The following is a 115,343-nucleotide window of genomic DNA, read 5'->3' as shown; positions in this document are numbered from 1 at the left end:
CGCGCTCCGCCGGGCGCGCTGTCGCGTGTCCTTAATCCGACTTTAAGCCCGCCCCGCCAACACTGAGCAAAATCGATATGGACTGACATTTTTCCGCGGTCGGTTGCGGGGCGGGGTGAACGGAATGGTCGCATTGACACTACGGGCGAAGCTCTTCGGCGGCTTCGGACTGGCGGTTCTGGCGCTCGTCGGCGTCGGTGCGGTCGGCCATATGGGATTGACGGCGGCAACCGACTCCTTCGGCGCCTTCCGCCGCACGGCCGACCAGACGCTGGCGGTGCATCAGGCCTCCGACGCCTTGAACAGCATCGGCCTCGCCGTGATGCAGTATCGTGCGACCGGCGCGGAAAGCGCCGCCACGCAGGTTGCCGAGGCCGCGCGCACGATCGCCGCCCGGGACGCCGACCTGCAGGCCCTGTTCAAGGGCAGCGAGATGGCCGACCGGCTCTCGGTCGCGGCCGGCCGGGTCCAGGACTATCGCGCCGCCTTCGAGAGCTACCGGACGGCGCATGGCGCCTTCCGCACCCTGCAGCAGGACGTCTACGAGATCGGCGACAAGGCGCGCGAGAATCTCGCCCGCGTCATGGCGGCCGGCATCCGCGACGAGGATGTGTTCGCGCTCGGCCTGGCGGCGAAAGGCCAGCAGGAACTGCTGATGGCCCGCACCCATGCCGAACGCTTCGCCACATCCGAGGCGGCCGCCGACATGAAGGAGGCGCAGATCCGCCTGAACGAGGTGACGCGCGTCATCAGCAACCTGAAGATCGTCGCCAAGGCCGACGACGTCCGCGACCTGATGCCGGAAGTCGCCGATCAGATCGACGCGCTGACGGCCAAGCTCGATGCCTTCGCCGAGAAGGTCGCCGAGATGCGCGCCATCCGCGAGACCCGGCTCGACCGCCTCGGCCCCCAGGTGCTGAAGGACTACGAGGCGGTCGTCGCCGATGTGGTCTCCCGCCAGAACGACATCGGCCGCGCGGCGGAAGCCGGCATGGCGTCGGCCAAGGTCTGGACCTTCGCGGTCGGCGCCGCCTTCGCCGCCATCGCCGCCCTGATCGCGGTGCTCATGAGCCGCTCGATCGCCGGCGCGATCCTGGCGATCGCCGGCTCGATGAACGAGCTCGCTTCCGGTCGTCTCGGCATCGCCATCTTCGGGCGCGGCCGCAAGGACGAGATCGGGCGGATGGCCGAAGCCGTGGCGGTGTTCCAGGCCAACGCCCTCGACAAGCAGCGCATGGAGCGCGAACAGGACGAGGCCAAGGCCAGCGCGGAGGCCGACAAGCGGCGCCTGCTGGCGGAGCTGGCCGACAGCTTCCAGCAATCGGTCGGCAGCATCGTCAATTCGGTCGCCAGCGCCGCGGCGCAGATGCAGTCGACCGCCGCGACCCTGACCACCGCGGCCGACCAGACCAGCCGCCAGTCGGTCGCCGTGTCCTCGGCGTCCGAGGAGGCCTCGACCAATGTCGAGACGGTGGCCGCCGCCGCGGAGGAGCTCGCCGCCTCCGTCAGCGAGATCGCCCGCCAGGTCGAGCAGTCGAGCGACATGTCCCGGCGCGCCGTGGGCGACACCGAGAGCGCCAACGAGAAGGTCCGGCGCCTGGCCGCCGCCGCCCAGAAGATCGGCGACATCGTCGGCATGATCACCAACATCGCCGGCCAGACCAACCTGCTCGCCCTGAACGCGACCATCGAGGCGGCACGGGCCGGCGAGGCCGGGCGTGGCTTCGCGGTGGTCGCCTCGGAGGTCAAGGCGCTGGCCGAACAGACCGCCAAGGCGACCGCCGAGATCTCGACCCAGATCGCCGATATCCAGACGGCGACGGGCGCCTCGGTCGAGGCGATCCGCGGGGTCGGCGAGACGATCTCGACCCTGAACCGCATCGCCGGAGCGATCGCGGCGTCGGTCGAGGAGCAGAGCGCCGCCACCGCCGAGATCGCCCGCAACGTGCAGCAGGCCTCGCACGGCACGGCGACGGTTTCGGGCAATATCGCCGGCGTCGGCAAGGCGGCCCGGGAAACCGGCACGGCCGCCGCCCAGGTGCTCGACGCCTCGTCCGAACTGGCCCGTCAGGCCGAACGCCTGCGCGGCGAGGTCGACGGCTTCACCAGCCGCATCCGGGCGGCCTGAGGCAAGGTCCCGCAGGGTCCCGCCGTCCGCATTCCCAGGCGGCAAAATCCGACATTCGCATCCGGCGAATGTCGGATTGGTGTGATCATAGCCTCAATCGGTTGGCGGCCCGGACGCCTCCGGCGGGTAGGCTTGGCACGCGGCAGGGCTTGACTTTTCGCGGGCGCGGCACGCCAAGATTGCAAAGGCAGCAACAACGGCAGATGCGAGGAGGCCGCCGTGCGGATTCCCTGGCGTCGACGCCTGCCGCCGGTCTTCGTGCATTGCGCCTATGCCGAGGACCTCAAAACCCATCCCGACTACCGCGCCGCCAAGCTCCGCGGAGATGCCGAGGCGGCCCATCGACTGATCGAAAATCTGGCCGCCGAAGCGACGCTCGACAAGATCGCCGATTCGATCCTCAGGGAAGAGACCCATGTCGTCTCACCCGCCAAAGATGAGCATTTCTCGAATAACGCCTTGGCCCCGACCTACGCAGTCTGGCTCGCCGCACAGTTGGACCTGCATTTCCATGGCGACATATACCTGGCCGACAGACGCAAACGAGATCTGTCGAACGGTTGGGAGCGACTGGTCAATCCAAGCACATTCTACGGCAGAGTGCCTGAGAACTCCGACTTCATCGTCGCCGACGACGTCTGCACGGTTGGTGGAACGATCGCCGATATGATATCGTTCCTGGAGTTGAACGGCGGTCGTGTCGTCTGTGCCACCGCGCTGGCGGCGAGCGGCGGCAGCGACGTGCCGCTGGCGATTTCGGACGCGACGCGGGTCGGGCTTGAGCGCGAATATGGCGGCGCGTTGGACGCCTTTCTGAGGGAGGGTCTCGGACATGGCATCGAATGCCTCACAGAGCGGGAGGCAAGGCTCTTTCTTGGCAAAGGTCCGTCCCTTGACCGCGTCCGAGACGCTCTCGCGAGAGCAGCAGACGCGAGCGATGATCGAGAAGGCCAAGCAGATCGTGGAAGGGAAGCCTAAACGCTACACGCGCAAGAAGCCCCTGGTACCGACCGCTGCCGAATGAGACAGGGATCGAGCGTCCCGAGGCATTTTTGTCGTCTCGGCGGACCCACAGGAACGACGCGGAAAATCGGCGCGGCCGGCTGAGAGTTCCGCCGAATGCCGGCGATGGCGCGGGGCGCCGCTCCAACCGGGTCGGCGCGATGAAGCGGCGTACCTTTGTCGGGCGATCGCCCGTTCGCTCGCCGCGGCGGCGACGACGCCACGTCCAGAGGATTGCGGATCACGGCATGCGCATTGCGGCGATCACCCACGCGTTCAACGAGCCGGAATATCTGCCCTATTGGGTGACGCATTACGGGCATCAGATCGGGTTGCCGAATCTCTTCGTGGTGACCCATGGCCGGACGCCGCGCGATCGCGACATCGATGCGCGCGTGCAGGTGATCGACGTGCCGGCCGACGACTTCGACGAGACCCGGCGGGCGCGGTTCATGAGCCAGCTGCAGCATTTCCTGCTCAGCGGCTACGACTGGGTGATCATGGCCGATGCCGACGAGCTGATCGTGGCTGACCCGGCCCGCTACGCGGATATCGGCGACTATCTCGACCGCAACCGCGCGACGCCGACCTTCACCACCGTCGGGCTGAATGTCGTGCAGGACTGCGCGCGCGAGGCGCCGCTCGATCCGATGCGTCCGCTGTTTCACCAGCGCGCCTTCGTCCGCTTCGCCTCCCCCTTCTGCAAGCCGGCCGTGACCCGCGTGCCGATCGTCTGGAAGCAGGGCTTCCATGACAGCGATGCGCCGCGGCATCTGACCGACGATCTGTTCATGATCCATCTGTGCGGTGCCGACGAGACCGTCGCCCGCCGCCGCATCGCCCGCCGCAACGCCCTGACGATGAGCGCCAGCGACATCCGGCACAAGCGCTCGGCCCATTTCCGGTCGAGCCCCGACGCCTATCTGGCGGCGCTCTTTCCCGACGCGCCGGGCCTTTTCGACGGCGCGGCCCCGGAGCCGGATTTCCGCGCGGAACTCGCCCAGGTCCGGGCCCATCCGCGCCCCACAGCCTTCGCCGGCCCGATCGTCCGCATGCCGGCCCGCTTCGCCGACAGCATCCGCCCGGCCGGCGGCCGTGCCCGCCCGGCCGGGCTGTTCGATCGCCTTGCCGAACGGCTGGAATTCCTGCGCGCCAGCCGAAAGCCGGCCGCGCGGGCCTGAAGGTCGTCTCTCGCGCCGACGCGATCGATGGCCGATCCGCGAGCTGCCAGCCCGGCCGCCTCCCGGCAAGGGCGCCTGCCCCACGGACGGTTGCATCACCGACGGCCGGGCATCGGAACCGCTGGAAGATTCGATCGCGACCACGTATGCGGTAGTCGTCAGTCTCCCGTCAGGATGGAAAGACCGAGGCATGCGGATCGCCGCGATTACCAATACTTTCAACGAGCCGGAGTTTCTGCCTTTCTGGGTCGAACATCACGGCCGTCAGGTCGGTTTCCGCAACCTCTTCGTGGTCACCCATGGGGCGGACCCGCGGCCGCGCTGGCTCGACCGGCGCGTCCAGGTCATCACCATGCCGCTGGACGAATTCGACGAGACCCGGCGCGCCCGCTTCATGACCCAGCTGCAGCATTTCCTGCTCAGCTCCTATGACTGGGTCGTGATGTCGGACGCGGACGAACTGATCGTCGCCGACCCGGCCCGCTATTCCGGCCTCAGGGACTATCTGCGCAGGAATCCCGGCGTGCCGACCTTCAATACGGTCGGCCTGAACGTCGTCCAGAACCGCGCGACCGAAGCGCCGCTGCAGCCGGGCAAGCCGCTGTTCCGGCAACGCGCCTATGTCCAGTTCTGGGCGCATTATTGCAAACCGGCGGTGACCAGCGTGCCGATCGTCTGGTCGGTCGGGTTTCACGAATGCGACCGGCCGCGCCATCAGACGGACGACCTCTTCATGATCCATCTGCGTGCGGTCGACGAAACCATCGCCCGGCGTCGCAATGCCCGGCTGAATGCGCTCAAGATGAGCCAGAACGCGATCGACAAGAAGCATTCGGTCCAGTTCACCTTCGACCGCGACCGATACCTCAACATGCTGTTCCCGTCGGATCAGGCCCTGTTCGATCGCGCGGCCGCAGAAGCCGATTTCCAGGCCGAGATCGGACACATGCGGCGCCATCCGAAGGATCTCAAATTCATCGGGCCGATCGCGCGCATGCCGGCGCGCTTCGCGGATTCGGTCCGCCTGCTCGAAGGCCGCACCGGCCTGGCGGGACGGATCAACCGGATCGCCCACGCCCTGAGGCGGCTCCGCCGCAACCGCCCGGCCGGCGCCGTCCGGCAGGATCCGAATCCGGCCTGACGCGATCGGCCGGCGACACCGACCGGCCCGGTCCGCATGCCGGCATGAGAAAGGCCGGATCGTCGCCGACCCGGCCTTCCCGCATTCATCGGACGACTGCCGCCGGTCAGGCGATCATGCCGCGCTCGCGCAGGCTCTCGATCAGCCGGTCGGCCATCTCCTCGGCCGTGCCGGCGGTGGTGTCGAGCCGGATTTCCGGGCTTTCCGGCGCCTCGTAGGGGCTGTCGATGCCGGTGAAGTTCTTCAGCTTGCCGGCCCGCGCCTTGGCATAGAGGCCCTTCACGTCGCGCGCCTCGCAATCCTCGATCGGGGTATCGACATAGACCTCGATGAACTCGCCCGGACCGACCAGATCGCGCGCCATGCGCCGCTCGGCGCGGAACGGCGAGATGAACGAGACCAGCACGATCAGGCCGGCATCGACGAACAGCTTGGCCACCTCGCCGACGCGGCGGATGTTCTCGACGCGGTCGGCCTCGGTGAAGCCCAGGTCCCGGTTGAGGCCGTGGCGGACATTGTCGCCGTCGAGGATGAAGGTGTGCCGCCCCATGGCGTGCAGCTTCTTCTCGACGATGTTGGCGATGGTCGACTTGCCCGAACCCGACAGGCCGGTGAACCAGAGTACGGCAGGCTTCTGGGCCTTCAGCGCGGCGTGGCTCTCCTTGGACACGTCGATCGCCTGCCAATGGACATTGGTGGCGCGGCGCAGGCCGTAGGAGATCATGCCGGCCCCGACCGTCGCATTGGTGAAGCGGTCGATCAGGATGAAGGCGCCGGTCTCGCGGTTGGAGTCGTAGCTGTCGAAGGCGATCGGCTCGGACAGCGACAGATTGCAGAAGGTCACCTCGTTGAGACGCAATTCCTTCGCGGCGAGATGCTCGAAGGTGTTCACGTCGATCTTGTGCTTCAGATCGGTGACCGAGGCGGTGACGGTCTTGGCGCCGCATTTCAGGAGATAGGACCGGCCCGGGAACAGCGGCTCGTCATGCATCCAGATCAGATGCGCGGCGAACTGGTCGGCGACCTCCGGACGATCGTTGGCGGCGGCGAGCAGGTCGCCGCGGCTGATGTCGATCTCGTCCTCGAGCGTGACGGTGACGGCATCGCCGGCCGCGGCCTGGTCCAGGTCGCCGTCATAGGTGACGATGCGCTTGACCTTGCTGGCCTTGCCCGACTTGGCGACGACGAGCGTATCGCCCGGCGCGACGCGGCCCGACGCGATGGTGCCGGAGTAGCCGCGGAAGTCGAGATTCGGGCGGTTGACCCACTGCACGGCCATGCGGAACGGCCGGCTGGCGCGGTCCTCCTCGACATCGACCGTCTCCAGATGCTCCAGGAGCGTCGGGCCCTTGTACCAGGGCATGCGCTCGGAGCGGGCCGTGACGTTGTCGCCGTAGCGGGCGGAGATCGGGATCGCGGTCAGCGTCTTGAAGCCGAAGCCGCCGGCGAAGGCCTGATAGGCCTGCCGGATCTGGGTGAAGATCTTCTCGTCGTAGCCGACCAGGTCGATCTTGTTGACCGCCACGATGACGTGGCGGATGCCGAGCAGCGAGACGATGAAGGAATGCCGGCGCGTCTGGGTGACGATGCCGTGGCGGGCGTCGACCAGCAGCACGGCCACGTCCGAGGTCGAGGCCCCGGTCGCCATGTTGCGGGTATACTGCTCGTGGCCGGGCGTATCGGCGACGATGAACTTGCGCCGCTCGGTGGTGAAGAAGCGGTAGGCGACATCGATCGTGATGCCCTGCTCGCGCTCGGCCTCCAGGCCGTCGAGCAGCAGCGCGAGGTCGATCTCCTCGCCGGTCGTGCCGTGCTTGCGGCTGTCCTTCTCGAGCGCCAGCAGATGGTCCTCGAAGACCAGCTTGGTGTCGTAGAGCAGGCGACCGATCAGGGTCGACTTGCCGTCGTCGACCGAGCCGCAGGTGAGGAAGCGCAGCAGGCTCTTCTTTTCCTGGGCGGCGAGATATTCGGCGAAGGCCTCCGGGCTCTCGACCGGCGAGGCGACCGAGGGCGTGGCCATGGCGGCGGGGGACGCGGACGTGTTCATCAGAAATATCCCTCGCGCTTCTTCTTTTCCATCGAGGCCGCGTCGTCGTGGTCGATCAGACGGCCGGACCGCTCCGAGGTGCGGGCGATCAGCATCTCGCGGACGATCTCGGGCAGCGTGGTGGCTTCGGACTCGAAGGCGCTGGTCAGCGGATAGCAGCCGAGCGTGCGGAACCGGATCAGACGGGTCTCGACGGTCTCGCCGGCCGCGACCGGGAAGCGCTCGTCGTCGAGCATCAGGATCTGGCCGTCGCGCTCGACGGTCGGCCGCTCGGCCGCGTAGTAGAGCGGCACGATCGGGATGTTCTCGGCCATGATGTATTGCCAGATGTCGAGCTCGGTCCAGTTCGACAGCGGGAAGGCGCGGATCGATTCGCCCTTGGCGACGCGGCCGTTATAGAGCTGCCACAGTTCCGGGCGCTGGTTCTTCGGGTCCCAGGTGTGGGTCGCGGTGCGGAACGAGAAGACGCGCTCCTTGGCGCGGCTCTTCTCCTCGTCGCGCCGCGCGCCGCCGAAGGCCGCGTCGAAGCCGTACTTGGTCAGCGCCGCCTTGAGCGCCTCGGTCTTCATCACATGGGTGTAGTAGGACGACCCATGGCTGAACGGCGTCACGCCCTGCGCGATGCCGTCCATATTGGAGTGCACAATCAGATCCAGGCCGAGCCGCCGGGCGGTCTCGTCGCGGAACAGGATCATGTCCCGGAACTTCCAGGTCGTGTCGATATGCATCAGCGGAAACGGCGGCTTCGAAGGATAGAAGGCCTTCATCGCCAGATGCAGCATCACGGACGAGTCCTTGCCGATCGAATAGAGCATGACCGGATTGCGGAACTCGGCGGCGACCTCGCGGATGATGCGGATCGATTCCGCTTCGAGGCGCCTCAGATGCGTGGTGCGGTCGATGGACAAGGCGAAAGTCCTCTGGTCGGCAGAGCGTGCGGAGGGATCGGCGGTCCGCTCATGCGCCTCTTGGCGCGGTCCCCCGTGGAAGCCACCGCATTTAGGCGGAATCAGGACGCCCGGCAAGCGCGGCTGAAATGCTATGCTTCGGCCCTTCGTCGCAAGGACCGTCGAAGCCGGGCTTCGACGGGCGTCCGATTGCGCGCGGCGGCCGATTGCGAGCATGCCGGCGATGCCGGACCGCCGACATTTGGAATGGTCATCCGCCGGCCGCGACCGGTCCCGCCGCCGCGGCGACCACGGTCGGGATGTCGATTTCTCCGCAGGCCATGAACCACGGATTGGCGAAGTCCGTGTCGTGGGCCTGCAGCCGCTTGCCATAGGCGAGCGGCCGGCCGTCCAGCGTCACGACCGAGCCGCCGGCCGCACGCAGCACCGCGTCGCTGGCCGCCGTGTCCCATTCCATCGTCCGGCCGAGCCGGGGATAGAAATCCGCCGCGCCTTCGGCGATGCGGCAGAATTTCAGCGACGAGCCGGCCGAGATGCGGCTCGCCACGGCGAGGCGCGCCAGCAGGGCCTCGGTCTCCGGCCCGGCATGGGAGCGGCTGGCCATCACGGCGAGCCCGTCGGCGCCGGCCGTGCGCACCCGGATCGGCGTCCAGGCGCCGGCAACGCCGTCCTCGACCGGCGCCGTGAAGGCGCCGTGGCCGCGGCCGCCGACATAGAGCCGGCCCTGGGCCGGCACCAGGACCGCGCCCGCCACCGGCACGCCGTCCTCGATGATGCCGATATTGACCGTGAACTCGCCGTTGCGGGACACGAATTCCTTGGTGCCGTCGAGCGGATCGACCAGCACGAAGACGCGGCCGAGATCGGCCGGCAGCTTGCCGTCCGACGCGGCCTCCTCGGCGACCACCGGCACGCCGGGCAGGAGCCGCGCCAGCTCGTCCAGGATCACCGCCTCGGCACGCCGGTCGGCCTCGGTGACCGGGCTGGCGTCGCCCTTGGCGTCGACCGCGAAGTCCGTCGCATAGACGGCCAGCACCTCGCGCCCGCCGGCGAGCGCGGCGCGGGCCAGTCCGTCCAGGAGGTCGCGGTCGATCTGCATGGTGTTCGGTCCCCGGTCAATGTTCGTGGCGCGAGCCATACAGGGCCGGACGGCCCGGGTAAACCTCGCGCGAATCCGCCCGCTGCGCCCGCGGCGGCTATTCCCAGCGCTTGCGCACCTGTTCCTCGGCCGCGTCGGCCTGCGCCCGCTCGCGGAAGAAGCGGCGGATCACCTTGCCGGAGGTGGTCAGCGGGATCTCCTCGACGAATTCGATCTCGCGCGGATATTCGTGGGCGGACAGACGGGTGCGGACATGGGCGCGGATCTCGTCCTTGAGATCGGCCGTGCCCTCGACCCCGTCGACCAGCCGGACATAGGCCTTGACGATCTCGGTCCGGAGCGGATCGGGCTTGCCGACCACGGCCGCCAGCGCGACGGCCGGATGGCCGGCGAGGCAGTCCTCGATCTCGGCCGGGCCGATCCGGTAGCCGGCCGAGGTGATCACGTCGTCGTCGCGGCCGACGAAATGGACGTAGCCGTCCTCGTCCATCACCCCCTGGTCGCCGGTGGTCATCCAGTCGCCGACGAACTTCTCCGCGGTCGCGTCGGGCCGGTCCCAGTATTCCAGGAACATGACCGGATCCGGCCGCCGGACCGCGATCTGGCCGAGCGTGCCGGCGGCGACCGGCGCCCCGCCGGGACCGATGACCGCGACCTCATGGCCGGGCGCCGCCTTGCCGATGGCGCCGGCGCGGCTGACCCCCAGCATGGCGCAGGAGGCGAGCACGATGTTGCACTCGGTCTGACCGTAGAATTCGTTGACGGTCAGATCGAGCGCCGCGCGCGCCCATTCGTAGGTCTCCGAGCCGAGCGCCTCGCCGGCCGAGCCGAGCGTGCGCAGGCGGAGATCGAAGCGGGCGAGCGGGTTCTCGACCGTGCGCAGCATCTTCAGCGCGGTCGGCGGCACGAAGGCGTTGCGCACGCCGTAATGGGCCATCAGCCAGAAGGCGAGATCGGGGTCGAACTTCTCGAAGCGATAGGCGAGCACCGGCACGCCGAGGGCGAGCGAGGGCAGCAGCGCGTTGAGGAGCCCGCCCGCCCAGGCCCAATCGGCCGGCGTCCACATCAGGTCGCCCTCGACGGGGAAGAATTCGTGGGCGAACTGGAAGCCCGGAATGTGGCCCGGCAGCACGCGGTGGCCGTGCAGCGCGCCCTTGGGCAGGCCAGTCGTGCCGGAGGTATAGATCATCATGGCCGGATCGTCCGGCCCGGTCGGCTCGGGCGCGAAGCTCGACGAGGCCTCCGCCAGGGCCTGGTGGAAGTCGACGATGCCCATGCCGCCGCCGTCGGCCGCCAGCACGAGCCGGAGATCGGGCAGTTCGGCCCGGATCTCGGCGAGCTTGGCGAGCCCGGCCGCATTGGTCACGATCGCCTTGGCGCCGGCATTGCGCAGCCGGTAGACCAGCGCCTCGACGCCGAACAGGGCGGCCAGCGGCAGCGCGATGCCGGCGATCTTGTAGGTGCCGAGATGGGCGATCGCCGTCTCCGGGCACTGCGGCAGCAGGATCGCGACCCGGTCGCCGCGCCCGATGCCGTAGTGGCGCAGGACATTGGCGAAGCGGTTCGAGGCCAGCGACAGACGGTGATAGGACCAGCGATCGGTCGAGCCGTCCGGCCGGCGGTGCAGCAGCGCCAGCCGGCCCGGATCGGCCTCGGCCCAGCGATCGCAGGCGTCGCGGGCGATGTTGTAGTCGGACGGGATGGCCCATCGGAAATCCCGATAGGTCTCCTCATAGGTCGACCGCTTTTCGAGCAAGGGCGGGCTCCGCGCAAGGGGAGCGGACCATACTGCCGATGCTGCAGTGCGGCAAGCCGACCCGGCGCGTCACATGGGCTCGACCAGCACCATGGCCCAGAAGATCTTGTATTTCGAGCCCGGCGCCTGCGCGGTGGCGAGGCCGATCCGGGTCTTGCGCGGATCGATCATGTTGGCGTTGTGCTGCTTCAGCTCGCGCCAGCCCGAGAAGGCCTCCGCGAAGGTGCGGTAGCCGGCCGTCAGGTTGCTGGCATAGCTGCGGAAACCGATGCCGGCCGCCTTCAGCTCGGCGTCGAGCTTGGCCTCCTGCTCGGTCTGCACCCGATCGAGCGCGGCCATCCGGCGTGCCTGCATCTCGGCGATGCGGGCGAGCGCCGGATCCCAGGCGAGCGGCGGGGCGCCGAGATTGGCGCGATAGTGATTGACCATGCCGAGCGACGAGGCCGGATCGACCGCCCCGCCCGACTGGTCGAGCCGCTGGTAGAAGGCCGGCTGGGCGGGCGGCGGCTCGGGAGCGGCCGAACAGCCGGCGAGCAGGGCGGCGAGGGCCGGCGCGAGACCGGCAAGGCCGATGCGAAATGTGGAGAAGAGGTTCATCGGCAGGCCTCGATGGCGCCCGCGCGACCCCGCGGGGCCGGCAGGATGCGCAAGATCGGATGGTAGGAAGGCGGAAGCGACCGGACGGTTTCAACCCTGGGCCGGCCGCGGCGCGCCGTCGGGTGTCGCGTGCCCGCTGCCGCCGGCTTCCGCCTCGCCATCGCTCTCGGCCGGCCGCGCGCCGGCCGGGCCGGGCGCGACGGAAGCGAGATGGCGGGCCAGAAGGTCGCGCAGGTCGTCGAGCTGGCGGACATGCAGGTCACGCTGGGCATAGGGGATGTCGATACCGTGAGAGCGTAAACGCTTCATGATGTCGAAGCGCAGATCGCTCTCCACCGTGAAGGCGTCGGTGACCATCGGGACGGTGCAGATGAGGCGGAACATCAGCGCCGATTCGCCGAAATCGGTGAAGAAGGCCGACGGCGCCGGGAAGATCATCACCAGCCGGTGCGCCTTGGCGGCGGCGAGCAGGATCTCGCGCACCTGCTCGGGCTCGGCATTGTAGGCGACGCCGACATTGACCACGACCCGGCCGGTCATGTCCCGGTGCATCCAGTTCTTGACCGTTCCGGTGATCAGCGAGGAATTCGGAACGATCAGGCTGGCGCGATCGAAGGTCTCGATCTCGGTCGAGCGCACGTTGATCTTGCGCACGAAGCCGCGCTCGGCGCCGATCTCGATCATGTCGCCGGTCTTGATCGGGCGCTCGGCGAGCAGGATCAGGCCGGAAACGAAGTTGTTGACGATCGACTGCAGGCCGAAGCCGATGCCGACCGACAGGGCGCCGGCGACGATGGCCACATTCTCCAGGCTGACGCCGACCGACGAGAAGGCGAGCGCGCCGGCGACGATGTAGCCGATATAGCCGAAGGCGGTCAGGATCGAGTTCTTGAGGCCCGGATCGAGCCGGGTCCGCGGCAGGAAGCGGGCCTCCAGCCAGCCCTTGACGCCGCCGGTGACCGCAACCGCGATCATGAACACGATGACGGCACCGAGGATCGACGACAGCGACACGGTCAGGCCGCCGACCTTGAAGCCGAAGAAGGCCGCCTTGGCGTCCTGGATCAGGTCCTCGGAGGAAAAGCCGAGCGGCAGCAGGATCATGGCGACCACGAAGCCGATCAGGGCGAGCCGGCCGAGACCGGACAGGACCACGCCGACCTGCTCGACCGTCTCCACCCCGAAGCCCATCGAGCGGTTGAGCGAGAGCCCGACGCGCGTCTCGCGCCGGAAGGTGGCCGTCAGCGCCTCGTCGACCAGGACCAACAGGATGTAGAGCACGGCGATGTTCAGGCCGGCCCAGATCAGCTGATAGGCGATGAAGCGGGACAGGGCGACGAAGCCGACCAGAGCCGCGACCGCGCCGGCAATGGCGGCGATCCAGGCGATCGGCACCAGCCAGCGCCAGAGAATCGAGTGCCCCCGCTCGGCCGGCGGCGCCGAAGCCGGGCCGGGCGTCGGCACCTCCGGCCGCTTCGCCTCGTCGTCGGCGGCAAGGCTGGCCGCGACGGTGCGCAGCGCCAGCATGGTCAGGCCGATGTCGAGCAGCGCGAACAGCCCGGACAGGGCGATGACCAGCGACAGCGGCGCAGCCAGCACCGGCAGGATGCGGATGACGAAGATGCCGATCCCGAAGCTGGCGGTGAGCAGGCCGACGATGCGGATCAGCTGCTGGGCGGCGCCATCGGAAATGCCGATCAGCCGCCATTGCGGCTTGGTCGGTGCCAGGATGGCGAGGCCCAGGCTGTAGGCGGCCGAGGCCACGGCGGCGGCGATCATCAGGGCCACCAGCGTCTGCTCGATCCGGTCGGGATTGAGATCGAGCGCCCGGAGCGCGACCAGCAGCGTCATCAGCGCGATCAGCGGCAGGGCGGTGTTGACGACCACGATCGCGGCGGCGGCGCCGGACTTGGCGAAGGCCGAGGGATTGACCGCATCCGGATTGCGGTCGGTGGCGAGCAGGAGCCGCCGACGGATCGGCCGCAGCAGAAGAGCGAGGAAGGCGATCGCGAGGCCCAGCACGCCGATGGCGCCGAGGCTGCCGCGCGCCATGAACAGTCCGCCCCAGTCGCGCAGCAGGAAGCCGAAGGCGGCGATCGTGCCCGGCAGCGCGGCGGCGGCCTCGAGCCAGAGCGTCGGGTCGAGAATCGAGCGGCTCTGCTCCATCACGGCGCGGTTGAACCGGTCGCGGCGGCGGTCGCCGATCGACTTGACGACCTCGTCGGCCTTGAGCTGGATCAGGCTCGCCTGCTTGGTGAAGCCCTGCAGTTCCGCCAGCTGCTTGTCGAGCTGCGCGCGATCCTGCTTGACCGCATCGGACTCGGCCGGCGGCGGCGCTTCGCCCTCCTTCGGCTTCTGCGGCGCCGGACCGAGCTGCTTGAGCCGGGCCTCGGCCGCCTGAACGCCGGGCGTGAGCTGGTCGATCAGTTCGCCGGCCTTGGCGCGCACCTGCTCGGCCCGACCGCGCAGGTCGGTCAATTGCCGGTCGGTCAGCGATTCGCGCTGGGTGCCCGCCGTGATCTGGTCGATCTCGACCTTCCAGGCGTTGAGCAGGGCCTGCGGGTTTTCCGGCCGCTTGACCTCCTCGACCGGCGGCGCTGCCGGCGCCGGCGCATCCTGCGCGCGGGCGGACGCCACCAGCGGCGCCGGCATGAGAGCCGATGCCAGCGGGGTCAGGGCCAGCACGGTTGCCAGCAGGGCGAGGCGGAGGAGGCGGGCGATCAGATGTCGAGGCAAGGCGAGGTCCGGAATTCGCGTTCAGGGGCATGTGCGGTGCCGCAAAGGTGGCGGCACAATGCGGCAAAAGACCTGTCGGGTCGAGCCGGACCGGCACCCGGCATCGGCTTCCGTTTCGTCATCCCGGCCCCGGTGCCGTCGCGGCGGCCGGCCGCAGGACAGAAGCCGGAAATTCCGCCCATTTCGCGGAACTGCTGACGGGAAGCCCCGTTGTGCGTTGCGTTTCCGCCGACTATGGTCCGCGGCCATGTCGGACGCCACAGAATCCCTGCTCATGAGTTCTCCATCGCCGAATGCGTCTCTCCGCGGCCTTCGGGCGATGGGCTGGGTCTTTTGGGAGGCCTTCTATTGGGGCCTGCTGCGCAACGAGTCCTTCGCGCATGCGTCGAACATCGCCTTCGCGATCCTGTTCTCCCTGTTTCCGTTCATGATCCTGATCACCGGTATCGCCGGCTACTGGGGCGGGGCGGAGCTGGCGGCGGCGGCCGAGCAGGGCACCGGCGGCATCTTCGCGGTGCTGCCCGAGGAGGTGGTGCGCATCCTCAAGCCGGAAGTGACGGCGGTCCTGTCCGGCTCGCAGACCCAGGTCCTGACGGTCGGTGCGATCTTGCTGGTGGTGATCGTGACCGGCCTGGTCGAGAGCCTGCGCATGGGCCTCAACTATGCCTACAGGGCCTATGACACGCGCCATTTCCTGATCCGGCGGCTGGAAGGCACCTTCTTCATGCTGGTCGGCGGCATCACCATCCTGGGGCTCGGCTTCCTGGTGATCGTGCTGCCGGTGGTCTGGGATTTCCTGATCCCGCGCGTCCCCGACATGGCGCCCTATTATTCCTACTTCAACCGGCTGCCGCTGGTCTTCTTCTCCGCCGGCGTGTTCTGCTTCCTCTATGCCGCCCATCTCTTCCTGCCGGCCCGCCGGCAGACGACCATGAGCGTCCTGCCGGGCGTCCTGGTCACGCTTGGACTGTGGTTCATCGCCGGCCTGGTGTTCTCCTACTATTTCTCGCACTTTGCGACCTATACCCGGACCTATGCGGGTCTTGCCGGGATCATCGCCTCGATGCTGTTCTTCTACATCATCGGGATCATCTTTCTGTTCGGCGCCGAGATCAATCACGCCGTATTGGCACTGAAGGGCGAAGTGCCCGCTCGGCGGTCGTGACCGCTCGGCGGTCCTGACCGCCCGCAAAGTCTGACCGTCCTCCCGCACCGCTCGCGACATCGTGCCCACGCCGAGCCGACGGCAGGCTTGCCCGTCGGCCTCGCCTCCATGGTAGGATCGCATCCGCGGATCGGGCGCCACCGCCCGAGACGGGACCGAGCAGGTGGGACGGACATGCCGGGAGCCGGAACTCGAAAGTCCTGCCGGGTGCGGCATGGCATGGGCAAGGCCGCGGCGGCGGCCGCATTCGCCATCGCGCTGGCGGTGCCGACGGTCGGATCCGCGGCCGAACTGTCCGACATCGAGGTCGCCCGGCTGCTCGCCGCCGCCGACCGCGCCAAGCCGATCGACCTGACCGGCCGCGATCTCAGCTTCCTCGATCTCGCCGGCCTGGACTTCAAGGCCGCACGGCTCGACCGGGCCAATCTGCACGCGGTCGATTTCGCGGGCGCGGACCTGTCCCATGCCCAGCTGGCCGGCGCCCATCTCGACCGGTCGACGGTGCAGAGGACCAATTTCGCGGGCGCGGATCTGCGCGGCGCGAGCCTCCTCCGCCTGTCGGTGACGACCGAACTCGACCTCAACCCCAAGGCGGCCGGCGAGGCGCCGAACTTCGCCGGCGCCGACCTCTCAGGCGCCCGCATCTTCGCCCGCATGGTCGGCGCCAATCTGCGCGGCGCGGACCTCACCGGCGCCCGGCTCGGCAATTACCGCCTGACCGTGATCGAACTGCATCCGCACACCTTCCTGGAGATGGCCGATCTCTCCGGCGCCCGTCTGCGCGGCGCGGAGCTCTACGGCGTCCGCTTCGCCTGGGCCAAATTCGTCGGCGCCGACCTTTCGGGCGCGGACCTGACCGGTGCCGACCTGACCGGCGCCGACTTCACGGGAGCGGATGTGACCGGCACCAAATTCGACGGCGCCGATCTGGCGCAGGCCGTGTTCCGCGACATGAAGGGCCTCGATCGCGCCATCGGGCTCGACAAGGCGCTCAACCGGGATCGGATCGTCCGGTGAGCCGTCGTCCGACCCGTCGGCTCGCGGCCGCCCTACTGGCGCTTTCAGCGCGGGCACTTTCAGCGCAGGCGCTTCCAGCGCTGGCGCTTTCAGCGCGGGCGCTTCCGGCGCTGGCCCTTTCAGCGCGGGCGCTTCCGGCGCTGGCGCTTTCAGCGCTGGCGCTTACGGTGCTGGCCGGCCTTCCGGCGCAAGCGGCCGGCGCCGCCTCGACCGGCGTCGATACCGCCCTGGTGCTGGCCGTCGACGTGTCGGGCTCGGTCGACGAGCACCGCTTCCGGCTGCAGATGGAGGGCATCGCGCAGGCGCTCGAGGATGCCGCCATCCAGCGGGCGATCCTGGGCGGGCCGCATGGCGCGATCCTGGTCGCCATGGTGCAATGGAGCGACCGGCCGTCGCTGACCGTGCCGTGGACGCGGATCGGCACGGTCGCCGACGCGCGCAGCCTCGCCATGCGGATCCGCACCGCGGCGCGCCGGCCGGGCGAGTTCACCTGTGCGGCGGCCATGCTGCATTTCGTCCAGGTCAAGATGCTGCACTCGATCCCGACCCGGCCGGAGCGGACCGTGGTCGACGTCTCCGGCGACGGCAAGGACAACTGCAACCCGACCGTCCCGCCCGCCGCCGAGCGCGACGCGCTGGTGCGCCAGGAGGTGACCGTCAACGGGCTGCCGATCCTGGAAGGCGACGAGAAGGACACGCTGGAGGCCTGGTACCGGGCCAACATCGCCGGTGGCCCGGCCTCCTTCGTCGTGCCGGCGGACGGCTACCGGGATTTCGGCCGGGCGATCCGCCAGAAATTCCTGACCGAGGTCAGCCGGCGCTGAGGGCACCGGTGACGGCCGGCCTTCGGCCAAGCCGTCATCAGCCGGCGCAGCCGGCGACGCTGCCGTCCAGCCAGGCCCGGAAGGCGCCGGGCGACGGCAGGCGGTACCGGGCCGCCGTCTTGCGCTCCGGCCCGATCAGCACGCCGAGCCCGCCGACGGCCGCGACGGCCTCAAAGGCATCCTCGTCGGTGGTGTCGTCGCCGGCGAAGAAGGGCCGCCGCCGGCGATAGGCCGGATCGGCCAGGAACTGGGCGATGGCGGTGCCCTTGGTGGCGGAGCGCGGCGCGATCTCGATCACCGCCTTGCCGATCAGGATGCGCCAGGCGTCGCCCGATCCGCGGATCGCCTCGCGCGCCGCCTGCAGCAGGAACGGCTCCGCCGCCGGCGCGGCCCGGTAGTGAACCGCGACCGAATGGCCCTTCTCCTCGACGAAGGTCCCCGCATGGCGATCGACCGCCGGCCGCAGCGCCGCCGCCACCGCTTCGGCGGCGCCCGGGTCGCCGGCCTGGTCGCGCACCACGCCGCCGATGCGCACCACCGCGCCGTGATTGGCCGCAACGTCGAAACGGCCCGCCCCGAACAGGGCGTCGGCCTGGCCGAGGCTGCGGCCCGTGATCAGCGCCAGGCAGCCGCAGGTGTCGGCGATGGCCGTCAGGGTCTCGATCAGATCGTCCGGCACGAAGACGTCGTCGGGACGGGCGGCGATGTCGAGCAGCGTGCCGTCGATATCCAGGAACGGCGCCCAGGCCGTCGACCAGACGACCGGCAGGTCGCCAGCGGGATCGGCCGCGGGCAGCGCCAGGCTCTCGCGCGTCGTCACGGCGTCAATCCCCATCGCGTCTCGCCGAAGTGGTTCTGCACCTCGCGTCGCTTGCGCATGCGCGCGGCCTCCATCAGCATGCTGCCGGCCCAGGCATAGACATTGTTGTCGCGCACGAGCTCGCGCATCAGCCGCATCCGGTCGCGCTGCTCCTCCTCGGACATGGACAGGGCGCGGACCAGGGTCTCGGCGAGCGTATCCATGTCGTAGGGGTTGACCAGCAGGGCTTCGAGCAGTTCCCGCGAGGCGCCCGCAAAGGTCGACAGCACCAGCACGCCGCGATCGTCCTCGCGGGAGGCGACGAACTCCTTGGCGACCAGGTTCATGCCGTCATGCAGGCTGGTGACGACGCAGAAGTCGGCGGCGCGGAACAGTTCGAGCACTTCCTCGGGTTCGTGATGGCGCACGATCAGTTCGATCGGCTTCCAGCCGTCCCGCGCATAGCGCGCATTGATCGTCTCGGCGACCGCCATCGCCTCCTCCTGCAGCCCGCGATAGGCATCGAGCTTGGCACGGGTCGGCGCCGCGACCTGGATGAAGACGAAACGCCCGATCCATTCCGGATGCCGTTCCAGCAGGATGCCGACGGCGCGCAACCGGTCCGGAATGCCCTTGGTGTAGTCGAAACGCTCGACGCCGACGCCGATCTTCACGTCCGGCCCGAGCCCGAGCTGCTCGCGCACCCGGCGCCGGCAGTCGCCGACGGTCGGCAATCCCAGGAGCGCGCGCGGCGGCCATTCGATCGAGATCGGATAGGCATTGACCAGGGTGGCCTCGCCGCCCGTCGAGATGGTCGAGAGTTCGCGGTCGATATGGCTCTCCATGAACCGGTCGACCGATTCGATGAAGTTGTTGACGTGGAAGCGGGTGTGGAAGCCCAGGATCGACGAGCCGAGCAGCCCGTCCAGGATCTCCTCGCGCCACGGGCAGATCGAGAAGACCTCCGCATTCGGCCACGGGATGTGCCAGAAGGTGATCACGGTGGCTTCGGGCAGCCGCTGCCGGATCATGCGCGGCAGCAGGGCGAAGTGATAGTCCTGAACGAAGACGATCGGATTCTTGGACTTCGCCTCGGCCACGATGGTGTCGGCGAAACGCTGGTTGACCGCCCGGTAGATCTCCCAATCCTCCCGCCGGAACTGCGGCCGGACGAAGGCGATGTGGCAAAGCGGCCAGAGACCTTCGTTGGAGAAGCGATAGTAGTAGCCGTTCTCCTCCTCTTCGGTCAGCCAGACGCGGCGCAGCGTATAGGCCGGGTCTTCCGGCGGCACGGCGACGCGGTCCGACGCATTGACCGTTTCCCGGTCGGCGCTGCCGCTGCCATGGGCGATCCAGACCCCGCGGGTGGCACGGATGATCGGCTCCAGAGCCGTCACCAGGCCGCTGGCCGGACGGCGGACGATGATCCGGTCGCCGTCGCGGTCGTGGATGTAGGGCTCGCGGTTTGAGACCACGATCACCTCGGAGCCCGGCAGTTCGTCGTGGATGACCTCCTGCAGGGAGGTCGATGTCCAGGAGACGCGGATCGGGCTGCCGCGCACCCGGCCGATGTCGATATCGCGCAGGGTCTGGCGGACCTCGCGCACGACCGGACGCAGTTCCGGGGCGATGTCGGCCTCCGGCCGCGAGCGGGTGCGCGGATCGAGCGACTGCACGATGGCGCGCGACCAGGTCGACAGCGTGACCCGCGTCACCGCCACGGTGATCAGCACGCCGAGCGCGATCAGAAGACCGACGAAGGCGACCAGGGTGGTCAGCGCCGCGGTGGTGCGCGACGAGGCGAAGCCCATGTCGTGCAGGACCATCAGGCGCCAGTTGCGCGCCGGATCGATCGCCAGCGGGAAGCCGGCGATCAGGACCGGTCCGGACGACAGCTGGCGGCGTTCGTAGACGGCGCCGCGCCGCTCGGCCCCGGCCGCCGGCTTCTCGTCCCGGCAGATCTGTTCGCCCGGCCAGTTGCGCGAGGCCGCGACCATCCGGCCGGCGGCATCGCACAACCCGATGGCGAGGACGCGCTCGTCCCGCGAGATGCCGTCGAAGGTCCGGCCGAGGCCGGCTTCGTCGCTGTCGGCGGCCTGACGGCGGACCGCCGGTTCCACGGAGTTGAAGATCAGCTCGGAGCGCAGCTCGACATCGCGCAGGAACCAGCCGGTGAGAAATTGCTGCGCCGTGATCCCGGCGACGAGCGCCAGCCCGAGCACGGCCACGACCAGCGGAAGGGAGAAACGATAGAGACTGAACATGCCTTCTAAAATTGTATCGCAGCCACCCTTGTCAAGTCAGAAAACTTAAATACATCATTGGGAGCGCGCTTATGTTGATCTTCAATAATACTTTTCAAATTGACACCAAGAATCGAGCCATAACCATGACAGGAAATGGATGACATGAAGGATCGAAATTCTACTGTTAATCTATCACCGATCGGAAACTGCGCCACGGCAGCCCTGATCGACCATGAGGCTCGGATCGTCTGGTGGTGCTATCCCTATCTCGATGGAGACCCTGTCTTCTGCCGCCTGCTCATGGACGAGCAGGAGGACGGGTTCATGGACATCGTGCTCGACCGCTTCCAGCGGGCGGAGCAGCGCTACCGGCCCAACTCCGCGGTACTGGAAACAACGCTTTGGGCGTCCGATGGTTCCGGCATCCGGGTGGTCGATTTCGCGCCCCGCTTCATCCAGCACGAGCGCTCCTATCGGCCGCCGATGCTGATCCGCCGGATCGAGCCGATCTGCGGCTATCCGCGCCTGCAGGTGCGCATCCGCCCGCGCTTCTCCTGGGGCAGCGCGTCGCCCCGCAAGGTGATGGGCTCCAACCACATCCGCTATGTCGGCGAGAGCGAGACGCTGCGCGTCACCACCAACGCGCCGGTCGCCTATGTGGCGCGCGAGGCGGCTTTCGTGGTGACCCAGCCGATCGTGTTCGTGCTCGGTGCCGACGAGATCTTCCCCGCCGATCTGGAGGAGACCTCCAACCGCTTCGAGGAGCGCACGCGCAGCTACTGGTTCCAGTGGTGCCGCAACCTGTCGATCCCGCTCGAATGGCAGGATGCGGTGCTGCGCTCGGCCATCACCTTGAAGCTCTCCGCCTATGAGGAGACCGGCGCCGTCGTCGCCGCCATGACCACGTCGATCCCGGAAGCCCCCCATACCGAGCGCAATTGGGACTACCGGGCCTGCTGGCTGCGCGATGCCTTCTTCGTCGTGCGCGCGCTCAACCTGCTCGGCGCCACCCGGACGATGGAGGGCTTTCTCGGCTACATGCGCAATGCCTTCGCGCTGTCGCAGGACGGCTGGCTGAAGCCGGTCTACGGTCTCGTGCCCTCCGACGATCTCGACGAGGTGATCGTCGCCGCCCTGCCCGGCTATCGCGGCATGGGGCCGGTCCGGCGCGGCAATGCCGCCCATGTCCAGCGGCAGAACGACGTGTTCGGCGCCGCCATCATGGCCAACACGCAATGGTTCCACGACCAGCGCCTGCCCGAGATCGACAAGAGCGCCCTGTTCCAAGAACTGGAGCGGATGGGCGAGAAGGCCGTCGCGGTGGCGCTGGAACCGGATGCCGGCATCTGGGAATATCGCGGCCGGGCCCGCGTCCACACCCATTCGGCGCTGATGTGCTGGGCCTCGGCCGACCGGCTGCGCCGGATCGCGCTGACGCTGCGCGCCGAGGATCGGGCCGCCTATTGGAGCGGTCATGCCGACCGCATCCGCACCTGGATCGAAGAGCGGACCTGGAACGCGGAGCTCGGCGCCTTCGTCGAGAGCGAAGGCTCTGAGACCCTCGACGCCAGCGTCCTGCTGATGGCCGATCTCGGGTTCCTGCCGCCGAGCGATCCGCGCTTCGTCTCGACCGTCGAGGCGATCGGTGCCGGGCTGATGCGCGGCAAGTACCTGCTGCGCTACAACCACCCGGACGATTTCGGCGAGCCGGAGACCGCCTTCATCGTCTGCACCTTCTGGTACGTTCTCGCACTGCATGCGATCGGCCGCACCGACGACGCCCGCGCCATCTTCATCGATCTTCTGTCGCGCCGGAACGCCGCCGGCCTGTTCTCCGAGGACCTGGATCCGGCGACGGGCGAATTGTGGGGCAACTATCCGCAGACCTATTCGCTGGTCGGCACGATCCTGTGCGCCGTCGCCCTGTCGCGGCCGTGGAGCGAAATCGCCTGACGGCACCGACGCGCGCATGACGACGGAACGGCCGAGCTTGTGATGCGTTGATCTGCATCACCACGGCCGCCCCGGTATCCCGCCGCCGGCGCCGCCCCTTGAACCGCGAGGGTCAATCCCATGAACGGCATCATCTATCTGGTCGGTCTCGTCGTCGTCGTGCTCGCCGTGCTGTCCTTCTTCGGACTGCGCTGATACCGACGATCATGGAATGAACGTCGGTATTCGATACGCGAATTTCTCATGCCTCTGACGCAAATGAGAAATTCGCGTCACTTCAGCGGCCCGATGCGTCAGCGTCCTGGGCCGTTGGCATGAGGACCGGATCGCCGGTCGGCCGCCGCCGGAGCCCATCCGCGCCGGCTCGCCGGCAAGGCGCCCGACGCAAAGGCCCGCGCCATCCGATCGGGATGGCGCGGGCCCTTTTGTTTCGCAAGGCCGTTCCGGTGGCCGGACGTGGCCCGGGAGCGGCGGCCGTCACGCGACGCGCGCGCCACGGCCGCAGCCGCCCGTCGGCATCATTCGTCGGTGAACGGCCCGATGATCAGCTGCTCCAGCTTCACCCAGTTGGCCAGCTGCTGATAGTTCACGCCGACGCCCTTGAGGTCGTAGGTGACCTCGCTGCGGGTCGGGCCGACGCATTTGAGGGTGCCCTTGTCGTCCGCCACCCGCTTGCAGCCGGTATCGCTGTCCGAATAGTAGACCCGCCCGTAGATGCCCGGCTTGGTCGTATCGGCATTCGAGAAGAAGGCATCGGTATCGGCCTGGGTCGTATCCCCGCCGAAGAAGCCCGAATCCTTGTTCACCGGCTGCTCGTTGAGGCGCAGGCTGTAGTCGTAATAGGACGTGTATTTGTGCTTCTTGCCCTTGGCGTCGGTCATCTCGCCGGGCTCGGACACGAAGCGGATCGATCCGGTGATCTTGTCGGAGATGACCTTGTCGCCGACCGCATAGGTGAAGGTGACGCCGCTCTGGTCGGTCAGCCAGTTGCCGAGCTCGTAATCGTAGTCGAGCACGCCGGAGACCTTGGTCTCGGCCAGGAAGGAAAACGGACCCGAGGCCAGGCCGAGCCGATCGAAGCGCAGCGGGTCCGGGTTCTTCACCTGGATGGTGATCACCTTGCCGTCGACATAGCGCGAATAGGCCTTGGTCGCCTCCTTGGCGGCCGACTTCAGCTTCTTGGCGACATCCCACCAGCGCACCACGGCGCGGCCCTGGATGGCACCGCTATACTTGTAGGTCGCCTGGTTGCCCTTCACGATATCGATGCGAAGGTTGCCGGTCTCCGGATTGTAGCGACCGTTGGAATCGATCGGCACGTCGCCGCGCAGGATCGCCACTTCGCGGGCGACCTGACCCGGATTGTTCGGGTTCACCACGTCGAACTTCACCGAATAGTTCATATTGGTCTCGGGCACCCGGCTGATGGTCCCACGCAGGATCATCAGGTCGGCGATGGCCAGTTCGCCGATCTCGTAAACGTCCTCCTTGGACTGGGACCGCTCCGAGCGCGAATTGTAGTCGATCGTGATGGAACCGGAGATCCGCGCCTTGTCGGCCGGGATTTCCATGAGCGCGCGGTTCTGCGTCTGGGCGAAGGCCGGGCCAGTCACCAGCGCGCCCGCCAGCAGCACCGTGGCCGCAGCGGCATTGAACCGGTTGGTCGTCATGCGGATCATCTCCTCGAATGGAACGCGTTCGTCCCCCGCAACGGCGTTGCGAGGTCCGCCCGGTAACCCCCGACCACCCGCCGACACCATCCACCCCCGCGGAGGTCGGGTCAAGCCGAGCCATACCGGCCCGTCTGTCAGGATGCCGTCACCGGATGAAGTTTTCGTGATGCGACGGCGGGATGCCGCCGGCCCGACGATGACCCGCCGGGTGCCGATCAGGCCGCGGTCGCCTCGATGGCGAGCGCATGGACCCGTTCGGCCAGTTCGGCCGCCAGCACGGCGTTGATGCGGCGATGCTGCTCGACCCGGCTGAGCCCGGCCAGGGCCGCCGCGGCGATGCGGACCCGAAAATGGGTTTCGCCGCCCTCCCGCCAGCCGCCATGGCCGTGATGCTGCGCGCTCTCGTCGATCACGTCGAGCGCCGCCGGCGCGAAGGCTGCGGTCAGTTTCGTGACGATTCGATCGCGGTAGGTCGACTGCGGTGCGGACATGGGGTCAGGATAGCAGCCGCACGCCCCCCGGCAAGGGCCGCGCGATGCGGATCGGGTCTGCGGGGCGGGCCGCGCGAGACGCCCTGCGAACGCTTGTGGGAGGGGCGTCCCGCCACCATAATCGGGCGATGAAGTTCGAATCCAAGATTTTCGATCGCATCCGCATCAAGCCCGACGAAGTGCGGATCCAGCGCGAAGCGCATCCGCCCTGCGAGTGGGGCGGGTGCGCCGAGGCGGGAACTCACCCGGCGCCGAAAGGGCGTGACCGGGAGGGCGAATATTACCATTTCTGCATCGACCACGTGCGGCTGTACAACAAGTCGTACAACTACTTCTCGGGGATGAAGGACGAGGCCGTCGCCGACTACCAGAAGGACGCGCAGACCGGCCACCGGCCGACCTGGACGATGGGTGTCAACTCCCATGCCGGTCGCCGGCCGAGCGATCCGGGCGACGCACCGCCGCGCTACGACGACCGCTTCTTCCTGTTCCGCCGCCGGGCGCGCTTCTCCGCGACCGCCGCCGAGGAGGAGCCGAAGCCGGAGCCGCGCCGCAAGCTCAAGAACCTGGAGCGCCGGTCGCTCGACGTGCTCAATCTCGCCGAGACGGCCAGCCCGGCCGACATCAAGGCGCGCTTCAAGGAATTGGTGAAGCGCCACCACCCCGACGCCAATGGCGGCGACCGCTCCGCCGAGGGCCGCCTGCAGGAGATCATCGAGGCCTACAACTATCTCAAGACGACCGGCCTCTGCTGACCGCCCGCGCCGGTGTCGCGACCCTGCCCTGCAGGCCCGAAATCGCGCCCTGTCGCCGTTTTGGATTTCCAGTCGGCCGAAATGGCATTATGACACAAGGACTGACCTTGTGGGGCGCGCGACGTGCGCGCCACGCGACGGGCCGGTGCGGCGGAACCGGACGCGAGCCGGGCTCCGATGCGGCCGCGACAGGACGAAAGCGCCGGACATTCCGATGTTCGGCCACGGGACGAAGGCGCCGAGTATTCCGGTACTCGGCCACGGGACGAAGGCGCCGCGTATTCCGGTACTCGGCCACGGAGGCGAAATGACTGTGTTGGATAAGGGCCCGAGCTTCGTGCCCGACATGAAGATCTCGGTTCGGCAGGTGTTCGGCATCGATACCGATCTCGAAGTGCCAGCCTATTCGGAGCCGTCCGAACACGTTCCGGACTTCGATCCCGACTATCTGTTCGACCGCGACACCACGCTGGCGATCCTGGCCGGTTTCGCCAAGAACCGCCGCGTGATGATCTCGGGCTACCACGGCACCGGCAAGTCGACCCATATCGAACAGGTCGCCGCCCGCCTGAACTGGCCCTGCGTGCGCGTCAACCTCGACAGCCACATCAGCCGCATCGACCTGATCGGCAAGGATGCGATCGTCATCCGCGACGGCAAGCAGGTGACCGAGTTCCGGGACGGCATCCTGCCCTGGGCGCTGCAGACCAACACCGCGCTGGTCTTCGACGAATATGACGCCGGCCGCCCGGACGTGATGTTCGTGATCCAGCGCGTGCTCGAGGTCGCCGGCAAGCTGACGCTGCTCGACCAGAGCCGGGTCATCCGCCCTCACCCGTGGTTCCGCCTGTTCGCGACCGCCAACACGATCGGCCTCGGCGACACCTCCGGCCTCTATCACGGCACCCAGCAGATCAACCAGGGCCAGATGGACCGCTGGTCGATCGTCGTGACGCTGAACTACCTGCCGCACGACAAGGAAGTCGACATCGTGCTGGCCAAGGCCAAGCACTTCCACTCGGACGCCGGCAAGGACATCGTCTCCAAGATGGTCCGCGTCGCCGACATGACTCGCAACGCCTTCATGTCCGGCGAGCTGTCGACCGTGATGAGCCCGCGCACGGTGCTGACCTGGGCCGAGAATGCCGACATCTTCGGCGATGTCGGCTTCGCCTTCCGGGTCACGTTCCTGAACAAGTGCGACGAGACCGAGCGGCCGAAGGTGGCCGAGTTCTACCAGCGCTGCTTCGGCAAGGACCTGCCGGAATCGGCCTTGAACGTGGTCCTGAGCTGATCGCGAACGCGCACCATGGCAGGCCCCAAGGACAAGCAGACGCCCCCGACCGAGCCCTTCAAGCAGGCCATCGCCGCCTGCATGAAGGCGATCGCCAAGACGCCGGAGATGGAGGTCGCCTTCGCCTCCGATCGCCCGGTGCTGGCGGGCACCAAGGCGCGCCTGCCGGAGCCGCCGCGCAAGATGACCCTGCGCGACGCCGCCATCCTGCGCGGGCTCGGCGATTCCATGGCGCTCAAGCTCGCCTGCCATGATGTCGGCGTGCATCGCAGCATGCAGCCGGAGGGCCGCAATGCGCGCGCGGTGTTCGAGGCCGTCGAGCAGGCGCGTTGCGAGGCGATCGGCTCGCGGCGCATGGCCGGCGTCGCCCAGAATCTCACCGCCATGCTCGACGACCGCTACCACCGCGGCAATTACGAGGACATCACCGACCGCGCCGACGCGCCGCTGGAGGATGCCGTCGCGTTGATGGTGCGCGAGCGGCTGACCGGCCTGAAGCCGCCGCCGAGCGCGGCCAAGATCGTCGAGCTGTGGCGGCCCTGGATCGAGGACAAGGCCGGGGCGGCGCTCGACAAGCTGGAAGTCACGGTCGAAAACCAGAAGCGCTTCGCCTCCTCGGTGCGCGACCTGCTCGCCTCGCTCGACATGGGCGACGAACTCGGCGCCGAACCGGAGAGCGACGAGGACGAGAACGAGGGCGACCAGGGCCAGGAGAACCAGGATCAGAACCAGGGCGAGAGCGACGCCCAGGACGAGACCGAGGAGACCGAATCGGAAGCCGCCGAGGCCGCCGGCGAGGACGAGGAGGGCGACAGCGAGGCCTCCGAGGCCGAGGCCCAGGACATGGCCGAGGACGATGCCGCCGATGCCGACGAGGCCGGCGAGGCGCGCCGCCCGGAACCGCCGCATTCCAACCGGGCGCCGGACTTCGAGTACAAGGTCTTCACGACCAAGTTCGACGAGATCATCCATGCCGAGGAGCTCTGCGACACCGCCGAGCTGGAACGGCTGCGCGGGCATCTCGACAAGCAGCTCGCCCATCTCCAGGGCGCGGTCGCCCGGCTCGCCAACCGCCTGCAGCGGCGCCTGCTCGCCCAGCAGAACCGGTCCTGGCAGTTCGACCTGGAGGAGGGCATCCTCGACGCCTCCCGGCTCGTCCGGGTGGTGATCGACCCGATGCATCCGCTGTCCTTCAAGAAGGAGAGCGATACCGACTTCCGCGACACGGTGGTGACGCTGCTGATCGACAATTCCGGCTCGATGCGCGGCCGGCCGATCACGGTGGCGGCGACCTGCGCCGACATTCTGGCGCGCACGCTGGAACGCTGCGGCGTCAAGGTCGAGATCCTCGGCTTCACGACCCGCGCCTGGAAGGGCGGCCAGGCGCGCGAGGCGTGGCTGCAGGCGGGCAAGCCGGCGACGCCCGGCCGGCTCAACGACCTCCGGCATATCGTCTACAAGTCGGCCGATGCCCCCTGGCGCCGCGCCCGCCGCAATCTCGGCCTGATGATGCGCGAGGGGCTGCTGAAGGAGAATATCGACGGCGAGGCGCTGACCTGGGCGCATTCCCGCCTGATCGGCCGCCCCGAGGCGCGCAAGATCCTGATGATGATCTCCGACGGCGCGCCGGTCGACGACAGCACCCTGTCGGTCAATCCCGGCAACTATCTGGAACGGCACCTGCGCCAGGTGATCGAGGAGATCGAGACCCGCAGCCCGGTCGAACTGATCGCCATCGGCATCGGCCACGACGTGACCCGCTACTACCGGCGCGCCGTGACCATCGTCGACGCCGAGGAGTTGGCCGGCGCCATGACCGAGCAGCTGGCCGCGCTGTTCGAAGACCAGCCGTCCGCGTCCGCCCGGGGCCATGGCGCGCCGCGGCGACGCGCCGGATGATCGCGCGGTTCCGCCGCCTTAACCGCCGTGACCGTGCGGCGCCCGGACCCGGCCGCGCCAGGCTGTTGCCGCATGCGATCGCCGCCGGCCTCGTCGGCCTTGCGGTGCTCGTCGCGCCGGCAAGCCCGCTGCGCGCCGATCCGACCCCGCCGGACGGCATCTTCGCCCCCACGGTCGAGATCGAGCGGCTGCAGAGCTTCGACCGGGCCGGCAAGGCCGGAACGCGTTTCGGCGCGCTGGAATGGCTCGGCGGCCTGGTCATCCGAAGCCCGAGCCCGCATTTCGGCGGCCTCTCCGGCATCGTCACCGCGGACCACGGCCGCGACCTGCTGATGATCTCCGATGTCGGCTTCTGGCTGTCGGCGCGCCTCGACAGCGATGCGGCCGGGCGGCCCTTAGGCCTGTCCGGCATCCGCATGGCGTCGGTGGTCGAGCAGGGCCGCCGGCTCCTGGACAAGCGCGACGCCGATGCCGAGAGCCTGGCCGTGCGTCCGGCGCCCGGCGGCTTCGAGGCGATCGTCGGCTTCGAGACCCGGCACCGCATCCTGCGGTTCCCCTTTGCGGTCTTCCCGACCGGGGCGCTGAGCGCCGTCGGCGAGCGCCTCAACGGCATTCCCGGCGAAACCGCAACCCTCGCCTACGGCAAGGGCCTCGAGAGCCTGGCGGCGGCGCCACCCGGGTCGCCGATCGCCGGCGCCATCGTGGCGATCGCCGAGGGGCCGCGGCGCAACGAGACCGACAGCCTCGGCTGGATCATCGGCGGCCCGAAGCCGGGCCGCTTCACGGTCGCGCTGTCGAACGACTTCATGCCGACCGATGCCGCCTTCCTGCCCGGCGGCGACCTCCTGGTGCTCGAACGGCGTTTCACGGTCGCCGACAGCCTCGGCGCCCGCATCCGCCGCTTCGCCGCGGCCGAGATCGTGCCCGGCGCGCGGCTCGAAGGGCGGATCCTGTTCCAGGCCGACCTGTCGGACGAGATCGACAACATGGAAGGCCTCGCGGTCGATACCGCCGAGGACGGCGCCACGATCCTGACGCTGATCTCGGACGACAACCGCTCGATCCTCCAGCGCACGCTGTTGCTGCGCTTCCGTCTCCTGCCGGAGTGAGCCGCCGGGCCGGAGCGGGCCGGCGCCGGGCGGTCCGGACGGGGGTCCGTGCGCCGCTCCGCGCCCGTTCCGGCAGGTGCCCGGTCGTCGGCGTCCCGCCCGTCACAGCATCAATTCCGCGCAGGATGAGCGCCAGATGCGGTTCCAAGGAAACACATCTTGGCATAACGTCCGTCCGGTTCGGCCGGCGATTGATTCCGGCAACGCAACATGATTGGACGACACCGTCGGGGGCGCGGTCGAGGTCGACGGAGGTACAGGATGGAGATCGCGGTGCACCGGAATGGGAGCGCACGCCGTAGCCGGGCATGCGCGGCATTGGTCGCTGTGGCGGCGGCCGTTGCGTCCGGTCCTGCAGGAGCGGCGAACGAAGCCAGCGTGGAGGCGACCTACTACGCCACGCTCGGCGGCTTCTCGATCGCGTCCGGCAACCTCACCTTCATGCTCGGGGATTCCGGCGAGTATCGCGCCGCGCTCGGTGCCCAGGTCAGCGGCTTCGCGGCTCTGATCGCCAACCGCTCGGCCGAGGCCAGCGCCTCGGGGCGCGCCGTGCCCGGCAGCCCCTCGTCCCGCTCCTATTCGATGGCCATCAACGGCGGGCCGATCGCCAACGAGGTCAACATGACCTTCTCGGGCGGGTCGGTGGCGTCGGTCCGGGCGACGGAACTGCGCTCGTCCAATCCCGACGCGCGCATCCCCGTGACGGCGGCCCACAAGCAGGGCGTGATCGATCCGCTGGCGGCCTTCGTGGTCACCATGGGCAACCCGAAGGACGTCCTGACGCCGAAGGTCTGCAACCGCACCCTCCGGGTCTTCGACGGTCGGGTGCGCTACGATCTCAGGCTCGTCTATGGCGCCAAGACGGATATCCAGGGCCAGCCCGGCTCCTATTCCGGCCCGGCGATCATCTGCGCGGTCAACTATCGGCCGATCGCCGGCTTCCGCCCGCTGACGCCCGAGCAGGAAAAGTACGAGCGCAACATCGAGTTCTCGATCACCTTCGTGCCGGTCGGCACGACCGGCGTGATGCTGCCCTACCGGGTCAATATCGGCACGCCGGCCGGTCTTCTGGTGGTCAGCGCCTCGCGTTTCGAGGTCAAGGGCACGCGGCTCGGCAGCACCGCCAGCCAGGGCGAGACCGCCGCCGCCGCGCCGGAAGCCGTCGCCTCCGGTGCGCCTCTGCTGCGCAGCAACGACAACCGCTGAGCCGCGCCGCGCCGCGCGCGGGCTCGATCACGGCAAACGAAAAGGCCCGGCAACGCATCGACATGCGGCCGGGCCTTTTGATAGGGCTGAGACGAACCGGAACGACCCCGCGGCCCGGTCAGGCCGGATAGGGCACGACGCGGTTCATCAACCCGCGATAAGGCGCCAGCAGCAGCGCCGCGAACAGCATCTTCACGGAGAAGTCGGCCGCCGCCCAGGACATCCAGCGCGGCACCTCGACGGCGAGCAGCCCGAAGGCCGGCGCCGATTCGGCCGCGAAGGCATCGCCGGCGCCGAGCAGGCCGGACAGAGCCGGCGCGAAGGCGAGCGTGAAGAACACCAGCGTATCGAGCACGGAGCCCGACGCGGAGGCGACCAGCGGCGCCTCCCACCAGGCGCGCACGCGGCGCAACCGGTCGAACAGGAGCACGTCGGCCATCTGACCGACCAGATAGGCGGTGGCGGAGGCCAGCGCGATGCGCGGCGTCGACAGGAAGGCCGACAGCACGATCGCCACGGCAAAGCCGGCCAGCACGACGTTTCGCGCCGTGGCGACCCCGAACCAGCGATTGGTCAGATCGGTGACCAGAAACGCCACCGGATAGGTGAAGGCGCCCCAGGTCAGGATTTCGGCAAGATCGAGCGCCCCGACCCTGAACGCGACCGGATACTGTACAAGCACGTTCGACGCCACGACCACCAGGGTCATGGCGCCAACGGCCGTCAGAATGGCGCGTTCGGGGGCTTTCGCCGTCACGCCGCCGAGGCGGGCGCGGCCGCCTCGATCTCGCGCTTCAGGAGGCGGGCGCGCGGCGACAGGTCGAGCGCGTCGGCCTTGGCCAGGAACGCGTCGAGGCCGCCGCGGTGCTCGACCGAGCGCAGCGCATGGGCGGTGATGCGCAGATGCACGGTGCGGCCGAGGGCCTCCGAGATCAGCGAGACGTTGACGAGGTTCGGCAGGAAGCGCCGCTTCGTCTTGTTGTTGGCGTGGCTGACATTGTGTCCGACCTGGACACCCTTGGCCGTCAGTTCGCAGCGCCGAGCCATGGCGATAATCCTTCTACGCGTCCGGGCCCGCGAAAGGCCCCGGTTGATCGTCTCACGAGGGTCGGGAGAATTGGCCGCCATATAGAGGGAGGCGCCGGACGGCGTCAAGCCCGCCGGGGCCGTGCCGGCCGTTCATCCCAGGCCGAATTGCCGCCCGGCCAGAAAGACGACCGCTGCGGCGATGATCGCGCCGACCAGCACCATGCCGGTCGCCTGGGCGCCGAGCCGCAGCAGGCTGCCGATCGCGCCCGCCCCGACCAGCCCGAGCAGGAACGGGACGGTCGCGTCGCCCGGCACGACGCTGCGGCCGATCAGGAACCCCGCCGCGGACGCCGCCGCGATCGCCGCACCGGCCCAGGGGACAAGCCCGTTGAGGCGGGCGGCCCCGATGCCGCCGGCCAGAAAGGCGATCACGGTGAGGACGACGAGGTTCATGGCGGCTCCGTTTCCCCATCTGGCTTAGCGGGCGGGCCTGCCGGCGGCAACCGCATTCGTGCCGGCCGACCGGCGCCCGCCGGCTGGGGCCCGCCGGCTGGCCCCGGACGGCGCGGCTCCGGGGCCACAGCGGCCCGCCGCCATGCCGCCCGGCCGAGGGCGTTAACCGGGCATTGACCATAAGGGCCAAACATTCGGCCCATTCGAAGCCTAGCCCGGCGTCAGAGTCACACGGGAGTTGTCCAGTGCCGTCATCCGTCCAATCCACCCGTGCGGTCCTGCTGTGCGCCGTGCTCGCCTCCCCCGCGATCCCGTTCGGACCGGCCTTCGCGGCCGACGGCGAGGTGGCGGCCAGCTACGACATCACGCTCGGCGGCTTCGCGCTCGCCAAGGGCAATCTGGCCGTCAAGGTCGAGAAGGATGCCTATACGGCCCGGGTCGGATACCGCACCGCCGGCGTCGGCAAGGTCATGTCCGGCGCCCGCGGCGAGGCCAAGTCGACCGGCACGCTGCGCCCCGACCGTCCGATTCCGGCGAGCTATCTGCTCGAAGGCTCGGGCGACAAGAAGGACCACCATGTCACGATGGCACTGGCCGCCGGGTCGGTCCGCGACCTCGACGTCGAACCGCCGCTGAAGGACGACGACGAGCGGATCCCGGTCACCGCGGCCCATCGCCGCGACGTGCTCGACCCGCTGAGCGCGATCCTGGTCCCGATCGCCCGGCGCGACGGCGCGGCCGGGCGGGAGGTGTGCGAGCGAACCCTGCCGATCTACGACGGCTGGACGCGCTACGACGTGAAGCTCAGCTACAAGCGCACCGACGCTGTCGCCAAGCCCGGCTATAGCGGGCCGGCCGTGGTCTGCGCGGCGCGCTGGATCCCGGTCTCCGGCCACAAGCCGGATCGTGCCGGAACCCGGTTCATGGCCGAGAATCGCAACCTCGAAATGGCGCTCGCACCGGTCGGCGACAGCGGCCTGATGGTGCCGGTGCGCATCGCGGTCGAAACCATGAGCGGCCTGCTGGTGGTCCAGGCCGACCGCTTCCAGGTGATCGCCGGCAGCCACGCCGCACGCTGACCGAGGCCGGCCGACCGATTGATTGAATGATTGACGGGGCGTCCTTCGGGGCGCCCCTTTTTGTTGCTCGGATGCCGAGCCAGGCCGGCGCCGGGCGTCCCGTTCCGGCACGAAGATGTTGATCTGCAACGGGTTCGGCGGGTTGCCGATCGGCGGGTCCGATCCAGGTGAGGTGTCCCGCGGGCCGAACGACCCCAGCCCTGGCGAGAACGAACCGCGAAGATCAAGCCGGCACCGATTCGTGCCCGGCGTGTTCGCGGTTTCGGCGACCCGTTAACGGCGCTGCCGCGGCGCGACGCCACCCGGCGGACCGGGCCGCGGCGCGGCGTCGATCGCCGCGCGGGACCGGCGCCGAGGGGCGTCGCCGCGCCGGCGTCCCGCTTCGGGCCGGATCGGTAAACGGCTCACCGCGGACGTCCGTGCCGCCGGCCGGGCCGTCCGCGCCATCTTGTGTCGCGATCGGCGCGGGTGCCCCAGATATCGGGCGAACATTGAGGCAACAGGCGCGGAACGATGATTCGTGCCCACCTTGTTCCGGCTCCGGTCCGATCGTGAACGCGGACGGGCCAGCCGGCCCGCGACGGCCGCCATGGCGATCCCGTCGGCGCCCGCGGGGCCTTGGGGACCGCCCGTCAGTGCGCCGTCCCGTTCCGGGGCGCATCGGTAAACGGCGGTCTGCGGCCGCCGGATCTGCCGCCGGAGCCGCCTCCCGCATGTTGGGCCGCCGCCCCTGTCGAGGCCCAGATGTCGTGCGAACAAAGGCCGAAGATGCCCGAAACGCCGATTCGTGCCGGCCCTGTTCCGGCTCCGGTCCGAAGGTGAATACCAGCCTGCGCCGCCGCCGGGTGGACCCGCCGCCCGCCGGCGGTCCCGTTCCGGAACGCAAGTGTTAAGGCGCCGCCCCGGGCGCGGCGCCAGATCGGCCCGAACCTTGCCGGATCTTGTGGCCCGGCGCGGGTTTCTCCCCATATCGGGTTGAGAACGAAGGCGGAATTTCGGCCGAACGGCGATTCGTGCCCGGCCTGTTCAGGGTTCGAGCCTTTCTGAAGACGACCAGCCGGTACAATCATAACATGCAATTCCGTCTATCTACCAGACTGTGCCCCGAACCGGCACCAAGGTCTTGACGGGCCGCCGGAGCGTCCGCCCAACCCGTTGGCCCGAATCAGGATTTCGTGTCCGGGGCGATATCGCCAACCAGATGTGGGCGTGAACGAATCCTGAATCGTTTTGAATCAGCGATTCGGACACTCTTCGTTCCAGACTCGTTCCGGTTGTCGGATCTCCTGAAGGATGGCCGCCCGTCCGCGGGCCGGCGCCTGACGAAAAGGCGGGCGCACCGCGAGCCGCTGTGCTAAATCAGCTTCCAACCGGTGCGACGGCACGGCCTTGGCCGGCCGGAGCAGGTCCGGGCTTCCAGGCGAAGCCGGGGCGCCGGACGCGATCGGGACGGCCCGGCCGCGACAACGAGGATAGGGCGTTGACCGCCCGGCTGCCGGCCGATCGGGGACGGTGGACGAAGCGGTCGAGGCGTTGCGGCCTCACCTTGCCCGACGGCTTCGCGGTTCGCCGCGGATGCCGCGACACGGATGGTATGAGTCGATTGGAAGTGCCCTTCGCCGCAGCTTCGCAGGTCCCGCCGGGGGCGATCTCCGCCCGGACCGGTCGATCCGCCTGCAGGCCGACCGGTCCGAACCTTCGCGGAGCCGGCCGATGACTCATGCGGTACGCGGCCCCCTGCCGCCGACCATCCGGGCCAAGACCGTGACGGCCGTGCTCGGGCCAACCAACACCGGCAAGACCCATCTCGCCATCGAACGGATGCTGGCGCATGAGAGCGGGCTGATCGGCCTGCCGCTGCGCCTGCTCGCCCGCGAGGTCTACGGCAAGCTGGTTGCCCGCGCCGGGGCCGATGCGGTCGCGCTGGTCACCGGCGAGGAGAAGATCGTTCCCGAGAAGGCGCGCTACTGGGTTTCGACCGTCGAGGCCATGCCGCGCGAGACCGATGTCCAGTTCGTCGCCATCGACGAGGTCCAGCTCGCCGGCGATCTCGAACGCGGCCACGTCTTCACCGACCGCATCCTGAACCTGCGCGGGCGCGGCGAGACGCTGCTGCTCGGCGCCGCGACGATCCGCGGGCTCCTCGAAAAGCTGCTGCCCGGCCTGAACGTGGTCACCCGGCCGCGCATGTCGCTCCTGACCTATTCGGGCTCCAAGAAGATCACCCGCCTGCCGCCGCGCTCGGCCATCGTCGCCTTCTCGGCCGACGAGGTCTACGGCATCGCCGAACTGATCCGCCGCCAGCGCGGCGGCGCGGCCGTGGTGCTCGGCGCGCTGTCGCCGCGCACCCGCAACGCGCAGGTCGAGCTGTTCCAGTCCGGCGATGTCGACACCCTGATCGCCACCGACGCGATCGGCATGGGCCTCAATCTCGATGTCGACCACATCGCATTCGCCGGCAACCGCAAGTTCGACGGTTACCAGTACCGCCAGCTGACCGCCGGCGAGCTCGGCCAGATCGCCGGCCGGGCCGGCCGCCACCTGCGCGACGGCACCTTCGGGGTCACCGGCCGCGTCGACGATTTCGACGACGAGCTGGTCCAGGCCCTCGAAAGCCATCAGTTCGCACCCCTGAAGACCATCCAGTGGCGCAACTCGCACCTGGATTTCGGCTCGATCCGCGCGCTGCGCGCCGCCCTCGACGAGGTGCCGCGCGAGGAGGGCCTGACCCGCGCGCCGCCGGCGGACGACTACACGGCGCTCGACTTCGCCGCCCGCGACGACCTGATCACGTCGCTCGCCGACAAGCCCGACCGGGTGCGCCTGCTCTGGGAGGTCTGCGCGCTGCCGGACTATCGCAAGATCGCGCCGGCCAACCATGCCGAACTGGTCACCACCGTCTATGATTATCTCGTCCGCCGCGGGCGCATTCCGGACGACTGGTTTGCGCGCGCGGTATCCGAGGCCGACAAGACGGAAGGCGACATCGATACGATCTCCAACCGGATCGCACACATCCGGACCTGGACCTTCATTGCAAACCGGCCCGACTGGGTCATGGATCCCACATATTGGCGCGAAACGACCCGCGCCGTCGAAGATCGGCTGTCCGATGCCTTGCACGATCGCCTCACACAGCGTTTCGTGGATCGCAGGACGTCGGTACTCATGAGACGTCTGAGAGAGAACGCCATGCTCGAAGCGGAAATCACGGCCGAAGGGGACGTCCTCGTCGAAGGCCATCGTGTCGGACACCTGGACGGCTTCCGGTTTGCGCCGGATCAGACCGCGGAGGGTACGGACGCCAAGGCCGTGCGCAATGCCGCGGCCAAGTCGCTTGCCAGCGAGATCGAGACGCGGGCGGAGAAGCTGTCGAAGGCCCCCAACGGCGAGTTCGCCCTGGCCTCCGACGGCACCATCCGCTGGCTCGGCCAGGCCATCGCCAAGCTCTCCGTCGGGCAGAACGCCCTGACGCCGGCCGTCATCGTGCTGGCCGACGACCAGCTGACGGGGCCGGCGCGCGAGAAGGTCGACACCCGGCTGGCGCTGTGGGTCAAGGCCCATGTCGAGGGGCTCTTGAAGCCGCTGATCGACCTGCGCGACGCCCCCGATCTGGAGGGCATGGCGCGCGGCGTCGCCTTCCAGCTGATCGAGGCGCTCGGCGTGCTGGAACGCCAGCACATCGCCGACGAGGTCAAGGCTCTGGACCAGCCGATGCGCGCCTCTTTGCGCAAATACGGCGTGCGTTTCGGTGCCTATCACATCTTCCTGCCGCTGCTGCTCAAGCCCGCCCCGAGCGGCCTGATCGCGCAGCTCTGGGCGCTCAAGAACGGCAATGTCGACGCCCAGGTGGTCAACGGGCTGCACCAGCTGTCGATGTCCGGCCGGACCTCGATCCCGGTCGACAAGACCATCCCGAAGGCGCTCTACAAGGTGGTCGGCTACCGCGTCTGCGGCGAGCGCGCCGTGCGCATCGACATCCTGGAGCGGCTGGCCGACCTGGTCCGGCCGCTGATCGCCTGGAAGCCGCTCGATCCGAGCGTTCAGCCGCCGGACGGCGCAGTCCCGGGCGGCGGCGGCTTCGCCGTGACGGTCGCCATGACGTCGCTGGTCGGATGCTCGGGCGAGGACTTCGCCTCGATCCTGAAATCGCTCGGCTACCGCCTGGAGCGCCGCAAGGTGACCCGCCCGGTCGCGGCCCCCGCCGCTGAGGCGGCGTCGGCCGGCACCGAGACCGAAACGACCGCGCCGGCGGACGCTGCGGCAGCGCCGGACGCGGAACTGTCGGGCGAGGCCGCGGCCCCGGCCGAAACGATCGAAACGGCGGCCGGCGAGCCGACGGCCGACGAGGTCGCGGCCATTGCCGAGCGTGTCGAGACGCTGGCCACCTTCGCGGCCTCCGAAAGCGACGGCGGGCCGGAAGCCCTGGCGGCGGCCGAGGAGGTCCTGGTCACCGAGGCTCTGAACGAGATCACCGAGACGGCCGAGTCCGAGCCGGTCGAAGCGGCATCGGACGATGCCGAGGCGTCGGCGGCTGTCGAACCCGCTGCGGATGCCGAACCGGCGGCGGATGCCGAGGTGGCGGCGGATACCGAAACCGCGGCAGATGCCGACAGGACGGCAGCGGTCGAGCCGGCGGCTTCGGAGCCGGCCACCGAACAGGTCGAGATCGAGATCTGGCGGCCGGGCCGGTTCGAGCGGCGCGAGCCGGGTGCGCGCGGTCGCGACCAGCGCGGCCCGCAGCGTGCGCCGCGCGAGGGCGGCGCCAACCGTGCCGAGGGACGCGGTCCTCGGCCGGCCGGCGGCGAGGGCGAACAGAAGCGCGAAGGCGGCGAGCGTCGCGGCGGGGGCGGCGACCGTCCGGAAGGGCGTGGCGACCGTCCGCGCGACGGCGGCCGCGAGCGCTTCAATCGCGACGGCGGCCCGCGCGACGGCGGCGGTCATCGTGACGGCGGCCAGCGCGACGGGGGCCAGCGCGACGGGGGGCACCGCGAAGGTGGTCACCGCGACGGCAGCCAGCGCGAAGGCTGGAAGGGGAACCAGGGCAGCGGCAGCGGTCCGCGCCGCGACGATCGCCCGAAGCGCCCCGAGAAGCCGATCGATCCGAACTCGCCCTTTGCCAAGCTCGCCGCCCTCAAGGCGGAACTGGAGCAGAAGGGCAAGAAGTGACGTGGGATGCGGGGTGCGGGCGACTGCACCCCGCTTTCGCATCCGGTGAGGCGGGATGGCCGAGGACCGAGGCGACGCACCCCAGACCGGCGGCGGCACGGCGGCAGCCGGCCGGCAGCGCATCGACAAGTGGCTCTGGCATGCGCGCGTGGTCAAGACGCGCAGTCTGGCGCAGAAGCTCGCCGAGGCGGGGCATGTGCGCAAGAACCGCGAGAAGGTCGACCAGTCCAGCGACGTCGTCCGCCTCGGCGACGTGCTGACCATCACGCTGCCGCATCGCGTGCTGATCCTGAAGGTCTCAGGCTTTGCCGACCGGCGCGGTTCGGCGCCCGAAGCGCAACGCCTCTACGAGGATCTGAGCCCGCCCCCGCCGCCGCGCGAGGCCCGCGAGCCCGCCCCGGCCCTGCGCGACCCCGGCACCGGCCGCCCGACCAAACGCGACCGCCGCCGCATGGACGCCTTCGAGCCCGATCCCGACGACGGCTTCTGAGGCCGAAGCGCGGGCAGAGGAGCGATCGCAGCACGCGCCCGTCTCGCGCGCGGAAAGAACCGCATGCACAGGCACCATCCCGCACCGCATTCCCGGACGCAGCGCCAGCGGAGAGCCGGGACCTACTCTGCTGCGAGCATATCGCAAGACCTTGTTTTCGAACGCAATCTTGCCGGCGCTGCGAGGCGAGGTGGCCCCGGATCGGCGGCCCTCATGGGCCTTGTCCGGGGATGCGCCGCAAGATCGTAGCGTGCCCCCCAGATCCGGGAGTGACCACCCCATCTCTCAACGCCTTCCCGGCCGGAGCGCCAGCGGAGAACCGGGACCCACTCTGCTGTCAACGGGCCGCAAGACCTTGTTTTTGAATGCAATTTTGCTGCCGCTCGCGAGGCGAGGTGGCCCCCCGGATCGGCGGCCCTCACGGGCCTTGTCCGGGGATCCGCTGAGGGATCGGACGAGCCCCTGGGCATTCGCTGCCGATAGACGATCCCGCAACGCATTCCCGGCCGGAGCGGAGCGGAGAGCCGGACCCACTCTGCTGCGAGCGTGCCGCCAAGACCTTGTTTTCGAACGCAATCTTGCTGCTGCTCGCGAGGCGAGTAGGCCCCGGATCGGCGGCCCTCACGGGCCTTGTCCGGGGATGCGCCGCAAGATCGTAGCGTGCCCCCCAGATCCGGGAGTGACCACCCCATCTCTCAACGCATTCCCGGCCGCAGTGAAGCGGAGAGCCGGGAACCACTCTGCTGCGAGCGTGCCGCAAGACCTTGTTTTCGAACGAAATCTTGCCAGCGCTGGGATGCGAGTAGGCCCCGGATCGGCGGCCCTCACGGGCCTTGTCCGGGGATGCGCTGGAAGATCGTAGAGCACCCCCAGATCCGGGAGCGAACACCTGATCCCTCAACGCATTCCCGGCCGCAGCGAAGCGGAGAGCCGGGACCCACTCTGCTGCGAGCGTGTCGCAAGAGCTTGTTTTTGAACGAAATTTTTCTTCCGCTGCGAGGCGAGTAGGCCCCGGATCGGCGGCCCTCACGGGCCTAGTCCGGGGATGCCGTTGCGGGATCGGGCGAGTCCCTGGGCATTCGCTGTCGATAGACTATCCCTCAACGCCTTCCCGGCCGGAGCGTAGCGGAGAGCCGGGACCCACTCTGCTGTCAACGGGCCGCAAGAGCTTGTTTTTGAACGCAATCTTGCCGGCGCTCGCGAGGCGAGGTGGCCCCGGATCGGCGGCCCTCACGGGCCTTGTCCGGGGATGCGCTGGAAGATCGTATCGCACCCCCAGGTCCGGGAGCGAACACCCGATCTCTCAACGCCTTCCCGGCCGCAGCGAAGCGGAGAGCCGGGACCTACTCTGCTGCGACCGTACCGCAAGACATTGTTTTCAAACGCAATCTTGCTGCTGCTCGCGAGGCGAGTGGGCCCCGGATCGGCGGCCCTCACGGGCCTTGTCCGGGGATGCCGTTGAGGGACCGAGCGAGCCCCTTGGGCATTCGCCGTCGATAGACCATCTCTCAACGCATTCCCGGCCGCAGCGAAGCGGAGAGCCGGGACCTACTCTGCTGCGAGCGTGCCGCAAGACCTTGTTTTCGAACGCAATCTTGCTGCCGTTCGCGAGGCGAGGTGGCCCCGGATCGGCGGCCCTCACGGGCCTTGTCCGGGGATGCGCTGGAAGATCGTAGCGCACCCCCAGGTCCGGGAGCGAACACCCGATCTGTCCGCGCCTTCCCGTCCCGAACCGCGTGCGGAGCGATGGCCTCAGTCCACCACCAGCTTGACCATCCGGCCGGCCTCGATGGTGTCGGCGCCGTCGAGGCCGTTCAGGACGCGGAACAGTTCGAGCTTGCGGTCGACGCCCTGCATGGACTCGGCCAGCCGCTCGATCGTGTCGCCCGAACGGACCTTGTGGACGCGAATCCGCAAGGGGCGCAGGCGGGCCGATTCGGTCGGCGACAATTCGCGGAAGCTCTCCATCGTCTCGCGGAATACCTGATCGGTCAGGACGGTCGGGTCCTGCGCGGCGAGGATGAAGCGATAGGTGGTGCGGTCCTTGCGGACGACGCCGATCCGGAAGGTCCAGCCGTCGGCGACCGCGGTGGCGGTGGCGGCGTCGTAGTCGCCGATCCGGGTCGCCTGCACGCTGTCGGCCTGCAGGCCGTTGATCCAGCCCGACTGGATATAGTCGGTCAGCGTGGTGGTCACCGGCACCGCCACGCCGTCGAAGCGCAGGGCCGTGCCGGCCGCATTGGTGGCCAGCACCGCCTTGGAGGTGTTTTCCAGGGCGAAACCGCTCGGCACGCCGAACTGGATGCCGAGCGCCTTGTGCAGGAAGGCCCGGCCGCGCACGAAGCCCTCGGAGGGGTCATCGCCATAGACCATGCCGTCGAGACCCTGCAGGAAGGCGTCGCGCTCCTGCTCGCCGATGCCCGGCGCGCCGATCTCGCGCGCGGCGCGCACCGCGAAGGCGATCCGCTCCGGCGTCGAGGGATGAGAGGACAGGAAGTCCGGCTTGCCGTTGGAACTGTTGGCGGCCGGCCGCAGCGAGCGGAACGCCGCATAGCGGGCCATCGAGCTCAGGAAGCGCGAGGCCGCGAAAGGATCGAAGCCGGCCCGCGCCAGGGTGCGCACGCCGACGCTGTCGGCCTCCAGCTCCTGCACCTGGCTGAAGCGGGCGAGCGACATCTGCGTCGCCGTCAGGGCAAGGCGCGCGTCGCTCTCCTGCGAGACGTTGGAGACCACCCGGTTGACGACCTGCGCGGCCTCCTGCCGGCGCGCGCGGGCGACGGCATGGCGGGCCGTGACATGGGCCATCTCGTGGGCGACGACGGCGGCCACCTCGGAGGTGTCGTTGGCGAGCGCCAGCAGGCCGCGCGTCACGTAGAGATTGCCGCTCGGCAGCGCGAAGGCGTTGACGACCGGCGAGTTGAGGATGGTGATCCGATAGGACTGCGACGGATCGTCGGAGGCCGCGACCAGCCGGCCAACCGCGCGCGCGACCGCCCGGGCGGCATTGGGGTCGTCGTAGAGGCCGCCATAGGTGGCGACGATGCGACTATGCTCCGGGTCCTGCGCTGGTGGATTGATGCCGGCGGCCGCATTGGCGGTCGCCACCGCCGGCCCGGTATCGATCATGGAATCGGTGGTGCCGACCACCGCGTTGCAGCCGGCGAGCATGAGGGCGAGCGCGAAGGCCGGCGCCAGCCGCCAGGCGGCGGGCCGCCGCATGCCGGGCAAACGCCCGGGACCAGGCGCGCGCCCGGGGCCGGCCGCGTCGGCGACGCGCCGGGTCCCGCCCGCGATTTCCGTCGGGGCCAATCCGGATCGGCCGAGCGTCGGAAGCCCGGCCGGAACGTGCCCTAGCGCACCCATTCGATCTCCTCGGGCAGGCCCAGCCGCATGAATCCGCCGTCGCGGTCGCCGAGCCAGCCCCGAAGCCGGACCACCCGCCCCTTCAGGGCCGCCGGCCCAACGCCGGCACGGGTGAACCGAGCCATGTCCTTATCGTCGATGACGGCCGTGAAGTCACTGCGGAAATCCGTGCCGAAATTCAGATAGTGCCTCGGTCCGGAGCGTCCCGTCGAGAGCACCTTGCCCTCGACCAGCACATAGCTGCCCGCCGCTGCGGCAAGCGCCGGATCGTCCGCCCGGCGCACCGCGAAGGCCGGCGCCGCCCAGAGCCCGCGCCCGGCGGCGCGTGCCGTCGCCTCGGCCGCGAGAAGGTGCCGCAGGCAGGCCCCGTCCCGGCCGGCACCGCGACCGGCGGTCCCGCCCCGCTCGGCGGGCACCACCCGCTCGGCGGGCACGACCCGCACCGCGCCGGCGGCCGCCAGCGCCACCGCGATCCCCTGCCCGGTCGCCGCATCGGCCGCCTGCGCGACTGTCCGGCCGTGCCGGTCGAGGCGGCCGCCATAAAGACGGAGATCCCGCCCCTCGACCAGCCGGGCCAGTTGCCCGCGCGCCGCCCGCTCGACCGGATCGGCGCCCGCCATCAGGCCCGCACCGGCCGCGAGGCCGGCAGAATCGCCCTCCGGCCCGCCGGGGCCGGCCGCCCGGCCGCGCCCCTTGCCGTCGGCCGCGCCGGCGCCGTCCTGATCCCGCGGCGGCATCTCTCCGGCGGATCCGCCCGCTTCGTCGTCGGCCTCGGCGCCGTCCGCCCCCGCGGCCCGGTCCGTCTCGCCCGCCGCGTCGAGCGCGGCGTCCGGCATCCCCCTCTCCGCCGTCGCCTCCGGCATCGTGGCGGCGCCATGCGCCGGGAACGCCGGCCGCGAAATCCGCGGCGCGGCGACCAGCGCCAGCCGTACCACGCGCCCGTCGTCGAGCCGGAAACCGTCGCCCGACAGCGCCCGCACCGCCCGAACCGCCTCGCCGTCCCCGCCGAGGCAGGGATCCTCGTCCGCCAGGGCCGCCGCCGGCGACATCGCCACGGACGGCAAGGCGACAAGGCCGGCAGCCGCCAGCCATGCCGGCCCGCGCCCGCCGGCGCCCCGCCGGCCTCCCTGTCGGGCGCCCTGTCGCCCGTTCCTCTGATACCCGCCGAAAACCGCCATACTGGCCCGCACCCGCACCGACCCGGTCAGGCTGGCACCCGCCTTCGGCATGATTGTGACGCTCCCGCAGCAACCTTCGGGCAGCCCCATCCCGCCCCCGGGGTCCGCGCCGCCACGCCGGAGCTACACCCCCATCGGCACCCCCACCGGCGCCCCGCCCCGATCCGGATGCTGCACAGCGCCCGGAATCATGCTATGCACCGACCCCGGTCCTCCCGGTAGCTCAGCAGGATAGAGCAACGGTTTCCTAAACCGTAGGTCAGGGGTTCGAATCCCTTCCGGGAGACCAGATATCAATTTTAATAGTGCGACATTGTTTTATTTTTCGAAATGCCAAGATCACCTCAATTCAAATTGACAATACTCTTGTTGCCTGCCGGTTACTCTGACCGATAATGCGCCCCATTTCATCAGATGATAGCTCTGGTGCAAACGCATTAACCTTGGAAATTGGGCCACCAGTAATTTGTAAAGCTCGCACGTAACTCCCCGCCAAGCTCGACACGATCAACGACCAGTTACTTCGCAGTTCATCCACGTTGCGCGCATTGTCTAACTCACGTAATACCTGTAGAGCGATACCCCTGTCACCCGATCTGACCATCAGACGCCAACGCTCGCTACGTAACTGAAAACGCCCATCGGCTGCAACTGCTTGGTCCATGCAATCAATCGCCAGCGGAAAATCACCTCTAAACTCTGCTTCCTCGGCTCTCAACTCGTAATAGGCACTGCCAACGCCAGGATGCGATTCTAAATCTTTAAACACATTGAGAATTCGACCATCAATATCTTTGGGTGGCTCTTTATCCATACCAGATCTGTACTTCCAATTGAGATAGACACGAGCCAAACTTGATAAACTAAAAACAGTCCGCCGAAGCTTAATATATGCAAGTGCGTGCCGTTCCGCCTTTCTAAAATCCGGCCTACTAGTAGCGAGGATACAACGAATAAGCGGTCGATATGTGCGCTCCAAACGACTATCTTTGCCAGTATTCAGTTTAAGCGCACGCTCGTACTCGCCTACCGCTTCTACAAATTCATGCTTATATTCATAAAGGTCAGCCAGTAAGAAAGCTGCCATAGATTTTGTAACATGAACTCCCTCCAAAAGCTTGATGCACGCTTCCGCTTCGAGGTATTTTTGATTCCGCGTCGCACTTAAGCAAAAATAGCGAATGATCTCAACTCGGGATATATTTGTAAATTCAGCCCGTTGCAAATAGGCTTTCTTTAAAAATCGATAAGCTGCCTCATGATGCCTCCTATGATAAAGGCGTATTCCAGCCTGAAACCAGTGAGTCGCCGAAACGAAAACCCTTACAACACTTGGTATGTTGCTTTCATCGGTAAGAAGACCCGCTTGGATACGTGACTCCAGGCGAAGGAACTCATGCTCATCGACTCCACCTCCAGCATTGATTTCTATTGGTTTGGAAGCGAAATCTCTTAGAGCTCCTTCAAGCCAGCGGACCAAGTCATCTTTGATTAAACTGCGATTTAACCTGTTGGCCAGAAGTGGCGTCAGTCGATAGACACCCTCAATTTCGCGTTCCACCAGCCCAAGATCCGAAAGCCGTCCCAATACGCGTGCAATAGGGCGCTTTGGAACGATTGCCTTTTGAAGATCTTCAATGTGGCATGGAGTTACATCATTGAGGAATATTAGTGCCTTCTGTTCATCATCTTGTCCGCTCAATTCAGCGAATGCCCACCGGATATAAACCGAAATAGCATCGGCTATTCGCGCACTACCGGTCGCGGCGAGATCATCGATTTGGTCAAGATCAACGAGGTTCGAAGCGGATCGAACAAGAGAGACTAAGAACCCAAGCGCGCCACAGGACGCCTGAACAACCCTTGATATTTCAGCATCCGTCCAACGCGTAGGGACTTGATCGAAGTACCCCACTAGCTGTGCGCAAAATTCTTCCAGATTGTGTTCGTCGACGGTTGGCACGCGTTGAGCAATCATCGAAAATTGACACCGAGTTCGACGTTCTGCTAGCAGCGGCAATTGGGAGATGATGAATACCTTGCAACGGGTGGCAGGCGACAGCGCGTTGACGACATCATCCAGCCACTCAGGCAACTCGACATTCTCTTCGACAATTCGGTGGTGGCGGAAGATTACATAGTCGCCGCGCTCAAAAACCGACTGAACAGTCGCAGCAACTGCGTTTGCATCAATTTCAGTAGATTCCGATGCGATCTGCGTCAATCGATTGATATCGGCACCGAACGCCTCGCTCGAAATACGCAAGAACGCTTCTCGTGGCAGAGTCGCTTCGTTGATGTCAATTAACACACCACGCCCGTTGGGTACGAAAGTTCTGTTGAACTCTCTAACGATGGTCTCCCGTCCAACACCGTTGAAGCCTGAGACCCAAACCGCAGGATAGGTCGTAAACCTATCTTTTTGGACCGCCCGACGCATCGTCGTTAGAATGTCATGCCGCGGCCAAATCGGATGCTGCGACTGCAGGATCGGTTCTGCGGCTCGTCCAACAATCTCAATTGCATTCGCTTCCGTTACTCGAGAAGAGGATGTGCGATAGGCGAGCATTTCCCGCAGCGCATCAAACACTGGTTTAATTTCCGTGCTGATATCACTGCTCCACGAAATTGGAGTATCATCGAGCCGGAGCACCACTGGACGAACTGCGCCTTGAGTGACCAAATCGCGAGCTTGCAAAATCTCCCGCACGCACCCCGTCGCAGCAAAATAATGTTCACTCCAGAAAATGACGAATACTTTTGATTTTGGGAGCTCCCGTTGGGATATTTCGTCCCACATATGAACCCCCTCCTCGCCAGATTTCGAGTAAAGATAGATCCAGTCGGCAGGGAAATTCTCCCAAACCCTTTCAGCAAATAAAATATCGAGACTCGATACCGAGAAGAATATTGGGTACATTTGTTCAGTCTCTTCATATGATTATACTGATTGTCTTTTGATTAGTTTGCACGATAATCAAAAAACAATCATCGTCGCTTAGTCGGGTGAATCTTAGTCGTAAAGTTTTGCCCCTGCAACCATTTATTGTACAGTAAGACTCCGTTGATACCGACTAGCCATAGGGGCGCCGCTTCGGCAAGTGATATAGCCATCAAGGCCGGCGACAGAAGAACTCTGCTGCAAATCAAAAAATAACTTCGTCAAAATTGACGCTTTGAAACTCTTTCAGGCGCGAAGGAGACTTGGCTGGTAGATCTTGCATGTTATCCAAGGGACAAGCGGACGGCCTGAATGAGATATACCCGAAGGTGTCGCCATCGCGACCTCCCCCACATCGCCGCTCATGCAACCGAGATCGGCCACATTTTTCGGCTAACGGCTGGACGGGCATGCGATTTGGGATTTTGGATAGATTGCGATTCGGGCGAGGCGAGGTACTGGGGGCGATGGGGCTTCTGGCGGCTTAACCGGCTCCGGCCGGGCCGGAATGTCAGAACGGGCAAGACTCTCCGCGCTGGCTGGACGGCATCAGGTGAGAGGCGGTAGCGGCTGCCCTCTCCAGCCGACGCATCGCCGCCGATCCGGATGCTGCAGGGCGGCCGGTGTCATGCTTTGCACCCAACCGGACCGCCCTGTCGCTCAACAGGGTAGAGCAACGGTGTCCTGAACCGCAGGTCAAGCACTCGGATCCCTTCCGGGAGACCAGATATCTGATTGTCGGTTCCGTATTTCGTGCCTGAGTCCTGGTTGGCTGCACTGCCATGGCGGCCCGGTTCGCGAATCCGGTGATCCTGCGAGACACAATGCCCGCGACCTCGACCAACGAAGACTTTGTAGACGCCTGGGAACGCTGGCACGGCGGGCTCAGGCCGCTGGGCTTCATGATGCGGTGGGCCGAGGCGCCGCATTGGGTTCGGATTCACTCGTTGCCGGAATCGCGCCGCTACCCTGCGGATGCGGCGGATCGGGCGGAGCTGTTGCGGCGGCAGAATGCGGTCGCCGGCGATCTGCTGCGCGAGGGGGGCGCGGCCTTTCTGGTGCAGAGCTTCTGGGAGGCGCCGGACGGGGGGACGCCGGACACCGTCGTGGCGAGGCGAGCGGCGGCGGTTTCGCGTTGGGGGCTCTCCGTCGCGTTCGACTTCATCGTGGACGAGGATCCGGACCAGCCGATCCGGTGGACCGTGATGGCGCGGCCGGTGACCTGGCATTCCGGCGCGTTCGATCCGCTGCTGCTGCTCGTCGCCGCGGGCGACGAGGCGCCGACCCTGTTCATGTCGGCGGACACCGGGGCCGTCTTCGCGCCCTATGACGGCGGCGCGGACCTCTTCTGGCCGGACGCCGCGGCGCAGGCCGCCGCGCGGGAACGCTACCGGCCCTGGCTCTCGGCCCATCCGCACGGTTTGTGATCGGGGGCCCGCGCCGCGCGGAGATCCGCCACACTCGGCCGGTAAGCCGGCGGACGATTCGGACGCGACGGGAGATGCCGATGATTGCGAGGAAATGGGCAGCGGCGGGCGTGGCGCTCGGCCTGATGGCGGCTTCGCCGGCTTTTGCCGGGCCGGAATGTCAGAACGGGCAGGACTTTCCGCGCTGGCTGGACGGGGTCCGGCGCGAGGCGGCGGCGGCGGGCATTTCGCAGGCCACCATCCAGGCCGCGCTCGGGCCGGTGCAGTTCGATCCGGGCATCGTCAAGCGCGACCGCGGCCAGGGCGTGTTCCAGCAGACCTTTCTGCAATTCGCCGGCCGCATGGTCTCGGCCGACCGGATGAGCCGTGGCGGCGCGCTCCTGAAGAGCCAGGCGGCGCTGCTCGGCCGCATCGAGCAGAAATTCGGCGTGCCAGCGCCGGTCCTGGTCGCCTTCTGGGGGCTGGAGACCGATTTCGGCTCCGACAAGGGCAAGTATCCGATCTTCACCTCGCTGGCGACGCTCGCCTATGACTGCCGGCGGCCGGACTTCTTCCGCCCGGAGCTGATCGACGCGCTGCGCATCGTCGAGAAGGGCGACCTGACGCCCGGCCAGATGGTCGGCGACTGGGCCGGCGAGGCCGGCCACATGATGATGACGCCGACCGACTACGACCGCAGCGGCGTCGATTTCGACGGCGACGGCCGGCGCGACGTGATCAATTCGGTGCCCGATGCGCTGGCCTCGGGGGCGAGCCTGCTGGTCCATTTCGGCTGGAAGCGCGGCGAACCGTGGCTGCAGGAGGTGCGCGTGCCCGCCGACCTGCCCTGGGACCAGGCCGATCTGGCGATCCGGCATCCGCGCGCGCAATGGGCGCGCTGGGGCGTCGCGGCGGCCCATGGCAGCCTGCCGGCGGACGGCCAGCCGGCCTCGCTGCTGCTGCCGATGGGACGGAACGGGCCGGCCTTCCTGGCCTATCCGAATTTCCAGGCCTTCCTCGGCTGGAACAAGGCCTTCGTCTACGCGACCACGGCCGCCTACTACGCGACGCGGCTGTCCGGCGCGCCGCCGGTCTCGCCCGGCAACGGCCCCGTCACGCCGCTGACCACCGAGCAGGTGCGCGAATTGCAGGGCTTGCTGGTGCGCCGCGGCTTCTCGCGCGAGCAGCCGGACGGGCGGATCGGCAACGCCACCCGCAGCGCCGTCAAGCAGGCGCAGATGCGCTACGGCCTGCCGGCCGACAGCTACCCGACCGCCGACCTGATCGAACGGCTGCGCGGCGGCTGATCCCGACGGCGATGGAATGATCGTCGGTGTTCGATACGCGGATGTCTCATGCCTCTGACGCCTATGAGACATTCGCGTTGCTTCAACGGCCCGATGCGTCGGCATCCCGGGCTATTGGTATGAGCCCCGCCGTCGGGTGAGAGAAAAAAGGCGCGGGCCCCGAGGACCCGCGCCTGCCACCCTGGCGGACTTCGCCGGCTTCGCTGGCTCGGTGCCGGCTTGGCTGGCTTCGCCCGCTTGGCTGGCTTCGCCCGCTTGGCTGGCTTCGCCAGCTTGGCCGGTTCCGTGCCGGTGCGGCCGGTTTCGCCGGCATCAATCGGTCGTGTGGTGGAAATTCGCCCAGGGCGTGCAGGTCGACTTCTGCAGGAAGCCACCGCGGCGGCAGGCCTGGACGTGGTAGCTCTGCTTGAAGCCCTTGCGGGCCTGGAAGTTGAAGAAGCCCTTGGATTCGAACTGGTTGCCGTTGCGGCGGACATTGTAGTGCGTCACGCCGATCAGCTGGGTCGACAGGTAGACGTTGACGGTGCGGCCGTCGTCCGTGCTGGAGGCGCAGACACCGTTGGTGCAGGCCTTGGCGGCGGCCGGGCCGGCGGTCAGCGTGGCGGCGGCGGAAAGCGCGAGAACGGTCAGGGCAAGGGCGGCGCTGCGGGTCATGGCGGGTCTCCTGGAGGGCTCGAGGCCGGACCTTTCCCCATCGGATCGGTCGGCGCGTCCTGATGCTGGGAGACTAGCGGCGGCCGCCGGAACCGACCCTGAATGCCCTTAAAGAAACCGTTCAGAAACAATATTGCGTCGATTTTCGTCTTCGGGCGGCGCCGCGGGCCGGGCGGAAAAGCGCGCGCCAGGACGGCGCACCCCGGCCAGGCCGCCCGGGATGGGGCGACGCAGCCGGGTCCAAGAGGTGCAGCCGGGGTCGCGAGGCGCAACCGGCAGGGCCGGCGGTCAGCCGAAGGCGGCCTGGTCAGGTTCCTGATGCAGGAGCGCGGCGCGCAGCTTTTCGAGCGCCCGGTTCTCGATCTGGCGCACGCGCTCCTTGGAGATGCCGAGCTTCGCGCCGAGCGCCTCCAGCGTCGCGCCCTCGTCCTCGAGGCGCCGCTCGCGCACGATGCGCAGCTCGCGTTCGCTCAGCACCGCCAGCGCCCGCCGGAGCCACATCACCCGGCGTTCGCCGTCGATGCGCTCGCCGACGGTCTCGTCCTGCAGCGGCTTGTCGCAGACGAGGAAGTCCTGCCGGTCGGCGCCGTTGCCGTCGGCCTCGACGACCGGCGCGTTGAGCGAGGAATCCGGGCCCGACAGGCGCGCATTCATCAGCTCGACATCGGCCGTGGAGACGCCGACGGCCTCGGCGATCTCGGCGAACAGGGTCTCGACCGGCATCTGCTCGACGCCGCGGTTGAGCCGGGCGCGCAGGCGGCGCAGGTTGAAGAACAGCGCCTTCTGCGCCGACGAGGTGCCGCCGCGCACGATCGACCAGTTGCGAAGGATGTAGTCCTGCATCGAGGCGCGGATCCACCAGGTCGCATAGGTCGAGAAGCGCACGTTGCGATCCGGCTCGAAGCGGGCGGCCGCCTCCAGGAGGCCGACATGGCCTTCCTGGATCAGGTCGTTCATCGACAGGCCGAAATGCCGGAACCGCGACGCCAGCGCGATGACGAGGCGCATATGGGCCGACGTCATCCGGTGCAGGGCAGCCTGGTCCTGGGTCTCTCGCCAGCGCACGGCCAGTTCGTGCTCCTCCTCGCGCGTGAGGTAGGGCGCCGCCATCGCGGCCTTGACGAATTGGCGCCGGGCACTCATCGCCTGGGTCATCGGGCCTCTCCTTCCTCCGAGCGGCGTACCGACTGCCTACGGCGCCGATACGACTCCGGATCAGCCGCCATCGGCGGACCGCGCCGTCCCAGGGGAAACGCAGAGCCTCGCCGCAGGTTGCCTCCAGGCACACCGGTTTCGGGCGTGCCGGTGACGTTTCCGCCGCCATCCGCCCTCGAGCCGCCGGCGGCATCGAGACGAACCCTGGCCGCCACCCCAAGACCGCGCAGGACGAAGCCTGCGGGGTCGACGTGGCCTAAGCGTTATCCCCTATTGACGATATCGGAGCGCGCCCGGAGCGAAACAAGGCCCCGGACATGAAAAAGGCCCGGAACGCCCGGGCCTTTTCTTGTCTCGCGTGACGATGTCGTGAGGTGCCGGTCAGGCCGCCTCCTCCTGCTCGTCCTCGAACTCCGTCTCGACCTCGGCCTCGCCTTCCGCCGGCTTGGCGTTGCGGCGCGGGTTCTTGAGGAGATTGGACTCGATCTGGCGGATCGCCTCGGTCTCGGAGATGCGATTGACCGCCGCGACCTCGCGCGCCATCCGGTCCAGCGCCGCCTCGTAGAGCTGGCGCTCGGAATAGGACTGTTCCGGCTGGCTGTCGGCCCGGTAGAGATCGCGCACGACCTCGGCGATGGCGATCAGATCGCCGGAATTGATCTTGGCTTCATATTCCTGGGCGCGGCGGGACCACATGGTGCGCTTGACGCGCGCGCGGCCCTTGACGGTCTCCAGGGCCTTCTTGACCGCATCCGGCTCGGACAGCTTGCGCATGCCGACGGTGGCGATCTTCGGGACCGGGACGCGCAGGGTCATCTTGTCCTTCTCGAAGGAGATGACGAACAGTTCGAGCTTGTACCCCGCGATCTCCTGTTCTTCGATCGACGTGATTTGTCCAACGCCGTGGGCGGGGTAAACGATGTGCTCTCCCGCCTTGAATCCTTGGCGGGTCTGCGACGTCTTCTTCGTATTGGTGGCCATACGCCCATCACTCCTGCGCATGTCGACCGCCCGGCGCCCCGCCGGATGATCCTGAGGACAGTCCCCCCGATCACGCGGCCCCCGGAGGAGGCACGGACCGGTAGCAACGACACGAAAGCCGGCTTCGGCAGGAAGCCGTCACCGGTTACGGGTCGATCTTAGAAATCTCAGCCGGTCCTGCGAGACACCCACCACCGAACATCACAACGCATATCGACGTTCCGCCGAGCCATTTCTTCGCTCAAGCCGATCATGCGTGAACTCCCTAGGGGAGATTGCCGGAGGGGAAAATTCGACTGTGTGTGACCTTTACCACAAAACGCGTCCAAATCAAAGCGATACGACAGCGATTTTGACCGTTCGGTTGGAACCCTGCCGGACAGGCCCGGGACGGGCCGCGTCCGGAACCGACGCGCATCTCGCTGCGTCACGTCGATTTTCGTGATTTCGGCACGGCATTCGGCGATCGCCGGCCCGCTGCGCCGGGCGAGACGGCGCTTTCGGCACCGAACCGCCCGACCGCACATGGGATGGGCCTCAGGCATGCACAAGACTGGATGCAGCCATCCGGTCATGCATAAGGTGCATGACCCATTCCGGGGCCACGCCGCCGGATCGCAGCCGGGACGCGCTCGCCCCGCGTCGGCTCAGTCGCCTTCGCCGGGTTCGGGCGAGAAGAACTCGGCGAACTTGTTCGGCTTGCCGTCCCATTCCTTCGCATCCGGCAGGGCATCACGCTTGGAGGTGATGTTCGGCCACTTGGCGGCATATTCGGCATTGACCGTCAGCCAGGATTCCAGGCCTTGCTCGGTATCCGGCTTGATCGCATCGGCCGGGCACTCGGGTTCGCAGACGCCGCAATCGATGCACTCGTCGGGATGAATGACGAGCATGTTCTCGCCTTCATAGAAACAGTCGACCGGACAGACTTCGACGCAGTCGGTGTACTTGCACTTGATGCAGTTGTCGGTGACCACGTAGGTCATGCGCGTCTCCACGTCCTGGTCGGCCGGCGCCACGGCACCGGGCGGATCTCCGATCGGTTAGCCGAGGATGCGCCGGAGCGCAAGCACGGCGCGGAGAGACGCGATATGCGACGCTGCGGAATGGCCGGCGCGAGCGCGGCGGGCCGGCGTCACTCTGCCGCGGGCCGGATCGCCGCCGGGTCGCGGACCGGCATGACGGCTTCGGTTGCCGGCGTCGATGCGGCGCAGCCTTCGATCTCGAACCGGGCGCGCAGCCCGCCGGACGGTGCCGTCTCCAGATGCAGGCCGGTCTCGTAGGCTTCGAGCACGTCGGTGACGATCGCCAGACCGAGGCCGGAGCCCTCGACCTCGGCGCCGGCCTTGGTGCCGCGCTCCATCATCGCGAGCCGCATGTCCGCCGGAATGCCGGGGCCGTCGTCGTCGACCGACAGGCTGACGGTCCCGTCGGTCTCCGTCGCGGCGATGCGGACGGTTCCGGTGGCCCATTTGCGCGCATTGTCGAGCAGGTTGCCGAGCACCTCGCCGAAATCGTCGGCGTCCATGCGCACCCGAAGCCGCGGATCGACCTCCATGATCCAGTCCAGTTCGCCGCCGCGCGGCATGCGCCGTTCCAGCGCCACGATGCGGCCGACCGTGTCGGCGACCGCCGTGGCGTGGCCGGCCGCAACCGCCTTGCCCTGCAGGCGGGCGCGCGACAGCTCGCGTTCGACATGGCCGTTCATCGCGGCGACCTGATCGCGCAGCGTCTTGGCCGCCTCGGTGGCCCCGGACCGCTGCAGCCGCCGGGCCTCGGCCTGGATGATGGTCAGCGGCGTCTTGAGGCCGTGGGCGAGCGTGCCGGCCCGCTCGCGCGCCTTGCGGATCAGATCGTCCTGGCGGTCGAGCAGGCTGTTGAGATCGCTGACCAGCGGCCCGACCTCGTCCGGGAAGGTGCCTTCCATGCGCTCCTTGGCGCCGCGCCGGATCAGGTCGAGCTCGCGCCGCAGCGTGGCGAGCGGTCCGAGGCCGAGCGAGATCTGCGCCCAGGTGCCGGCCAGAAGCACCAGCGCGATGGCGATCAGGGCATTGCGCACGTCGGCGGCGAACTCGCTGGCGAGCGTCTCGATCTCGGCATGGTCGATCGCCACCGAGAGCGTATAGCTGCGCTCGCCGGACGCATGGGCGACGCTGACCGGCTTGGACAGGAGATAGAGAACGGAGCCGTTCGGGCCGTCGACCTCGATCGGCTCGCCGGCCGCCACCGCGGCGTCGATCGCGGTCTGGCCGAGTTCCGCATCCCACAGCGACCGCGAGCGCACCTCGCCGCGGCCGGGGCTGCCGATCTCGTAGTAGATGCCGCTATAGGGCTGATCGTAGCGCGGATCGCCCGGATCGTGGGAGAGCCGCGCCGCGCCGGTCCCGTCGATGGTCAGGGCGGCGGCCAGCTGGGTCCAGCGGGTATCGAGTTCGAGCCCGAGGCGGCGCTCCAGGTGACGCTCGAAGGCGACGACGAGCAGGATGCCGGCAACGGTCAGGGTCGCCGCCACGGTGAGGGCGGCCAGCACCATGAGGCGCAGGCGGACGGAACTGCGCCAGCCCGGCGATCTCTTCTGCCCTGCCGTTCCGGCCTCGCCCATCGCCCCTCCGTCAGCCGGACTGCGCGACCGGCGCCACCCCGCCGGCGGGGGTCATGAAGTAGCCGTGGCCGCGCCGCGTTCCGATCACGTCCGATCCGATCTTGCGCCTCAGCCGCGCGATCAGGACTTCGAGCGCATTCGAATCGGGCTCGCGGTCGCCGCCATAGACATGTTCCGACAGTTCCGTCTGCGGCACGATACGCCCGGCGTGATGGGCGAGGTAGCGCAGCAGCCGGTATTCGAGCGCCGACAGGATGATGCTGCGCCCGCCGATGGTCGCGGTCATGCGGCGGGTATCGATGATCATGCCGCCGGCCTCCAGTTGCGGGCTGGCATGGCCGCCGCTCCGGCGCAGCACGGCGCCGAGGCGGGCGATCACCTCCTCCATGTGGAAGGGCTTGACCAGATAGTCGTCGGCGCCGGCATCAATCCCCTCGACCCGCTCCATCCAGGCGCCGCGGGCGGTCAGCACCAGGACCGGGGTCGTCACCTTGGCGGCGCGCAGGCGGCGCACCACCGACAGGCCGTCGAGCTTGGGCAAGCCGAGATCGATCACGATCGCGTCATAGTCCTCGGTCTCGCCGCGGAACCAGGCCTCCTCGCCGTCATGCACCACGTCGACCACATAGCCGGCCTCGCCGAGGCCCTCGGCAATGTCGGTGGCGATCGCCTTCTCGTCTTCAACCAGCATCACCCGCATGTCAGCGCCGCCTGATCTCGATGACCCGATTTCGTTTTCCGTCCACGCGCACATCCTGGTAGCGGCCGTCGGCCTGGAGCACGAGCACCCAGTAGTTCCAGCCGCCGGTCTGGTTCGGCACCAGCTTCACGTCGAGGATCTTGCCGGGCGCCACGGCGCGCACCACCGGGATGACCGACGAGAAGGGCACCGCGCCGCCGCGCTTGACGATGTCGCGCGCCACATCCTGCTCCGACGGCGCCGGACGGGATCCGCCGGAACCGCCGGTCGAGCCGGTGACGCCGCCGGATCCGCCGAAGCTGCCCGATGCGCTCGCGCCGTCGCGCCCCTTGCCGGCCGAGCCGTAGCCGCCCGGCGTGACCGCCCCGGACGCATCCGCCCCGGCCGCGCTGCCGGACGACGAGGACCCGGTCCCGCCGGACCCACTGCCGCCGCCGGAGCCCGAGCCACCCGAGCCCGAGCCGCCCGAGCCGGAACCGCCGGACCCTGAGCCACCCGAGCCGGAGCCGCCGGAGCCGCCGCCCTCGCTTTCGCCGCCCTCGCCCTCGCCACCTTCGCCTTCGCCGCCGCCCCCTTCACCACCGCCACCGCCGCCGCCGCCATGGGCGGCGGCAGACCACGGCCGCAGGGCCAGGGTCACGGCGAGAGCAAGGAAGGTTCTCCGGGCAAGCCCGGTGCCGGTGTTCATGGCCACCACTATAGGTTCGAGCGATTACATCGACCTTACCGCCGGCATCAGACATCGGCAAAGCGGCATTGGTCACAGTCCGAACGGTCGCCGAGCCGGCGATCCCAAGAGGAGGACTGACCATGAAACTGCATATCCTGGCCCTCGGCGCCGCCGTCGCCTTCGTCGGCCCGATGACGACCGCGGCCGTCGGCCTGACCGTCCCGTCGAAGCCCGTCATGACCCAGGCCTCCGACGCCGCCGGCGTGATGCTGGTGCGCGGCGGCCCGGGCAAGGGCGGCAACAGCGGCTCGGGCAATGCCGGATCGGGCAATACGGGCTCGGGCAATTCCGGTTCGGGCGGCGGCAAGCCCGGCAAGGGTGGCGGCGTGGATGACGGCGCCGGCCACAATGGCGGCGACGACCATGGCGTCCACGCGCCCGGCCACAAGTAACCCGGGTACGGCCGGAGGCGGCGGACAGGGGGCCGTGTGGCGCACGCGCCGCGGCCTCCTCCGCTGCCCGAAGCGCCGGTGAACGCCCGGCGCCTCCCGCCTTGTCGACGGCCCCTTGCCGACCGGCTATCGCCCGCCGCTCACGCCGCGCGGGCTTCGCCGGCTTCCACGATCCGGACCACGTCGGCCATGATGTCGGTCAGCTGGAAGTTCTTCGGCGTGTAGACCGCCGCCACCCCCATGGCCTTCAAGGCGCGCTCGTCCTCCGGCGGGATGATGCCGCCGACCACGACCGGGACATCTTCCAGCCCGGACGCGCGCATGCGCTCCATCACGTCGCGCACCAGCGCCAGATGCGAACCGGACAGGATCGACAGCCCGACCACATGCACGCCCTCTTCGAGCGCCGCATTGACGATCTGGGCCGGGGTCAGGCGGATGCCCTCGTAGACGACCTCCATGCCGCAATCGCGCGCGCGGACCGCGATCTGCTCGGCGCCGTTGGAATGGCCGTCCAGGCCCGGCTTGCCGACCAGGAATTTCAGCCGGCGGCCGAGCCGCCCGGAGACCCGCTCGACGGCGCTGCGGACCGCGGCAAGATCGCCGCCGGCATCGCGCTGGGCCCGGCCGACGCCGGTCGGCGCCCGGTATTCGCCGAACACGATGCGCAGCGTCTCGCCCCATTCGCCGGTCGTCACGCCGGCCTTGGCGCAGGCGATCGACGGCTCCATGATGTTGCGGCCCTCCGCGGCGGCCGCCTTCAGCTCGGTCAGCGCCCGGCGCACGGCCAGTTCGTCGCGGCCGGCCCGCCAGGCCTTGAGGCCCTCGATCGCCTCGGCCTCGACATGCTCCGGCACGGTCAGGATCGACCCGTCGCCGCCGGTCAGCGGCGAGGGCTCGGTCTCCAGGAAGCGGTTGACGCCGACGACCACCTGTTCGCCGGCCTCGATGCCCTCGAGCCGCTTGGAATTCGATTCCACCAGCTTCTGCTTCATGTAGCTGGACTCGACCGCCGCCACCGCGCCGCCCATGGCGTCGATGCGCGCCAGTTCGTCGCGCGCCTCCGCGCACAACGCCTCGACCTTGGCCTCGATCTCCTTCGAGCCGGCGAAGATGTCGGCATAGTCGAGCAGGTCGGTCTCATAGGCGAGGATCTGCTGCATGCGCAGCGACCATTGCTGATCCCAGGGCCGCGGCAGGCCGAGCGCCTCGTTCCAGGCCGGCAGCTGCACGGCGCGGGCCCGGGCGTCGCGCGACAGCGTCACGGCCAGCATCTCGATCAGGATTCGATAGACGTTGTTTTCCGGCTGGGGCTCGGTCAGGCCGAGCGAATTGACCTGCACGCCGTAGCGGAAGCGGCGGAACTTCGGATCGGCAACCCCGTAGCGGGTCTCGCAGATCTCGTCCCAGAGGCGCGTGAAGGCGCGCATCTTGCAGATCTCGGTGACGAAGCGCATGCCGGCATTGACGAAGAACGAGATCCGGCTGACCGCCTCGGGAAATTCCGCGGCCGGAATGGCGCCCGACGCCTTCATGCCGTCGAGCACCGCGACCGCGGTGGCGAGCGCGAAGGCCAGTTCCTGCACGGGCGTCGCGCCGGCCTCCTGCAGGTGGTAGGAGCAGACGTTCATCGGGTTCCACTTCGGCATCTCCCGGTAGGTCCAGGCGATCACGTCGGTGGTCAGCCGCATCGACGGCGCCGGCGGGAACACATAGGTCCCGCGCGACAGATATTCCTTGATGATGTCGTTCTGGGTCGTGCCCTGCAGCCCCTTGCGATCGGCGCCCTGCTCGTCCGCGGCGGCGGCGTAGAGCGCCAGGAGCCACGGCGCCGTGGCGTTGATGGTCATGGACGTGTTCATCTTTTCGAGCGGGATGCCGTCGAAAAGGCGCCGCATGTCGCCGAGATGGGCGATCGGCACGCCGACCTTGCCGACCTCGCCGCGCGACAGCGCGTGATCGGGGTCGTAGCCGGTCTGGGTCGGCAGGTCGAAGGCGACCGAGAGGCCCGTCTGGCCCTTGGCGAGATTGGTGCGGTAGAGCCGATTGGAATCCGCCGCCGTCGAATGGCCCGCATAGGTGCGGAAGATCCAGGGCTTGTCGCGCTCTTTCAGCGGCATGGCGTGCGTCCGGGCTGGTTGAACCTGCCTCAACGAATAGGCGCAGTGCACAAATCTGTCATTACGGCAAAAGGTCCGAGGCCGCTCTATTTCGCATCACAGCAGCCGGATCACCGCCCGGACCAGAAGCCAGGACAGAAGCGCGAGCGTCCCGGAGGCGATCGCGGCGGCCACCCACACGAAGCCGTCCGCGTAGGCAAGCGGGACATGGTGGTGGCGAAGGGCGAAGTCGAAGCCGTAGATGCCGCCGAAGGCCCCGAGCGTGGCCAGGAGCCAGTTGAGGAGGACGCCGAGGCCGGCCGTGTCCAGGATCATGTCGGCGATCCAGCCGAGCCAGAAGGCGCCGAAGACGACCGCCACCGACACCACCATCCAGCTGTTGGAATCGAGATCCTGAAGCACCGCGTTCTCCGAAATCCCGTTTTCCGCCGGCCCCGCACGGAGGACGGCGTCCGATTTCCGATCCGCCGGCGGAGGCCCGCCATGGCACGGTCCCGCCGCGCCGATCGCACCAGAAAATCACGGAACTCCTAAAATTCTCCCAGCGCCGCCGATCGCACTGCAGCGGACCTCACGCGCCGGCCGACGGCGTTACCCGCCGCCGCAGGGACGGAAAGTCGCAGAGACTTCGGCCCGGCGCGCTTCATCTTGGCCCACAGTGGGTCCGCGATGCGGCGCTCCGGCGGCCCTCCCTTGGTCCAATGGATCGAACCCTCGCGCGGACCCATAGTGCCCGGACCCGGTCGGCAGCGTCCGCCCGGCTCTGTTGCAATGCAGAAAAAATGTCGGATAGTCGTCGGGTCGCCCGGGAGGGGCGGTCTCGACGACAGAATGGGTAGGACGAGATGGCGGCGAACGCGCTCCAGAAGGACGGTCTCTCCGGTTCGGAGACTCTGAAGGATCTGTACGAGGTCGGCGAGATCCCGCCGCTCGGCCATGTGCCGGCCAATATGTATGCCTGGGCGATCCGGCGCGACCGGCACGGCCCGCCCGAGCAGGCGATGCAGCTCGAGGTCGTTCCGACCTGGGAGATCGACAGCCACGAGGTGCTGGTCCTGGTGATGGCCGCCGGCGTCAACTACAACGGCATCTGGGCTGCGCTCGGCACCCCGATCTCGCCCTTCGACGGCCACAAGCAGCCCTACCACATCGCCGGATCCGACGCGTCCGGCATCGTCTGGAAGGTCGGCTCGAAGGTGAAGACCTGGAAGGTCGGCGACGAGGTCGTGATCCACTGCAATCAGGACGACGGCGACGACGAGGAGTGCAATGGCGGCGACCCGATGCTGTCGACCAGCCAGCGCATCTGGGGCTACGAGACCCATGACGGCTCCTTCGCCCAGTTCTGCCGCGTCCAGGCGCGCCAGCTGTTGCCGCGTCCGAAGCACCTGACCTGGGAGGAGGCCGCCTCCTACACGCTGACGCTGGCGACCGCCTACCGCATGCTGTTCGGCCACGAGCCGCACGAACTCAAGCCCGGCATGAACGTGCTGGTCTGGGGCGCCTCCGGCGGCCTCGGCGTGTTCGGCATCCAGCTCTGCGCGGCGGCCGGCGCCAACGCGATCGGCGTCATCTCCGACGAGACCAAGCGCGACTACGTGCTCAGCCTCGGCGCCAAGGGGGTGATCAACCGCAAGGATTTCGAGTGCTGGGGCCAGTTGCCGAAGGTCGGCTCGCCCGAATACGACGCCTGGTTCAAGGAGGCGCGCAAGTTCGGCAAGGCGATCTGGGACATCACCGGCAAGGGCAACAATGTCGACATGGTGTTCGAGCATCCCGGCGAGTCGACCTTCCCGGTCTCGTCCTTCGTCGTCAAGCGCGGCGGCATGGTGGTGTTCTGCGCCGGCACGACCGGCTTCAACATCACCTTCGACGCGCGCTATGTATGGATGCACCAGAAGCGCATCCAGGGCTCGCATTTCGCCCATCTGAAGCAGGCCGCGGCCGCCAACCGCTTCGTGCTCGACCGCCGGGTCGATCCCTGCATGTCCGAGGTGTTCCCCTGGGACAAGATCCCGGCCGCCCATACCAAGATGTGGAAGAACCAGCACGCCCCCGGCAACATGGCGGTGCTGGTCAATGCGCCGACCACCGGCCTGCGCAGCCTCGAGGATGCGATCGAAGCCGGCCGGCGCTGAGCCGACAAGGCCGTCGTCAACCATCGCCGAAAAAGGACGGGACCGGTGCCGGCGCATCGGTCCCGTTGCGTTTCGGGCCGGCTCGAGCCGTTGACTCCGGAGCATGTCCTCATCGGTTGGAGGATTCCATCCGATCGGGAAATACCCAGGCGCCGCCGCGCCGCGGGCCGGTCAATCCGCCGCCTCGCCCTCGTCGGGCAGGTTGTAGCTCTCCCAGTCGCGGCGCGGGATGGCGGCGCCGAGCGCGAAGGCGAAGCCGACCACCCGGCTGCCGTCCGGCGCCAGATCGCAGGTGAAGCGCAGCCGGTACCAGCGCCGGCCGGCATGCACGGCGGCGCCCTCGGCGGTCAGCCGGTGGCCGGATTGGCGCGTTTCCTCGATCGCATAGGAGACCACCCGGTCCGGATGCAGGCGGCCGTTCCAGGCCACGATCTGCTCCAAAGCCTCGAAGCCGCAGAGCTGGTCGATACGGTCGTCGCCGGACAATTGCGACAGCGTCTTCACGGCCTCCCGGCTGCGCGGATCGGCCAGGATGCGGGCCGACAGCATGCGGGTCGCCGCGATCATGCCGCCCGGCCCCGGAGCGGCGCCCGGCGGGACCGGCGTCGGCGCGGGCGCGTCCGGCGGCTGCGGCCCGACCGGCCGGCCGACGGGCGGACGGGCCTCCGGCGGCGCACCGCCCGGCACCGCGGGCGGCAGGATCTCGACCTCCAGGAACGGGGTTCGGCGCGGTTCGGGCCGGCGCACCGGCGCCGCCCAGAGAAGCCCCAGCCCGACCAGGACATGGACCGCCAGCGAGGCGACGAGGCCCCAGGAGGGCGCCGCGCGCCGATCGGGCGTCGCGGTCCACCGGACCCGCCGCATCAGGATCGGGCACCGCCCGGGCCTGCCCGCCGGGCGCCGGACGGACGAGCCGCCTTGCGCCCCATGATCGCCCCGGCACTCCGTGACGTCGTCTTGCTCCGCATCCGCAGCCCCCGCATGGAGGCGTCAGTTGCCGGCGGCATTCGGGCGATTTTGCGATGCGGCATCCCGGCTGCCGCCAACGCCCGCCGCCCAACGGTCCCCGGCCGCCCACGGTCCCCGGCCGCCGACCGGCCGTCGGCCCTCTACCGGGCCGGGCCGTCCGCCGCGGACGGACCGACATAGCGGGCGCGCGGGCGGATCAGCTTGTCGTCCCGGCGCTGCTCCAGGGCATGGGCGATCCAGCCGGCGGTGCGGCCGATCGCGAACAGGGCGAGCGCCGCGCCGCGCGGCAGGCCGAGCGCGCGGCGCAAGGCCACAAGCGCAAAGTCGATATTCGGCAGCCGACCCGCCGTCTCGGCCATGACGGCGGCGAGATCGTCGCGCAGCCGATCGGCCGGCAGGTGGGGCAGCAGGGCGGCGGCGCGCGGATCGCCGTCCGGATAGAGCGGGTGGTCGAAACCCGGGATGCCGTCGCCCCGGCGCAGCCGGGTTTCGACGGCGCCGGCGGCATCGCGGGCCGCAACGACCTCATCGAACAGGATTTCGACCAGGCTGGTGGTGCCGCCATGCAACGGCCCGCTCAACGCCGACAGGCCGGCATTGAGGCAGGCGCCGAGCGAGGCCCCGGTCGAGGCGACCACGCGAACCGCGAAGGCCGACGCGTTCAGTTCGTGATCCGCGGCGAGAACCAGGACCCGGCGGACGAGGTCGGCGCCGGCCGCGTCGAGCCCCCAGACCCGCCCGAGATGCTCGTGGATCGGCCGGGCGTCCGGCGCCGAGCCGCTCGCCGCCCCGGCCATGGCGCGCAGCAGCGCGGCCGCGCCCGGCCAGAGCCGGCGCCCGTCGCGCTGCCAGGCGGTCGCGCGGCCGGCGGCGACCAGCGGCAGCAGGACCTGGCAGCGTTCGGTCAGCGGCAGCGCGGCGAAGACGGCCAGCAGGTCGCCGTCCCATGCCGGCGCGCTCGCCAGGGGATCCGCGAAGGGATCGGCCTCGCCGCAGCCCCAGAGGAGCCGGGCGGTGTCTTCGAGGCTCGCCGTCTCGGCCCAGCGCGCGGCGTCGTGGCCGCGGTAGGACAGCCGCCCGCCCTCGATCTCGGTGATCGCGGAGGCGAGCACCGGCAGCCCCCAGTCCAGCGCGGTGGCGGCGACCGTGTCCGGCCGGCGTCCGACGGCCTTGCGGCGGACCAGAGCCTCGATGTCATGCGCATTGTAGAGCCGGCGGCGCGGGTCGTGATCCGGCCCCTCGGCCGGCCCGGCGGTGCGGACCAGACCGCGGCTGACATAGGCATAGAGCGTCGCCCGGCTGACGCCGAGGCGGGCGGCGGCGGCTTCCGCATCGAGAGTGCTGTCGCGATCGTGCATTCGAACCATCTATATTGATCGTATGAATCAATATTGACTGCTTATAGCCTTCGCGCATCCTGCCGGCAACCCCGACCGAAAGGAGCGTCCCATGACCCGCCCGACCGCCCTCCCCAGCCCCACCGCCGCCCCCTCCGCCGCCGGCACGCCCTCGCCCGCGGTCGCCGCCGCCGCAGCGGCGGACATGCGCGATCCGCTGCCGCGCACGCCCGTCGGCCTCGACGGTGTCGTCGCGGCCGAGACCGTGCTCAGCCATGTCGATGGCGCCGCCGGCCGCCTGATCGTGCGCGGCCATGATCTGGAGACCCTCGCCGGCATGCCGTTCGAGGCGGTGCTGGCCCTGCTCTGGGCCGACCTGCTGCCGGGCAGCCCGGACGCCGCGGCGATCCACACCGCGCTCGGCCGGGCCCGCCTGCGCGCCTTCGACCTGATGCTGCCGCGCCTCGCCGCCACGGAGGGCCTGAGCCCGGTCGAGGGATTGCGGCTGCTGCTCGGCGCGCTCGGCGACGGCGAGGCCGAACCGCATGCCGTGCTGGCGGTCGCCGCGGTGCCGGTCTTCGTTGCCGGCCTGACCCGGCGGCGCGCCGGACAGGCGCCGGTCGCGCCCGATCCGGCGCGCGGCCTCGCCGACGATTTCCTGACCATGCTGCGCGGTGCGCCGGCCGGCGCCGAGGCGGTCGAAGCGCTCGAGACCTATCTGGTCACCGTCGCGGATCACGGCCTCAACGCCTCGACCTTTGCGGCCCGCGTGATCGCCTCGACCGAGGCCGGCCTGTTTTCGGCCGTCATCGGGGCCTTGTCGGCCCTCAAGGGACCGCTCCATGGCGGGGCGCCGGGCCCGGTGCTCGACATGCTCGATGCGATCGGCAGCGAGGCGGCGATCGGCCCCTGGATCGACGACGCGCTGCGGCGCGGCGAGCGGCTGATGGGTTTCGGCCACCGCATCTACCGGGTGCGCGATCCGCGCGCCGACGTGCTGAAGGGCGCCGTTTCACGCCTGCGCGGCGCCGGCAACCGAATCGGCTTTGCCGAAAGCGTCGAGCGGGAAGCGCTCGCCCGGCTGGCCGCGGCCAAGCCGCTGCGCCCGCTCGACACCAATGTCGAGTTCTACACCGCCCTGCTCCTGGAGGCGCTCGACCTGCCGCGCGACCTGTTCACCTGCATCTTCGCCATGGGGCGCATGGCCGGCTGGACCGCCCATGTGCTCGAACAGGAACGCTCCGGCCGGCTGATCCGCCCCCAGTCGCGCTATGTCGGCCCGATGCCGGCGGCTTCCGTCCGGGGCGCCGCCTGACGGGCGGAGAACTCGATCAGGTCCGGCGCGGCGGCGTGAAGGCCAGCCCGCCGGCGATCCGGTTCCAGGCATTGATGGTGGCGACCGACACGGTCAGGCTGGTCGCCTCCGCCTCGGAGAAGACGTCGCGCAGGGCCGCATAGGCGTCTTCGGGGATCGGTCGCCGGTTCATGCCGGACAGGTGCTCGGCCCAGGCGAGCGCCGCCCGCTCGCGCGCCGAATAGCCCGGCGCCTCGCGCCAGACCGTGACCAGATCGAGCTTGCCGGCCTCGATCTCCAGCTTGCGCGCCAGATTGAGGTGGAACTGCAGGCAGAAGGCGCAGCCGTTGATCTGCGAGACGCGCACCTTGACCAGCTCGGTCAGGGTCTTCTCGAGCCCGGACTCGTCGACGGCCCGGCCGAGCGCAGCCAGCGCGGCGGCGGCATCCGGGGCCGATGCCCGGAAGCGATCGTAGTCGACATGGGGCTTCGGCAGGGCGTGCGGTGTTTCCATGGCTGGCGTTCCGGTTGGTTCGTCGTATTATCAGGGCACGAACATGTTATCAGAGCCCTGATAATGAGCAAGCGCGATCCCGCATCCCCGACCGCCCCGGAGGTCCCGTCCGCCCCGGAGGCTCCGCCGGCCGCCGGCGAGGGCGCGCGCGGCGCGGCCGGCCATCTCGGCTATCTGCTGCGCCAGGCCGCCCATGTCTTCCGGCAACGGGTCGACCAGACGCTCGGCGAGATCGGCCTGACCGCGCCCCAGTTCTCGGTCCTGACCATGCTGGCCGCCTATCCGGGCCATTCCAACGCCGATCTCGCCCGGCTCGCCCTGCTGACGCCGCAGACGATGAGCGTGATCGTCGCCAATCTGACCGCCGCGGGCCTCGTCGTCGCCCGTCCGCACCCGGTCCATGGCCGCATCCGCCGCCTCGCCCTGACGGACGCCGGCCGCGGCGCGCTCGCCGCCGCCAAGACGCGCGTCTACGCCCTGGAGGCCGCCCTGCTCGGCGGCCTGCCCGACGCCGAGGACGCCGTCATCCGCCGCTGGCTCGCCGCGGTCGCAGCGGGCGCGGAGCGCGGGCCGGAGGCGCCGCCTGATCCGGACCGGCAGCACCGGCCGGACTGAACCCGACTGCCCGCGCGCCAGGCCGCCGCGCGCCAGGCCGCGGCCCCATGCCCGCCCGCGCGCGCCCGCATGGGCTGCCGAACCCCGCGGCCGTCCGGCACAAGTCCCGTTCATCTCCGATGGCGCACCCGATTGTCCTTCCCCTTACGGAATGCAAGATTGCGCAACCGACTTCGGCGCTCTGGGATTTGACATGGACCACGCACAGATTCTCGCCCTGATCGCCGCACTGTCAGGGACGCCGCAGGCGGACCCGTTCGCGCCGCTGCGGACCGCGGCCGCCCGGCCGGAGGCCGTGGTCAGCATCGAGGCCTGCCCGCGCCCGCTGCCCGACCAGGAGATCGAGGGCGTCAGCCTGATCTGCGGCCGGGTCAAGGTGCCGGAGGAGCGCGCGCGGTCGGGCGGCAAGGTCATCCCGCTGGCCTTCGCCGTGCTCAAGGCGACCTCGCGGTTTCCGGAACCGGACCCGGTCGTCTACCTGCAGGGCGGCCCCGGCGGCAGCGCGCTGACGCAAATCCCCCTGATCGAGCGCTTGTTTCGGCCCTGGCGCGACCGGCGCGACATCGTCATGTTCGATCAGCGCTCGGCCGGGATATCCGGCCTGTCGGCCAGTTGCGCCGACATGCTTTCGAGCAATGCCTATGAGATCGTGCGCCCGGAGGCCGGCACGACCCTGCCGGCCCTGGCCAAGGCATGCGTCGCCGAACTCGAAAGGCTCGGCGTGCCGCTGCCGGTCTACAACACCACGCAGAATGCGCTCGACGTGCCGCTGGTGGTCAAGGCGCTCGGCTACGGCGACTACAATCTCTACGGCATCTCCTACGGCACCAAGCTGGCCCTGGAGGTGATGCGCGTCGCCCCGCAGGGGCTCCGCTCGGTGATCATCGATGGGGTCGCCCCGTCCTGGGTCAATCTCTACAACGCGCTGGCGCTCAAGAACGACGAGGCCGTCCAGCACCTCGTCGATCAATGCGCGGCCGACAAGGCCTGCAACGACGCCTACCCGGATCTCGGCCGCATCTTCAACGAAACGCTCGACAAGGCCGCCAAGGGCGACATCGTCTTTCAGGGGCAGAAGGTGCCGGTCGAAGTCGTCGCGGCGCCGATCATCACGCGCAACGGAAAATACAACTCCGCGCCGATCACCCGCTTCATCCCGGCCTATATCTACGAACTCTGGCGCGGCAAGGAGATGCCGACGGTGGAACTGCTCACCGCCGCGAAGTTCGATACGCCGAGGGCAGACGATGCCGCCGTCCTCAAGGCCGCGGGCGCGCTCGATGCCGGCCAGCAGGGCCTGATCCAGCAGATCCTCGACAACACCGCGATCGCGGCGCGGGCCGAAATGGGCTCGGCCCGGGCGGTCGCCGCGCTGCGCGATGCCAATGAAAGCACGCGTGCCTTCGGCCCGCTGGTGCACCTGTTCGACCAGGAACTGTCCGGCGCGCTGCGCGAGGTCATTCGCGCCGACAGGAGCAAGGCCCGCAGTGTCCTGGCAGACTATACGGCCATGCAGAACGCCAGGCCCGGTAAGGATGTCCTGCAGGGCTTTGTCGAAAGACACACCGATGGCGCCGCCAGGGCCCGGCTCTCGAACCTGATCGCGGGCATGAGCGAGAAGGAACTGCAGGGCTCCTTCACCGTCATCCGGCGCGACAGTCTCAAGACATTCACCCCGTTCTTCTACGAATTCTTCCTCGACGTCTATGCCTGCCAGGAGGACATCCCGTTCTCCAGCCTCGAGGGATATCGGGCCGCGGCCACCAGACTGAGATACCCGCAGATCGGCCCGCTGAGCGATCCGCTCGCCAAGGGCTTCTTCGAGGCCTGCGCCCAGTTCAAGCCGCAACCGCGCGACAATTGGCATATCCCGGTGCAGTCCGCGGTCCCGACGCTCTCCTTCGGCAGCCTGTTCGACATCCAGACCCCCGCGAGCTGGGCGAAGGCGGCGACCGAAAAGCTGTCGAACGCGCAAGTCTTCATGATCCCCGAGGCCGGGCACGGCGCGCTGATCTATCAGCCCTGCGTCGGCGAGATGGGCGTGGCATTCGTCGACAACCCGAAGCGCAAATTCGACAATTCCTGTGCCGAGAGCATCCGGGTCGATTGGCATGTCGCCCCCTGGGTCGGCCGGCCCAAGCCCTGACGGGCCGGCGACGCCAGCGACGCCGAAGAGCCGCCGGGGGCTCCCGGTTTCCCGAACGGCGTGGCAACGGTGCCGGAACCCGTGACCTTGCCGCCAAGCCTGCCCCTCCACGGCATCGGCTCCGTCCGGACCCGGCGGAGGCCAAGCCCGGCGGATCGTTCGGAGACCCGGGACCGCCGACGCCGGCGCGGCCGGACCGCGGAACCGCCGGCGGACCTCAGAAATTGAGATAGCGAACGTCCGCACCATCCATGTAGGTGCCGACATCGGCGGGCGTCGTCGGGGCGACGCCCTCGATCAGGCCGGCCGCGCTGACGCCCGGCGTGTTGGCGAGGTAGAGCGGGCAGATCTGAACCTGCGCGCCGGCCTGGATGACGCCTCGCAGCATCTGCTGCGGGGTGAGGCCGGCGGGCTGCAAGGCCGGCCCCGCATAGGTCGGGAAGGCCAGGTCGCCGCCGGCTCCGCACAACACCATGCGCACCGGCGTCTGGCGGCCGAGGGCCTCGCGCGTCAGCAGCATCGCCATGGCTTGGACCATCGGATTGGACGAGGTCACGAGGACCAGAAGGCGCGGCTTGGTCTGCGCCGAGGCCGGCGCGCCGGAGGCGAACAATCCGGCCAAAGCCAAGGCGATCAACAGCGAACGTCTGAGCATGTCCTGTCTCCAAATGATGATCGGGATCACTCACGCGGGCGGCGGCGCGGGTTCCGAGCCGCTGAAGAGCCGCCAATGCCAAGCGCCGGCGTGCCTCTGGAAGATGCCCACCAGCCGGTAGGGCGTCGGCACGTCGCGGTCGGGATGGATCACATGCAGGAGCCCCTCCGCGGTCACCCAGGCGATGTCGCCCTCGATCGTGACGTGACGGTCCTGCCAGGCGAAGGCGAGACCATAGGGCCGGGCGAAGAGGCCCCCGAACAAGGCCAAAAGCTCCTCGCGGCTGCCGGCGCGCTCGCCCGCCTCCGAACCGAACAGGGTGACGCCAAGCCGGTTCGACAGCGCGTCCACGATGCCGAGATCCCGGCTTGCGAGCAGCCGCCCGAACTCGTCGAGCCGCGCGAGAATTCGGTCTTCGTCGGTCATGCTGACGGGAGCTCCCTTCTATTGCCGGACGATGGCCTGTCGTCCGCCGCGCAGGACGAACTTCTGCACCTTGCCGGTCGCGGTCTTGGGGAGTTGGTCGACGAAGCTGACCCATTGCGGCGTCTTGAAATGGGCAAGCGTCTCGCGGACATACTGCTTGAGCTCGTCCTCCGTCGCGCTAACGCCCTCGCGCAGGACGACGAAGGCGTGCGGCGATTCCCCCCAGCGCTCGTGCGGCATGCCGACCACGGCCACTTCCAGAACCGCCGGATGGCGCAGGAGGCAGCCCTCGATCTCGACCGACGAGATGTTCTCGCCGCCGCTGATGATCACATCCTTGAAGCGGTCGCGGATCTCGAGATAGCCGTCGGCATGCAGGACGGCCGCATCGCCCGTGTGGAACCAGCCGTCGCGAATGGCGGCGGCGGTGGCCTCCGGGTCGTTGTAGTACCCCTTCATCACGGCGTTGCCGCGCACGACGATCTCGCCGAGCGTGAGACCGTCGCGGGGCACCTCGGCGCCGTCCGCGGTCACGACGTGAAGCGCACCGGAACTGACCAGTTCCACGCCCTGGCGCGCCTTGATGACGGCGCAGGCCTGCGGAGGCAGCGCCCGGTGCTCCGGGAGGGGCTCGCAGAAGGCGATGAACGGCGAGGTCTCGGTGGCGCCGTAGACGTGGGTGAGCTCCCAGCCCAACTTGCGTTCCACGAGCTCGATCGTGGCGGCCGCCGGCGGGGCGCCGGCCGTGAACAGGCGCACGCCGCGCGGCGCATCGGCCGTCACGGCGTCGGGCGCGTTGGCCACGCCGATCAGCACGGTCGGCGCGGCGCAGAACATGGTGATGCGCTCGTCCTTGATCAGCCTGAAGATGGCGCGCGGCTCGACCTGGCGCAGGCAGACATGGGCCATGCCGCGCGCCGTGTTGATCCAGGTGAACGTCCAGCCGTTGGCATGGAACATCGGCAGCGTCCACAGATACCGGTCGGCCGGCGAAAGGGGATGATGGGCGAGCACCCCCATCACGTTCAGATAGGCGTTGCGATGCGTGATCATCACGCCCTTCGGCCGCGCCGTGGTCCCGCTAGTGTAGTTGATCGTCAGAAGATCGCCTTCTTCGATCGGCACCGGGGCGTAGTCCGGCCCCTCGGCCGCGAGCGCCGCCTCATAGTCGATCCATCCCGCGCGCGCGCCTTCAAGCGCCACGAAGGCGCGCAGGCCCGGCAGCCGGCTGCGGATGCCGTCGATGGCGTCGAGATGGTCCGCATGGGCGCACAGCACCGTCGCGCCGCAATGGTTGAGGATATATTCGAAATCGTCGGACGTGAGACGGTAGTTGATCGGCACGAGTACGGCGCCGATCTGCGGAACGGCATAGTATCCCTCAAGATGCGCATGGGTATTGGGTGCGATATAGGCGACCCGATCGCCCTTTCTCACGCCCATTGCCTGCAAGGCCGCCGACCAGCGGTCGCAGCGATCGAGAAAGGCCGCGTAGGTGAAGCGTCGCGCGCCGTCGACCACCGCCTCGCGGGCGGAATAGAGCCGCCGCGCGCGGCGTGCAAAATCAAGCGGCGTAAGCGGAATCTCCATAGTCCTGACTGCCGCTCCCAAAGGCGCCCATCACATGGCTGGCCCGCATCGCCGTCCGCCGACGCGCCCGACGGCGGCGGACGCAGGATGCCGGTCCATCGGTTCCAACCCTTTGATTTTTCTTTTTTATGAGATGCAGCAAACTTTACCGCGCTGCGGAACTTGCAGTCGACGGAGAAAATTGCGTCTATCGGCTGACATAACACGCGTGCCATCATCCGAGGGGGGACGGTCGCATGCCGGACGCGACGCTCAGCTTTGCCACGCCCGACACGATCCTTCGCCATCCAAGCTTTCCGATCGCGCGCACCGTCTATATCGACGCCGTGATGGCGCTCTATGAAGAAAATTCCGCCCTACTCGAGCTTATGCGCGATGGCGGACGCATTTTCGTCTACGGCATTCTCATGGCGCTCTGGGGCCGCTACCGGGAGGACGTGCCCGAGACCTGGCCGACGATCGGGCGACTGAAGGAAGCGGTCGGCCAATTCGGCGTCGCAAGCCCGCGCCATATCGACCTGATCATCGCCCGGTTCGTCCAGGTCGGCCACCTGCGCATCGTTCCGGCGCCGAGCGATCTGCGAATTCGCATCGTCTTGCCGACGCAGGGGCTGATCGAACACGACCGGGCGTTCATCAGGGCCCACTACTTGCCGCTCGCCGCGCTTTTCGGTCCCGACCGATACGCGCTGCCGCTCGCCGGCGATCTCGGCTTCCTCAAGGCCGCGCGCTCGGCCTGGCTGGCGACCCTCGGCGCCATGGCCGCCGACACCATCCTGGCCAACCGCCAGGTGCTGCGATTCTACACGGCCTCCGGCGGCATCCTGATGCTGATGAAGTTGGTTCGACTGCATGACCATTCCGACGACGGAGGCATCGCCGTCAGCTTCACCGATTTCGGTCGACGCTTCGGCGTCTCGCGCACCCATGTCCGCACGCTGTTCAAGGCCGTGGCGGCGGATGGCGATATCGTGATCGACACCCGCGGCGTCGTCCGCCTCATGCCCGACCTGCGCGCCGCCCTCGACCGCAACATCGCCGAGCGGATGTCGCTGCTCGACCGCTCGCACGCCGCGGCGACGGCAAACGCCGAGGGGCCGGCGCGCCCCTGAGCGGGGCGACCGGACGAGCCGCCGGCCCTTGCGGCAGGGATCACCTTTGCGTCAGCCGTTCCACGCTGTAGCCGCGCGCGGCGAGAAGGGTCTGCAATCGATCGGGACCGACGAGGTGCAGGCTGCCGACGATGACGACATGTTCGCCGCTGCCCAGCATCATCATCTCGAACTGATCGAGCCAGCGGCGGTTGCGGTCGGCGATCAGGCCGCGATAGAGCGCCTCGCTCGCCGCCCGCATCTCGGCAATGCCGGCCGCTTCGATGGCCGGCTCGTCGCCCGACTTCCAGGCCGCGAGCAGGCGGCGATATTGCGGAGCGGGCGAGTCCAGATCGGCCAGCGTGACGCTGAGCAGCGCCGCCGCCTCGGTCGCCTCCAGGCCGGCGAAGATCTCGAGCGTGGTCTCCGCCGCCTCCAGCCCCGAAACCGACGCGCCGCGCGCTTCGGCCAGACCCACGATCTCGCGTTCGATGCCACCCGCCACGTAGCCGTCGCGCCGGGCCGCCGCCTCGACCAGCAGCATCGCCGCCGCCCAGGGACGAAGGCCGGCCAGCCGGTCCGGGCGGAGGCCGAGGCGGCCGGCGATCCGGTTCAGGCGCTCCCGCTCCGGCCCGGCCAGCCGGTCCAACAGGCCGCGCGTCGGATCGCCGCCGGCGGCGATCATCTCGGCTTCGAGATCCGCAGGGTTTGCCGCCGGTTCGGCCTCCAGCCAGACCGACCGGGAGCGCGCCAGGATGTCGTCGAAGAGAGCGCTCCGCCAGACCACATCCCGTCCGCCGAGATGGGTCGTGCCGAACAGATAGATGGACGTGTCGCCGTCGCCGATGCGCCAGAGATCGGGAGCCGCCGCGACCGGTTGCGCGAGCGCAATCGCGACCGCCAGCGCCGCACCGATCCACCGAAGACGCCCGACCAGACGCCTGACTGAACGCCAGACCGAACGCCCGGGCCAACGCCGTCCGACCGTGCCGATCGCCATCCTCGCCCCTCGCTCCTGTCGCCGGTCAGGAAAGCCCCTGCGGCAGGCCCGGTCAAGTCCGCGACATCGCACCGGTCGTCCGGCGATCCATCCGCCCGGCCGGGCGGATCCAGGCGCCCGGTCGGTGCGACAAATCACCCCTTCGCGCCGCCGGAGGCGCTGCCGCAGCGCAATAGAACCTCGCGCCCCACCCTGCGCCGGCAAGCGTCGGATGCCGGTCGGACCACCGTCACCCACGCTGGAAATGGCGCAGTTCCGCCGGACCCGGGAGGCGGCACGGACGGCGGCACGACCGCCGACGGTCGAAAGGCTTGTGCTGCGGTGCACCGCGATCCGGACCGCTGCCGCCGGCCGGCAGTCCGATTGCCACTTCTTCCCGACCCAGTCTGGCACTTCAGCCAAAGACAATCCGACTCCGCACTTTCTAGTATCCGCCTGCCTGATGCTTCCGAACACGTCTCGTCGGAAGTTCTTATGAGAACTTCATAAGGGTGTGAGACGTATGGCTCCAAATCAAAACTAAAGTGGAGCTTGTAATCAGTGGCTGGTCGCATGCCGCGCCGACATTTTGTCGGACGACGGCGCATGTCGACTGGAGAGGAACCCGAAGGAGCGGAACATGAAGCGATATCTGCTTTCGGTGTCCGTGGCCGCCTTGGCTGCGACGGTCACGATGGCCGCAACGACCCCGTCTCTCGCCAACGACAAGCTCATCGAGCTGTCGAACAAGGACGAGAACTGGGTCATGCCCGGCAAGAACTACAGTTCGAACAACTTCTCGCGCATGAACCAGATCAATGCGGAGAATGTGAAGAACCTGAAGCCGGCCTGGTCCTTCTCGACCGGCGTCCTCAGCGGCCACGAGGGCACGCCGCTGGTCGTCGACGGCACCATGTATGTGCACACCTCCTTCCCGAACATCACCTTCGCGCTCGACCTCGACGAGCCCGGCAAGGTGAAGTGGATGCACAAGCCGAAGCAGAACTCCGCCGCCCGCGCGGTCGCCTGCTGCGACGTGGTCAACCGCGGCAACGCCTACTGGCCCGGCGACGGCACCGTCGGCCCCTACATTCTGAAGACCCAGCTCGACGGCCATGTCGTGGCGCTCAACGTCAAGACCGGCGAGGAGGTCTGGAAGATCGAGAATTCCGACATCCGCGTCGGCTCGACCCTGACCATCGCCCCCTATGTGGTGAAGGACCTGGTGATCATCGGTTCCTCGGGCGCCGAACTCGGCGTGCGCGGCTACGTCACCGCCTATGACGTGAAGACCGGCGAGCAGAAGTGGCGCTCCTTCGCCACCGGTCCGGACCAGGATCTGAACCTCGCCGACGACTTCAACATCAAGAACCCGCATTACGGCCAGAAGGGCCTCGGCCAGTCGACCTGGGAAGGCGATGCCTGGAAGATCGGCGGCGGCACCAACTGGGGCTGGTACGCCTACGACAACGACACCAACATGATCTACTTCGGCACCGGCAATCCGGCGCCGTGGAACGAGACCATGCGTCCCGGCGACAACAAGTGGACGATGACCATCTTCGGCCGCGATGTCGACACCGGCAAGGCGCGCTTCGGCTACCAGAAGACCCCGCACGACGAATGGGACTATGCCGGCGTCAACGTCATGATGCTCTCCGAGCAGAAGGACAAGTCCGGCAAGATGCGCAAGCTTCTGACCCATCCGGACCGCAACGGCATCGTCTATACGCTCGACCGCGAAAACGGCGACCTGGTCTCGGCCGACAAGCTGGACGACACGGTCAACTGGGTGAAGCAGGTCGACCTGAAGTCCGGTCTGCCGCAGCGCGATCCGGAATTCGGCACGCGCATGGACCACAAGGGCCGCGACATCTGCCCCTCGGCCATGGGCTATCACAACCAGGGCCATGACAGCTACGATCCCGAGAAGCAGCTGTTCTTCATGGGCATCAACCACATCTGCATGGACTGGGAGCCCTTCATGCTCCCGTACCGCGCCGGACAGTTCTTCGTCGGCGCCACCCTGTGGATGTATCCGGGCCCGAAGGGCGACCGCCAGAACTATCTCGGCCTCGGCCAGATCAAGGCCTACAACTCGATCACCGGCAAGTATGCCTGGGAGGCGATGGAGAAGTTCTCGGTCTGGGGCGGCACCATGTCGACCGCCGGCAACCTGGTCTTCTACGGAACGCTGGACGGGTTCATCAAGGCCCGCGACACGCGCACCGGCGAGTTGAAGTGGAAGCACCGCCTGCCGTCCGGCGTCATCGGCCATCCGATGACCTTCAGCCACAAGGGCGTGCAGTATGTCGCCATCTACTACGGTGTCGGCGGCTGGCCGGGCGTCGGCCTGGTGTTCGACCTGAACGACCCGACCGCCGGTCTCGGCTCGGTCGGCGCCTTCAAGAACCTGCAGCACTACACCCAGATGGGCGGCGGCGTGACGGTGTTCTCGCTCGACGGCAAGAACCCCTACGACGATGTCCGGGTCGGCGAATACGCGGCCAAGTGACGTGACCGGGATCGTCCGCGTGTCTCCCCGTGGCGCGCGGACGGCTCCCTCCGCAATCTCTCAAACATCGATGGATGGCTAGTCATGCACGACCGCCCCGCTTCGCTGGCGCTCGCCGTCGCGACCCTGTTCCTGTCGACCGGTCTCGCCGTCGCCGAGACCGAGACCGCCGCCCCCGCGGCCGATCCCGGCAGCTTGCGGATCTGCGCGAGCGAGACCGAGGCGCCCTTCTCGATGAAGGATGCCAAAGGCTTCGAGAACCGGCTCGCCGAAATCGTCGCCAAGGCGATGGACCGCAAGCCCGTCTTCGTCTGGACGCCGAAGCCGGCCGTCTATCTCGTGCGCGATTTCCTGGACAAGAAGCTGTGCGACCTCGTCGCCGGTGTCGACACGGGCGACACGCGCGTCCTGACCTCGAAGCCGCTCTACCGATCCGGCTACGTCTTCATCTCCAAGACCGATCGTCCGATCCGCTCCTGGAAGGACGAGGCGATCAAGGGCATGTCGCGCTTCGCGGTCGGCTTCGGCTCGCCGGCCGAGACCATGCTGCGCTCGAACGGGAAATGGGAAGACAACGCCGCCTACCTGTTCTCGCTGGTCAACTTCAAGTCCTCGCGCAACCAGTATACCCGACTCGACCCCGCCCGCATCGTCGCCGAAGTCGCCGACGGTCATGCCGAGCTCGGCGTCGCCTTCTCGCCCGAGGTCGCCCGCTATCTGAAGTCTACTTCGGTGCCGCTGCAGGTGACCATGATCCCGGACGACAATGTCCGCGGCGACGGCCTGCCCATCCCGCATCATTTCGACCAGTCCTTCGGCGTCCGGCTCGGCGACGCGGCCCTGCTCAAGGCCGTCGATGCGGCCATCGTCAAGGCCCGGGCCGAGATCGACCAGGTGCTTGCCGACGAAGGCGTCCTCACCCTTCCGAGCGGCTCCTGACCGCATTCCCGCTCCGGACCCGTTCAAGAAGAAGTAGACCGCCCGATGAAGACTGCCACGACGTCCCTGATCGGCGCCGCGTTCGTCGCCCTCGCCGTGCTCGCCGTGGGTGCGGCGCGTGCCGCGCTGGATCTCCGGCACACGATCACCGGCGAAGTCCTGAACCTCGACGAAGCCCTGCCCGACGGGCGGGATACGCCCGGGGTGAAGAGCTTCCTGGAGACCGGCCGCAACCCCTATACCGAGAATCCCGAGATCCTGGCCAAGGCCGAACCGCTGTTCCTGTCGGCCTGCTCCGGCTGCCACGGTCACTACGGGGAAGGCAAGATCGGGCCGGGGCTCGCCGACAACTACTGGACCTATCCGAAGAACGCGACCGACCAGGGTCTGTTCGAGACGATGTTCGGCGGTGCCAACGGCCAGATGGGGCCGCAGGTCTTCAACCTGACGCTCGATGAGATGCTCGTCGTCATGGCTTGGGTCCGGCATCTCTACAACGGCCCGATCGAGGACGCGGTCTGGCTGACGGACGAGCAGAAGAAGACCTTCAAACCCTACAAGCCGCCACATTGACGGCTGCGCGGCCCGAGGCCGCCATCGAGTTCGCGCCGGGCCCGCCCGGCGACGAAGACCGGCCCGCGCGACGCCCGTCCCACGGCCGGCACATGAAGCGGAAACCGCACATCACGGAGGAACCCCATGGTGGACATCGCGTCGATCGGCCGCGTCGCGGCCCTGTCTCTCTTCGCCGGCCTGCTCGCCGTCTCGGCGATCCCGGCGACCGCCTATGACGGCACCAAGTGCAAGGCGCCGGGCAATTGCTGGGAACCGAAGCCGGGCTATCCGGACCAGGTCGCCGGCAGCAAGTACGACCCCAAGCACGACCCCAAGGAACTGAACAAGCAGTCGGAATCCCTGGCCGCCATGGCGGACCGGAATGCCAAGCGCGTCGCCCATTTCAAGAAGACCGGCAAGTGGGAATACGACGTCGCCAAGATTCCGAACTGACGACATCGCGACCTGACGACCGGGCGGAGCGTCGGCCGAGAAGGCCCGTCGCTCCGTCCCGTCCGACGCGGCCGGCGGACCCTCTCCCGTCCCGTCCGGCCGCACCGCCTCCGTCCGCCTCAGACAGGGACTGCCGAGAGATGACCCTTGCGCAAGCCGGCCTCGCCGCCGATGCCCTGCTGTCCGACTGGCGCGGCCGGGCCGAAGCGTTCCAGGCGGCCGTCAACGAAGCGGTGGTCGGCCAGGAACGGATCGTCCGACTGCTGACGATCGCCCTCTTCGCCCGCGGCCACGTCCTGCTCGAAGGCGATGTCGGGGTCGGCAAGACGACGCTGTTGCGCTCGGTCGCGCGCGCGCTCGGCGGCCGCTACGAACGCATCGAGGGCACGGTCGACTTGATGCCCGGCGACCTCGTCTACCACAGCTTCCTCGACGAGGACGGCCGGCCGCGCGTCGAGCCCGGGCCGCTGCTGCAGGCGGGTGAAGACCTCGCCGTGTTCTTTTTCAACGAGATCAACCGGGCGCGGCCGCAGGTCCATGCCCTGCTGCTGCGCGTCATGGCCGAGCGCACGCTGAATGCCTTCCGGCGCGACTGGTCCTTCCCCGACCTGACCATCTTTGCCGATCGCAACCGGATCGAACGGGAGGAGACCTTCGAACTCCCGGCCGCCGCCCGTGATCGGTTCCTGATGGAACTGACGGTCGAGACGCCGACCGATGCCGAGACCCGGCGCCGCCTGCTGTTCGATCCGGTCTTCCACGACACCGATGCTCTGGTCGCTTCCGTGCCGGCGGCCGTGCTCGATCATACCCAGCTCGCCACGGTCGCGGCGGCCATCCAGCGCGGCGTGCGCGGATCGGCGGCGATCGAACGCTACGTGCTGGCGCTGTGGGATGCGGTCCGGTTTCCGGCCGATGCGGGGCTGGCGGTCGAGGGAGTCGACATCGGCCGCGCGGTCGCGGCGGGGGCGAGCCCGCGCGGCATGAGCTATCTGGTCCGGGCCGCCCGCGTCCGCGCCTGGCTGGAGGGCCGGGCGATGCTTCTGCCCGAGGACATCCGCGCGGTCTTCGCGCCCGTCGTCGCCCACCGCATCTTTCTGGCGCCGGCCTACGAACCGCGCCGCGACCGGATCGTCCCGGCGCTGTGTCGGGCGCTGTTCGAGCGGATCCCGGCGCCATGACCGATGCCTCGCTCCCTGCCGCCGGGGTCGACGAAGACGACCTGATCGCCTTCGCCTATGCGCTCGGCTGGCGCGCGGCGGGGTCCGCCGCCGGCGCGCACCGCAGCGGCACCGTCGGCGGCGGTTCGGATTTTCACGATTTCACGGCCTACGAACGCGCGCCGGACGGCCGGCGGATCGACCCGCGGGCGACCGCACGGGACCCGTTCGGGCGTCTGCAGGTGCGTCGCTACAAGACGCGCAACCGCATCGGCGTCGAGATGATCGTCGATGCCAGCGGATCGATGGGATTTCGGGGCGATGTCTGGAAGCCGGCGCTCGCCGGACGGCTCGCCGCCGCCGTGGCCCTTGCCGCACGCCACAACGGCGACCGCTTCGGGCTGACCGTCGCCCGGGGGGGAGACGCGCAGGTTCTGCACGCGCCGGGCCCGGCCCCGGCCGCCGCAGCGATCGACGCCGCAGTTGCCGGGACGGTGCCGTCCGGGCGGGGGACGGCCGGGCTCGAAGCTGCCGCAGCCGCGCTGCCGCCGCGCCGCCGCCTGGTCTTCCTGGTGTCCGACTTCCGCTTCCCGCGCCTTGCGCTCGACGAACTCGCCGACCGGCTCGCGATCCACGATGTGGTGCCGGTCGAACTGGCCGACCCGGCCGAAGCCCGCTGGCCGCGGTGGGGGCTCGGCGACGTGGCCGATCTGGAGACCGGTGCCCGGCGCATGGTGCTGTTCCGTCCCGCGCTGGCGCGCCGGCTGTCGGCCGCCGAGACCGATCGCCGGGCAGGGCTCGGCGCCCGCTTCTCCGAATTGGGCCGGCGGCCGTTCCGGGTCGAAGGCCGGCTCGACCTCGCCGCCCTCGCGGCCCATCTCCTGGAGGTCTAGATGGTCGGCCGCAAACCCGTCGTTTCCGCCGCCGCGGCGGTTCTGGCCCTGGCCGGGTCGGGCATCGGTGCCGAAGCCCAGATCGTCGACGTCTCGATCGCCTCCGAACGCACGGTCGGCTACCTGATCGGCGATCTGATCCGCCATCGGGTCGAGATCGTCGCCGAGGGCGACTGGTCGCTGGCCCCCGCCACCCTGCCGAAGACCGGCCGGCGGACCTACTGGCTCGAACTGGGCGGGCTCGCATCCGGCCAGCGTCGCGAAGGCGGGCGCACGATCGTCACGCTCGATCTCGTCTACCAGACCTTCTACGCACCGCTGGAGGCGCGTCAGCAGACCATTCCGGGTTTCGCGGTCACGCTCGCGGCGCCGGACGGGCGGACGGTCGGCGCCGCCGTGCCGGCCTGGCGCTTCGGCGTGTCGCCCCTGCGCGAGCTCGCCGCCGGTGGCGTGTCCGGTCAGGCCGGCGGCGGGGTCGACATCCTGCCGGCCGAGCCGCCCCGGCCCGTCCCGACGCGAAACGCCGCCGTGCGGGCGGTCGCTGCGGCCGGCTTGGCGGCGCTCGCCGGACTGGCGCTGGCCCACCATCACGCGGTCTTCCCCTTCGCCGCCCGGCGGGGGCGGCCCTTCGCGGCGGTCCGGCGCGCGCTGCGGCGCCTGCCGACCGGACACCACCGGGACGCGCTGACGCTGCTGCATCGGGCCTTCGACCGCGCAGCGGGGCGTCGGCTCTTCGCCGAGGATATCGAGGCGTTTCTGGCCGAACACCCGGTCTACGCGGCCGAACGCAGTGGCATCGCCGTCTTCTTCGCGGCCTCCGTCGCCGCCTTCTACGCCGATGCGCCGGCGGACGCGGAAGCGCTGATGCCTGCGGCCGACATCGGCCGGCTGGCGGACCGGTTGGCTGCAGCGGAGAGGAGGGGCGCGTGATCGACATCCTCGGCTTCTCCTGCCGGCTTCCGCTCGTCCTCCTGCTGCTGCCTCTCGCCCTCTTGCCGCTTTTCGTCGCGCCGCGCCGGGCCGACGGCATTCCGGCACTCGACGCGATCCCGGCGGATCCGGTGTCGCGCGCGGTCGATCGGGGATTGCGGATCGCCGGCGCGGTGGCCATGGCGGCGCTCGTTCTGGCCGGCGCCGGTCTGCAGCGCAGCGCCGGCGAGATCGAGCGCATCGGTCGTGGCGGCCACATCGCGCTGCTGATCGACCGCTCGGGCAGCATGAACGACAGTTTCGCCGGACGGACGCCGCAGGGCTCCGAGGAGGCGAAGGCGGCCACGGCCCGTCGGCTGATCGATGCCTTCGTCGTCAAGCGCGCGCGCGATCGCATCGGCATGATCGGTTTTTCCACCTCGCCCATGCTGCTGATGCCGATGACCGACCGGACGGCCGCCGTCAGGGCCGCGATCGCGGCGATCGACCGGCCGGGCCTCGCCTATACGGATGTCGGCCGGGGCCTCGCCCGGGCGCTGGACATGCTCGACGAGGATCCCGGCGAGGCGGCGCGCTCGATCCTGCTCGTCTCCGACGGCGCGGCGGTGATCGACCGCAAGGTCCAGGCCGATCTGCGCGACGCCTTCTCCCGGCGACGCGTCAACCTCTACTGGCTCTACCTGCGCACCGCCGGCAGCCGCGGCATCTTCGCGCCGCCGCCGCCCGACATGGAGGACAATCCGCAAGTTCTGCCGGAACGTCACTTGAACCTGTTCCTGGCCAGCCTCCGCCAGCCCTATCGCGCCTTCGAGGCCGAAAGCCCGGAGGCGGTGGCCGCGGCGATCGCCGAAATCGACAAGCTCGAAGTCGCCGAGATGCGCTATCGCGAACGCATCCCGGCGGTCGATCTGGTGCCCGCCGCGCTCGGCATCGCGCTCGGCGCGCTCGCCCTGCTCCTGGCGGCGCGGCTCATGGAGGTGCGCGTCGGCGGGAGCCGCAAGATGGGGGCTGCGCCATGATCGGTTCCGCCTCTGCGTCCCCCCCGGCGCCCGGTCGGCGGGGCCGCCGGATCGCCGCCGCTATGCGTGCGGCGACGCTTCTGCGCGGACCCGCCCTGTGGCTGCTGATGGCCGGGGCGCTTGCGCTTGGGCTCCGGGAGGGCGCCGTCTGGTGGGGGCTTGAGACCGACAACCGCACGATCGCCGCGTTGCGGTCCGGCCACGACCTGATCGTCGGCCCGGACGCGGCCGATGCCGTCGCCTATGCGCGCCTCGACTTCCTGCTCTTCCGCGACCGGCTCGACGAGGCCGAACCGTTCGTCGAGCGGCTGGCCCGCTCGCGCGACGACGGACTGGCCGCCGAGGCGCTGCTGGCCGCCGGCAATGCGCGCATGCGGCGCGCCATCGACCTCGTCGAGGCCGGCCGGATCGACGACGCGATCCCGTTCGTGGGTCTCGCCAAGCGGCGCTACATGGAGGGCCTGCGCCGCCGGCCCGGCCACTGGAGCCTGAAATACGATCTGGACGTGGCCATGCGCCTGGTGCGCGACTTTCCCGAACTGGAAGTGACCGGCGACGACGACGTGCCGGCGACCCCGAAGAAGCTCTGGACCGAACTGCCCGGCCTGCCGAAGGGGTTGCCGTGATCGCCGCGCGCCTGGCCGATGTCCGCGGCCTTGCCCTGGCGACGGCGGCCGTCCTCACCGTGGCGGCCCTGTTCCGGCCGACCGCGGAACGGACGCAGCCGCGCTACGACGCCACCGTCGTGGTCGACGTGACCATGAGCATGACCGTTCGCGACATGCAGTTCGGCGGCCGGCCGGCGACGCGGCTGGATGCCGCCAAGCGCCGGCTCGTCGACTTCATCGGCCGGCTCGGCTGCGGGTCGCGGGTCGGCCTCGCCATCTTCAGCGAGCGCAAGCCGTTCCTGCTGTTCGAGCCGGTCGAGACCTGCGCCAATTTTCCCGCTCTCGAAGGCGCCGTGCAGGGTCTCGAATGGCGCATGGCCTGGGAGGGCGACAGCCATATCGCGGCCGGGCTGTTCCGCTCGGTCGAACTCGCCGAGGCGCTCGGCACCAATCTGGTCTTCGTCAGCGACGGTCACGAGGCGCCGCCGCTCAGGCCCGACATACCGTTGCGTTTCGACGGCGAAGCGGGGCGCGTCCGAGGCCTGATCCTCGGCGTCGGCGGGCTGTCGCCGTCCCCGATCCCGAAATACGACGACCGCGGGCGCGAGATCGGCTTTCTCAGCGCCGACGACGTACCGCATGACAATCGCCTTGGGCTGCCGCCGACCGATTCCAGTCTGCGCGAGGGCTACGACGCGCGCAACGCGCCGTTCGGCGGCAACGCGGCGGTCGGGCAGGAGCATCTGTCCGCGCTCAAGGAGGGTCATTTGACCGAACTCGCCGCCATGACCGGCCTCGCCTACGGCCGCCTCGACGAGACCGATGTCATGGCGGCCTTCGCAAGCGCGGCCCGCGCCGAGGTCGCCGCCCGGCCGGTCGACCTGCGTCCCGGCTGTGCGCTCGGCGCCTTCGCGGCCCTGCTGCTCATCCACCTGATTGTGCCGCTCGCCGCCCGTCTCCGCGCCCGGGCGACCCCAACCCGAAGGACCCTGCCATGATCGACCGCCGCCAGTTCGTCCGCGTCACGCTCGCCGCCGCCGGCCTCGCCACCGCCGGCCTCGCCGCGGTTCCGGCCCGTGCCCATGGACCGACCCCACAGAAGATCGCGGAAACCATCCGCATCGCGGCGCCCCCCGATGCCGTCTGGAAGCTCGTCGGCGATTTCGGTGCGATCGCGGTCTGGCATCCCGGCGTCTCCGCCTGCCGCGTCAGCAACGGCAACATGCCCGGTTCGGAACGCGACATCGAACTCGAAAAGGGCGAACTGCGCGAAAGCCTGGACGAATACGATGCCAAGGCCATGCTGATCGCCTGGCGCCTGGCCAAGGAGAATGTCGAGATCTTCCCGGTCTCCTTCTATTCCGCATCGCTCCAGATCCGCCCGGCCGAAGGCGGCTCGGAGGTCGAATGGACGGCGCGCTTCTATCGCGGCGACACGGGCAACTTTCCGTCCGAGACCCTGGACGACCAGGCCGCCATCGCGGCCATGACGAATTTCTACCGGACCGGGCTCGACGGCCTGAAGGCAGCCGCCGAGGGCAAGAAGTGATCCCGGACCGGCCGCCCATCCGGCCGCCCGCCCGGCCGACGCGCCGGTCGCTCCTGGCCGCGGCGCTGGCCCCCTGGCTGACGGCCGCACCGAACCGTACCCTCGCCGCCGGGGCGACGGCCGCGCCGAACCCTGCACTCGCCGCCGGGACGACGGCCGCGCCGAACCGTGTACTCGCCGGCGGGGCGACGGCCGCCCAGGTCTGGGTCACGCTGCAGGAGGAAGGCGCGGTCGAGCGCATCGATGTCGCGGCGGGCCGCGTCCTGGAGCGGGTCGCGGTCGGCAGCAAGCCGGTCGGTGCCGCCCTGACGCCGGACGGGTCCTGCCTCTATGTCGGGCGTCCCGAGGCCGGCGAGGTGGTGGCGATCGAGACCGCGACCGGGCTTCCCTCGCGCCGCATCGCCACCGGCGGGACGCCCTTCGGCCTGCTGCTCTCCGGCGACGGCGGCGCGCTCCATGTGACGGACTGGTCGGGGAATGCGGTGCGGCGCTACCGCTGCGCCGACGGGGCGCCGACCGGCGCGGTCGCGGTCGGCCGCGCGCCGGCCTTCATGGCCTTCGACCGGGCGCGCGGCCGGATCTTCGTCGCGGCCCGCGAGGCCGATCGGATCGACGTCATCGACGGCGCCGGGATGGTCCTCCTCGCCTCGCTTGCCGTCGGCAAGGCCCCGTTCGCGATCACGTTCGACGACCGCTCGGACCGGCTCTACGTGGCGGAGGTGCAAGCCGGCTCGGTTTCGGTGATCGACGCCGGGCGCCTGGAACGCACGGCCGTTCTGCCGGTCGGCCCGCTTCCCTACGGCATCGCCCTGCTGCCCGACCCGGACCGCATCGCGGTGGTCAGCCAGCGCGGCGGTGCGATCGATCTCGTCCCGGTGACGGCGACCGCCGCACCGGCGGCGCGGATCCGGATCGGCCGCTATCCGGAAGGAATCGCCGCCACCGCAGCCGGTCTGGTCGCCGCCAACTGGTTCGACGACTGCCTGTCGGTGGTCGACCCGGCCTCGGGGCGGGAAATCGCCCGGATCGCCACCGGTCGGGGGCCGCGCGTGGTCATTCCGATCTAGAGCACTTCCCGATTGGATGGAATCATCCAATCGAAAAGGAAATTCTGCAATATCAATGGCTTGAGCCGGTCCTTTTCGATCGGATCGTTTCGATCTGACCGGGACAGGCTCTGGGCGTTTGGCCGGGACGGAGGGTTCCCATCCCTCTCCTGAAGCCGAACCGCGCACCGTGTGACCGCGAGGCAAGCATGTGTGTCATGTTGCGTTGATCTCCCGGAGACAAAAGCAACATTTGCGCATGGACGATATCGGATGGTAAAATGAACGAGACTTTATGGATAGGATAAGATTCCATGTCGCACAGGGTCGCGACGAAGAGCGATAATGAGAGTATAATAAGATGGCATTCCACCGCTGGAATGCTTGTCATATCTTTTTGTGCATTTCTTACTGCTTGTGACGACGAGATCGAGAAAGGCAGGGTCGAGACCCGATCGGTGGTTCGGGCGCTGCCGGAGCGCGGCCGCATCTGGATCGACGTGCACGATCGGGTCGATCCCGACCTCTGGCTGGCCAGCCGCGAGGCCGGGCGCGACCTGGCGCCGGCCGATCCGGCCGTGGCGGCGACCGGACATCGGCTCGATGCGGCCGCAGCGGTGTTCATGGAGAAGCCGCGCATGCTGGCCAACCGAACGGTCCAACTGTCCGCCATGCTGGCCGAGATCGGCCTTGCGGAGGCGCCGAGCGCGCTGCTCGAACGGCTGACGGCCGCGCAGCGGCAGATCGGCGGTCGCGGCCTCTATGGCGAGATGTGCCAGCATTATTTCAATGCCCGCAGCCAGGGTCTGCCGCCCGAACGCGCGCTGGCGGTCCGCATCGAACGCGGGAGGGCAGGCCGATGAGTCTCGTGCTGCCGTCCCCCAGCGCGGCCCGGTCCGGCCTCGCCGATCCGGCCGCACCGACCTGCCCGAAGGGCCGCCGCGTCGGGTCCGGCGCGTCCCTGCGCCGCCGGATCGTGATTGCGGTCGTCACCGCCACGGCGCTGACCTTCGCGGCCGCCGCCGTGGTCTTCATCCTCAATGCCCGCCATGCGGTCCGACTGGAGACCGCGCGGGCGCTGGAATCGGCCGAGCGCCTGGTGCGAGAGGCCGCGCGCGATCTGGAAATCTCGTCCTCCAGCGAACCGCGCGCCGCACTCGCCGTGCTCGCGGCAGACATAGCCCGCACCCGCCACGTCTCCTTCGGCGTCACGGACGGCGCCGGCCGCTCGATACCGATCCCGCCCGCGGTCAAGCGTGCACCCGGCTCGGAGGCGGACGACTACGACGACTGGCGGCCCGCACCGGGCTGGTTCCACGACCTGATCGCGCCGGCACCGACGCAGCGTCGGATCGATCTGTTCCGCGGCGTGACCCGGATCGGCGTCGTCATGCTCAGCACCCGCCCGGAGGATGAGGTGGCCGAGGTCTGGGCCGATGCGCTGGCGCTGGGCTTCGTTGCCGTCGGCGGGGCCTGCGCCTTGATGGTGATCCTGATCCTGGTGCTCGGACGCATCCTCCGGCCGATCTCGGAACTCGGCGACGCGCTGCAGTCGCTCGAACGGGCCGACTACACGGTGCGCCTCGAGCATCCGCCGGTCGCCGAACTCGACATTCTGGTGCAGCGCTTCAACCGCCTTGCCGAAGCCCTGCACGAGACCCATTCGGAGAACCGCCGCCTCGCCTCCAGTCTGATCACCGTCCAGGATGACGAGCGTCGCCGGCTGGCGATGGAACTGCACGACGAATTCGGCCCGTGCCTGTTCGGCGTCCGCGCCCATGCCGGTGCCATCCTGCAGGCGGCGGAGGCCGACGGCGGGCCGGGCGGGTCGCGGATCGCGGCCTGCGCGCGCGACATCATGGCCGTCTCGGACAAGCTGCAGGTCGCCAACCGGACGATCCTCGCCGATCTCCAGCCGATGTGCCTCGGTCAGGTGCCGCTCGACGAGCTTCTCGGCGGGCTCGGCGTCACGATCCGCCGCACCGCGCCGGACCTCGCCCTGACCTTCGACCTCGAACTTCCAGGCCGCAGCTACGGCGAGCGTGTCGACTTGACGGTCTACCGCTCGATACAGGAGAGCGTGCTCAACGCCGTGAAGCATGGCAGAGCCTCGTCCGTTCGCGTCGCGGTCGTCGACCGGGCGGGGCTCCTGCTGACGGTCACGGTCGAGGACGACGGTTCCGGCCTGCGCCCCGGTGCGCCGCCGGGCTACGGCCTGGCCGGCATGCGCGATCGGATCCACGCGATCGGCGGATCGCTCGACATCGCCGACTTGGCCGGCGGCGGCACGCGCGTCCGGGCGCGCATTCCCCTGGAACCGGGCCCGCCGCTCGGACGGTCGGCCGGCGGAGGTGAGAGATGACCAAGGTGCTGGTGGTCGACGACCATCCGATCGTCCTGCAGGGCTGTCGTCGCGTGATCGAGGATATCGGCGCCTGCGACGTGCGCGAGGCCGCGACGCTGGTTTCCGCCTATCGCAACTTCCACAGGCTGAAGCCGGACCTGGTCATCGTCGATCTCGGCATGCAGGGACGCAGCCTCGGCGGCATCGAACTGATCCGCCGGCTCCGGCTGGACGAGCGCAAGTTCGGCATTCTGGTCTTCTCGATGCATGGCGACCCGATCGTGGTGCGCCGGGCGCTCGATGCCGGCGCCAACGGCTATCTGCTCAAGGACAGCGAGCCGGGCGATCTCCGCGAGGCTATCCTGAAAGTCCGCTCCGGCCAGACCTATCTGGCCCATGCCCTGGCGCTGGAGGTCGCCATGCTCGGGACGCGCAAGAAACGCGACCCGATCGACGATCTGACCAATCGCGAAATTCAGGTTTTGACCTTGCTATCGGAAGGGCATCAATACGGCCAGATCGCCGATGAACTTGAGGTCAGCTACAAGACTGTCGCCAATACATGTTCGCATATCAAGTCGAAATTGGGCGTGACCACACTGCCGCAACTGGTGCGGCTCGCCGTCAAATGGCTCGGGCAGACCGAGAACCGCCCCGAGGCGAGCCGGGTTCTTGCCGGTTCGCGGCGGGGGTGAGGAGGAGACGGGAATGAAGCAGTGGATGGGGTGTCGTCTGGCAGCGGCGGCTGGCGTGGCCGCGCTCGCGCTGACGTTGGTCTCGACCGGAACCCGGGGCGAAACGCTGGTCGAAGCCCGCCAGAGGCTGATGGTCGCGGTCGTCAAGGCGACCAAGGTGATGCGCGAGATGGCGCAGGGCAAGGCGAAGCTCGATCCCGATCTCGTCAAGGACAGCGTCCGCACGGTCTCCGAGGCGACGGCCGTTCTGCCGAACCTGTTCCCGGAGGGGTCGCAGGCCGAGACTTCCGCCGCCCTGCCGGCCCTCTGGCAGAACAAGGAGGATTTCGACGCGCGGCTCGACGAGATGAACCGCAGCGCCATCCTTCTGGTCTTCGCCGCCCGCCAGGGCGACGGCGCCTTCCGCTACGCCTTCGATCAGTACCAGCAGGTCTGCCAGGGCTGCCACGCCAAGTACCGCAAGCCGGAATGACCTCTTCGAACCGAGCTCGCCGTCCGGCCCGGCCGGGCCGGGCGCGACGGCGGGTTGGAAGAACTTCCCGCATGGTCTGCAAGCCTTGCCGGTATCGCCCTGCTTTTGCCGCCCCTAGCATCCGTGGCGGCGCATCCGTGGAGGCGTCTCGGGTCGACGGGGATCGCGGTCCTCCGGCCCGACAGACGAAATCCCGGGCGAAAACCCGGGCGAAAACCCGAGCGATCGGCAGGGAGGTCAAGGGCGTGACGATTCTGGTCGTGGAAGACGATCCGGACATCTCATCTCTGCTGCGCCGTGGTTTGGCGGCCTGCGGCGACGAGGTCGTCTCCGTCGATCTTGGCGCCAAGGCGCTGGACATGGTCCAATCCGTCGATCCGGTCGCGATCGTGCTGGATGTCGGATTGCCCGACATGTCGGGTCTCGTCGTCTGCGAAGCGGCCCGGCGGGCGGACTATCGCGGCCCGATCATCTTCCTCAGCGCCAGCACTTCGGTGGCCGATCGCGTTGCCGGGCTCAATGCGGGCGGCGACGACTATCTGGTCAAGCCGTTCGCGATGGACGAACTGATCGCGCGCATCGAAGTCCGCCTGCGGATCGCCGATGCCGGCGCCGCACCCCGTTCAACCCGGCTGCGCTTCGAAACCGTTTCGCTCGACCCCGCGACCCGCATCGTCTCGACCCCCAACGGGACCGTCGTGCTGACCGAACGCGAAACGGCCCTGTTGTCCGCCTTGATGACCGCGAAGGAGGCCGTGATCTCGCGCCAGTCGCTCTACGAGGCCGTCTGGACGCAGAACGAGTCGGCGTCGTTGAATGTCGTCGATGTCTATATGGGCTACCTGCGCCACAAGCTGGCCCTCCTCGGCTACGGCCATCAAAGCCTGATCGCCACCATTCGCGGACGCGGCTTTCAGTTGCGCAGCCCGCACCGCGGGCCCGAGACGATGGCGCCCGGCACGACCCTCGCCTCCTAGAGTCTGTCCCGGTCAGATCGAACCGATCCGACCGAAAAGGACCGGCTCAAGCCATTGACTCTGGAGCATTTCCTTATCGATTGGATGATTCCATCCAATCGGGAAATGCTCTGGAGCCTCACCCGGGATGCCGCGGCACAGGAACGTCCGGGGGCTGCCAGTCTTGCGCCGCCTTGGCAGGGCCGTTCCGCCGGTTCGGCAGCGCGAATCGTTCCATCCGCGCGCGACATCTTGGGGGCATCGCCTCAAGGGGGCCGAGCCGATACCGCCCACTCGCCCCCCAATCAGACGGGATTCAACGGACCCTCAGCGGCGCGCATCGGACAACAAGCTGATGGAACCCCGCCGATTACCGCCAATTTTTGGGTTCTTGCGCACGGTGTCGGACGAGACGATGGTGCCCAGGCCGGACTCGAACCAGTTAATTATCTAATTGTTTTCTTTGATTTTTTTATCTCTGATTTTTCACTGGCACCCCCAAATATACCCCCTATCTCGATTGTATCCCCCGAAGGGCACAGCGGATTGTCGCCGCCACCTCGCGTTCGATTTTTCTTCGCAAATGCCAGCTTCAGGACTGCAGCCTTTGTTTCAGTTCACGGGTCAAAAAAAGCGCATGCTGAACATCCTGAGACAGACTGTGCAGATTTCGCAGAGGTTTTGTATGGGCTATATCATTACGAAGCAATCGAAGTGAATTTGTATTCGCCAATCGAAGGTTCCCAAGCAACCCGAGAGAGCTTATTCCTTTGAGAATTGACAGCTTTAACCCAAAACCCATCTCTAAAATTAATGAGCCGCCACCATCGGGACCGTAAGCTTTGACTCTTGATTTATTGAATTCATCGAGAAGGCGCACTGAATTATTTGAAATCAGGCGATCCCAATTCGCTTCCGGACCGCCAAACTTCTCGATTGTCTGGCCGACAGAGTCTTCGAGGTCCAGTAAAGCTGCAAATAGGGCTAAACGAACGGGAAGCCTCGCCAAATCATGAACCGTTACCAACCCAACGACTTGTCTACTTTTTTCATCACAGATCAGATGCATCCGCTGCTGACGGCGAGTGACAATGTACTCAATTATAGACATAGACAAAGGCAAGGGTCGGGCCGCCGCGCGATCCATTTGGCTGCCGACAGACAAATTCATGTCGATTTTATTTCGACGATCAAGGATGCCAAAAAATGTGGCAGTGTTTGATTTGCGATCTGCCCCACCAATAACAGGTAACGCATCAAAGATTGCGGGAACTCCATAGAAAGCTTCTCGGACTGTTTCATTCAAAAGCGCATTTCGAAACTGAATTCTTTCTGTCATGATGTCCTTAAGTGAGAGTTTTTGCTGAAATACACTATGATCATTCTCTTTATACGAAAGAATAACTTCTTCAATGCTGTCCATTTTCCGCCGAGAGCCACTTCTCTTTTCCTGCATTTTAATGCCCGCATCCCTAAGATTTTCCAATGCCCGCTGAACTGCTACCCGCTGAAGACCTTTCAGGACCGCGCACCTCAAGCCGCCCACTTCGCCGACAACAACTCCGCCTGTCGCAGCACCGTCCGGATCGCCGCGTCCTGCAGGTCCGGCGGATAGCCGTGCTTGCGGAGGATCCGCTTCACGAGCACGCGCATCTTCGCGCGTGCGCTCTCGCGGTGATGCCAGTCGACCGTGGCGCCACCCTTGAGGCCGACCAGCAATTCGTGCGCGATGACCTTCAGGCTGTCGTTGCCCATGACTTCGACCGCGCTCTCGTTCTCGGCGAGCGCGTCGTAGAAGGCGACTTCCTCCGGGGATAGGCCTTCCTCTTCGCCGCGGCGGTGGGCGGCGCGGACGTCCTTGGCCAGGGCGATCAGTTCCTGCAGGACTTCGACCGTCGTCAGGGCGTTGCCGTGGTAGCGGGCGATGGCGGCTTCGAGGCGTTCGGAGAAGCGCTTGGTCTCGACGACGTTGGATTTCCCGCGCGACCGGATCTCGTCGTTGAGCAGCTTGCGCAGGGCTTCGAGGGCGAGGTTCTTCGCCCCCATCTGTTGCACTTCGGCGAGGAACTCGTCGGAAAGGACGGAGAGGTTCGGCGTCTCCAGGCCGGCGGCCTTCAGGACGTCGACGATCTCCGTCGAGAGGACGGCGCGATCGAGCAACTGCTGAATGGCAAAATCCTTGACGGTCTTGGACGTCCCGGAGCCTTCCGCGGATTTGACCAGGACGACTCGGACGGTCTGGAAGAAGGCGACCTCTTCGCGGATGGCGCGGGCGTAGTCGCTCGAAGCGGCGAGCGCGTTGGCCTTCGACAGTGCGACCACGGCGTCCTGATAGCGGCGGAGTTCGCGCTTCCGGCTGTCGTCGTCCTTCGCCGCCCGCGCCGCCTCGTGCTGTCGCGCTAGGATCCATTCGACCGCGGCGGCGAGGATCGCCAGTCGGTCCTGCGGGGTTCCGGCGAGGCCGCCCCGGTAATCGAAGCCGTGGTACATGTCGCGAACGATCTCGTACCGCTCGATCAGCACTTCGACCGCCTTGGCGTCGTCGATGCCGGTCTCGCGCTGATCGGAGGCGGTGTAGCGACCGAGCGCGCTCTTCAGGCTCTGGGCGATGCCGATATAGTCGACCACGAGGCCGGCCGGCTTGTCCCGGAAGACGCGGTTGACGCGGGCGATGGCCTGCATGAGCCCGTGGCCCTTCATCGGCTTGTCGACATACATCGTGTGCATCGACGGGGCGTCGAAGCCGGTCAGCCACATGTCGCGCACGATCACGAGCTTCAGCGGGTCGGCCGGGTCCTTGGCGCGCTTGGCGAGGAGGTCGCGGCGCGCCTTGCCGCCGATGTGCCTCTGCCACCCGACCGGGTCGGACGCCGCGCCGGTCATCACGATCTTGATCGTGCCCGCCGCGTCGTCGTCGGAATGCCAGTCCGGGCGGAGCGCGACGATCTTGTCGTAGAGCGCCACGCAGATACGCCGGCTCATGCAGACGATCATGCCCTTGCCGTCGAGCGCGGCGAGGCGGTCTTCGAAGTGGCGGACGAGATCCTCCGCGATCAGGGCGAGGCGTTTCTCGGTGCCGACGAGCTTTTCGACCGTCGCCCATTCGCGCTTCGTCTTCTCCTGCTCGGTGCCGTCGAGTTCCTCGGTGACCTCTTCGAGCTCGTCGTCGATGCGCGGCTTCTCGTCCTCGGCCAGTTCGATGCGTGCGAGCCGGCTCTCGTAGTAGATCGGCACCGTGGCGCCGTCCTCGACCGCCCGGGAGATGTCGTAGACGTCGATGTAGTTGCCGAAGACGGCGGGCGTGTTGACGTCCTCGGCCTCGATCGGGGTGCCGGTGAAGCCGATGAACGAGGCGTTGGGCAGGGCGTCGCGGAGGTACTTGGCGAAGCCGTAGGAGATGGCGCCGGTCTTCTGTTCGATCCGCGCGCTGAAGCCGTATTGGCTGCGGTGGGCCTCGTCGGCGATGACGACTATGTTGGCCCGGTTCGACAGGCGCGGAAACACGGTCGCCCCCGTTGCCGGCGCGAATTTCTGGATGGTCGTGAAGATCACGCCGCCCGAGGCGCGATCGAGCGCCTCCTTCAAGGCCTCGCGGCTTTCGACGTGGATCGGCGTCTGCCGGAGCAGGTCGCGGCAAGCGGAGAAAGTCGCGAAGAGTTGGTCGTCGAGATCGTTCCGGTCGGTCAGGACCACGATGGTCGGGTTCTGCATCTCCGGGTGTCGCACAAGACAACCGGCATAGAAGGTCATCAGGTAGCTCTTGCCCGAGCCCTGGGTGTGCCAGATAACGCCGATCCGCCGGTCGCCCGGGGCGTGGTCGTCGATGCCCTGTAGGCCATAGGCGGCCGGATCCTCGCGAAAGCCGAAGCCGTAGGCGTCGGCCGGCTTGCCCTGGTTGCTCGCCAGGGCGTGCAAGGTCGAGCGGACCGCCTTGGCGACTGCATGGAACTGATGGTAGCCGGCGACGATCTTGGCGAGGCCGTGCGGCGCTTCGGCGAAGACCGTGAAATCGCGCAGCAGGGCCAGAAAGCGAGCCGGCTCGAACAGGCCGTCGAGTAGGGTGTCCAGTTCGGGCCGGCCCTTGGGCAAGACCGTGGCGCCGTCCGCGGTGCGCCAGGGCATGAAGCGCTCGAAATCGGCCGTCAGCGATCCGACCCGGGCGGTCATGCCGTCGGAGGCGACGAGCAGAGCGTTGGTGCGGAACAGCGACGGGATCTCGGCCTTGTAGGTCTGCAGCTGGGCATGGGCCGCCTCGACCGTGCCGCCCTCGGCGCCCGGTGCCTTCAGCTCGATGACGGCGAGCGGCAGGCCGTTGACGAAGAGCACGATGTCGGGGCGGCGTTCGCGGCCCGCCTCGATGACGGTGAACTGGCGCGCGGCGAGGAGATCGTTCGCGGCGAGATTACCGAAGTCGACGAGGCGGACGAAGTCGCCGCGGATCGCGCCGTCGGCGCCGCGATATTCGACCGGTACGCCGTCGACGATCAGCCTGTGCAGGCGGCGGTTCTCCTCGACGAGACCGGGGAACCCCCGCGCGGAGATCTTGCGCAGGGCGTCGGCGAGGGCGTCGACCGGCAGGGCGGGGTTCAGCCGCGCGACGGCGGCGCGCAGGCGGGCGAGGAGAAGCACGTCCGAATAGGCTTCCCGCTCGGGCGCCGAGCCGTCGGGTCCGATCACCGCTTCCGTCCCGGCCGCGTAGCCGAGCGCGACGAGGCGGTCGAGGGCGAGGTCTTCCACCGCGGTCTCGGAGAGGAAGGCCATCAGGGCCGTCCTCTCGGTGGGGCTTGTGGATCATCCGTGCGCGACAAACCGATTTGTGGATCATGAAGGGCGGTTTCATGATCCACAAATCGGTTTGCGATGCGCGCATGATCGTCAAAAGGCAATGCGGTCCTCCGCGATGTTCAGAAGCTCCGGAAAGCAGAGGATGGCCGCCCGCCTTCCGCTCCCGGGACGCAATTCTCGAAGCATACCACTGTCCCGACACACGCGTAAAATGCGCGTCGCCGTGGGCGCCGGAATTTCAGCGGATGCCCGAAAGTCGCCGGACTTGAAGATCGGGCGGCGGAAGAACCAGTCCAGGGCGCGAACCGCGTATTGCGAATGAGTCTCGGCGGCGATCCAGTCCTTGCGGCGATGGTACAGTTCGAGAATGGCCTGTACACGGGTCTGGTTCGTCTGCGCCTGTTCGATCAGGGCGCGCAGGAAGAAGGCGCACCAGCCGGTCCAGTCGCCGTCGCGGGAGATGGCGAGGAGCCGGTCGTAATACTCGTCCCGGTGACTTTCGAGATATTCGCTGAGGTAGAAATTCGGTCGGGTCAGGAGGTTGCGGCTATAGAGGAACAGCGGGACGATCAGCCGGCCCAGACGACCGTTGCCGTCCAGGAACGGATGGATCGCCTCGAACTCGGCATGCGCGATGGCGAGCTGGATCAGGATGTCGGGGGCGTCGGCGTGCAAATACCGCTCCCAGGCGTCCATCGCCTCCGGCAGGCGGTCGGCGCTCACGGGGACGAAGCGCGCGGTCTCCCGCGTGCAGCCGGCCGGTCCGATCCAATTCGGGATGCGGCGATACTCGCCCGGATCCTTGGTCCGCCCCCGGACGCCCTGCATCAGGACCCGGTGTGTCTCGCGCAGCAGGCGCTGCGACAGCGGCAGGGTCTCCAGGAGCCGGGTGGCCTCGTTCAGGGCGGCCCGATAGTTCAGGACCTCGCGGATATCGGCCTTCTTCGGCGTGCTTTCGTCGACCGGGCCGCCTTCGGCTTCCAGTTCGAGCACCTCGCCCATGGTCGCCTGCGTGCCTTCGATGCGGCTCGACAAGACGGCTTCCTGCACGGTCATCGGCGAGAGCAGCACGTTCGGGCTCGGGATGCCTTCGAGCAGACCGGCATAGCGGGCGATGGCCGCATTGGCCGGGCCGATCAGCGGCAGCAGGGCCGGCCAGTCGAGCGTCGTCGGCGGGAAGGCGCCGAGGTGATAGGCGACGGCCGTCATAGGGCGTCCTCGACGGCCTTCTCGGCTTCGCGGATGCGGACCTCGCCGGACATGAGTTTGGGGAGGAGGAGGTCGCGGGTAGCAGCGAGGGTGCGGGATTCTGCTTGGGTTGCCGCGATACGCTCGAACATCGGTGTCCCTATTCGGGCGAAGACCTGCCACAGCTCAGACTTATTTGGACTGAAGAGAAAATACCTCTGAATGTCACTTGCATTGACCCTCTGACGACCCGACGTGCCGGTCATGCTGCGGATCGCATGCTCCCGAAAATCCTCAAGACGCGCAACGAGATAGGGGACGAATATCGGGATTGGTGGTCGACTCCTCAACACAATGAACTCAGTCGATCCCCAACCGACCGAGTCAGCGGGAAGATGTTGGATATACGCTGTTTTCCCGTTCTCCAGACATGGCGTGATCCGCGCCACCAAAGTATCGCCGTTTCGAAACTTCGATCCGGACCGGAATTCACGATCAACAGGCTCGTCGGCGTTCGGGCCGGTCGTTGGTAGAGCCGCCATATCGAGGTAAGGCGCCTCGCTGCCGGGCCGAATGGCCTCGCTAGGATTCACGTCGAAGCACGTCCCAAGTGGAGCGATGTTCCACCCTTCCGGCTTCCCCTCATCGTCAAGGCGGTCGGGGAAGAGGGACCAGATGTCCGGGGCGAGGTAGGGCGCGCGGCCTTCCTGCTTGGCGCGGGTCGGGCCGAAATCGACGAACCAATCCTTGAAGATCGCCCGCGCCATCGCCTCCAGCGTCTCGTTCATGCGCCGGTTCAGTTCGATCTTTCGATCGAGAGGAGACACTATCGAAAGGACGCTGTCTTGAACGGCAAGCGACGGTACGCGCACAGGCTGTTTGGCCAAACGCGTTATATAGATATGCTTGATGGTTGAACCCTCAGCTTCGCTAAGCATCCGCTGATGATTGTTGGGCTCTTCGAGAACGAGTTTCAAGAAGGCGGATCGAATTAAATTATTTGGCTGTAATACTGCGACTGACTGATTCACGCAAATATCTGCGCGATCAACAATGGCAATTCGACCTAGAGTCCCGTCTTTAGTGACAAGAACGTCGCCGACGTTCGGTCGACTTTTGTCGGTCAGCCTTTCCAAATATGCGTTACGCGAGGTTCGTCGTGCCTGTTCATAAACGATACGGCCATCGTTGATGTCCTTGGCCGTCACCATGAAGGGGCCTTCCGATGTTGTGGGCATCGGATTTGTAAAACCGTATGTCGCCCGAGTCAGGAAATGCTCAAGAGGCGCTTCCAGCCACTCATCGGTAGTCATGGCAACGCAAGCCCCGCCAATCGCGCCTGAATTGTCTCAGTCAGTTCCGCGGCTTCAGCGAACTGCGCTTCGAGATGCTCTTGTAATGCATTGAACCGATCAACAAAGGGTGTCGCGTCTCCCGTCTCAGCCGCCGCCCCTACGTACCGCCCCGGCGTGAGCGCGTGTCCGTTGCTCCGCACATCCTCCATGTTAGCCGCCCTGCAGAATCCCGGCACATCCTCATAAGCGCCGGCGTCCTCCTCCCCGCGCCACGCGTGATAGACTCGCGCGATCGTCTCGATGTCCTCGTCCGAAAACTCCTTCCGCGTCCGATCGACCATGTGCCCGAGCTTGCGGGCGTCGATGAATAGGATCTCGTGGCGCCGGTCGCGCAGCTTGGCGTTTCGCGCGACACCGTTCGAGCGGTCGCGCGCCAGGAACCACAGGCAGGCGGGGATCTGGGTCGAGTAGAAGAGCTGGCCCGGCAGCGCGACCATGCAGTCGACGACGCCCGGCGCGCCGGTGACACCTTCGATCAGGGCGCGGCGGATCTCGCCTTCGCCGTTCTGGGTCGACGACATCGAGCCATTGGCCAGGACGACGCCGGCCACGCCCGAGGGCGAGAGGTGATGCACGATGTGCTGCAGCCACGCGAAATTGGCGTTGCCGGCGGGCGGAATGCCGTAGCGCCAGCGCGGATCCTCGCGCAGGCGGTTGCCGCCCCACTCGGAGATGTTGAAGGGCGGGTTGGCGAGGATGAAGTCGGCCCGCAAGTCACGCAGTTCGTCTTTGTGGAAGCTGCCCTCGTTGTTCCAGCGGATGTCGGCGTCGATGCCGCGCACGGCAAGGTTCATCCGGCACAGGCGCCACGTGGTGTGGTTCGATTCCTGCCCATAGACGGCGATGTCGCCGAGCCGCCCGCCATGCTCCTCGACGAACTTCTCCGACTGAACGAACATGCCGCCCGACCCGCAGCACGGATCGTAGACGCGGCCCTTGAAGGGCTCGATCATCTCGACCATCAGGCGGACAACCGAACGGGGCGTGTAGAACTCTCCGCCGCGCTTGCCCTCCGAGCCGGCGAACTGGCCGAGGAAATACTCGTAGACCCGGCCGAGCACGTCGCGGCTCTGGCCCTTTTCGGCGCCGAGCGCGATGCCCGAGACGAGGTCGATCAGCTCGCCGAGCATGACGGCGTTCAGCGCCGGCCGGCCATAGTCCTTGGGCAGGACGCCTTCGAGCGCCTTGTTGTCCTTCTCGATCGCCTCCATGGCGTCGTCGATCAGTTTGCCGATGGTCGGCTGCTTGGCGTTCGCCTGGAGATGCGACCAGCGCGCGGCCGGCGGCACCCAGAAGACGTTGTCGGCGGCGTATTCGTCGCGATCCTCGGCGCCCTCCGGATACTCGGCCAAGAGTGCGGCGCGCTTGGCTTCGAAGCTGTCCGAGATGTGCTTCAGAAAGATCAGCCCGAGCGCGACATGCTTGTAGTCCGAGGGCTCCATGTTGCCGCGCAGCTTGTCGGCGGCCCGGAACATCTCCGCCTCGAAGCCAAGGTCGCCGCCGTTCGCCTTCGGCTTGGCCCGACCCCGATCCGCCGTCCTCGGCTCTCGCTTCTTCTCGACCTCTGGGACGGGCTCCGTATCCTCTTCGTCCGTCTCCGAGAGCTCGGCGATGGTTATGACCAGCGCGACGGATCCGCCGCGCCCGCGTCCCGGCTGGATTGTTCCGTCGGCGACGAGCACGGACTTCACCGCATCGTAGGCGCTTTCGTCCCACCCGAGCCGCTCGCGCAGCTTCCCGTTGCCCGCCGACCCGCCGAGCCCCCTCAGCGCCACAAGAAAGGCCTCGCGTCTCGACTGTTCGACCATCCCGCCCATCGCTCCCGGCACAGGCCATTGCCCGGCCCGAATCTGCGTCGTCGGACTGTCTCAAGCCTTGCCGAACAACGCAACGATCGGGGGCGATTCGCGCCGCATGGTTCGCGGAAGACGCAATCGCCCCCTTTCGGCCGCCCGAATCCGAGACAAGTCACCCTCGCCGTTCACAGAGTTGTGGAGTAAATCTCGAAAGCAGCATTCTGATGAGAGGGGCAATCCTGGAAGCATTTTATGAGCAGGCCGCACAGTATTCACTTCGAGTCGCGAAGCCGCACAACCCATTAGTAATGCTTCGATTTCTGCGATTCCGATGACTTGCAGGTTCGGTTCAAAAGTGCTTGGCCAATGTAGTCATGTTTCATCGGGCGTAGAGGCATCCGACCAAACTTTATGTCCTGACCGACATGAACAAGGGTACAACCGGCCCCTATGGGCTTGTGTGGAACCGCGTTGGACAAGGAAAATGTCGCTGCGGGTTCGATCCCGTGGCTGCCCTTGGCCACCAAGGGTACCGGATACGGAAAGAGCCGCAGACCGTTGGCGCGGTCTAACGGCTCTTAGGGGTGAACCCCCGTTGCTCTGCGAAGAGCGAGGGTCACGCTACCCTGCACCGTCGGCGCGGTAAACCCGCCCGACGGTGCGCCGTCTCCGATTTCCGACGAGACGCACACATTGAACACAGGAAAATCCCATGTGCGCGCCGATGCCGGCAACGGCGGCGGCTTGCCCGAAGGCGGCCTCGTCCGCCTGTCCAACATCCTGGCGCCGAACGGCCCGATCCCCGTCGGGAAATCGACGTGGTGGGAGGGCGTCCGCACCGGACGTTATCCGAAGCCGGTCAAGCTCGGCCCCCGCATCACCGCATGGCGGGCGGAGGACATCCGCGCCCTAGTCGAGCGGGGGACGTGACCATGAACCGTCGGCCCGCCATCGGGCGGATCAAGATCCACCAAACCTACACCGTCGAGGAACTGGCACTGGTAACCGGCTGCCACAAGGGTACGGTCCGCCGTTGGATCGCGGAGGGCATGCGAACGATCGACGACCGACGGCCGTCGCTCGTCTCCGGGTTCGAAGCGAAGGGTTTCCTGTCGCGGCGCCGAGCGGCCCGCAAGCGCCCCTGCGCAATCGGCGAGTTCTACTGCTTCAGGTGTCGAGAACCCCGGAAGCCCGCCGACGGCATGGTCGACTGTGCCTCGGTCGTCGGCACCTCGGTCAATCTGCAGGCGCTTTGCCCGGCGTGCGCGACCGTGATGCACAAGCGCGTGTCCTCGGACCGCCTGTCGGCCATCGAGAGGACCTGCGACGTCCGCAGGCTCGGGACGTGAGGACCCGAGCCGAGGACCGCGGCCGGAGCGACGGGAACTGACGATGGTCGCCCGGTCTGCATCGAGGGATCGGGCGGGCAGTATGAGTTGACGTTGCGCGCCCTCCCGTAATGCACACTTCAAAGCAGGACGACGAACATGCGAAAAGTCTGCCCTCAGAATGAACGGATCAAGCGTGAGTACTTCACCTATCTGAAGGAGGCGAAGCGTGCCAGCGAGGCCGCCGTCGACAAAGCCGCCGCAGCCATCGCCCGGTTCGAGGAATATACGAAGGGCGGGGACTTCAAAAGGTTTCACATCCGGCAGGCGACGGCGTTCAAAGCCAAACTCGAAGCAACGACGTCAGAGCGGTCCGGGCGCCCCCTGTCTTTGGCGACGGTTCACCAGACCCTGGCCGCGCTTCGCGCCTTCTTCGTCTGGCTCGCTGGCCAACCCGGGTACCGGTCGAAATTTACCTACGCCGATGCCGACTACTTCAATCTGACCGAGGGCAAACGGCGCATCGCGACCTCGTCCCGGGACTCGGTGGCTCCGACTTTGGAGCAGATCGAGCGGGTGCTCGCCGTGATGCCGAACGACACCGCCATCGAGAAGCGCGATCGAGCGGTGATCGCCTTCGCCATCCTGACCGGCGCGCGCGACGGCGCCATCGCCTCGGCGAAACTGAAGCATGTCGATTTGAAGCTGGGGCGCTTCCGGCAGGATGCCAGAGAGGTGAAGACCAAGTTCTCGAAGAGCTTCGACACGACCTTCTTCCCCGTCGGCGGCTCCGCACGCGAGATCGTATCGGATTGGATCGCCTTCCTTCGCCAGGATCAGTCGTGGGGTGACGACGATCCGCTCTTCCCGGCCTCCAGGGTGGAGCAGGTGCCTGCGACGAAGCAGTTCGAGGTGGTCGGGCTCGATCGGAAGCACTGGTCAGACGCTGCACCGATCCGCCGGATTTTCCACGAGAACTTCGAGCGCGCGGGGCTGCCGTACTTCAACCCGCATTCGTTCCGGAAAACCCTCGCCGTGTTCGGCGAGCGGATCTGCCGGACCCCGGAAGACTTCAAGGCTTGGTCTCAGAATCTGGGTCACGACGGCGTCCTGACCACCCTGCAGAGCTACGGCACGATCCCGGCCCACCGGCAGGCGGAAATCATTGCCAACCTCGGCAATCCCAATGACCAAGAGGCGATGAAGGCGAAGCTCGGCCAATTTGTCGAACACTTCCTCCGCAATCAGGGCTCCAGTCCCAACCCTTCGATCTGACGGCGTCAGGCTCGGCGCGAGGGAAATGCGACCACCTCGCCGCCAAGTCGGAGTTGGTCCAAGTGATCCGCCCACCATTGCATCATCCGGACCCGTTCGTCCCAATGCTCGCCGCGCGCATAAGCCCTTCGCACATCGTTGTTTTCGACATGGGCGAGTTGGCGCTCGATCGCGTCCGGGTTCCATAGGCCGCATTCGTTGAGGAACGTTGAGGCAGTGGCGCGGAAGCCGTGGCTGGTGGCTTCGTCCTTCGTGTAGCCGAGCCGGCGAAGGGCGGCGTTCAGCGTGTTCTCGGAGAGCGGGCGGAGCACGGTCCGAATGCAGGGGAAGACGAGGCGGCCTCTTCCGGTAAAGCCGTGAAGCTCGCGCAGGATCGCCATCGCCTGCGTCGACAACGGCATTCTGTGCGGGCGGCGCATCTTGGCTCGGCTCGCCGGGATGGTCCAAACGGCCTTGTCGAGATCGAACTCTGTCCACTCCGCCTCGCGCAACTCGCCGGGACGAGGGAATAGGAGCGCCATCAGTTGAAGGGCGGCCTTGGTGGTTGGCTGCCCTTCGAAGCCGTCGATGGCGCGCAGGAGCCCGCCGAAGGCCTTTTCGTTCGTGATGGCAGCCCGGTGCGTCACCTTCGGAGTGGTGAGCGCCCCCCGAAGGGCGAAGGTCGGATCGGTCTCGGCCCGCGCGGTCGCGATGGCATAGCGGAAGACAGTGCCGATCGTGGAGCGCAGGCGCGTCGCCGTCTCGTGGTTGCCGCGGGCTTCGACACGGCGGAGGATCTCCAGCACGTCCGCAGCTGAAATGTCGGTGATCGCTCGGTCCCCGATCGTGCCAAGGGCGAAATCGAGAAGCCAGATCTTCTTCGCAATGGTGATCTCGGCGCGACCTTCGCGACGCAGCTTGTCGACCAATTCCTCGGCGATCATGCGGAACGTATTGGACGCCGCCGCTTCGGCAGCGCGCTTCGCCTCCCGCTTGTGTCGGGACGGATCGATGCCATCTGCCAGGAGAGCTTTTGCCTCGTCGCGTTTCTCTCGTGCCTTGGCCAGCGTCACCACCGGATAGGCGCCGATGGCGAGCAGCTTCTCGCGACCGTCGACTCGATATTTCAAGCGCCAAAGGCGCGACCCGTTTGGGGCGACCTGGAGGAACAGCCCGCCGCTGTCGGCGAGCTTGTAGGGTCGTTCCGCCGGTTTGGCTGCGCGAATCGCTGTGTCCGTGAGCGACATCTTGGGGGTATCGCCTTGAGGGGGTGTGGGTCGATACCCCCAACACTACCCCCAATCAGACGAGATGCAACGGGATTTCAGCGGCCCGCACTGGACAACGAGCGGATGGAAATCCGCCGAATTCCGCCGCTTTTTGGCTTCTGTCGCACTCTATCGGATAAGCAAATGGTGCCCCAGGCCGGACTCGAACCAGCACGCTCTCGCGAGCAACAGATTTTGAGTCTGCCGCGTCTACCATTTCGCCACTGGGGCAGTGGGCGGCGCATATTAGTCGGCGGGGTCCCTCCGTCAATCCGGCGCGGGTGCGAATTCACAAGCGGGGCAAAGGCGGTGCGGCGGGGCCTGGGGGCGGGGTGCGAAGGCCATGGATTTCCGCAGCCGGCTCGGGTAATCGGGGGCCATGCTGCGCCGCCTCTACGACTGGACCCTCTCGCTCGCCGCCCGCAAATCCGCGGAAGCCTGGCTCGCCGTGATCGCCTTCGTGGAGAGCTCGGTCTTTCTGATCCCGGCCGACGTGCTGTTCCTGCCGATGGCGCTGGCCCGGCCGGAGCGGGCCTGGCGCTACGCGCTGGTCGCGACGGTGTTCTCGGTCCTCGGCGGCATTGCCGGCTATTTCGTCGGCTACTACGCCTACGAGCAGGTCGCCAAGCCGATCCTGGCGCTCTACGGCAAGCTCGACACCTTCGAGCACCTGCGCACCTCGTCGGGCCGCGACGCGATCCTGCTGATGCTGGTCACGTCCGGCCTCGCCCATCTGCCTCCGATCAAGGTGGTGACGATCCTTTCGGGCGCTGCGGCGATCGACCTTTGGCTGTTCGTCATCTCCTGCATCGTCGCGCGCGGCGCCCGCTTCTTCGCGCTCGCCTGGCTCCTGCGCCGCTACGGCGAGCCGATCCGCGGCTTCATCGAGCAGCGCCTCGGCCTGATCGCCGGGCTCGCCGCCGCCGCCATCATTCTGCTCTATGTGGCAGTCAAATACGCGCTCTGATCCTGCCCGGAGCCGGACGGCAGGCGCGCCCCCGCGGCGCGCTGCGCCCGCCCTCCCCGGGCGCCCCGCCCCTGCCGACCGGATCCCGCCATGCTTGCCAGACTTTTCGAACGGCCCGCCGTCACCGCCGCCGGCCTGATCCTCGTCGGCGGGCTCGCCGCCATCCTGGCGGCCTGGGGCTATGAGCTGATCGGCGGCTACGCGCCCTGCAAGCTGTGCCTGGAACAGCGCACGCCCTACTATGTCGGCCTGCCGCTGGTCCTGGTCGCCCTGGTCTCCGACCGTCTGGGCGGCCCGTCCTGGCTGACGCGCGCATGTCTGATACTCGCCGGCCTCGCCTTCGCCTACGGGGCCGCGCTCGGCATCTATCAGGCCGGCGCGCAATGGAATTTCTGGCAGGGGCCGACCGATTGCGGCGCCACACGCGGCGGCGGCGTGCCGACCTCGGCCATGGATCTGCTCAGCGACATGGGCAAGACCCGCATCCCGAGCTGCACCGATGTCGACTGGCGGATGTTCGGCCTGAGCTTCGCCGGCTGGAACGCGGTCGTCTCGGCCGGCATCGTGCTGCTCGCCGCCTGGGGCGCCCTCGCCCGCCCGCACCGGACGGCCGCGTTCGGCTGAAAGCGGACGCCAAAACCGGCCGCGACGGCGGATACCCGTCGCGACGCCTGCGCCCTGCCGCCGTCACGGTTCCAGTTCGGTATCCCAGTAGAGATAGTCGAGCCAGGACTCGTGCAGGAAATTCGGCGGGAACTGCCGGCCGTTATTGTGCAGATCGTGCACGCTCGGGCGGAAGGGCAGCTGATGGGGATGCATGCCGGCTTCGGCCGGGGTCTTGCTGCCCTTGCGCAGGTTGCAGGGCGAGCAGGCCGTCAGCACGTTCTCCCAGGTGGTCAGGCCGCCCTTCGAGCGCGGCACCAGATGATCGAAGGTCAGATCGTCCCGATCGCCGCAATACTGGCACTGGAAGCGGTCGCGCAGGAAGACGTTGAAGCGCGTGAAGGCCGGATTGCGCGACGGCTTCACGAAGGTCTTCAACGAGACGACGGACGGAAGCTTCATCGAGAAGCTGGAACTGCGCACCTCGACATCGTATTGCGAGACGATGTTGACGCGCTCCAGGAAGACCGCCTTGATGGCGTCCTGCCAGGACCAGATCGACAGGGGGTAGTAGCTCAAGGGACGGAAGTCCGCATTGAGCACCAGCGCCGGATGGGCTTCCGGAGATACGTGGACCGTCAAATCACGCTCCTCGAACTCGCACGCGCTACGGTTGGCGGGTCCGACTCGCTGCGCGTACCGGACCCTTCCCCCACGTCGATATTCTATAGGCCGTGTGTCGGACTTGTGAAGACCACGAGATCCTGACGCGGATTGCCACCTATGGCGATCCGCCGGGCTGCCATGCGGTACCGGGATAACTGCGGACGACGGTCAGGCCGCAGCCCGGGACCCGAGCCGGCCGGCCAGGAATTCTACCGCGAAGGCCAGGCCGGCCTCGTCGATGCCATGGCCGAGGCCGGGCAGGCGGTGCCACTCGACCGGGAGGCCGGCCGCCGTCAGCGTGGCGACCGCCGGCTCCAGAAGGGCGACCGGGACGACATCGTCCTCCTGCCCGTGCAGCAGAAGGACCGGCGGCTTGGAGCGCGCCTCGCCGGCCAGCTCGCGCGGACCGGCGAGCAGGCCGGAGAAGCCGACCAGACCGGCAAAGGCGCGCCGCCGGCGCGGCCCGACATGCAGCGCCATCATGGTGCCCTGGCTGAAGCCGATCAGCGCGGCATCGGCCTCGGTCAGGCCATGGCGGGCCAGTTCGTCGTCCAGGAAGGCGTCGAGCAGCGGGGCGGCCTGATTGACGCCGCGCCAATATTCCGACGGATCGCGGAAGCTGAGCGGGAACCACTGGTAGCCGAGCCCGGTCATGTCGCAGCGCTCCGGCGCGTTCGGCGCCACGAAGGCGGCGGTCGGCAGCGCACGGGCGAAATCGCGGCCGAGTTCGATCAGGTCGTGCCCGTCGGCGCCGTAGCCATGCAGCAGGACGACGAGGCGCTGCGCCGGGCCGCCATAGGCCGGAGCGAGACGGGGACCATCGAGAAGCGGCATGGGCGGGCCTTGGGGCGCGGGGATTGCGGGACGTTGGGGATTTCGGGACTTCGGGATAGGCAGGAACGGGCAGGAACGACGGATCGAAGCGGAAGCGTCAGGCAGGCAAGGTATCGCGGCCCTCTTTGACAGCGGCATAATAGGCCCAGAACAAGCGCGCGGCGACCCCCCGCCATGGAGCCCAGACCTCCGCGATCGCCCGGCACGGCTTCTCGGCCGGGCGCGCCTCCAGGTCGAAGGCGATCCGGACCGCGTGCTGCAGCGCCAGATCGCCGCCCGGCCAGATGTCCGGATGGCCGGCGCAGAACAACAGAAAAATATCCGCCGTCCAGGGGCCGACGCCCGATATGGCGGTCATCACCCGATGCGCCTCCTCGGGCGCATAGGCGGCGACCTGTTCGAGATCGACCGCGCCGGCAACGATCGCCTCGGAGATCGCCCGGAGGGTGCGCACCTTCGGGGCCGAAAGGCCCGCGCCGCGCAGGTCCTCCGCGCTGGCGGCGAGGAGGCGCGCCGGATCGAGCGGATCGACCAGCGCCGCGAAGCGCGTCCAGATGGCGGTGGCGGCGGAGACCGAGATCTGTTGCGCGACGATGATCCGCGCCAGCCCCTCGAAGCCCGGCGGACGGCGCCGCAGCGGGACCGGGCCGGCGCGCGCGATCACGGCCGCGAGCCGCGGGTCGAGATCGGCCAGCGCCGCGAGGCCGGCCGCAATGTCGTCTTCGCTCTCGATCCGCCGCATCCCGTCGCCCTCCGTCTCTGGGATTGGCGCCATCGGGACGCCGGCGTCAAGGCCGGGCGAATCGAATAGCGTGGCCGGCCATGACCCGCCCCGTCTTCCGCTTCGCACCGAGCCCCAACGGCGACCTGCATCTCGGCCATGCCTTCTCGGTCCTGACCAATTTCCGGGCCGCGAAGGCCGCCGGCGGGCGGTTCCTGCTCCGGATGGAGGATATCGACACGACGCGCTGCCGGCCGGAGTTCGAGGCCGGCATCCTGGCCGATCTGGCCTGGCTGGGGATCCGCTGGGAGACGCCGGTCCGCCGCCAGTCCGAGCATTTCGCCGACTACGCGGCCGCCCTCGGCCGGCTGACCGAGATGGGGCTGGTCTATCCGGCCTTCCTGTCGCGCGGCGCAATCAAGGCGCGGGTCGAGGCGGCGGAGGCCGCAGGTCGGACCTGGCCGCGCGATCCGGACGGCGCGCCGCTCGATCCGGGCGACGACCGGGATCTCGACGCCGCCGAGGCCGCGCGCCGGATCGCCGCGGGCGCACCGTTCGCCTGGCGGCTCCGGATGGAAGCGGCCTGTGCTGCGGCCGGCGACGGGCTCACCTGGCAGGAGCAGGGCGAGGGCCCGGGAGGCGAAGGCCCAGGAGGCGAAAGACAGGGGGTCGAAGAACAGGGGGTCGAGACCGGCCGCATCGCCGCCGCGCCGGAACGCTGGGGCGACGTGATCCTGGCCCGCCGCGACACGCCGACCAGCTACCATCTCGCCGTCGTGGTCGACGACGCGCTGCAGGGCGTGACCCATGTCGTCCGCGGCCGCGACCTCTTCCACGCGACCTCGGTCCACCGTCTGCTGCAGCGGCTGCTCGGCCTGCCGGAACCGGTCTACCGGCACCACCGGCTGATTCTGGACGGCGCGGGCCGCAAGCTCTCCAAGTCGCAGCACGACACCAGCCTCGCCGCCCTGCGCGCCGGCGGCGCGTCGCCGGCCGACATCTGCAGGATGGTCGGGCTGGAGCCGGAACCCGGCCGGGACGGCGATCGGACGGCGGCTCAGCCGAACTGAACCACGGCGTTGAAGAGCAGCACCATGGTGAAGCCGGCCAGCGCCGTCGACAGTCCGATCGAGTTCGAGGCCGTGCCGTGGGCGGTGTCGAAGCGGACGGCGAACAGATAGGCGTTGACGCCCGACGGGCAGCCGGCGGTCACGGTCAGGACGGCCGTCCAGAGCGGCGTCAGGCCGAACACGAAATGGGCCAGCACCAGCACGAAGGCGGGCATGACCAGGAGCTTGACCACCGACAGCGCCGCGGCGATGCGGAACTCGCCGAACAGGCCGTAGCGCTTCAGACCGATGCCGAGCGCGAACAGCGCGCAGGGCACGGCCGCGCTGGCGAGCTGGTCGATCACCGTCCGCGGCACGCCGGTCAGCGGCAGTCCGGTCATCCGCCACAGGGCGCCGGCCGCCAGCGCGATCACCAGGGCGTTGGTGATGAGATTGCGCAGGATGCGCTTCAGCACCCGGGCGAGATCGAAGGGTTCGACGGCGCCACGGTCGAGCCGGGCGGCGCGTTCGGTCAGCAGCGTGCCGGTGACCATCATGACCGGCAGATGGACCGAGATCAGCATGAACAGCGGCAGCGCGCCGGCCTCGCCATAGGCCGAGACGATCAGCGGCACGCCGACCATGACGGTGTTGGAGAAGGAGGCGCAGGCACCCGCGATGACGCCCTCGGTGCGCGAGCGCCCGAACACGCGCGTGGCGATCAGGGTGCCGAGCGCCCAGGCGACGATCACGCCGCCGAAATAGGCGAACCACAGCGGCCAGGGCGACTGGTCGGGGAAATGCGCGGTGCCGACGGTGCGGAAGATCAGCAGCGGAATGCCGATCACGTTGACGAAATCGCCGAGCCCGTCCCCGACCCGGTCGCCGACCAGCCCGAAGCGGCTCGCCAGGAACCCGAGCCCGACCAGCCCGAAGACCGGCAGGACGATGACACCGATCTCGGCGAAAGTCATGCGATGTACCAATTGTTGAGCTTGCCGTTTAGCGAAGATTTAAAACCGCCGCGATAGGGTTTTCCGGTCACCAGCCATGCGGAGACGATTTCGTGGCCCGATCACTCGACCCATCTGGCAGGACTGGCGCAGCCGGCCTGGAAGTTCTGGTCGTGGACGACCATGAAATCGCGCGCCGCCTGGCGGAGACCATGCTGGAAGCCTTCGGGGCGGAAGCAACCATGGCGACCTGTGCCGAGGAAGCCGTCGAGCAGGCCGACCGCCATGCCTTCGATGTGGCCTTGATCGACTTCGGCCTGCCCGATCGCGACGGGCTCGATCTTGCCGTCGATCTGGCGTCCCGGCCAGGCACCCGCGGCGCCGCCCTGATTGCGGTGACCGGACGCGCCCGCCCGGCCCTGCTGCCGAGCGTGCTCGCCGGGTGGCTCGAGAAGCCCTACAGCGTGCGCGACCTGCATGCCGCGGTCACCAAGGCACGGGCCTTCCGACACGCCAGCTAGTCTCGCGCCAATCGAAAACATCACTCTTCTTGCAACAGACCTGGACGAAAGTCCGGGCTTGAATACACTCGGACGGGTTTCGTCCACGGAAACGTCAGTACGGAGCGTCCCGGTCATGCGTATCTTCTTTGCCGCACTCCTCGCTGTCCTCCTGCTTCCGTTGATGGGTCCGTCCGCCGAGGCGGCGGTCGAGGCCCGGGTGCAGATTTCGACCCAGAAGATGGTCGTCTATGTCGACGGTCAGCCTGCCAAGGAATGGACCGTTTCGACCGGCCGGCGGGGCTATACGACGCCGACCGGCGACTACAAGGCACAGTGGCTGTCCGCGCAGCACCGCTCGAAAAAGTACAGGAATGCGCCGATGCCGCATTCGATCTTCTTCACCGGCGGCTATGCGGTGCACGGCACCACCGAGGTCGCCCGGCTCGGCAAGCCGGCCTCCCATGGCTGCGTCCGGCTCGCCCCCGCCAACGCCAAGGAACTCTTCGCGCTGGTGCGCGAACACGGGCTCCAGTCGAGCCGGATCGTGATCACCCAGTGACCGCGCCCGCGGCCGTCGCGGATCCTCGGCTCTCGCCGGCCCGCCACGCCGATATGGTTTCCCACGCGGATATGGCCCGTGCTGCGGCTGCCGCCGGACTGGCAGATGCTGCCGGACCGCCGATCCTCGCCGATCGAACGCCGGCGCCACCGCCCGGCGCGAGCCCGGACGACCGCACGCCCGGCGGACCGGACGGGTTGGTCGTCAGGCGGCGGAGCCTCGCCGACGCGGCGGCGATCGAGCCCGCATGGCGCGATCTGGCCTGTCGGGCGCTGGAGCCGAATGTCTTCCTGGGACCCGATGTCCTGCCGGCACGGCTCGCCGCCTTCGCGCCTGAGGCCGAAATGGTCACGGTCGAGGCCCCGGACGGACGGCTGGTCCTGCTCGCCGCCGTCGCCCGCCGGCGCATCGGTTTCGGCCTGACCGGACGCGTGACGGCGCTCTGGAGCGACGATTATGCCCCGCTCGGCACCCCGCTGGTCGCGTCCGACGGCCCGGGCGGCGCCGAGGCGGCCTGGATGGCGCTGCTGTCGGACCTGTCGGACCGGGGTGGCGGTTGGCTCGGTGCCTTCGCGCTGCCCGACCAGCGGCTCGACGGACCGGTGCATGAAGCCTTCGTGCAGGCGGCCCGGCGGCTCGGCCTCGCCTGGGCGCGCCACGGATCGCACGCCCGTGCGGCGCTCGCCGGCCAGCGCAGCCCCGAGGCGCATCGGCTGGCGGCGATCGAACCGCGCCGGCGCAAGGAATATGCGCGTCAGTCCCGCCGGCTCGCCGAACAGGGCCACCTGGTCGCCGACGCGGCGACGGTTCCGGACGAGATCCGGGCCGCCTTCGCCGACTTCCTGGCCCTGGAGGCCGCCGGATGGAAGGGCCGCAGCGGCACGGCGCTGCGACAGGAGCCGGCCGCGCTCGCCTTCGTCGAGGCCGCCGTCGAGGCGCTCGGCCGGGCGGGCGCCCTGACGATCGACCGGCTTCGTCTCGACGGGCGGCCGATCGCGCTCTTGCTGCGCGTCCGCGACGGCGCCGCGGCCTGGCCATGGAAGATCGCCTATGACGAGGCCTATGCCGCGCAGTCGCCCGGCGTGCAGATCATGCTGCAGGCGAGCGCCCGGCTGCTCGACGACCCCGGCTTCCGGCTCGCCGACAGCCTCGCGGTCGCCGGCCATCCGATGATCGAGCATCTGTGGCGCGAGCGCATCCAGATCGGCACGCTGATCGTCGGGCCGGCCGGGCGCGGCCATTTCGGCGTCCGCCTCAAGGGCCTCGAGTTCGAGTTCCACGACCGCGCCCGGGCGCGCGCCCGCGGCCTGCGCGATGCGCTGCGCGCCCGCTTCGGCAGCCGTCGCAAGGCGCAGCGGACCGGACCGCCCGCTTGATCGCCGCGCGCTCGCCTATGAGCCCTGCGGCACCAGGAAGAGCGGCGGCAGGCGGCCGAGCGGGGTGGCGCCGAGCTTCATGCGGCCGTGGTCGAGGGTGAATTCGAGGCTGCGGCCGCCGGGCGGGCCGTCCTTGGCCGGCTTGCCGAACAGCAGGAAGCCGCCGGCGAGTGCCGCCATCTCGGGCGTCACGGTGATCTCGGGCGGGCCGGCGGTGTCCTTGACCGGCCTGCCGTTTGCGGACTTCGGCTTCTCGGCCTTGGCGGGCTCGGCCGCCTCGCCGAGCCGTTCGAGATTGTTGGCGATCAGCGTGATCGCCCCCGACAGCATGCCGTCCGTCTCCAGGCGGATTTCGCCGCGCCCCTCGAGGGTCGCCGGTCCGGCCACCGCCTTGACCGATTTCAGCGCGACGCGCCCGTCGCTGTCGGCCCAATCGGCCAGGAAATGCGGCCCTCCGCCCGGCTCCAGCGGCAGGCGCACGAGGCTCGCGTCGAGCGACAGGTTGACGGCCTCCGGACCGAGGCGCTGGCCGCCCGCCGTGACCTTGCCGGCGGTGACGAAGGCGGCGATGTCGAGACCCTCCACGGCCTCGTCGCGCCGGCCGTGCAGTTCGAGCCTGGTGGCGGCGAGCGTCGCCTCCGGCTGTCCGACCGGCGACCAGCGGCCGTCGAGCGTATCGAAGGAGACCGACGCGCGCTGCAGTTCGCCGTCGCGGAAGCGCAGGCTGGTCTGCATGACGCCCCATTGGGCGGCGAGCTTCGCGCCGGTGCGGGTGGTCGCCGTGACCGGGGCATCCAGTTCGACGATGATCAGGTTCGGCTGATAGACCAGCGCGACCGCGCGCAGGCCGCGGGCGGTAGCCTTGAGGCCGCTGACGCGATCCTCGAAGGTCGGCCCGTCGCAGCGGATCTCGATGCGGAACGGATAGCCGGCCACGCTGCGCTCCGGGCACTCGATCACCAGACCGCCGGCGGCCATCTGGGCGAGCGACCGGTCGATCTCGGTCGAGACCTGGCCGCGGATATAGAACCAGGCGGCGGTCCAGAGGCCTGCGGCGATCAGCACGAGGCCGAGGATCAGCCTGGGTCCGAGCCGTCCCGACGATTTTGCCGTCCCTGCCATCACGCCGAGCCTTTCGCTGCTGCCCGCCCCGAGGCCGGAAGTCCGCATGAACTTCGGACCGGTCGGCGTGCCAAGAAGAAGATACCCGATCCGAGGACCGCGGATCGAGGATTGCGACCGATTGCGGCAGTTCTCGGCCCAGGTCAAGCCGGCCCAGCGCCGGGCGGGCGGCTTACGATGGGCGACCGGCCGGCGATGGACCGGAGCGCCGGACGATCTGACCCGTCCCAAGTCGCGCGCACCGAAGCGATCGGCGGCCGGTCCTTCGGGCTTGCGCATTGCGCTGCCGGCCCGGCCTTGCTAACCCGCGGCAGACTGCGGCTTCGCACGCCAGGCGGATGGGCGGCCACAACGCGGACATGACATGCTGGACGGGCAGGATCTCTGGGTCTTCGGTTACGGCTCGCTGATGTGGCGACCGGGTTTCGATCCGGTCGAACAGGTGCCGGCACGCGTCAACGGCTGGCACAGATCGCTCTGCGTCTATTCCTGGGTCCATCGCGGCACCCGCGAACACCCGGGCCTGGTGCTCGGCCTCGATCGCGGCGGCGCCTGCCGCGGCCTCGCCTTCCGGGTCGAGGCGGCGAAGGCGGCCGCGGTGCTCGCCTATCTGCGCGAGCGCGAACAGGTGACCGCGGTCTACCGCGAGATGGTTCGCCCGGCCGCGCTCGCGGACGGTTCGGGGCGGATCGTGCCGGCGCTCTTCTACGTGGTCGATCGCAGCCATCCCCAATATGCCGGCAAGCTGGCCCTGCCCGATCTCCTCCGTCATGTGCGCCAGGGGCGCGGCATCTCGGGCGCCAATCCGGACTATGTCCTCAACACGGCCGACCATATGGCCGGGCTCGGCATCCGCGACGGCCTGATCGAGGCGCTCGCCGCCGATCTGCGCGTACGGCCGGGCCATTCCCCGGCGGCGGATGTGGACGACGTGGAATAGCGGACCGGCGCGAGCCCGGCACGGCACGGCACGGCATCCGGCCGCATCGGATGGCATTCCGGCGGGCCGGATCGGTGGATAGGGTCAGATCGGCGGCTCCGAACGGTTCGGCGGACCCGAACGGTTCGGCGGACCCGAACGGATCGGCGGACCCGAACGGTTCGGCGGACCCGAACGGTCTCCCTCAGGATCGGTCTCCGAGCGACCGGCCGATCCCGGCGCCGCCGCTGCCGACCCCTCGCCTCAGGAACCGGCGAGGTCGGCCAGGATGGCGGCCCGGGCCTCTTCGTCGCGGGCCAGGAAATGCGCCCAGCAGCGGGTGCGCTCATGCGGGATCGGGCCGAGCGAACGGCCTTGCCGGACGCCGTCGCGATCGATCGAACCGATCCAGACCAGACGCGGCTCGCCATGGGCGGCCTCGCCGTCCGGTTCGACGACGATCAAAAGGACCGCCTCGGCGAGATCGTCGAGCGTATCGGCGGCGACGCTGGAGAACAGATAACGGCGCCCGGATGCCCCGCTCCAGTAGCGGAAGCGATCCGCAAGACCGATGGCACGGGCACTGTCAGGGCTTCCTGCGGTCATGAAGGCGGGACGGCACATCGTTGTCTCCAGTGAGAACATTCATAGAACATTCCCAAGGCTGCCGCAAGCGAATCGGCATGCTGGTTCGTCATGACTGCATGCGTGCGGTCACGGCCCGGCAACAAGAAGACCAGCCAATGTGTCAAATTGACGCGTCAGGATTATTCACGCCGGCGTGACCGGTTTGCGACGGTCCGCCAGATAGCGGGCCGCCGATGGCGGCGCCGGTGGCGGATTGGGGCTCTCCAGGGCCTCGATCGCCAGCGCGTCGGAGGCCGTCTCGATCACGGACTGGAGCCGGGCCATCACCGCCTCGGCCGACAGGCCGGGCTCGATCGGCGGCAGGAATTGCACCACCAGGCGCCCGGGATAGCGAAAAAAGCCGCGCCGCGGCCAAAACAGGCCGGAATTCAGGGCTACCGGCACCAGGGGCGCCTTGGTGGCGCGATACAGAAACGCGACCCCGACCTTGTAGGCCGGCTCCACGCCCGGCGGCCGCCGCGTGCCTTCCGGATAGATCAGCACCGATCGCCCGGCCTGCAGCGCCTCGACCGATCGCTTGGTCATCGCCCGCAGCGCCTCGCGGCCGCCCGCGCGGTCGACCGGAATCATGCCGACCTTGGCGCAGAACCAGCCGAAAACCGGAATCCAGGCCAGTTCCTTCTTCAGGATGAACACGGGATCGTGAAAGAGATGCAGCAGCGCCAGGGTCTCGAAGGTCGACTGATGCTTCGAAGCGACCAGCACGCCGCCGGCGGGAAGATTCTCCAGGCCGCGAATCTCGACGCGGGTCCCGGCGATCGCCTCGAGCAGGACCAGATTCAGCCGCGACCACACCTGGATGCCGGCATGCAGGATGCGCTTGGGCAGCAGCATGGCCGGCAGGAGCACGATCATCCAGACGATCATGTTGATGTAGAAGGCGACGTTGAAGGCCAGAGAGCGCAGGAACAACAGCATCGTCGAGGGGATCCGGGGCGGGGGTGCCGGGGGAAGGTCGGGCGGGAGGATCGCGGCAGCTTCGCGGACGGCGAGACGGGCCGGTGCGCGGCGCCGTCGCCCGACCGGCCCGCATCGCCGCCCGCGGCAGTGTCTCAGGCGCGACCGACCAGTTCCAGGCCGAGGCGGACGCGCGCGAGCATATACTTCACGTATTCGGCCAAGAGAAGCTTCACCGTCCCGGGCCGGCGGTACCAGGTGTCCAGTTCCAGTTCGGGCCGCTTGACCGGGCGCGGCACGAGCCGCACGCCCGGCAGCGAGCTTTCGAGCTCCAGCAGGGCGCGCGGCATATGGTAGGCGCTGGTCACCACGATGAGCGACTCGAAGCCGTTCGCCCGCGCCCAGATGTCGGCTTCCAGGGCATTGCCGGTCGTCGTCTCCGCCTGATGGCCGAGATCGACGCAACAGGCGAACAGCCCCGGATTGGCCTCGGTCGCGCGCTGGATGTCATGGGCGGTGGTCGCCGGATGGACGCCCGAGATCAGCAGCCGGCGCGCGCGGCCCTGTTCGAGCAGTTCGACGGCCAGCTGGACCCGGTCGCGGCCGCCGGTCAGGACCACGATGCCGTCGGCATGATCGTCTGCCGGCGGATAGCCGGTGGCGACGTGATCGGCGAACCAGACGAAGCCGACCAGGCCCGCGGTGAGCGCCAGCGCCGGCAACGCGGCCGCCGCCGCGAGCCCATGCCGCACCCAGCCGCGCCGCCGGTTGGAAGTTTCCGCCGCAGGACCCGACCCGAATGCCGTCATTCACGCCTCGATCGCACGTTGCGGTCCGACGCCATGGGCCGGCGCCGCCGCGATGGCCGGCGGCCCGCCCGGCCGCTCAGTCCATCTGGTTCAGATAGCTGCGCACCGTCAGCCGTGACGTGACGGCGGTCAGTGCGGCCACCAGGGCGACGATCCCGACCGCCCCGAGATAGCCCGTCCAGCCGACCGAAAAGCCGCCGAACAGGGCCTGGGCCTGATCGCTGGCCGCGGTGCCGGGCGTCACCCGGGTGATCCAGTCGGCGACCGCGAAGGCGAGCATCGCGGTCAGACCGCCGGCCGCGCCGCCCTGCAGCCCGAGCAGCAGGAAGTGGCGCTGGAATTCGCGCGCGACGAAGCCGTCCTCCGCGCCGACGAAATGCAACACTTCGATCACGTCCCGGTTCCCGGCCATGGCGGCCCGGGTGGCGAAGACCACCGACAGCACCATCGCGCTGAGCACCAGGATCACCACGAGCCAGCCGGCCACCACCATGGTGCCGGCCATGGTTCTGAGCCGCGCCGCCCAGACGCTGTGATCGTCGAGCACCGCGCCGCGCACCTCGCGCGCCAGCCGGCTGCGCAGGCCGACGAGATCGGTTGCGGCGGGATCGGCGAGTTCCAGAACGATCAGCCGCGGCACGGGCAGGCCGGACAGGTCCAGCCCGGCGCCGAGCCACGGCTCCAGCAGGCGGGCGCTGTCGCGCTCCGACAGGAGGCGCACGTCGCGGACCCCATCGGTCTCGCGCGCGACCGCCATGGCGGCCTGCAGGTTGGCCTCCACCGGCACCCCATCGACGGGCTTCAGCTGGATCGTGACCTCGCGCGACACGTCGAGCTGCCAGCTCCTGGCCGCATCGGAGACCAGCGTCAGCACCCCGAAGGCGAGACAGGCGAGGAAGCCCATGATGGCGACGACCAGGATCAGCGCCCGGCCGGCGACCGCCTGCGGCGGCACCACGGGCACGCTCGGCTGCGAACGCGCGAGGGGGCGCATCGGCCGGCGGGCGCCCGACGGCCCGGCGGCGCGGCTGTTGGTCTTCGGCCCCAGGGTCTTCGGGCCGGTGCGCGCCGGCACCGGAT

98 protein-coding genes and 2 tRNA genes are annotated in these 115,343 nt (G+C 68.3%); 52 read left to right on the top strand and 48 right to left on the bottom strand.

The genetic code is table 11. The features are described from left to right. Positions 1-124 precede the first annotated feature (124 nt). The 4 genes from ABB55_RS30655 to ABB55_RS18815 all read left to right on the top strand — a co-directional run bounded on the left by ABB55_RS30655 (position 125) and on the right by ABB55_RS18815 (position 5,452). Positions 125-2,128: a methyl-accepting chemotaxis protein gene (locus tag ABB55_RS30655; protein ID WP_083463748.1), complete on the top strand. Its 2,004-nt coding sequence runs from the start codon at positions 125-127 to the stop codon at positions 2,126-2,128. A 219-nt stretch (positions 2,129-2,347) separates the two neighbouring features. Continuing rightward, positions 2,348-3,106 carry a hypothetical protein gene (locus ABB55_RS18825; protein WP_152982105.1) on the top strand — a complete coding sequence of 253 codons (759 nt, stop codon included), beginning with the start codon at positions 2,348-2,350 and terminating at the stop codon, positions 3,104-3,106. A 272-nt stretch (positions 3,107-3,378) separates the two neighbouring features. Further along, on the top strand, positions 3,379-4,311 hold the full coding sequence (locus ABB55_RS18820) for a glycosyltransferase family 2 protein (RefSeq protein WP_054360175.1): 933 nt from the start codon (positions 3,379-3,381) through the stop codon (positions 4,309-4,311). Between the two features lie 190 nt (positions 4,312-4,501). Beyond that, on the top strand, positions 4,502-5,452 hold the full coding sequence (locus ABB55_RS18815; RefSeq protein WP_054360174.1) for a glycosyltransferase family 2 protein: 951 nt from the start codon (positions 4,502-4,504) through the stop codon (positions 5,450-5,452). Positions 5,453-5,558: 106 nt separating this feature from the next. On the opposite strand, the gene cysN is transcribed toward ABB55_RS18815, so the two are convergent. The 6 genes from cysN to ABB55_RS18785 all read right to left on the bottom strand — a co-directional run bounded on the left by cysN (position 5,559) and on the right by ABB55_RS18785 (position 14,595). After that, entirely contained in the window at positions 5,559-7,499 is a 1,941-nt protein-coding gene (gene cysN, locus ABB55_RS18810; RefSeq protein WP_420848236.1) for a sulfate adenylyltransferase subunit CysN, read from the bottom strand. Then, a complete protein-coding gene (gene cysD, locus ABB55_RS18805) occupies positions 7,499-8,407 on the bottom strand; it encodes a sulfate adenylyltransferase subunit CysD (protein ID WP_054360173.1) in 909 nt (302 codons plus the stop codon). Before cysD ends, cysN begins: the two co-directional genes overlap by 1 nt. Positions 8,408-8,657: 250 nt before the next feature. Then, entirely contained in the window at positions 8,658-9,506 is an 849-nt protein-coding gene (gene cysQ, locus ABB55_RS18800; protein WP_054360172.1) for a 3'(2'),5'-bisphosphate nucleotidase CysQ, read from the bottom strand. Positions 9,507-9,603: 97 nt separating this feature from the next. Beyond that, a complete protein-coding gene (locus tag ABB55_RS18795; protein WP_054360171.1) occupies positions 9,604-11,262 on the bottom strand; it encodes an AMP-binding protein in 1,659 nt (552 codons plus the stop codon). Between the two features lie 69 nt (positions 11,263-11,331). After that, positions 11,332-11,859, bottom strand: a complete 528-nt coding sequence (locus tag ABB55_RS18790) for a CAP domain-containing protein (protein ID WP_054360170.1) — start codon at positions 11,857-11,859, stop codon at positions 11,332-11,334. Between the two features lie 90 nt (positions 11,860-11,949). Further along, entirely contained in the window at positions 11,950-14,595 is a 2,646-nt protein-coding gene (locus tag ABB55_RS18785; protein ID WP_054360169.1) for a DUF3772 domain-containing protein, read from the bottom strand. Between the two features lie 319 nt (positions 14,596-14,914). On the opposite strand from ABB55_RS18785, the gene ABB55_RS29110 reads away from it, so the two are divergent. The 3 genes from ABB55_RS29110 (at position 14,915) to ABB55_RS18770 (ending at position 17,601) form a co-directional block, all read left to right on the top strand. Next, positions 14,915-15,760, top strand: a complete 846-nt coding sequence (locus tag ABB55_RS29110) for a YihY/virulence factor BrkB family protein (RefSeq protein WP_054360168.1) — start codon at positions 14,915-14,917, stop codon at positions 15,758-15,760. 219 nt (positions 15,761-15,979) lie between these two features. Further along, positions 15,980-16,777, top strand: coding sequence for a pentapeptide repeat-containing protein (locus ABB55_RS18775; RefSeq protein ID WP_054360167.1), 798 nt, complete (start codon positions 15,980-15,982; stop codon positions 16,775-16,777). Continuing rightward, entirely contained in the window at positions 16,774-17,601 is an 828-nt protein-coding gene (locus ABB55_RS18770; protein ID WP_244472076.1) for a DUF1194 domain-containing protein, read from the top strand. The genes ABB55_RS18775 and ABB55_RS18770 overlap by 4 nt, the downstream gene beginning before the upstream one ends. Positions 17,602-17,638: 37 nt before the next feature. Here ABB55_RS18770 and otsB read toward each other — a convergent pair whose 3' ends face one another. Both otsB and ABB55_RS18760 read right to left on the bottom strand, forming a co-directional pair. After that, positions 17,639-18,421 (bottom strand): trehalose-phosphatase, encoded by a 783-nt coding sequence (gene otsB, locus ABB55_RS18765; protein WP_210168258.1) that lies wholly within the window; start codon positions 18,419-18,421, stop codon positions 17,639-17,641. Continuing rightward, on the bottom strand, positions 18,418-20,664 hold the full coding sequence (locus ABB55_RS18760; protein WP_054360165.1) for an alpha,alpha-trehalose-phosphate synthase (UDP-forming): 2,247 nt from the start codon (positions 20,662-20,664) through the stop codon (positions 18,418-18,420). The genes otsB and ABB55_RS18760 overlap by 4 nt, the downstream gene beginning before the upstream one ends. A 144-nt stretch (positions 20,665-20,808) precedes the next feature. Between ABB55_RS18760 and ABB55_RS18755 the strand changes: the two genes are divergently transcribed. Beyond that, on the top strand, positions 20,809-22,599 hold the full coding sequence (locus ABB55_RS18755; RefSeq protein WP_054360164.1) for a glycoside hydrolase family 15 protein: 1,791 nt from the start codon (positions 20,809-20,811) through the stop codon (positions 22,597-22,599). 518 nt (positions 22,600-23,117) lie between these two features. Here the strand turns inward: ABB55_RS18755 and ABB55_RS18750 are convergent. Further along, on the bottom strand, positions 23,118-24,269 hold the full coding sequence (locus ABB55_RS18750) for a hypothetical protein (protein ID WP_244472075.1): 1,152 nt from the start codon (positions 24,267-24,269) through the stop codon (positions 23,118-23,120). Between the two features lie 218 nt (positions 24,270-24,487). Beyond that, positions 24,488-24,763 (bottom strand): BolA family protein, encoded by a 276-nt coding sequence (locus ABB55_RS18745; protein WP_054360162.1) that lies wholly within the window; start codon positions 24,761-24,763, stop codon positions 24,488-24,490. 128 nt (positions 24,764-24,891) lie between these two features. On the opposite strand from ABB55_RS18745, the gene ABB55_RS18740 reads away from it, so the two are divergent. The 5 genes from ABB55_RS18740 (at position 24,892) to ABB55_RS18720 (ending at position 31,026) form a co-directional block, all read left to right on the top strand. Further along, positions 24,892-25,518, top strand: coding sequence for a J domain-containing protein (locus tag ABB55_RS18740; RefSeq protein WP_054360161.1), 627 nt, complete (start codon positions 24,892-24,894; stop codon positions 25,516-25,518). A 307-nt stretch (positions 25,519-25,825) separates the two neighbouring features. Next, a complete protein-coding gene (cobS, locus tag ABB55_RS18735) occupies positions 25,826-26,812 on the top strand; it encodes a cobaltochelatase subunit CobS (protein ID WP_054360160.1) in 987 nt (328 codons plus the stop codon). Between the two features lie 15 nt (positions 26,813-26,827). Next, positions 26,828-28,711 carry a cobaltochelatase subunit CobT gene (cobT, locus tag ABB55_RS18730; RefSeq protein WP_054360159.1) on the top strand — a complete coding sequence of 628 codons (1,884 nt, stop codon included), beginning with the start codon at positions 26,828-26,830 and terminating at the stop codon, positions 28,709-28,711. A 65-nt stretch (positions 28,712-28,776) separates the two neighbouring features. Next, positions 28,777-29,820: an esterase-like activity of phytase family protein gene (locus ABB55_RS18725; protein ID WP_054360158.1), complete on the top strand. Its 1,044-nt coding sequence runs from the start codon at positions 28,777-28,779 to the stop codon at positions 29,818-29,820. A 378-nt stretch (positions 29,821-30,198) separates the two neighbouring features. Next, positions 30,199-31,026: a DUF3108 domain-containing protein gene (locus ABB55_RS18720; protein WP_054360157.1), complete on the top strand. Its 828-nt coding sequence runs from the start codon at positions 30,199-30,201 to the stop codon at positions 31,024-31,026. Positions 31,027-31,144: 118 nt separating this feature from the next. Here ABB55_RS18720 and ABB55_RS18715 read toward each other — a convergent pair whose 3' ends face one another. The 3 genes from ABB55_RS18715 to ABB55_RS18705 all read right to left on the bottom strand — a co-directional run bounded on the left by ABB55_RS18715 (position 31,145) and on the right by ABB55_RS18705 (position 32,508). After that, positions 31,145-31,735: a queuosine precursor transporter gene (locus tag ABB55_RS18715; RefSeq protein WP_054360156.1), complete on the bottom strand. Its 591-nt coding sequence runs from the start codon at positions 31,733-31,735 to the stop codon at positions 31,145-31,147. Between the two features lie 44 nt (positions 31,736-31,779). Then, positions 31,780-32,073 (bottom strand): 50S ribosomal protein L28, encoded by a 294-nt coding sequence (gene rpmB / locus ABB55_RS18710; RefSeq protein ID WP_054360155.1) that lies wholly within the window; start codon positions 32,071-32,073, stop codon positions 31,780-31,782. Between the two features lie 132 nt (positions 32,074-32,205). Next, positions 32,206-32,508 (bottom strand): hypothetical protein, encoded by a 303-nt coding sequence (locus ABB55_RS18705; protein WP_054360154.1) that lies wholly within the window; start codon positions 32,506-32,508, stop codon positions 32,206-32,208. A gap of 245 nt (positions 32,509-32,753) precedes the next feature. On the opposite strand from ABB55_RS18705, the gene ABB55_RS18700 reads away from it, so the two are divergent. From ABB55_RS18700 to ABB55_RS18690, 3 genes are all read left to right on the top strand, one after another. Beyond that, positions 32,754-33,587 (top strand): DUF3108 domain-containing protein, encoded by an 834-nt coding sequence (locus ABB55_RS18700; RefSeq protein ID WP_054360153.1) that lies wholly within the window; start codon positions 32,754-32,756, stop codon positions 33,585-33,587. A 1,713-nt stretch (positions 33,588-35,300) separates the two neighbouring features. Next, on the top strand, positions 35,301-38,756 hold the full coding sequence (locus ABB55_RS18695; RefSeq protein WP_054360152.1) for a helicase-related protein: 3,456 nt from the start codon (positions 35,301-35,303) through the stop codon (positions 38,754-38,756). 55 nt (positions 38,757-38,811) lie between these two features. Beyond that, the gene (locus tag ABB55_RS18690; protein WP_054360151.1) at positions 38,812-39,246 is read left to right on the top strand and encodes an RNA-binding S4 domain-containing protein; all 435 of its coding nucleotides are present in this window, start codon (positions 38,812-38,814) and stop codon (positions 39,244-39,246) included. Between the two features lie 1,752 nt (positions 39,247-40,998). On the opposite strand, the gene ABB55_RS18685 is transcribed toward ABB55_RS18690, so the two are convergent. Together ABB55_RS18685 and ABB55_RS18680 are read right to left on the bottom strand one after the other, a co-directional pair. Continuing rightward, positions 40,999-42,465 (bottom strand): M48 family metalloprotease, encoded by a 1,467-nt coding sequence (locus ABB55_RS18685; RefSeq protein WP_054362164.1) that lies wholly within the window; start codon positions 42,463-42,465, stop codon positions 40,999-41,001. Between the two features lie 131 nt (positions 42,466-42,596). Next, entirely contained in the window at positions 42,597-43,673 is a 1,077-nt protein-coding gene (locus tag ABB55_RS18680; RefSeq protein ID WP_152982101.1) for a hypothetical protein, read from the bottom strand. A gap of 326 nt (positions 43,674-43,999) precedes the next feature. Between ABB55_RS18680 and ABB55_RS18675 the strand changes: the two genes are divergently transcribed. Next, positions 44,000-44,076: transfer RNA gene (locus ABB55_RS18675), tRNA-Arg, on the top strand. A 60-nt stretch (positions 44,077-44,136) separates the two neighbouring features. On the opposite strand, the gene ABB55_RS29875 is transcribed toward ABB55_RS18675, so the two are convergent. After that, a complete protein-coding gene (locus tag ABB55_RS29875; RefSeq protein ID WP_152982100.1) occupies positions 44,137-46,707 on the bottom strand; it encodes a tetratricopeptide repeat protein in 2,571 nt (856 codons plus the stop codon). Positions 46,708-47,510: 803 nt separating this feature from the next. Between ABB55_RS29875 and ABB55_RS30440 the strand changes: the two genes are divergently transcribed. Together ABB55_RS30440 and ABB55_RS18660 are read left to right on the top strand one after the other, a co-directional pair. Continuing rightward, positions 47,511-48,155, top strand: coding sequence for a DUF3885 domain-containing protein (locus tag ABB55_RS30440; RefSeq protein ID WP_160321269.1), 645 nt, complete (start codon positions 47,511-47,513; stop codon positions 48,153-48,155). Between the two features lie 80 nt (positions 48,156-48,235). After that, complete coding sequence (locus tag ABB55_RS18660; protein WP_140943478.1) at positions 48,236-49,441, top strand: lytic murein transglycosylase; 1,206 nt, start codon at positions 48,236-48,238, stop codon at positions 49,439-49,441. A 312-nt stretch (positions 49,442-49,753) separates the two neighbouring features. Here the strand turns inward: ABB55_RS18660 and ABB55_RS18655 are convergent, their stop codons facing one another. From ABB55_RS18655 to ABB55_RS30650, 7 genes are all read right to left on the bottom strand, one after another. Next, positions 49,754-50,095: a hypothetical protein gene (locus ABB55_RS18655; RefSeq protein ID WP_054360147.1), complete on the bottom strand. Its 342-nt coding sequence runs from the start codon at positions 50,093-50,095 to the stop codon at positions 49,754-49,756. Between the two features lie 288 nt (positions 50,096-50,383). Further along, complete coding sequence (locus ABB55_RS18650) at positions 50,384-51,250, bottom strand: RNA polymerase factor sigma-32 (protein ID WP_054360146.1); 867 nt, start codon at positions 51,248-51,250, stop codon at positions 50,384-50,386. A gap of 381 nt (positions 51,251-51,631) precedes the next feature. Further along, positions 51,632-52,231: a CarD family transcriptional regulator gene (locus tag ABB55_RS18645; protein WP_054360145.1), complete on the bottom strand. Its 600-nt coding sequence runs from the start codon at positions 52,229-52,231 to the stop codon at positions 51,632-51,634. 647 nt (positions 52,232-52,878) lie between these two features. Then, a complete protein-coding gene (gene fdxA / locus ABB55_RS18640; RefSeq protein WP_054362163.1) occupies positions 52,879-53,217 on the bottom strand; it encodes a ferredoxin FdxA in 339 nt (112 codons plus the stop codon). A 149-nt stretch (positions 53,218-53,366) separates the two neighbouring features. Further along, positions 53,367-54,833 carry a sensor histidine kinase gene (locus ABB55_RS18635; protein ID WP_054360144.1) on the bottom strand — a complete coding sequence of 489 codons (1,467 nt, stop codon included), beginning with the start codon at positions 54,831-54,833 and terminating at the stop codon, positions 53,367-53,369. A gap of 10 nt (positions 54,834-54,843) precedes the next feature. Continuing rightward, positions 54,844-55,533 carry a response regulator transcription factor gene (locus ABB55_RS18630; RefSeq protein ID WP_054360143.1) on the bottom strand — a complete coding sequence of 230 codons (690 nt, stop codon included), beginning with the start codon at positions 55,531-55,533 and terminating at the stop codon, positions 54,844-54,846. A gap of 1 nt (position 55,534) precedes the next feature. Further along, a complete protein-coding gene (locus ABB55_RS30650) occupies positions 55,535-56,221 on the bottom strand; it encodes a PepSY domain-containing protein (protein WP_054360142.1) in 687 nt (228 codons plus the stop codon). Positions 56,222-56,343: 122 nt separating this feature from the next. Between ABB55_RS30650 and ABB55_RS18620 the strand changes: the two genes are divergently transcribed. After that, positions 56,344-56,655, top strand: a complete 312-nt coding sequence (locus ABB55_RS18620) for a hypothetical protein (protein WP_054360141.1) — start codon at positions 56,344-56,346, stop codon at positions 56,653-56,655. A 140-nt stretch (positions 56,656-56,795) separates the two neighbouring features. Here ABB55_RS18620 and ABB55_RS18615 read toward each other — a convergent pair whose 3' ends face one another. Together ABB55_RS18615 and ABB55_RS18610 are read right to left on the bottom strand one after the other, a co-directional pair. Continuing rightward, positions 56,796-58,775, bottom strand: a complete 1,980-nt coding sequence (locus ABB55_RS18615) for a protein meaA (protein ID WP_054360140.1) — start codon at positions 58,773-58,775, stop codon at positions 56,796-56,798. A gap of 96 nt (positions 58,776-58,871) precedes the next feature. Further along, entirely contained in the window at positions 58,872-59,177 is a 306-nt protein-coding gene (locus ABB55_RS18610; protein ID WP_054360139.1) for a hypothetical protein, read from the bottom strand. Positions 59,178-59,620: 443 nt separating this feature from the next. On the opposite strand from ABB55_RS18610, the gene ccrA reads away from it, so the two are divergent. After that, positions 59,621-60,913, top strand: coding sequence for a crotonyl-CoA carboxylase/reductase (gene ccrA, locus ABB55_RS18605; RefSeq protein ID WP_054360138.1), 1,293 nt, complete (start codon positions 59,621-59,623; stop codon positions 60,911-60,913). 171 nt (positions 60,914-61,084) lie between these two features. On the opposite strand, the gene ABB55_RS18600 is transcribed toward ccrA, so the two are convergent. After that, positions 61,085-61,777: a DUF930 domain-containing protein gene (locus ABB55_RS18600; RefSeq protein ID WP_054360137.1), complete on the bottom strand. Its 693-nt coding sequence runs from the start codon at positions 61,775-61,777 to the stop codon at positions 61,085-61,087. Between the two features lie 245 nt (positions 61,778-62,022). After that, positions 62,023-63,249: a citrate synthase family protein gene (locus tag ABB55_RS18595; RefSeq protein ID WP_244472074.1), complete on the bottom strand. Its 1,227-nt coding sequence runs from the start codon at positions 63,247-63,249 to the stop codon at positions 62,023-62,025. An 82-nt stretch (positions 63,250-63,331) separates the two neighbouring features. Between ABB55_RS18595 and ABB55_RS18590 the strand changes: the two genes are divergently transcribed. Then, a complete protein-coding gene (locus tag ABB55_RS18590) occupies positions 63,332-64,534 on the top strand; it encodes a citrate synthase (RefSeq protein ID WP_420848235.1) in 1,203 nt (400 codons plus the stop codon). A gap of 16 nt (positions 64,535-64,550) precedes the next feature. On the opposite strand, the gene ABB55_RS18585 is transcribed toward ABB55_RS18590, so the two are convergent. Beyond that, positions 64,551-65,027 carry a carboxymuconolactone decarboxylase family protein gene (locus tag ABB55_RS18585; protein WP_054360135.1) on the bottom strand — a complete coding sequence of 159 codons (477 nt, stop codon included), beginning with the start codon at positions 65,025-65,027 and terminating at the stop codon, positions 64,551-64,553. A gap of 63 nt (positions 65,028-65,090) precedes the next feature. On the opposite strand from ABB55_RS18585, the gene ABB55_RS18580 reads away from it, so the two are divergent. Together ABB55_RS18580 and ABB55_RS18575 are read left to right on the top strand one after the other, a co-directional pair. After that, positions 65,091-65,642, top strand: a complete 552-nt coding sequence (locus ABB55_RS18580) for a MarR family winged helix-turn-helix transcriptional regulator (protein ID WP_054360134.1) — start codon at positions 65,091-65,093, stop codon at positions 65,640-65,642. A 193-nt stretch (positions 65,643-65,835) separates the two neighbouring features. Further along, positions 65,836-67,788, top strand: coding sequence for an alpha/beta hydrolase (locus tag ABB55_RS18575; protein WP_054360133.1), 1,953 nt, complete (start codon positions 65,836-65,838; stop codon positions 67,786-67,788). A gap of 217 nt (positions 67,789-68,005) precedes the next feature. Here the strand turns inward: ABB55_RS18575 and ABB55_RS18570 are convergent, their stop codons facing one another. From ABB55_RS18570 to ABB55_RS18560, 3 genes are read right to left on the bottom strand one after another with little or no spacing between them, the layout of a single operon-like run. Then, positions 68,006-68,443, bottom strand: coding sequence for a hypothetical protein (locus tag ABB55_RS18570; RefSeq protein ID WP_054360132.1), 438 nt, complete (start codon positions 68,441-68,443; stop codon positions 68,006-68,008). A gap of 30 nt (positions 68,444-68,473) precedes the next feature. After that, entirely contained in the window at positions 68,474-68,869 is a 396-nt protein-coding gene (locus ABB55_RS18565) for a nuclear transport factor 2 family protein (protein ID WP_054360131.1), read from the bottom strand. Positions 68,870-68,887: 18 nt separating this feature from the next. After that, complete coding sequence (locus tag ABB55_RS18560; protein ID WP_054360130.1) at positions 68,888-70,459, bottom strand: long-chain-fatty-acid--CoA ligase; 1,572 nt, start codon at positions 70,457-70,459, stop codon at positions 68,888-68,890. Between the two features lie 236 nt (positions 70,460-70,695). Here ABB55_RS18560 and ABB55_RS18555 point away from each other — a divergent pair, with 236 nt between their 5' ends. Further along, a complete protein-coding gene (locus ABB55_RS18555) occupies positions 70,696-71,571 on the top strand; it encodes a hypothetical protein (RefSeq protein WP_054360129.1) in 876 nt (291 codons plus the stop codon). Between the two features lie 40 nt (positions 71,572-71,611). Here ABB55_RS18555 and ABB55_RS18550 read toward each other — a convergent pair whose 3' ends face one another. Then, positions 71,612-72,550, bottom strand: coding sequence for a TraB/GumN family protein (locus tag ABB55_RS18550; RefSeq protein WP_054360128.1), 939 nt, complete (start codon positions 72,548-72,550; stop codon positions 71,612-71,614). A 619-nt stretch (positions 72,551-73,169) separates the two neighbouring features. On the opposite strand from ABB55_RS18550, the gene ABB55_RS18545 reads away from it, so the two are divergent. The 17 genes from ABB55_RS18545 to ABB55_RS18465 all read left to right on the top strand — a co-directional run bounded on the left by ABB55_RS18545 (position 73,170) and on the right by ABB55_RS18465 (position 88,684). Beyond that, positions 73,170-75,044, top strand: coding sequence for a methanol/ethanol family PQQ-dependent dehydrogenase (locus tag ABB55_RS18545; protein WP_054360127.1), 1,875 nt, complete (start codon positions 73,170-73,172; stop codon positions 75,042-75,044). A gap of 84 nt (positions 75,045-75,128) precedes the next feature. After that, on the top strand, positions 75,129-75,983 hold the full coding sequence (moxJ, locus tag ABB55_RS18540; RefSeq protein WP_054360126.1) for a methanol oxidation system protein MoxJ: 855 nt from the start codon (positions 75,129-75,131) through the stop codon (positions 75,981-75,983). A 45-nt stretch (positions 75,984-76,028) separates the two neighbouring features. Continuing rightward, entirely contained in the window at positions 76,029-76,556 is a 528-nt protein-coding gene (gene moxG / locus ABB55_RS18535; protein WP_054360125.1) for a cytochrome c(L), periplasmic, read from the top strand. Positions 76,557-76,682: 126 nt separating this feature from the next. Then, positions 76,683-76,991 carry a methanol dehydrogenase [cytochrome c] subunit gene (locus ABB55_RS18530; protein WP_054360124.1) on the top strand — a complete coding sequence of 103 codons (309 nt, stop codon included), beginning with the start codon at positions 76,683-76,685 and terminating at the stop codon, positions 76,989-76,991. Positions 76,992-77,131: 140 nt separating this feature from the next. After that, positions 77,132-78,172 (top strand): AAA family ATPase, encoded by a 1,041-nt coding sequence (locus tag ABB55_RS18525; RefSeq protein WP_054360123.1) that lies wholly within the window; start codon positions 77,132-77,134, stop codon positions 78,170-78,172. Further along, positions 78,169-79,044 carry a DUF58 domain-containing protein gene (locus tag ABB55_RS18520; RefSeq protein WP_054360122.1) on the top strand — a complete coding sequence of 292 codons (876 nt, stop codon included), beginning with the start codon at positions 78,169-78,171 and terminating at the stop codon, positions 79,042-79,044. The genes ABB55_RS18525 and ABB55_RS18520 overlap by 4 nt, the downstream gene beginning before the upstream one ends. Continuing rightward, the gene (locus ABB55_RS18515; protein ID WP_054360121.1) at positions 79,045-79,974 is read left to right on the top strand and encodes a hypothetical protein; all 930 of its coding nucleotides are present in this window, start codon (positions 79,045-79,047) and stop codon (positions 79,972-79,974) included. Next, on the top strand, positions 79,971-80,993 hold the full coding sequence (locus tag ABB55_RS18510) for a vWA domain-containing protein (RefSeq protein WP_054360120.1): 1,023 nt from the start codon (positions 79,971-79,973) through the stop codon (positions 80,991-80,993). The genes ABB55_RS18515 and ABB55_RS18510 overlap by 4 nt, the downstream gene beginning before the upstream one ends. A gap of 62 nt (positions 80,994-81,055) precedes the next feature. After that, positions 81,056-81,619, top strand: coding sequence for a hypothetical protein (locus tag ABB55_RS18505; protein WP_054360119.1), 564 nt, complete (start codon positions 81,056-81,058; stop codon positions 81,617-81,619). Beyond that, complete coding sequence (locus tag ABB55_RS18500; protein ID WP_152982099.1) at positions 81,616-82,599, top strand: vWA domain-containing protein; 984 nt, start codon at positions 81,616-81,618, stop codon at positions 82,597-82,599. The genes ABB55_RS18505 and ABB55_RS18500 overlap by 4 nt, the downstream gene beginning before the upstream one ends. After that, positions 82,596-83,150, top strand: coding sequence for an SRPBCC family protein (locus ABB55_RS18495; RefSeq protein WP_054360117.1), 555 nt, complete (start codon positions 82,596-82,598; stop codon positions 83,148-83,150). Before ABB55_RS18500 ends, ABB55_RS18495 begins: the two co-directional genes overlap by 4 nt. Continuing rightward, positions 83,147-84,217 (top strand): YncE family protein, encoded by a 1,071-nt coding sequence (locus ABB55_RS18490; RefSeq protein ID WP_054360116.1) that lies wholly within the window; start codon positions 83,147-83,149, stop codon positions 84,215-84,217. Before ABB55_RS18495 ends, ABB55_RS18490 begins: the two co-directional genes overlap by 4 nt. 437 nt (positions 84,218-84,654) lie before the next feature. Next, a complete protein-coding gene (locus tag ABB55_RS18485) occupies positions 84,655-85,059 on the top strand; it encodes a hypothetical protein (RefSeq protein ID WP_054360115.1) in 405 nt (134 codons plus the stop codon). Next, positions 85,056-86,558, top strand: coding sequence for an ATP-binding protein (locus ABB55_RS18480; RefSeq protein WP_054360114.1), 1,503 nt, complete (start codon positions 85,056-85,058; stop codon positions 86,556-86,558). Before ABB55_RS18485 ends, ABB55_RS18480 begins: the two co-directional genes overlap by 4 nt. After that, a complete protein-coding gene (locus tag ABB55_RS18475; RefSeq protein ID WP_054360113.1) occupies positions 86,555-87,235 on the top strand; it encodes a response regulator transcription factor in 681 nt (226 codons plus the stop codon). The genes ABB55_RS18480 and ABB55_RS18475 overlap by 4 nt, the downstream gene beginning before the upstream one ends. 13 nt (positions 87,236-87,248) lie before the next feature. Beyond that, positions 87,249-87,707 carry a c-type cytochrome gene (locus ABB55_RS18470; protein WP_083463739.1) on the top strand — a complete coding sequence of 153 codons (459 nt, stop codon included), beginning with the start codon at positions 87,249-87,251 and terminating at the stop codon, positions 87,705-87,707. Positions 87,708-87,778: 71 nt separating this feature from the next. Then, complete coding sequence (locus tag ABB55_RS18465; protein WP_244472073.1) at positions 87,779-88,684, top strand: response regulator transcription factor; 906 nt, start codon at positions 87,779-87,781, stop codon at positions 88,682-88,684. Between the two features lie 571 nt (positions 88,685-89,255). Here the strand turns inward: ABB55_RS18465 and ABB55_RS29865 are convergent. From ABB55_RS29865 to ABB55_RS18445, 5 genes are all read right to left on the bottom strand, one after another. After that, on the bottom strand, positions 89,256-90,086 hold the full coding sequence (locus ABB55_RS29865; RefSeq protein ID WP_152982098.1) for a hypothetical protein: 831 nt from the start codon (positions 90,084-90,086) through the stop codon (positions 89,256-89,258). A gap of 110 nt (positions 90,087-90,196) precedes the next feature. Beyond that, a complete protein-coding gene (locus ABB55_RS18460; protein WP_054360110.1) occupies positions 90,197-93,424 on the bottom strand; it encodes a type I restriction endonuclease subunit R in 3,228 nt (1,075 codons plus the stop codon). 114 nt (positions 93,425-93,538) lie between these two features. Further along, complete coding sequence (locus ABB55_RS18455; RefSeq protein WP_054360109.1) at positions 93,539-94,657, bottom strand: Fic family protein; 1,119 nt, start codon at positions 94,655-94,657, stop codon at positions 93,539-93,541. Beyond that, on the bottom strand, positions 94,654-95,847 hold the full coding sequence (locus ABB55_RS18450) for a restriction endonuclease subunit S (RefSeq protein WP_200912043.1): 1,194 nt from the start codon (positions 95,845-95,847) through the stop codon (positions 94,654-94,656). Before ABB55_RS18450 ends, ABB55_RS18455 begins: the two co-directional genes overlap by 4 nt. 98 nt (positions 95,848-95,945) lie before the next feature. Next, entirely contained in the window at positions 95,946-97,799 is a 1,854-nt protein-coding gene (locus ABB55_RS18445; protein ID WP_083463737.1) for a class I SAM-dependent DNA methyltransferase, read from the bottom strand. Positions 97,800-98,501: 702 nt separating this feature from the next. Between ABB55_RS18445 and ABB55_RS18440 the strand changes: the two genes are divergently transcribed. The 3 genes from ABB55_RS18440 to ABB55_RS18430 all read left to right on the top strand — a co-directional run bounded on the left by ABB55_RS18440 (position 98,502) and on the right by ABB55_RS18430 (position 100,390). Then, positions 98,502-98,717, top strand: a complete 216-nt coding sequence (locus tag ABB55_RS18440) for a helix-turn-helix transcriptional regulator (RefSeq protein WP_083463736.1) — start codon at positions 98,502-98,504, stop codon at positions 98,715-98,717. 2 nt (positions 98,718-98,719) lie between these two features. Continuing rightward, on the top strand, positions 98,720-99,136 hold the full coding sequence (locus tag ABB55_RS18435; protein ID WP_054360108.1) for a MerR family transcriptional regulator: 417 nt from the start codon (positions 98,720-98,722) through the stop codon (positions 99,134-99,136). Positions 99,137-99,274: 138 nt separating this feature from the next. Continuing rightward, entirely contained in the window at positions 99,275-100,390 is a 1,116-nt protein-coding gene (locus ABB55_RS18430) for a tyrosine-type recombinase/integrase (protein WP_054360107.1), read from the top strand. Positions 100,391-100,395: 5 nt separating this feature from the next. Here ABB55_RS18430 and ABB55_RS18425 read toward each other — a convergent pair whose 3' ends face one another. Further along, positions 100,396-101,616 carry a tyrosine-type recombinase/integrase gene (locus tag ABB55_RS18425; protein WP_054360106.1) on the bottom strand — a complete coding sequence of 407 codons (1,221 nt, stop codon included), beginning with the start codon at positions 101,614-101,616 and terminating at the stop codon, positions 100,396-100,398. 166 nt (positions 101,617-101,782) lie between these two features. Continuing rightward, a tRNA-Leu gene (locus ABB55_RS18420) sits at positions 101,783-101,868 on the bottom strand. A 148-nt stretch (positions 101,869-102,016) separates the two neighbouring features. On the opposite strand from ABB55_RS18420, the gene ABB55_RS18415 reads away from it, so the two are divergent. Together ABB55_RS18415 and ABB55_RS18410 are read left to right on the top strand one after the other, a co-directional pair. Then, complete coding sequence (locus ABB55_RS18415) at positions 102,017-102,604, top strand: YqaA family protein (protein WP_054360105.1); 588 nt, start codon at positions 102,017-102,019, stop codon at positions 102,602-102,604. Positions 102,605-102,694: 90 nt separating this feature from the next. Beyond that, on the top strand, positions 102,695-103,228 hold the full coding sequence (locus ABB55_RS18410) for a disulfide bond formation protein B (protein WP_054360104.1): 534 nt from the start codon (positions 102,695-102,697) through the stop codon (positions 103,226-103,228). 63 nt (positions 103,229-103,291) lie between these two features. Here the strand turns inward: ABB55_RS18410 and ABB55_RS18405 are convergent, their stop codons facing one another. From ABB55_RS18405 to ABB55_RS18395, 3 genes are all read right to left on the bottom strand, one after another. Next, on the bottom strand, positions 103,292-103,849 hold the full coding sequence (locus tag ABB55_RS18405) for an HNH endonuclease (protein WP_054360103.1): 558 nt from the start codon (positions 103,847-103,849) through the stop codon (positions 103,292-103,294). 192 nt (positions 103,850-104,041) lie between these two features. Next, entirely contained in the window at positions 104,042-104,707 is a 666-nt protein-coding gene (locus tag ABB55_RS18400) for an alpha/beta hydrolase (RefSeq protein ID WP_054360102.1), read from the bottom strand. A 97-nt stretch (positions 104,708-104,804) separates the two neighbouring features. Then, positions 104,805-105,449: a DNA-3-methyladenine glycosylase family protein gene (locus tag ABB55_RS18395; protein ID WP_054360101.1), complete on the bottom strand. Its 645-nt coding sequence runs from the start codon at positions 105,447-105,449 to the stop codon at positions 104,805-104,807. An 80-nt stretch (positions 105,450-105,529) separates the two neighbouring features. Between ABB55_RS18395 and gluQRS the strand changes: the two genes are divergently transcribed. Continuing rightward, positions 105,530-106,498, top strand: coding sequence for a tRNA glutamyl-Q(34) synthetase GluQRS (gluQRS, locus tag ABB55_RS18390; RefSeq protein ID WP_054360100.1), 969 nt, complete (start codon positions 105,530-105,532; stop codon positions 106,496-106,498). Here gluQRS and ABB55_RS18385 read toward each other — a convergent pair. After that, on the bottom strand, positions 106,486-107,451 hold the full coding sequence (locus ABB55_RS18385; RefSeq protein WP_054360099.1) for an AEC family transporter: 966 nt from the start codon (positions 107,449-107,451) through the stop codon (positions 106,486-106,488). The genes gluQRS and ABB55_RS18385 overlap by 13 nt on opposite strands. Before the next feature lie 152 nt (positions 107,452-107,603). On the opposite strand from ABB55_RS18385, the gene ABB55_RS18380 reads away from it, so the two are divergent. From ABB55_RS18380 to ABB55_RS18370, 3 genes are all read left to right on the top strand, one after another. Next, positions 107,604-107,951, top strand: a complete 348-nt coding sequence (locus ABB55_RS18380; protein ID WP_054360098.1) for a response regulator — start codon at positions 107,604-107,606, stop codon at positions 107,949-107,951. A 115-nt stretch (positions 107,952-108,066) separates the two neighbouring features. Further along, complete coding sequence (locus ABB55_RS18375; protein WP_054360097.1) at positions 108,067-108,492, top strand: L,D-transpeptidase; 426 nt, start codon at positions 108,067-108,069, stop codon at positions 108,490-108,492. Positions 108,493-108,689: 197 nt separating this feature from the next. After that, positions 108,690-109,868 carry a GNAT family N-acetyltransferase gene (locus ABB55_RS18370; RefSeq protein ID WP_054360096.1) on the top strand — a complete coding sequence of 393 codons (1,179 nt, stop codon included), beginning with the start codon at positions 108,690-108,692 and terminating at the stop codon, positions 109,866-109,868. Between the two features lie 15 nt (positions 109,869-109,883). On the opposite strand, the gene ABB55_RS18365 is transcribed toward ABB55_RS18370, so the two are convergent. After that, on the bottom strand, positions 109,884-110,990 hold the full coding sequence (locus tag ABB55_RS18365) for a DUF2125 domain-containing protein (protein WP_160321265.1): 1,107 nt from the start codon (positions 110,988-110,990) through the stop codon (positions 109,884-109,886). A 364-nt stretch (positions 110,991-111,354) separates the two neighbouring features. Here ABB55_RS18365 and ABB55_RS18360 point away from each other — a divergent pair, with 364 nt between their 5' ends. Further along, positions 111,355-111,930: a gamma-glutamylcyclotransferase gene (locus ABB55_RS18360; protein WP_054360094.1), complete on the top strand. Its 576-nt coding sequence runs from the start codon at positions 111,355-111,357 to the stop codon at positions 111,928-111,930. 243 nt (positions 111,931-112,173) lie between these two features. Here the strand turns inward: ABB55_RS18360 and ABB55_RS18355 are convergent, their stop codons facing one another. The 4 genes from ABB55_RS18355 to ABB55_RS18340 form a co-directional block, all read right to left on the bottom strand. Further along, on the bottom strand, positions 112,174-112,533 hold the full coding sequence (locus tag ABB55_RS18355; RefSeq protein WP_054360093.1) for a hypothetical protein: 360 nt from the start codon (positions 112,531-112,533) through the stop codon (positions 112,174-112,176). A 147-nt stretch (positions 112,534-112,680) separates the two neighbouring features. Next, entirely contained in the window at positions 112,681-113,475 is a 795-nt protein-coding gene (locus ABB55_RS18350; protein WP_244472072.1) for a lysophospholipid acyltransferase family protein, read from the bottom strand. Between the two features lie 134 nt (positions 113,476-113,609). Continuing rightward, a complete protein-coding gene (locus ABB55_RS18345; RefSeq protein ID WP_083463733.1) occupies positions 113,610-114,263 on the bottom strand; it encodes a YdcF family protein in 654 nt (217 codons plus the stop codon). 76 nt (positions 114,264-114,339) lie between these two features. After that, positions 114,340-115,343 (bottom strand): cell division protein FtsX (locus ABB55_RS18340; protein ID WP_338053655.1); only part of this gene is annotated, 1,004 nt, incomplete at its 5' end.

This window comes from Prosthecodimorpha hirschii, assembly GCF_001305515.1.
Lineage (GTDB): Bacteria > Pseudomonadota > Alphaproteobacteria > Rhizobiales > Ancalomicrobiaceae > Prosthecodimorpha > Prosthecodimorpha hirschii.
The sequence above is the reverse complement of the archived record's forward strand: the minus strand, read 5'-3'. Positions and strand labels throughout refer to the sequence as shown.

Coding starts and splice junctions, on each gene's coding strand:
- ABB55_RS30655 (WP_083463748.1), top strand. CDS start 125: ATGGTCGCATTGACACTACGGGCGAAGCTCTTCGGCGGCTTCGGACTG.
- ABB55_RS18820 (WP_054360175.1), top strand. CDS start 3,379: ATGCGCATTGCGGCGATCACCCACGCGTTCAACGAGCCGGAATATCTG.
- ABB55_RS18815 (WP_054360174.1), top strand. CDS start 4,502: ATGCGGATCGCCGCGATTACCAATACTTTCAACGAGCCGGAGTTTCTG.
- cysN (WP_420848236.1), bottom strand. CDS start 7,499: ATGAACACGTCCGCGTCCCCCGCCGCCATGGCCACGCCCTCGGTCGCC.
- cysQ (WP_054360172.1), bottom strand. CDS start 9,506: ATGCAGATCGACCGCGACCTCCTGGACGGACTGGCCCGCGCCGCGCTC.
- ABB55_RS18790 (WP_054360170.1), bottom strand. CDS start 11,859: ATGAACCTCTTCTCCACATTTCGCATCGGCCTTGCCGGTCTCGCGCCG.
- ABB55_RS29110 (WP_054360168.1), top strand. CDS start 14,915: ATGGGCTGGGTCTTTTGGGAGGCCTTCTATTGGGGCCTGCTGCGCAAC.
- ABB55_RS18775 (WP_054360167.1), top strand. CDS start 15,980: ATGGGCAAGGCCGCGGCGGCGGCCGCATTCGCCATCGCGCTGGCGGTG.
- ABB55_RS18760 (WP_054360165.1), bottom strand. CDS start 20,664: ATGTTCAGTCTCTATCGTTTCTCCCTTCCGCTGGTCGTGGCCGTGCTC.
- ABB55_RS18755 (WP_054360164.1), top strand. CDS start 20,809: ATGAAGGATCGAAATTCTACTGTTAATCTATCACCGATCGGAAACTGC.
- ABB55_RS18750 (WP_244472075.1), bottom strand. CDS start 24,269: ATGACGACCAACCGGTTCAATGCCGCTGCGGCCACGGTGCTGCTGGCG.
- ABB55_RS18745 (WP_054360162.1), bottom strand. CDS start 24,763: ATGTCCGCACCGCAGTCGACCTACCGCGATCGAATCGTCACGAAACTG.
- ABB55_RS18740 (WP_054360161.1), top strand. CDS start 24,892: ATGAAGTTCGAATCCAAGATTTTCGATCGCATCCGCATCAAGCCCGAC.
- cobS (WP_054360160.1), top strand. CDS start 25,826: ATGACTGTGTTGGATAAGGGCCCGAGCTTCGTGCCCGACATGAAGATC.
- cobT (WP_054360159.1), top strand. CDS start 26,828: ATGGCAGGCCCCAAGGACAAGCAGACGCCCCCGACCGAGCCCTTCAAG.
- ABB55_RS18715 (WP_054360156.1), bottom strand. CDS start 31,735: ATGACCCTGGTGGTCGTGGCGTCGAACGTGCTTGTACAGTATCCGGTC.
- rpmB (WP_054360155.1), bottom strand. CDS start 32,073: ATGGCTCGGCGCTGCGAACTGACGGCCAAGGGTGTCCAGGTCGGACAC.
- ABB55_RS18705 (WP_054360154.1), bottom strand. CDS start 32,508: ATGAACCTCGTCGTCCTCACCGTGATCGCCTTTCTGGCCGGCGGCATC.
- ABB55_RS18695 (WP_054360152.1), top strand. CDS start 35,301: ATGACTCATGCGGTACGCGGCCCCCTGCCGCCGACCATCCGGGCCAAG.
- ABB55_RS18690 (WP_054360151.1), top strand. CDS start 38,812: ATGGCCGAGGACCGAGGCGACGCACCCCAGACCGGCGGCGGCACGGCG.
- ABB55_RS18685 (WP_054362164.1), bottom strand. CDS start 42,465: ATGCGGCGGCCCGCCGCCTGGCGGCTGGCGCCGGCCTTCGCGCTCGCC.
- ABB55_RS29875 (WP_152982100.1), bottom strand. CDS start 46,707: ATGTACCCAATATTCTTCTCGGTATCGAGTCTCGATATTTTATTTGCT.
- ABB55_RS30440 (WP_160321269.1), top strand. CDS start 47,511: ATGGCGGCCCGGTTCGCGAATCCGGTGATCCTGCGAGACACAATGCCC.
- ABB55_RS18660 (WP_140943478.1), top strand. CDS start 48,236: ATGATTGCGAGGAAATGGGCAGCGGCGGGCGTGGCGCTCGGCCTGATG.
- ABB55_RS18655 (WP_054360147.1), bottom strand. CDS start 50,095: ATGACCCGCAGCGCCGCCCTTGCCCTGACCGTTCTCGCGCTTTCCGCC.
- ABB55_RS18650 (WP_054360146.1), bottom strand. CDS start 51,250: ATGACCCAGGCGATGAGTGCCCGGCGCCAATTCGTCAAGGCCGCGATG.
- ABB55_RS18645 (WP_054360145.1), bottom strand. CDS start 52,231: ATGGCCACCAATACGAAGAAGACGTCGCAGACCCGCCAAGGATTCAAG.
- fdxA (WP_054362163.1), bottom strand. CDS start 53,217: ATGACCTACGTGGTCACCGACAACTGCATCAAGTGCAAGTACACCGAC.
- ABB55_RS18635 (WP_054360144.1), bottom strand. CDS start 54,833: ATGGGCGAGGCCGGAACGGCAGGGCAGAAGAGATCGCCGGGCTGGCGC.
- ABB55_RS18630 (WP_054360143.1), bottom strand. CDS start 55,533: ATGCGGGTGATGCTGGTTGAAGACGAGAAGGCGATCGCCACCGACATT.
- ABB55_RS30650 (WP_054360142.1), bottom strand. CDS start 56,221: ATGAACACCGGCACCGGGCTTGCCCGGAGAACCTTCCTTGCTCTCGCC.
- ABB55_RS18620 (WP_054360141.1), top strand. CDS start 56,344: ATGAAACTGCATATCCTGGCCCTCGGCGCCGCCGTCGCCTTCGTCGGC.
- ABB55_RS18615 (WP_054360140.1), bottom strand. CDS start 58,775: ATGCCGCTGAAAGAGCGCGACAAGCCCTGGATCTTCCGCACCTATGCG.
- ccrA (WP_054360138.1), top strand. CDS start 59,621: ATGGCGGCGAACGCGCTCCAGAAGGACGGTCTCTCCGGTTCGGAGACT.
- ABB55_RS18600 (WP_054360137.1), bottom strand. CDS start 61,777: ATGCGGCGGGTCCGGTGGACCGCGACGCCCGATCGGCGCGCGGCGCCC.
- ABB55_RS18595 (WP_244472074.1), bottom strand. CDS start 63,249: ATGGTTCGAATGCACGATCGCGACAGCACTCTCGATGCGGAAGCCGCC.
- ABB55_RS18590 (WP_420848235.1), top strand. CDS start 63,332: ATGACCCGCCCGACCGCCCTCCCCAGCCCCACCGCCGCCCCCTCCGCC.
- ABB55_RS18585 (WP_054360135.1), bottom strand. CDS start 65,027: ATGGAAACACCGCACGCCCTGCCGAAGCCCCATGTCGACTACGATCGC.
- ABB55_RS18580 (WP_054360134.1), top strand. CDS start 65,091: ATGAGCAAGCGCGATCCCGCATCCCCGACCGCCCCGGAGGTCCCGTCC.
- ABB55_RS18575 (WP_054360133.1), top strand. CDS start 65,836: ATGGACCACGCACAGATTCTCGCCCTGATCGCCGCACTGTCAGGGACG.
- ABB55_RS18570 (WP_054360132.1), bottom strand. CDS start 68,443: ATGCTCAGACGTTCGCTGTTGATCGCCTTGGCTTTGGCCGGATTGTTC.
- ABB55_RS18565 (WP_054360131.1), bottom strand. CDS start 68,869: ATGACCGACGAAGACCGAATTCTCGCGCGGCTCGACGAGTTCGGGCGG.
- ABB55_RS18560 (WP_054360130.1), bottom strand. CDS start 70,459: ATGGAGATTCCGCTTACGCCGCTTGATTTTGCACGCCGCGCGCGGCGG.
- ABB55_RS18555 (WP_054360129.1), top strand. CDS start 70,696: ATGCCGGACGCGACGCTCAGCTTTGCCACGCCCGACACGATCCTTCGC.
- ABB55_RS18550 (WP_054360128.1), bottom strand. CDS start 72,550: ATGGCGATCGGCACGGTCGGACGGCGTTGGCCCGGGCGTTCGGTCTGG.
- ABB55_RS18545 (WP_054360127.1), top strand. CDS start 73,170: ATGAAGCGATATCTGCTTTCGGTGTCCGTGGCCGCCTTGGCTGCGACG.
- moxJ (WP_054360126.1), top strand. CDS start 75,129: ATGCACGACCGCCCCGCTTCGCTGGCGCTCGCCGTCGCGACCCTGTTC.
- moxG (WP_054360125.1), top strand. CDS start 76,029: ATGAAGACTGCCACGACGTCCCTGATCGGCGCCGCGTTCGTCGCCCTC.
- ABB55_RS18530 (WP_054360124.1), top strand. CDS start 76,683: ATGGTGGACATCGCGTCGATCGGCCGCGTCGCGGCCCTGTCTCTCTTC.
- ABB55_RS18525 (WP_054360123.1), top strand. CDS start 77,132: ATGACCCTTGCGCAAGCCGGCCTCGCCGCCGATGCCCTGCTGTCCGAC.
- ABB55_RS18520 (WP_054360122.1), top strand. CDS start 78,169: ATGACCGATGCCTCGCTCCCTGCCGCCGGGGTCGACGAAGACGACCTG.
- ABB55_RS18515 (WP_054360121.1), top strand. CDS start 79,045: ATGGTCGGCCGCAAACCCGTCGTTTCCGCCGCCGCGGCGGTTCTGGCC.
- ABB55_RS18505 (WP_054360119.1), top strand. CDS start 81,056: ATGCGTGCGGCGACGCTTCTGCGCGGACCCGCCCTGTGGCTGCTGATG.
- ABB55_RS18495 (WP_054360117.1), top strand. CDS start 82,596: ATGATCGACCGCCGCCAGTTCGTCCGCGTCACGCTCGCCGCCGCCGGC.
- ABB55_RS18480 (WP_054360114.1), top strand. CDS start 85,056: ATGAGTCTCGTGCTGCCGTCCCCCAGCGCGGCCCGGTCCGGCCTCGCC.
- ABB55_RS18475 (WP_054360113.1), top strand. CDS start 86,555: ATGACCAAGGTGCTGGTGGTCGACGACCATCCGATCGTCCTGCAGGGC.
- ABB55_RS18470 (WP_083463739.1), top strand. CDS start 87,249: ATGAAGCAGTGGATGGGGTGTCGTCTGGCAGCGGCGGCTGGCGTGGCC.
- ABB55_RS18465 (WP_244472073.1), top strand. CDS start 87,779: ATGGTCTGCAAGCCTTGCCGGTATCGCCCTGCTTTTGCCGCCCCTAGC.
- ABB55_RS29865 (WP_152982098.1), bottom strand. CDS start 90,086: ATGGACAGCATTGAAGAAGTTATTCTTTCGTATAAAGAGAATGATCAT.
- ABB55_RS18460 (WP_054360110.1), bottom strand. CDS start 93,424: ATGGCCTTCCTCTCCGAGACCGCGGTGGAAGACCTCGCCCTCGACCGC.
- ABB55_RS18455 (WP_054360109.1), bottom strand. CDS start 94,657: ATGACGGCCGTCGCCTATCACCTCGGCGCCTTCCCGCCGACGACGCTC.
- ABB55_RS18450 (WP_200912043.1), bottom strand. CDS start 95,847: ATGGTGACGGCCAAGGACATCAACGATGGCCGTATCGTTTATGAACAG.
- ABB55_RS18445 (WP_083463737.1), bottom strand. CDS start 97,799: ATGGTCGAACAGTCGAGACGCGAGGCCTTTCTTGTGGCGCTGAGGGGG.
- ABB55_RS18435 (WP_054360108.1), top strand. CDS start 98,720: ATGAACCGTCGGCCCGCCATCGGGCGGATCAAGATCCACCAAACCTAC.
- ABB55_RS18430 (WP_054360107.1), top strand. CDS start 99,275: ATGCGAAAAGTCTGCCCTCAGAATGAACGGATCAAGCGTGAGTACTTC.
- ABB55_RS18425 (WP_054360106.1), bottom strand. CDS start 101,616: ATGTCGCTCACGGACACAGCGATTCGCGCAGCCAAACCGGCGGAACGA.
- ABB55_RS18415 (WP_054360105.1), top strand. CDS start 102,017: ATGCTGCGCCGCCTCTACGACTGGACCCTCTCGCTCGCCGCCCGCAAA.
- ABB55_RS18410 (WP_054360104.1), top strand. CDS start 102,695: ATGCTTGCCAGACTTTTCGAACGGCCCGCCGTCACCGCCGCCGGCCTG.
- ABB55_RS18400 (WP_054360102.1), bottom strand. CDS start 104,707: ATGCCGCTTCTCGATGGTCCCCGTCTCGCTCCGGCCTATGGCGGCCCG.
- ABB55_RS18395 (WP_054360101.1), bottom strand. CDS start 105,449: ATGCGGCGGATCGAGAGCGAAGACGACATTGCGGCCGGCCTCGCGGCG.
- gluQRS (WP_054360100.1), top strand. CDS start 105,530: ATGACCCGCCCCGTCTTCCGCTTCGCACCGAGCCCCAACGGCGACCTG.
- ABB55_RS18385 (WP_054360099.1), bottom strand. CDS start 107,451: ATGACTTTCGCCGAGATCGGTGTCATCGTCCTGCCGGTCTTCGGGCTG.
- ABB55_RS18375 (WP_054360097.1), top strand. CDS start 108,067: ATGCGTATCTTCTTTGCCGCACTCCTCGCTGTCCTCCTGCTTCCGTTG.
- ABB55_RS18365 (WP_160321265.1), bottom strand. CDS start 110,990: ATGGCAGGGACGGCAAAATCGTCGGGACGGCTCGGACCCAGGCTGATC.
- ABB55_RS18360 (WP_054360094.1), top strand. CDS start 111,355: ATGCTGGACGGGCAGGATCTCTGGGTCTTCGGTTACGGCTCGCTGATG.
- ABB55_RS18355 (WP_054360093.1), bottom strand. CDS start 112,533: ATGTGCCGTCCCGCCTTCATGACCGCAGGAAGCCCTGACAGTGCCCGT.
- ABB55_RS18350 (WP_244472072.1), bottom strand. CDS start 113,475: ATGCTGTTGTTCCTGCGCTCTCTGGCCTTCAACGTCGCCTTCTACATC.
- ABB55_RS18345 (WP_083463733.1), bottom strand. CDS start 114,263: ATGACGGCATTCGGGTCGGGTCCTGCGGCGGAAACTTCCAACCGGCGG.